The organism is Cobetia sp. PDI-23MA, from assembly GCF_059507735.1.
Window position 1 is genome coordinate 3,273,049 of sequence record NZ_CM183352.1, and the last position, 113,774, is coordinate 3,386,822.

General features: G+C 63.1%; 111 protein-coding genes and 1 tRNA gene (2 of these 112 only partly in view). 45 read left to right on the forward strand and 67 right to left on the reverse strand.

The features are described from left to right. The 35 genes from AC5WNJ_RS13845 to AC5WNJ_RS14015 form a co-directional block, all read right to left on the reverse strand. Positions 1-1,056 carry the 5' portion of a hypothetical protein gene (locus tag AC5WNJ_RS13845; protein ID WP_200019371.1) on the reverse strand. 816 nt of this gene lie to the left of the window's left edge, so the window shows 1,056 of its 1,872 coding nt (coding positions 1-1,056); the start codon lies at positions 1,054-1,056; its stop codon lies off the left edge, out of view. Between the two features lies 1 nt (position 1,057). Next, a complete protein-coding gene (locus tag AC5WNJ_RS13850; protein ID WP_495929953.1) occupies positions 1,058-1,459 on the reverse strand; it encodes a hypothetical protein in 402 nt (133 codons plus the stop codon). Further along, on the reverse strand, positions 1,456-3,141 hold the full coding sequence (locus AC5WNJ_RS13855) for a LamG-like jellyroll fold domain-containing protein (protein ID WP_495929954.1): 1,686 nt from the start codon (positions 3,139-3,141) through the stop codon (positions 1,456-1,458). Before AC5WNJ_RS13855 ends, AC5WNJ_RS13850 begins: the two co-directional genes overlap by 4 nt. Beyond that, entirely contained in the window at positions 3,142-4,299 is a 1,158-nt protein-coding gene (locus AC5WNJ_RS13860; protein WP_495929956.1) for a hypothetical protein, read from the reverse strand. Between the two features lie 76 nt (positions 4,300-4,375). Then, positions 4,376-7,774: a hypothetical protein gene (locus AC5WNJ_RS13865; protein ID WP_495929957.1), complete on the reverse strand. Its 3,399-nt coding sequence runs from the start codon at positions 7,772-7,774 to the stop codon at positions 4,376-4,378. Between the two features lie 28 nt (positions 7,775-7,802). Beyond that, entirely contained in the window at positions 7,803-8,201 is a 399-nt protein-coding gene (locus AC5WNJ_RS13870) for a hypothetical protein (RefSeq protein ID WP_495929958.1), read from the reverse strand. 33 nt (positions 8,202-8,234) lie between these two features. Continuing rightward, on the reverse strand, positions 8,235-11,579 hold the full coding sequence (locus AC5WNJ_RS13875) for a coiled-coil domain-containing protein (RefSeq protein ID WP_495929959.1): 3,345 nt from the start codon (positions 11,577-11,579) through the stop codon (positions 8,235-8,237). Between the two features lie 127 nt (positions 11,580-11,706). Continuing rightward, positions 11,707-12,459, reverse strand: coding sequence for a phage tail tube protein (locus tag AC5WNJ_RS13880; protein WP_495929960.1), 753 nt, complete (start codon positions 12,457-12,459; stop codon positions 11,707-11,709). 52 nt (positions 12,460-12,511) lie between these two features. After that, positions 12,512-13,006: a hypothetical protein gene (locus AC5WNJ_RS13885; protein ID WP_495929961.1), complete on the reverse strand. Its 495-nt coding sequence runs from the start codon at positions 13,004-13,006 to the stop codon at positions 12,512-12,514. A gap of 21 nt (positions 13,007-13,027) precedes the next feature. Next, positions 13,028-13,636, reverse strand: a complete 609-nt coding sequence (locus tag AC5WNJ_RS13890) for a phage tail protein (RefSeq protein ID WP_176677863.1) — start codon at positions 13,634-13,636, stop codon at positions 13,028-13,030. 2 nt (positions 13,637-13,638) lie between these two features. Beyond that, complete coding sequence (locus AC5WNJ_RS13895; RefSeq protein WP_176493351.1) at positions 13,639-13,956, reverse strand: head-tail joining protein; 318 nt, start codon at positions 13,954-13,956, stop codon at positions 13,639-13,641. A gap of 4 nt (positions 13,957-13,960) precedes the next feature. Continuing rightward, positions 13,961-14,956 carry a major capsid protein gene (locus AC5WNJ_RS13900; protein WP_495929962.1) on the reverse strand — a complete coding sequence of 332 codons (996 nt, stop codon included), beginning with the start codon at positions 14,954-14,956 and terminating at the stop codon, positions 13,961-13,963. A 99-nt stretch (positions 14,957-15,055) separates the two neighbouring features. Further along, positions 15,056-15,472, reverse strand: coding sequence for a head decoration protein (locus AC5WNJ_RS13905; protein WP_495929963.1), 417 nt, complete (start codon positions 15,470-15,472; stop codon positions 15,056-15,058). Between the two features lie 21 nt (positions 15,473-15,493). After that, complete coding sequence (locus AC5WNJ_RS13910) at positions 15,494-16,558, reverse strand: head maturation protease, ClpP-related (RefSeq protein WP_495929964.1); 1,065 nt, start codon at positions 16,556-16,558, stop codon at positions 15,494-15,496. A 9-nt stretch (positions 16,559-16,567) separates the two neighbouring features. After that, on the reverse strand, positions 16,568-18,055 hold the full coding sequence (locus tag AC5WNJ_RS13915; protein WP_404626694.1) for a phage portal protein: 1,488 nt from the start codon (positions 18,053-18,055) through the stop codon (positions 16,568-16,570). A gap of 1 nt (position 18,056) precedes the next feature. Further along, on the reverse strand, positions 18,057-18,296 hold the full coding sequence (locus AC5WNJ_RS13920; RefSeq protein WP_043336586.1) for a head-tail joining protein: 240 nt from the start codon (positions 18,294-18,296) through the stop codon (positions 18,057-18,059). 31 nt (positions 18,297-18,327) lie between these two features. Further along, positions 18,328-20,391: a phage terminase large subunit family protein gene (locus AC5WNJ_RS13925; RefSeq protein ID WP_495929965.1), complete on the reverse strand. Its 2,064-nt coding sequence runs from the start codon at positions 20,389-20,391 to the stop codon at positions 18,328-18,330. After that, positions 20,384-20,884 (reverse strand): DUF1441 family protein, encoded by a 501-nt coding sequence (locus AC5WNJ_RS13930; RefSeq protein WP_495929966.1) that lies wholly within the window; start codon positions 20,882-20,884, stop codon positions 20,384-20,386. The genes AC5WNJ_RS13925 and AC5WNJ_RS13930 overlap by 8 nt, the downstream gene beginning before the upstream one ends. A gap of 308 nt (positions 20,885-21,192) precedes the next feature. Beyond that, the gene (locus tag AC5WNJ_RS13935; protein WP_495929968.1) at positions 21,193-21,690 is read right to left on the reverse strand and encodes a BRO family protein; all 498 of its coding nucleotides are present in this window, start codon (positions 21,688-21,690) and stop codon (positions 21,193-21,195) included. 281 nt (positions 21,691-21,971) lie between these two features. After that, on the reverse strand, positions 21,972-22,199 hold the full coding sequence (locus tag AC5WNJ_RS13940; RefSeq protein ID WP_495929970.1) for a hypothetical protein: 228 nt from the start codon (positions 22,197-22,199) through the stop codon (positions 21,972-21,974). Continuing rightward, positions 22,183-22,608, reverse strand: a complete 426-nt coding sequence (locus AC5WNJ_RS13945) for a hypothetical protein (protein WP_317292800.1) — start codon at positions 22,606-22,608, stop codon at positions 22,183-22,185. The genes AC5WNJ_RS13940 and AC5WNJ_RS13945 overlap by 17 nt, the downstream gene beginning before the upstream one ends. Then, positions 22,596-22,949 carry a phage holin, lambda family gene (locus tag AC5WNJ_RS13950; protein ID WP_131431534.1) on the reverse strand — a complete coding sequence of 118 codons (354 nt, stop codon included), beginning with the start codon at positions 22,947-22,949 and terminating at the stop codon, positions 22,596-22,598. The genes AC5WNJ_RS13945 and AC5WNJ_RS13950 overlap by 13 nt, the downstream gene beginning before the upstream one ends. A 44-nt stretch (positions 22,950-22,993) precedes the next feature. Beyond that, complete coding sequence (locus AC5WNJ_RS13955; RefSeq protein ID WP_225347802.1) at positions 22,994-23,524, reverse strand: glycoside hydrolase family 24 protein; 531 nt, start codon at positions 23,522-23,524, stop codon at positions 22,994-22,996. A gap of 107 nt (positions 23,525-23,631) precedes the next feature. Next, a complete protein-coding gene (locus AC5WNJ_RS13960; protein ID WP_495929972.1) occupies positions 23,632-24,060 on the reverse strand; it encodes a type II toxin-antitoxin system death-on-curing family toxin in 429 nt (142 codons plus the stop codon). Positions 24,061-24,066: 6 nt separating this feature from the next. Then, entirely contained in the window at positions 24,067-24,237 is a 171-nt protein-coding gene (locus tag AC5WNJ_RS13965) for a hypothetical protein (protein ID WP_495929973.1), read from the reverse strand. A 273-nt stretch (positions 24,238-24,510) separates the two neighbouring features. Then, on the reverse strand, positions 24,511-25,068 hold the full coding sequence (locus AC5WNJ_RS13970) for a hypothetical protein (protein WP_495929974.1): 558 nt from the start codon (positions 25,066-25,068) through the stop codon (positions 24,511-24,513). Positions 25,069-25,103: 35 nt separating this feature from the next. Beyond that, positions 25,104-25,640 carry a VRR-NUC domain-containing protein gene (locus tag AC5WNJ_RS13975; RefSeq protein ID WP_495929975.1) on the reverse strand — a complete coding sequence of 179 codons (537 nt, stop codon included), beginning with the start codon at positions 25,638-25,640 and terminating at the stop codon, positions 25,104-25,106. Beyond that, positions 25,637-25,939, reverse strand: a complete 303-nt coding sequence (locus tag AC5WNJ_RS13980; protein WP_417285594.1) for a hypothetical protein — start codon at positions 25,937-25,939, stop codon at positions 25,637-25,639. The genes AC5WNJ_RS13975 and AC5WNJ_RS13980 overlap by 4 nt, the downstream gene beginning before the upstream one ends. A gap of 178 nt (positions 25,940-26,117) precedes the next feature. Continuing rightward, positions 26,118-26,474, reverse strand: coding sequence for a hypothetical protein (locus tag AC5WNJ_RS13985; RefSeq protein ID WP_495929976.1), 357 nt, complete (start codon positions 26,472-26,474; stop codon positions 26,118-26,120). Beyond that, positions 26,461-27,210: a hypothetical protein gene (locus tag AC5WNJ_RS13990; protein WP_495929977.1), complete on the reverse strand. Its 750-nt coding sequence runs from the start codon at positions 27,208-27,210 to the stop codon at positions 26,461-26,463. Before AC5WNJ_RS13990 ends, AC5WNJ_RS13985 begins: the two co-directional genes overlap by 14 nt. Next, positions 27,152-28,081 carry a DnaT-like ssDNA-binding domain-containing protein gene (locus AC5WNJ_RS13995; RefSeq protein ID WP_495929978.1) on the reverse strand — a complete coding sequence of 310 codons (930 nt, stop codon included), beginning with the start codon at positions 28,079-28,081 and terminating at the stop codon, positions 27,152-27,154. The genes AC5WNJ_RS13990 and AC5WNJ_RS13995 overlap by 59 nt, the downstream gene beginning before the upstream one ends. Then, positions 28,078-28,293: a hypothetical protein gene (locus AC5WNJ_RS14000; protein ID WP_495929979.1), complete on the reverse strand. Its 216-nt coding sequence runs from the start codon at positions 28,291-28,293 to the stop codon at positions 28,078-28,080. The genes AC5WNJ_RS13995 and AC5WNJ_RS14000 overlap by 4 nt, the downstream gene beginning before the upstream one ends. Positions 28,294-28,334: 41 nt before the next feature. Next, on the reverse strand, positions 28,335-28,655 hold the full coding sequence (locus tag AC5WNJ_RS14005; protein WP_495929980.1) for a hypothetical protein: 321 nt from the start codon (positions 28,653-28,655) through the stop codon (positions 28,335-28,337). 81 nt (positions 28,656-28,736) lie between these two features. After that, positions 28,737-29,231, reverse strand: a complete 495-nt coding sequence (locus AC5WNJ_RS14010) for a phage regulatory CII family protein (protein ID WP_417285599.1) — start codon at positions 29,229-29,231, stop codon at positions 28,737-28,739. A gap of 62 nt (positions 29,232-29,293) precedes the next feature. Continuing rightward, complete coding sequence (locus AC5WNJ_RS14015; RefSeq protein WP_345947308.1) at positions 29,294-29,539, reverse strand: transcriptional regulator; 246 nt, start codon at positions 29,537-29,539, stop codon at positions 29,294-29,296. On the opposite strand from AC5WNJ_RS14015, the gene AC5WNJ_RS14020 reads away from it, so the two are divergent. Both AC5WNJ_RS14020 and AC5WNJ_RS14025 read left to right on the forward strand, forming a co-directional pair. Next, positions 29,435-30,310: an XRE family transcriptional regulator gene (locus AC5WNJ_RS14020; RefSeq protein ID WP_495929982.1), complete on the forward strand. Its 876-nt coding sequence runs from the start codon at positions 29,435-29,437 to the stop codon at positions 30,308-30,310. The two genes, AC5WNJ_RS14015 and AC5WNJ_RS14020, sit on opposite strands and share 105 nt — an antisense overlap. A gap of 320 nt (positions 30,311-30,630) precedes the next feature. Continuing rightward, positions 30,631-30,906 carry a hypothetical protein gene (locus tag AC5WNJ_RS14025; RefSeq protein WP_176676543.1) on the forward strand — a complete coding sequence of 92 codons (276 nt, stop codon included), beginning with the start codon at positions 30,631-30,633 and terminating at the stop codon, positions 30,904-30,906. 349 nt (positions 30,907-31,255) lie between these two features. Here the strand turns inward: AC5WNJ_RS14025 and AC5WNJ_RS14030 are convergent, their stop codons facing one another. Beyond that, entirely contained in the window at positions 31,256-32,146 is an 891-nt protein-coding gene (locus AC5WNJ_RS14030; RefSeq protein ID WP_495929983.1) for a DUF6694 family lipoprotein, read from the reverse strand. Between the two features lie 216 nt (positions 32,147-32,362). Here AC5WNJ_RS14030 and AC5WNJ_RS14035 point away from each other — a divergent pair, with 216 nt between their 5' ends. The 12 genes from AC5WNJ_RS14035 (at position 32,363) to AC5WNJ_RS14090 (ending at position 38,604) form a co-directional block, all read left to right on the forward strand. Then, entirely contained in the window at positions 32,363-32,650 is a 288-nt protein-coding gene (locus AC5WNJ_RS14035) for a hypothetical protein (protein ID WP_495929984.1), read from the forward strand. Between the two features lie 96 nt (positions 32,651-32,746). Next, positions 32,747-33,364, forward strand: a complete 618-nt coding sequence (locus tag AC5WNJ_RS14040; protein ID WP_495929985.1) for a hypothetical protein — start codon at positions 32,747-32,749, stop codon at positions 33,362-33,364. Continuing rightward, complete coding sequence (locus tag AC5WNJ_RS14045; protein WP_495929986.1) at positions 33,361-34,275, forward strand: DNA cytosine methyltransferase; 915 nt, start codon at positions 33,361-33,363, stop codon at positions 34,273-34,275. Before AC5WNJ_RS14040 ends, AC5WNJ_RS14045 begins: the two co-directional genes overlap by 4 nt. A 19-nt stretch (positions 34,276-34,294) precedes the next feature. Then, positions 34,295-34,468, forward strand: a complete 174-nt coding sequence (locus tag AC5WNJ_RS14050) for a hypothetical protein (protein WP_225347789.1) — start codon at positions 34,295-34,297, stop codon at positions 34,466-34,468. Then, on the forward strand, positions 34,465-35,091 hold the full coding sequence (locus AC5WNJ_RS14055; protein ID WP_495929987.1) for a hypothetical protein: 627 nt from the start codon (positions 34,465-34,467) through the stop codon (positions 35,089-35,091). Before AC5WNJ_RS14050 ends, AC5WNJ_RS14055 begins: the two co-directional genes overlap by 4 nt. Beyond that, positions 35,088-35,807 carry a helix-hairpin-helix domain-containing protein gene (locus AC5WNJ_RS14060; RefSeq protein WP_495929988.1) on the forward strand — a complete coding sequence of 240 codons (720 nt, stop codon included), beginning with the start codon at positions 35,088-35,090 and terminating at the stop codon, positions 35,805-35,807. Before AC5WNJ_RS14055 ends, AC5WNJ_RS14060 begins: the two co-directional genes overlap by 4 nt. Continuing rightward, positions 35,804-36,022, forward strand: coding sequence for a hypothetical protein (locus tag AC5WNJ_RS14065; protein ID WP_495929989.1), 219 nt, complete (start codon positions 35,804-35,806; stop codon positions 36,020-36,022). The genes AC5WNJ_RS14060 and AC5WNJ_RS14065 overlap by 4 nt, the downstream gene beginning before the upstream one ends. Further along, positions 36,019-36,597 carry a hypothetical protein gene (locus tag AC5WNJ_RS14070; protein ID WP_495929991.1) on the forward strand — a complete coding sequence of 193 codons (579 nt, stop codon included), beginning with the start codon at positions 36,019-36,021 and terminating at the stop codon, positions 36,595-36,597. The genes AC5WNJ_RS14065 and AC5WNJ_RS14070 overlap by 4 nt, the downstream gene beginning before the upstream one ends. A gap of 184 nt (positions 36,598-36,781) precedes the next feature. Next, a complete protein-coding gene (locus tag AC5WNJ_RS14075) occupies positions 36,782-36,970 on the forward strand; it encodes a hypothetical protein (protein WP_495929992.1) in 189 nt (62 codons plus the stop codon). Positions 36,971-37,217: 247 nt separating this feature from the next. Continuing rightward, positions 37,218-37,394, forward strand: a complete 177-nt coding sequence (locus AC5WNJ_RS14080; protein WP_495929994.1) for a hypothetical protein — start codon at positions 37,218-37,220, stop codon at positions 37,392-37,394. A 14-nt stretch (positions 37,395-37,408) separates the two neighbouring features. Further along, positions 37,409-37,738: a helix-turn-helix domain-containing protein gene (locus tag AC5WNJ_RS14085; RefSeq protein ID WP_495929996.1), complete on the forward strand. Its 330-nt coding sequence runs from the start codon at positions 37,409-37,411 to the stop codon at positions 37,736-37,738. A gap of 26 nt (positions 37,739-37,764) precedes the next feature. Then, a complete protein-coding gene (locus AC5WNJ_RS14090) occupies positions 37,765-38,604 on the forward strand; it encodes a tyrosine-type recombinase/integrase (protein ID WP_495929998.1) in 840 nt (279 codons plus the stop codon). Between the two features lie 53 nt (positions 38,605-38,657). Here the strand turns inward: AC5WNJ_RS14090 and AC5WNJ_RS14095 are convergent. Then, positions 38,658-38,743 (reverse strand) — tRNA-Leu (locus tag AC5WNJ_RS14095). A gap of 407 nt (positions 38,744-39,150) precedes the next feature. Here AC5WNJ_RS14095 and queA point away from each other — a divergent pair. The 5 genes from queA (at position 39,151) to secF (ending at position 44,786) form a co-directional block, all read left to right on the forward strand. Then, a complete protein-coding gene (queA, locus tag AC5WNJ_RS14100) occupies positions 39,151-40,182 on the forward strand; it encodes a tRNA preQ1(34) S-adenosylmethionine ribosyltransferase-isomerase QueA (RefSeq protein WP_495931057.1) in 1,032 nt (343 codons plus the stop codon). 180 nt (positions 40,183-40,362) lie between these two features. Beyond that, positions 40,363-41,481, forward strand: a complete 1,119-nt coding sequence (gene tgt, locus AC5WNJ_RS14105) for a tRNA guanosine(34) transglycosylase Tgt (protein WP_054556871.1) — start codon at positions 40,363-40,365, stop codon at positions 41,479-41,481. 130 nt (positions 41,482-41,611) lie between these two features. Then, a complete protein-coding gene (yajC, locus tag AC5WNJ_RS14110; RefSeq protein WP_153636512.1) occupies positions 41,612-41,947 on the forward strand; it encodes a preprotein translocase subunit YajC in 336 nt (111 codons plus the stop codon). A gap of 70 nt (positions 41,948-42,017) precedes the next feature. Then, positions 42,018-43,868, forward strand: a complete 1,851-nt coding sequence (gene secD / locus AC5WNJ_RS14115) for a protein translocase subunit SecD (RefSeq protein WP_495930001.1) — start codon at positions 42,018-42,020, stop codon at positions 43,866-43,868. Between the two features lie 12 nt (positions 43,869-43,880). Beyond that, positions 43,881-44,786, forward strand: coding sequence for a protein translocase subunit SecF (secF, locus tag AC5WNJ_RS14120; RefSeq protein ID WP_176677896.1), 906 nt, complete (start codon positions 43,881-43,883; stop codon positions 44,784-44,786). 138 nt (positions 44,787-44,924) lie between these two features. On the opposite strand, the gene AC5WNJ_RS14125 is transcribed toward secF, so the two are convergent. Continuing rightward, the gene (locus AC5WNJ_RS14125) at positions 44,925-45,719 is read right to left on the reverse strand and encodes an inositol monophosphatase family protein (RefSeq protein ID WP_495930003.1); all 795 of its coding nucleotides are present in this window, start codon (positions 45,717-45,719) and stop codon (positions 44,925-44,927) included. Between the two features lie 438 nt (positions 45,720-46,157). Between AC5WNJ_RS14125 and AC5WNJ_RS14130 the strand changes: the two genes are divergently transcribed. The 14 genes from AC5WNJ_RS14130 to der all read left to right on the forward strand — a co-directional run bounded on the left by AC5WNJ_RS14130 (position 46,158) and on the right by der (position 60,949). Next, a complete protein-coding gene (locus AC5WNJ_RS14130; protein ID WP_495930004.1) occupies positions 46,158-46,955 on the forward strand; it encodes an RNA methyltransferase in 798 nt (265 codons plus the stop codon). A gap of 9 nt (positions 46,956-46,964) precedes the next feature. Then, positions 46,965-47,924: a serine O-acetyltransferase gene (gene cysE / locus AC5WNJ_RS14135; protein WP_495930005.1), complete on the forward strand. Its 960-nt coding sequence runs from the start codon at positions 46,965-46,967 to the stop codon at positions 47,922-47,924. Positions 47,925-48,066: 142 nt separating this feature from the next. Next, complete coding sequence (gene iscR / locus AC5WNJ_RS14140; protein ID WP_175089144.1) at positions 48,067-48,540, forward strand: Fe-S cluster assembly transcriptional regulator IscR; 474 nt, start codon at positions 48,067-48,069, stop codon at positions 48,538-48,540. Between the two features lie 30 nt (positions 48,541-48,570). Further along, on the forward strand, positions 48,571-49,719 hold the full coding sequence (locus AC5WNJ_RS14145; RefSeq protein WP_495930006.1) for an aminotransferase class V-fold PLP-dependent enzyme: 1,149 nt from the start codon (positions 48,571-48,573) through the stop codon (positions 49,717-49,719). 15 nt (positions 49,720-49,734) lie between these two features. Then, positions 49,735-50,061: a HesB/IscA family protein gene (locus AC5WNJ_RS14150; protein ID WP_176677901.1), complete on the forward strand. Its 327-nt coding sequence runs from the start codon at positions 49,735-49,737 to the stop codon at positions 50,059-50,061. A 278-nt stretch (positions 50,062-50,339) separates the two neighbouring features. Further along, positions 50,340-50,765, forward strand: a complete 426-nt coding sequence (ndk, locus tag AC5WNJ_RS14155; protein ID WP_043333812.1) for a nucleoside-diphosphate kinase — start codon at positions 50,340-50,342, stop codon at positions 50,763-50,765. Positions 50,766-51,118: 353 nt separating this feature from the next. After that, the gene (gene rlmN / locus AC5WNJ_RS14160) at positions 51,119-52,276 is read left to right on the forward strand and encodes a dual-specificity RNA methyltransferase RlmN (protein WP_495930007.1); all 1,158 of its coding nucleotides are present in this window, start codon (positions 51,119-51,121) and stop codon (positions 52,274-52,276) included. Positions 52,277-52,402: 126 nt separating this feature from the next. Further along, positions 52,403-53,296 (forward strand): type IV pilus biogenesis/stability protein PilW, encoded by an 894-nt coding sequence (gene pilW, locus AC5WNJ_RS14165; RefSeq protein WP_495930009.1) that lies wholly within the window; start codon positions 52,403-52,405, stop codon positions 53,294-53,296. Between the two features lie 329 nt (positions 53,297-53,625). After that, positions 53,626-54,663 carry a RodZ domain-containing protein gene (locus AC5WNJ_RS14170; protein ID WP_176677904.1) on the forward strand — a complete coding sequence of 346 codons (1,038 nt, stop codon included), beginning with the start codon at positions 53,626-53,628 and terminating at the stop codon, positions 54,661-54,663. A gap of 11 nt (positions 54,664-54,674) precedes the next feature. Next, positions 54,675-55,790: a flavodoxin-dependent (E)-4-hydroxy-3-methylbut-2-enyl-diphosphate synthase gene (ispG, locus tag AC5WNJ_RS14175; RefSeq protein WP_043333809.1), complete on the forward strand. Its 1,116-nt coding sequence runs from the start codon at positions 54,675-54,677 to the stop codon at positions 55,788-55,790. A gap of 112 nt (positions 55,791-55,902) precedes the next feature. Continuing rightward, positions 55,903-57,186: a histidine--tRNA ligase gene (gene hisS / locus AC5WNJ_RS14180; RefSeq protein ID WP_253064548.1), complete on the forward strand. Its 1,284-nt coding sequence runs from the start codon at positions 55,903-55,905 to the stop codon at positions 57,184-57,186. An 87-nt stretch (positions 57,187-57,273) separates the two neighbouring features. Further along, positions 57,274-57,930 carry a YfgM family protein gene (locus AC5WNJ_RS14185; protein WP_495930011.1) on the forward strand — a complete coding sequence of 219 codons (657 nt, stop codon included), beginning with the start codon at positions 57,274-57,276 and terminating at the stop codon, positions 57,928-57,930. After that, positions 57,927-59,087 (forward strand): outer membrane protein assembly factor BamB, encoded by a 1,161-nt coding sequence (gene bamB / locus AC5WNJ_RS14190; protein WP_253064550.1) that lies wholly within the window; start codon positions 57,927-57,929, stop codon positions 59,085-59,087. The genes AC5WNJ_RS14185 and bamB overlap by 4 nt, the downstream gene beginning before the upstream one ends. A gap of 437 nt (positions 59,088-59,524) precedes the next feature. Then, positions 59,525-60,949 (forward strand): ribosome biogenesis GTPase Der, encoded by a 1,425-nt coding sequence (gene der / locus AC5WNJ_RS14195; RefSeq protein ID WP_495930012.1) that lies wholly within the window; start codon positions 59,525-59,527, stop codon positions 60,947-60,949. A gap of 174 nt (positions 60,950-61,123) precedes the next feature. On the opposite strand, the gene AC5WNJ_RS14200 is transcribed toward der, so the two are convergent. Beyond that, on the reverse strand, positions 61,124-61,987 hold the full coding sequence (locus AC5WNJ_RS14200; RefSeq protein ID WP_495930013.1) for an ATP-binding protein: 864 nt from the start codon (positions 61,985-61,987) through the stop codon (positions 61,124-61,126). A 237-nt stretch (positions 61,988-62,224) separates the two neighbouring features. Between AC5WNJ_RS14200 and AC5WNJ_RS14205 the strand changes: the two genes are divergently transcribed. Both AC5WNJ_RS14205 and AC5WNJ_RS14210 read left to right on the forward strand, forming a co-directional pair. Next, positions 62,225-63,064 carry a M48 family metallopeptidase gene (locus tag AC5WNJ_RS14205; RefSeq protein WP_172978723.1) on the forward strand — a complete coding sequence of 280 codons (840 nt, stop codon included), beginning with the start codon at positions 62,225-62,227 and terminating at the stop codon, positions 63,062-63,064. 375 nt (positions 63,065-63,439) lie between these two features. Further along, positions 63,440-64,627, forward strand: a complete 1,188-nt coding sequence (locus tag AC5WNJ_RS14210) for an EAL domain-containing protein (protein WP_176677911.1) — start codon at positions 63,440-63,442, stop codon at positions 64,625-64,627. A 225-nt stretch (positions 64,628-64,852) separates the two neighbouring features. Here the strand turns inward: AC5WNJ_RS14210 and AC5WNJ_RS14215 are convergent, their stop codons facing one another. Then, positions 64,853-67,114 (reverse strand): ATP-binding protein, encoded by a 2,262-nt coding sequence (locus AC5WNJ_RS14215; RefSeq protein WP_495930014.1) that lies wholly within the window; start codon positions 67,112-67,114, stop codon positions 64,853-64,855. Beyond that, entirely contained in the window at positions 67,014-67,667 is a 654-nt protein-coding gene (locus AC5WNJ_RS14220; RefSeq protein ID WP_495930015.1) for a putative pterin-binding protein, read from the reverse strand. Before AC5WNJ_RS14220 ends, AC5WNJ_RS14215 begins: the two co-directional genes overlap by 101 nt. 197 nt (positions 67,668-67,864) lie before the next feature. Between AC5WNJ_RS14220 and AC5WNJ_RS14225 the strand changes: the two genes are divergently transcribed. Continuing rightward, entirely contained in the window at positions 67,865-68,581 is a 717-nt protein-coding gene (locus tag AC5WNJ_RS14225; RefSeq protein WP_495930016.1) for a response regulator transcription factor, read from the forward strand. A gap of 181 nt (positions 68,582-68,762) precedes the next feature. Here the strand turns inward: AC5WNJ_RS14225 and aroE are convergent, their stop codons facing one another. The 3 genes from aroE to tsaC all read right to left on the reverse strand — a co-directional run bounded on the left by aroE (position 68,763) and on the right by tsaC (position 71,321). Further along, a complete protein-coding gene (gene aroE, locus AC5WNJ_RS14230) occupies positions 68,763-69,596 on the reverse strand; it encodes a shikimate dehydrogenase (RefSeq protein ID WP_495931058.1) in 834 nt (277 codons plus the stop codon). A 43-nt stretch (positions 69,597-69,639) separates the two neighbouring features. Further along, positions 69,640-70,560 (reverse strand): oxygen-dependent coproporphyrinogen oxidase, encoded by a 921-nt coding sequence (hemF, locus tag AC5WNJ_RS14235; protein WP_253064555.1) that lies wholly within the window; start codon positions 70,558-70,560, stop codon positions 69,640-69,642. A 179-nt stretch (positions 70,561-70,739) separates the two neighbouring features. Further along, entirely contained in the window at positions 70,740-71,321 is a 582-nt protein-coding gene (gene tsaC / locus AC5WNJ_RS14240; RefSeq protein WP_153636528.1) for an L-threonylcarbamoyladenylate synthase type 1 TsaC, read from the reverse strand. Positions 71,322-71,624: 303 nt separating this feature from the next. Between tsaC and AC5WNJ_RS14245 the strand changes: the two genes are divergently transcribed. Further along, entirely contained in the window at positions 71,625-72,509 is an 885-nt protein-coding gene (locus tag AC5WNJ_RS14245) for a 5'-nucleotidase, lipoprotein e(P4) family (protein WP_495930017.1), read from the forward strand. Between the two features lie 59 nt (positions 72,510-72,568). On the opposite strand, the gene dprA is transcribed toward AC5WNJ_RS14245, so the two are convergent. Together dprA and AC5WNJ_RS14255 are read right to left on the reverse strand one after the other, a co-directional pair. After that, entirely contained in the window at positions 72,569-73,849 is a 1,281-nt protein-coding gene (dprA, locus tag AC5WNJ_RS14250; protein WP_495930018.1) for a DNA-processing protein DprA, read from the reverse strand. Positions 73,850-73,950: 101 nt separating this feature from the next. Next, positions 73,951-75,003 carry a LysM peptidoglycan-binding domain-containing protein gene (locus AC5WNJ_RS14255; protein ID WP_166020149.1) on the reverse strand — a complete coding sequence of 351 codons (1,053 nt, stop codon included), beginning with the start codon at positions 75,001-75,003 and terminating at the stop codon, positions 73,951-73,953. A 255-nt stretch (positions 75,004-75,258) separates the two neighbouring features. Here AC5WNJ_RS14255 and def point away from each other — a divergent pair, with 255 nt between their 5' ends. The 5 genes from def (at position 75,259) to AC5WNJ_RS14280 (ending at position 81,477) form a co-directional block, all read left to right on the forward strand. Next, positions 75,259-75,768, forward strand: a complete 510-nt coding sequence (gene def, locus AC5WNJ_RS14260) for a peptide deformylase (protein WP_043333797.1) — start codon at positions 75,259-75,261, stop codon at positions 75,766-75,768. A 185-nt stretch (positions 75,769-75,953) separates the two neighbouring features. Next, on the forward strand, positions 75,954-76,958 hold the full coding sequence (gene fmt / locus AC5WNJ_RS14265; RefSeq protein ID WP_495930019.1) for a methionyl-tRNA formyltransferase: 1,005 nt from the start codon (positions 75,954-75,956) through the stop codon (positions 76,956-76,958). Further along, the gene (rsmB, locus tag AC5WNJ_RS14270; protein WP_495930020.1) at positions 76,955-78,406 is read left to right on the forward strand and encodes a 16S rRNA (cytosine(967)-C(5))-methyltransferase RsmB; all 1,452 of its coding nucleotides are present in this window, start codon (positions 76,955-76,957) and stop codon (positions 78,404-78,406) included. The genes fmt and rsmB overlap by 4 nt, the downstream gene beginning before the upstream one ends. A 160-nt stretch (positions 78,407-78,566) precedes the next feature. Further along, a complete protein-coding gene (trkA, locus tag AC5WNJ_RS14275) occupies positions 78,567-79,940 on the forward strand; it encodes a Trk system potassium transporter TrkA (RefSeq protein WP_043333795.1) in 1,374 nt (457 codons plus the stop codon). Positions 79,941-80,028: 88 nt separating this feature from the next. Continuing rightward, complete coding sequence (locus AC5WNJ_RS14280; protein ID WP_253064563.1) at positions 80,029-81,477, forward strand: TrkH family potassium uptake protein; 1,449 nt, start codon at positions 80,029-80,031, stop codon at positions 81,475-81,477. Positions 81,478-81,579: 102 nt separating this feature from the next. On the opposite strand, the gene AC5WNJ_RS14285 is transcribed toward AC5WNJ_RS14280, so the two are convergent. The 10 genes from AC5WNJ_RS14285 to AC5WNJ_RS14330 all read right to left on the reverse strand — a co-directional run bounded on the left by AC5WNJ_RS14285 (position 81,580) and on the right by AC5WNJ_RS14330 (position 93,246). After that, positions 81,580-82,494 carry a tRNA-uridine aminocarboxypropyltransferase gene (locus AC5WNJ_RS14285; protein WP_495930021.1) on the reverse strand — a complete coding sequence of 305 codons (915 nt, stop codon included), beginning with the start codon at positions 82,492-82,494 and terminating at the stop codon, positions 81,580-81,582. A 98-nt stretch (positions 82,495-82,592) separates the two neighbouring features. After that, a complete protein-coding gene (locus tag AC5WNJ_RS14290; RefSeq protein ID WP_495930022.1) occupies positions 82,593-83,537 on the reverse strand; it encodes a bile acid:sodium symporter family protein in 945 nt (314 codons plus the stop codon). Positions 83,538-83,619: 82 nt separating this feature from the next. Next, entirely contained in the window at positions 83,620-84,369 is a 750-nt protein-coding gene (locus tag AC5WNJ_RS14295) for an SIR2 family NAD-dependent protein deacylase (protein ID WP_052384572.1), read from the reverse strand. Positions 84,370-84,423: 54 nt separating this feature from the next. Next, positions 84,424-86,202 (reverse strand): bifunctional isocitrate dehydrogenase kinase/phosphatase, encoded by a 1,779-nt coding sequence (gene aceK, locus AC5WNJ_RS14300; protein ID WP_253064566.1) that lies wholly within the window; start codon positions 86,200-86,202, stop codon positions 84,424-84,426. Positions 86,203-86,420: 218 nt separating this feature from the next. Next, positions 86,421-87,386, reverse strand: a complete 966-nt coding sequence (gene ttcA, locus AC5WNJ_RS14305; protein WP_495930023.1) for a tRNA 2-thiocytidine(32) synthetase TtcA — start codon at positions 87,384-87,386, stop codon at positions 86,421-86,423. A gap of 261 nt (positions 87,387-87,647) precedes the next feature. Further along, positions 87,648-87,869, reverse strand: a complete 222-nt coding sequence (locus AC5WNJ_RS14310; RefSeq protein WP_043333792.1) for a hypothetical protein — start codon at positions 87,867-87,869, stop codon at positions 87,648-87,650. A gap of 430 nt (positions 87,870-88,299) precedes the next feature. Further along, positions 88,300-88,944, reverse strand: coding sequence for a 3'-5' exonuclease (locus tag AC5WNJ_RS14315; RefSeq protein WP_495930024.1), 645 nt, complete (start codon positions 88,942-88,944; stop codon positions 88,300-88,302). Positions 88,945-88,972: 28 nt separating this feature from the next. Further along, on the reverse strand, positions 88,973-90,943 hold the full coding sequence (locus tag AC5WNJ_RS14320) for a DUF294 nucleotidyltransferase-like domain-containing protein (RefSeq protein ID WP_495930025.1): 1,971 nt from the start codon (positions 90,941-90,943) through the stop codon (positions 88,973-88,975). A 152-nt stretch (positions 90,944-91,095) separates the two neighbouring features. After that, on the reverse strand, positions 91,096-92,898 hold the full coding sequence (locus tag AC5WNJ_RS14325; RefSeq protein WP_176677924.1) for a sodium:solute symporter family protein: 1,803 nt from the start codon (positions 92,896-92,898) through the stop codon (positions 91,096-91,098). Positions 92,899-92,988: 90 nt separating this feature from the next. Next, a complete protein-coding gene (locus tag AC5WNJ_RS14330; protein WP_043333789.1) occupies positions 92,989-93,246 on the reverse strand; it encodes a DUF4212 domain-containing protein in 258 nt (85 codons plus the stop codon). 554 nt (positions 93,247-93,800) lie between these two features. Here AC5WNJ_RS14330 and AC5WNJ_RS14335 point away from each other — a divergent pair. Further along, on the forward strand, positions 93,801-97,799 hold the full coding sequence (locus AC5WNJ_RS14335; RefSeq protein WP_176677925.1) for a hybrid sensor histidine kinase/response regulator: 3,999 nt from the start codon (positions 93,801-93,803) through the stop codon (positions 97,797-97,799). 133 nt (positions 97,800-97,932) lie between these two features. Here the strand turns inward: AC5WNJ_RS14335 and AC5WNJ_RS14340 are convergent, their stop codons facing one another. The 4 genes from AC5WNJ_RS14340 to AC5WNJ_RS14355 form a co-directional block, all read right to left on the reverse strand. Further along, on the reverse strand, positions 97,933-98,595 hold the full coding sequence (locus AC5WNJ_RS14340) for a response regulator (protein ID WP_176677926.1): 663 nt from the start codon (positions 98,593-98,595) through the stop codon (positions 97,933-97,935). 228 nt (positions 98,596-98,823) lie between these two features. After that, on the reverse strand, positions 98,824-99,837 hold the full coding sequence (locus AC5WNJ_RS14345) for a DMT family transporter (RefSeq protein ID WP_495930026.1): 1,014 nt from the start codon (positions 99,835-99,837) through the stop codon (positions 98,824-98,826). A 187-nt stretch (positions 99,838-100,024) separates the two neighbouring features. After that, entirely contained in the window at positions 100,025-101,971 is a 1,947-nt protein-coding gene (acs, locus tag AC5WNJ_RS14350) for an acetate--CoA ligase (RefSeq protein WP_495930027.1), read from the reverse strand. 275 nt (positions 101,972-102,246) lie between these two features. Then, positions 102,247-102,903, reverse strand: coding sequence for a SprT family zinc-dependent metalloprotease (locus AC5WNJ_RS14355; protein WP_495930028.1), 657 nt, complete (start codon positions 102,901-102,903; stop codon positions 102,247-102,249). A gap of 180 nt (positions 102,904-103,083) precedes the next feature. Between AC5WNJ_RS14355 and AC5WNJ_RS14360 the strand changes: the two genes are divergently transcribed. After that, complete coding sequence (locus tag AC5WNJ_RS14360) at positions 103,084-103,812, forward strand: YecA/YgfB family protein (protein ID WP_495930029.1); 729 nt, start codon at positions 103,084-103,086, stop codon at positions 103,810-103,812. Between the two features lie 102 nt (positions 103,813-103,914). On the opposite strand, the gene AC5WNJ_RS14365 is transcribed toward AC5WNJ_RS14360, so the two are convergent. Next, positions 103,915-105,036, reverse strand: a complete 1,122-nt coding sequence (locus tag AC5WNJ_RS14365) for a phospholipase D-like domain-containing protein (protein ID WP_495930030.1) — start codon at positions 105,034-105,036, stop codon at positions 103,915-103,917. A gap of 303 nt (positions 105,037-105,339) precedes the next feature. On the opposite strand from AC5WNJ_RS14365, the gene plsB reads away from it, so the two are divergent. Next, entirely contained in the window at positions 105,340-107,964 is a 2,625-nt protein-coding gene (gene plsB, locus AC5WNJ_RS14370) for a glycerol-3-phosphate 1-O-acyltransferase PlsB (protein ID WP_495930031.1), read from the forward strand. 109 nt (positions 107,965-108,073) lie between these two features. Here the strand turns inward: plsB and AC5WNJ_RS14375 are convergent, their stop codons facing one another. The 6 genes from AC5WNJ_RS14375 to aceF form a co-directional block, all read right to left on the reverse strand. Continuing rightward, a complete protein-coding gene (locus tag AC5WNJ_RS14375; RefSeq protein ID WP_404326991.1) occupies positions 108,074-108,772 on the reverse strand; it encodes a class I SAM-dependent methyltransferase in 699 nt (232 codons plus the stop codon). 301 nt (positions 108,773-109,073) lie between these two features. After that, a complete protein-coding gene (locus AC5WNJ_RS14380) occupies positions 109,074-109,892 on the reverse strand; it encodes an undecaprenyl-diphosphate phosphatase (protein WP_495930032.1) in 819 nt (272 codons plus the stop codon). Between the two features lie 206 nt (positions 109,893-110,098). Next, positions 110,099-110,794, reverse strand: coding sequence for a tRNA (adenosine(37)-N6)-threonylcarbamoyltransferase complex dimerization subunit type 1 TsaB (tsaB, locus tag AC5WNJ_RS14385; protein WP_176677933.1), 696 nt, complete (start codon positions 110,792-110,794; stop codon positions 110,099-110,101). A 289-nt stretch (positions 110,795-111,083) separates the two neighbouring features. Beyond that, positions 111,084-111,740 carry an adenylate kinase gene (gene adk / locus AC5WNJ_RS14390; protein WP_131432716.1) on the reverse strand — a complete coding sequence of 219 codons (657 nt, stop codon included), beginning with the start codon at positions 111,738-111,740 and terminating at the stop codon, positions 111,084-111,086. A gap of 554 nt (positions 111,741-112,294) precedes the next feature. Continuing rightward, a complete protein-coding gene (locus AC5WNJ_RS14395; RefSeq protein ID WP_176677934.1) occupies positions 112,295-113,056 on the reverse strand; it encodes a TerC family protein in 762 nt (253 codons plus the stop codon). A 269-nt stretch (positions 113,057-113,325) separates the two neighbouring features. After that, positions 113,326-113,774 carry the end of a pyruvate dehydrogenase complex dihydrolipoyllysine-residue acetyltransferase gene (gene aceF, locus AC5WNJ_RS14400; RefSeq protein ID WP_495930033.1) on the reverse strand. It continues 1,582 nt past the right edge of the window, so only the last 449 of its 2,031 coding nucleotides appear in the window; its start codon lies beyond the right edge, outside the window — the gene reads right to left on this strand; its stop codon occupies positions 113,326-113,328.

Below are 113,774 nucleotides of genomic sequence, written 5' to 3' on the forward strand. Positions count from 1 at the left end.
CACTGGCTCGCCATCGACCCCTTCCACCAGTGACTGAGCATCTCGCCCGGCAAGCCCTGCCGAGAAGGACCATGCCCAGCTGTCGGTGTCGATGCTGAGGGACATCTGGGTCGCGGGAATCTCACGCCCGTCAGACAGGCGAATCAGGCGGGCGGTGTTCTGCACGATGTACAGCCTCCGGACAGGAATGGTCGGGGTGGTGGGGATGTCACAGGTCAGGCCAAAGCGCAGCACCCACGGGGCGCTGGGCATGGTGTGGCAGAACTGCAGCAGGGTGCTGCCCTCTACCGGCTCCAGATCGGGTGGCTCAGTCGGGCCCGGGGGCAGATCGATACCAGGTGGCGGTTGACGCGCCTGCTCCCAGGGCACCCGCCAGTCCTCACCGGTGGTACGGCCTTGCTGGAAGGGAGAGTGCACCACCACGCCATCGAGGGTGCGGGCTTCTTCATAGCGGGAGCGACGGGTCGCATCAGCGCGCGGCGGGTGCTGGTAACCACTCGAGCGAGCCGTGGCAATGCCCTGCCCTTGCTCCCATACCGGCCGTGATGCGCGGCGGACACGCGGCAGCTGCAACCACTGGCTGCCACTGAGAGTGCCCAGAATGCGCTCGGTCTGCTCCCAGCGCGCGCCACTGGCGGCATCAGTGCGAGGGCGTGACGCCCAATCGCCCGACTGCCCTGCCGAGAGAGATAGCGCCTGCTCAAACCCTGATCGCGTCGCATGCAGGCTACGAAGTGGAGGTTCCCACCCGCTCCGGCCTTGCGCCTCTACCCGCGCGGCATTCTCGAACCGTGACCCCGCCTGTTCGGCAGGACCACGATAGGCATTGATGTCCCGAGTCATGGCGACATCGATAACCGCCGGTGCGCCCAGCGTGGCGACGACCTCGATCAGCAGCCCTTGACTGAGCGTGGCATCCAGCTCTGGGGGCGGCAGCGTAGTATCTACTGCCAACGTGATCCGCTCTTCACCTTTGCCACCGCTGAAATCCAACACCAGCTGAAGGGCATCGCCTGCCAACGGCTGCCCAGTGAAACGCAGATCGATTGGAGTCACATCAGGCCTCGGCGAAAATGATTCGACTGATTCGGGTAATGATGCCGCGATAAATCGTCGTCGAGCTGATGGTCACGTCAGCGCCTGATCCCTCGATGCCGACATCCAGATCCATCACCCAGCCACCCTCGCCATCCACCAATCGCGCCCAGGTGGCTTCGCCGTCGTCGTCGGCCATGACTTCCTCGAAACCGGCCCCTGTCAGCACTCCGCTCGAGATGTCAGCCGCGAAGGGTTGGGGCACCTCCAGCGTGGCCAGCGCCACCTGATCGGTAACGGCAGCACCAGGTGATGGGCGAGTGCCTGAGTACACAACGAAAGATGCCGGCGACTCGCCGGCATCGATAGCGGTGGCAATGGCTGCCAGCCGCGCATTCTTCACTGCTGTCGAGAATTGGATCACGGGCTGTCCTCCAGCTCAGGATGCACGTTGTCAGATACCACCGCGTTCTGCTGCAGGGTGTGATCGAACGCCATCACAAAGAAGGCGCGACGCGGGTCGAGGTCCGTAAGTCGGTATTTGCCATCGGCATCACTCCACGTCTCGCGCACGATGCGGCCAGTGGCGCGCTCATGCACCCGCACCCGCCGGCTGACGGGCTGCGCCTGGATGTCCAGAACGGTGCCTGCAATGACGCCCATGCGCGTCGGATCAGAGACGCCGCCAGTCGGCGTGCCATTGGCACCACTGCCATCGACTTGATCGAGGTGCGACATGCCTTCCCCTGCCGTTGCCTCCACCATCTGATCGCTCATGCCTCTGCTATCAATCGCGGACGGATTGGGCACCGGCACGGTGGCGGTGGTATACCCTTGGGGCTTGGGGCGAGTGAGTGGGCGCATCGACTGCTTGGGCATCCTGGCCTCTGCCAGCATGCCGAAACGGGCCGTCAGCGCCAGTACCTCACTCTCAGTCAACAGCCGGTCATAGGACGTGAACGCTCCAATAGCGCCAATAAATCCATCACTGCCGGTGTCGGGGTTTGCGCCTATGGCAACTTGCGTGGCCTCAGAGTCGGAATGGCCAAACGCCGCATTGCTCTCTGACAGCACCCCATCTTCATAAATACTGACAACACCATCACCCACCAGCAGCACCAGAAAATGAGATTTTCCATCGCGCTTCAGCCGGTGATTGAGATAGGTATTACGATTTGCCCCAGCCCCCACCTCATAGAAGGTATACAGGCGCGCAGACACATCAATGCGCCACGAATAGTAGTTACTGGCCACATCCTCGCCAGGGCTGCCCAGCGTGACCAAGTTGGAAAAGTTGTCGTGACCGATAGAATCCATGCGATAGAGCATGGCAATGGTGTGGTTTTTGGTCTTGATCATGGCGGGGCTACTGTCACTTCGCAGCATGGCCTCACCATCAAACACCATGGCAGGCACGCCGCCTAGGGTGGTAGGTGTTGCCCCGATGATCTCAGCATCAATGCCCCCGACCTGATCGACCACCTTGCCCCCGGCCACGATGCTCATGTCATACGCCGCGATCTCCCCGCCAATCCCGCCGACTGCCCAGCTAGGGCGGAAGTCACGTACCGCAAGACTCATCGCTGCTTGGTCTTGCTCGGGCCTGGTCAACGCCTGGTCATACCCTCGAACATCGACCACGCGCAGGTCAGCCGCAGTGGCCTGAGAGATGGTCAGAGTTTCGAGTGGCATGGCAGCCGCCGGCCTCTCGATGCCTTCTCGCCCATCCAGTGCCACGCCGATACTTGCCCCGTCATGCGTGATAAAAACGGTGTGATAGTAGCCAGGGTAAAATCCCTGGGCCTGCACGCGCTCGCCGGATACGACAAGCCAGAGGCCATCAGCATCTGTCTCCAGCACGATGCCGCTGTCACCCAGGACAAGGCTAGTGCCGCCCCCTGCTGACAGCATCCAGACCTCGAGCGTCCAGGGTGCCACCAGCCCCATCGGAAATGAGGCGCTAGCACCAGGCACGGCCAGATCAAGCTCTTTGGTCGCCTCGAGCATCTGACTCGGCGTCCAGTCACCCAGCGACTGCTGAGCGGCAGAGTCGCCCAGCTCATCCACTAGATCACCCTCTAGCGGGTAATGGTTTGTGAGTGCCATTTATACCTCCTGCCAGCGATCAAGCCGCCAGGCCATCAACGTCTCCTTGCCGGCATTCCCGCGACTGGCCGCCAGGCGAAACATGACGGGCACATCATCCATCTGGGGCAGATTGTCCACCACCGCTTTGTCGTACCCTGCCCCCGTGTGAAGCGGTTGCAGCATCCCTGGCATCGAGCCGCGCACGCCGCCTGACTCAATGACCAGCATCTCGCCCTGCGCCACATAGAAGCCATTATCCTGCGGATTTGGGTAACTGATCAGGCTGCCGATGCGATCCCCGACACCCTCCAGCGTCCAGCCCACCGCACCAGGCAGCTGATGCCAGGCACGCGCGATACTCATCTCGACAGTCGAGCCAAAGTAGGGAAGCGCGCTATACGTCTCGTAAGTGTCTGAGGTTGAGGACCAGGTGCCATCCTGCAGCCCCGCGACCACACAATGATATGCATCGCCTGGGCGTACCGTCTTAATGTCACCCCAGACGAATACCCCGTGCTTACCTTGGCCGCCATAGCGGTTGAGGTAGAACATCGTCAGACCATCCCCCAACAATGCCCAATCGCGCGTCGTCTCCTTTGCGGAATAGGGCCATTGCCGTGACGCGGCCACGGTATACGTGTCGATGTCGATCATCTCTTCAATGAGACTGACACGCGCCTGGCGGCCACTGTTACTGCTATGCCCTCCCCAGGTGCCATTCTCCACCATCAGCATCACCTCGGTGGCACGCTCGCTGGTACGCTTGAACACTGCGCGATGATTGTCAGCATCCTCTGCTGCGATCTCCCAGCCGCCCACGGGTGCCGTCTTGATCTCGATCAGCTCGCCGGTCGCCTCATTGGCAGCGGGCGCGGTATCGAGCGCGAAGCGCACCCAGTCGCTGCCGATGGCGGTCACGCGATGCTCGCCATTGTAGCCAGCCTGGTCTGCCCCGCTGATGGCGACCACCTGCCATTTGAGATAGCCGTGGCCACTGCCCACGCTCGCGGTGGCTTGCTGGGTGGCGCTGTCATACGTCAGCGAGGCGATGGGCTTGGTGTTGAAACCGGTCACAAGGCAGGCTTTCAGCAGCTCGATCAGCGCACCATATTGGTCGCCATTCTCGGGGCTGGATCCCATGTCACTGCTGAACCACTTCACCGGAAAATCGGCCATCGTAATGACTCCTGAAACGAATTCGCCCGGCAGGTGCCGGGCGTAGAGAATGAAACTTGAGAGCTGATGTGTGGCGTCAGGCGTTGGCGTTGCCACGAATCTGCAGGCGGAAAGAATCTTGCTGGCCGCTGGCCGGCCCCTGGAGGATCACGCGCGCCAGCCACATCGGGAAGTTGGCGCCGATGGTCGAGAATCTGATCACGTTGCCATTCACCCAGCCGGCCCCGAATCCGCCAGCCTTGAGGGTCCAGTAGGGCACGCCGTGATTGGGGTTGGTGGGGGCGGTGTCTTCATTGATATTGCCCACACCGATCTCACCCACAGTGCGGCCGATGATGCGGAAGTTGCTGGCGCCAGTGAAGATCAGCGCCCAGTCTTCGGTGATGGCCCCGCGGTTGGTGATGATGGGCGGATAGGTGGTGGTGTTGTACTCGGCCAGGGTGCCGTCTGCGCCGTCGTTGTCATCCCTGCTCCAGTCCCGGTCCCAGCTGGCGAGGTCGAAGAAGTTGGTGACGCGCGCCTGCAGATCACCGGCCACCATCGCGGCGCTGACTAGAGTGTCATCTGACGGATAGTCGTGACTCAGGTTGCCCTTGAGCGTCAGCACGCCTGAGAGGTCCACATCTCCCACCAGCAGCATGTCCTCGACACGGTGAAGGGCGTACCAGGGTTCGGGGTATGTGGCCGTGTCAGGCGCGGCGAGCTGCACGGTGCCGGCGTCGAGGTCTGCACTGTACTGGGTGGCTGGCACCTCCTCGCCGGTGGCGTCCTCCACCACCAGACTGGCCAGACGGGTACGTCCCACATCCAGCGTGGTGCCATCCGCCAGCCCCAAGGGGAATGGCGCTCGGCCAGTGTGGTGCACCACCACCACACCGCCGGCACGATAGATGGGCACGCGGCCATCGCTGGGCAGGCGCACGGGGTCGATGCCGATCAGCTCAGCCTCGAGCGGCAGCGTGGTCAGAATGACGGCATTGAAACGCGCGGTGCTCGGGATCACCTCGGTGGGCCGCCAGATCATGCCGGCATCATCCACCGCAGCGGCGTCATACCAGCTTTCTGACTTCTCGGCGGCTGTCAGGCTGGCATCGGTCACCTGCTTGCCGAACATGACGCGCACCACCCCCGTCTCGAAGCTGACCCGCCCTGCCATCTCATCACCCTCGATCTCGCCGGAGAGTGCCGCCTGGCCGGTGATCGATCGGCCGTCGAGCGTGGTGGCCTGAATCAGTAGACCACCCACCTGCAGCGGCGAGCCGGGCGTGCGGAAGAAGGCTTCATCCAGCGTCCAGGTGCCGAAGGTAGACACGAGTGTCTGCACGGTGATGGTGGCGCTGGTGCCTGTCGGCCAGTCGGTGATGCGGGCATCGCCGCTGCCATAGTCGATGGTGCCCGCCAACACCCCAGCGCCATTGCTGTCCACGCTGCGATAGAGGCTGCCCTGGCGATCGATGAAGGTGTCACCCCGGAAGGTGAAGCTGAGCGTGCCGGGCACCACGCTGTCCTGCAGCAGCGGCATCAGGTCTACATCCAGCGGGGCGAGATCCTGGGTGATGGTGTGGGTGGTCGGGGCGGCGCTGTCAGCCTGAGACGTGACCCAGACGCTTGAACCATTCTCGAAGGCATCACGGTGCTCATAGCTGCCCCAAGTACGGTTGCCGTCGCCGCTCGCGCTGCCTGTGTCCCACTCATTGAACTCATTGACCTTTTCCACCTCTAGACTTACCGCGCCTGTGGCGTAGTCAATGCTGCCCTCCCAGCCCACCAAGCCACCGTTGCCGTCATCATCTACCGAGTAGGTCACGGTGACTTCATCGCTATTTTCTTCAACATTGACCCAAGTGCGGGGCTCTTTACGGGTGCCGCCACTCCAATAGCCCTGCCTTGACTCTTGGTAGCTCTTGGTACGAGTAACCGTCCAAGTGGCTGAAAAGCTACCGGGCCTGATCGGCGCGTTGCTCACCTGGAGGTCAACGAAGCCTGCCGCACTGGCCGCTGGCAGGAACTGCTCAAGCTGGGGCGCACCATAACTGTAGTCCATGGCAACCTGCGAATTGGCGTCTGGGAAAGCATCGCCATTGAACGCCACATAGGCCTCGCCAGGCTGAGGCGTCCCATCTGCATCGGCATAGCCATAGACCACACGGCCGGTGGCCGCACCACTGAGATTCCCCAGGCCATCATCGGTGGCCGTCTTCTCACTGCCGCCAGAGATCCAGCGCACGGTAACGCTACCAGGCGTGACACCAGGGTGCTCGAGCACGAATGACATCCAGGGCTTGTCGATGGTGGCTTGACCGGCACGGTCTGCGTAATGCACCGGCGTGCCCCAGCTGAACAGGATGGCGCTGCCCACATCCGGCATGGCGCTGAGCGTGACGTTGACCGATCCGCTGGTGTAATCCACCCGCCCTGCGCCATTGCCGGTGAGGTCACCATTGCTGTCTTCATCTCTGAGCTCATACCACTTGCCCAGGCTGCGGAAGGCGATCACCACGCTGCCCGGGGCCGGCAGCGGATTCAGGCGATTGACATAGGTGAAGCCGCGATTGTTGAGCTCTACCGCGATCTGGGTGGTGCTGGCGATCTGCGCCACCTCGAAGGATTGGCCGTTGCTGCTGACGGTGATACTCGCCGTGCCGCCCACCTGCACATCGGTCACTGCCTGCTCGGTGGTGGTGGCCGGTACCAGTGGCGCGTAGGTGCTGGCGACCTGCACGGTGTTGTCACCAAACTCAGCGGGCTGGGCCAGAGTGCTGACGCCATAGTAACGGGCAGCATCAGTGCTCTGCCCTTCGCGGATCACGGTGTCAGGGTTCACGGTGCCGGGCTTGGGCTGCACGCCATAGACGCGCTGACGCAGTGAGGTCGAGATGCCCAGGGTCAGCACGCGGCGCTCGAACGTCTGCACGTTGCTGCCATTCAGATACTCGAAGGTTCTGATCTCGTGATCGATTTCAGTGATACGCACGTACTGCACCTCGCCGGCGAAGTCGCCCTGCTCGGTGATCAGCGCCAGCACATCGCCTAGGTCCGGCAATGGGGCCTCGGTCATCTGAAACGTGGTGAGGCTGCGCTGACCGGCGAGCTGATCGCCCAGCAGTGTCATGCGTGAATTGACGCCGGCGGTGACATAGCTTTCCACATGGTCACGCGCGGCCTCCCGCTCATCCGAGGGGGAGCCGGTATCGAACATCACCACGCTGACGTTCGGGTCGGATGGCACCTGATCGATGATCGCGTGGGCGCCGAAATACTGGGCGGTGTTGTCGGTCAGTACGCCGGCACCCACCTTGCGCAGCGAGGTGCGCCCTGCAGCGCGATCAAGATCAGAGATGTCATCGAATATCTCATTGCTCGCGCCGTCCGTCACGGTACGCCCGGTGAGGCGACCACCGCCGTCGGCGTTGTCGGTCATGCGCTCAGACTGCAGGATGCGGATGTCGCCGCTATGAATCGTGTCGTCGGCCATGTGGCTGGCTCCAGCAGGAAGGTGAGAATCAGGCAGTGATCAGGCGCAGCGTAATGGTGTAGGGGTGATCCGGCCCCTGGCCGCCAGCGGCGAGGCGATAGACCTCGGTGGCCGTGACCGCCTCACCACTGGCATGGTCGAACACGCAATCGAAGGTTTGCCCATCGCCCCAGATGAGCGTCATGGGCGTGCCGTCTGGCCGTGGCGTGGCCGCCAGCTCAGAGAGGGCCAACGCGGTGGCGCGGGTTACCCAGGCCCCGTTGCCGCTGGCGAGGGTGATGGGGCGCCCCGCCGCCTGCGCGGATTCCTCGATGATGAGTGCCCCGGTCAGCGTGGGCGTCTGCACCTGGCCGACGCTGTGGGACACCAGCTCATCGGTCCACTGGATGTCATCGGGCAGCACAATGCCCTCAAGGGTGATCGCCATGGTGTTCTCTCAATAGAAATGAAACGCCCGCCATCAGCGGCGGGCCGTCGTGCGTGAGGCTTGGGCCAATCGATCAAGGAAGGCATCGGCCTCGCGCTCGTCCACCCCGTTGAGGGTGACGGTCTCGTTACCGATGTTGAGGTCTACCGCCACGCGGCGCTGGGCCTGCACCGATTGGGTGAGCTGGCTGGTACGGTTCTGGGCGTCACGGTTGTTCTCGCGCTGGGTGACCTCGGCCTCCTGCACGTTGCGCTGACGCTCAGCCTCATCAGCCAAGGCCTGCTGCTTCTCCTGCTCGGACTGGGCGCGGATATCCTCAAGGCGCAGGTTGTGGGCGCGTTCCGCCAGACGCAGCGACTCCTGCGCCGCGCTGATGGTCTGAGCATCGCCCAATGCCCGGGCGGCGTTGAGCGCCTCCTGAAGCTCGGTCTGTTGCTGCTGATACCGCAGCGCCTCGACCTGGGCGCTATCGCCCTGCAGGCTGGCGAGCTCCGAGCGCAGACTGGCCAAGGTGTCACTCACGCTGTCTGACAGCGACTCGACCTGACTGCGCACCGACTGGATGGAGCTTTCGAGACCGGAAAGATCCGACTCATCGAGCAGGTCGAAGCGGCGTGAGAGATCATCCATGTCCTGCGAGAATGCGCTGGCTGGTGCCCGCCCTGCCTCGATCTGGTCGGTCAGCGATTCCACGGCGATCTTCTGCTCGAGGAAGGCGATCTCGGTCTGACGTGACGTGGTGGCGAGGTCTGTCATCCAGGCTGTGAAGCCGGTGGAGTCGAGACGGGTGGCGAGGTTGTCGCGAAGATCACCGATTTCATGATCCAACTCGGCAATGCGCTCCTGCATTCCCTCGATGCCTTCGGCCTGGGTGTCGATGCCCCAGTCAGTCGCGAAGGCCTGATAGGCGGCGTCACTGAGTGACCGCATCTGATCTTCCGTCTCGTGCAGGGCATTGCTCATCAGCTGGGCAATGGTCTGGGCGCTGCGCGTGACAGAGGCCTCCACCGTCTTGGCCGTGTCGGCAGAGGCCTGCTGCGTCTTGTCTCCCGTGTCCCGGGCTGCCTTAGCCGTGGCTTCCTGAGCCTCGATCCACTGCGCCTTGAGCGTGCGAGCCCCGGTCACACCATCCTTGACCAGCCCATCGAGCACCGCGCCGAAAGCCTTGATGCCCTCGTCAGAGCTGATCTGCTCCTTGGCACCGACATAGGCACGGCTCAGCTCCTTGGCGGACAGCTCACCGGTGGAGGCGATCTTGGTGAAGGCATCAATAGCCGAGCGTTCCGCCTCGGTCATACCGGTGCGGATCTCTTCCAGGGTGGTGCCCATGTCCTTGGCCAGGCGGGCACCAGCAGATTTCCACTTGGTCGCGAGGGCATCCGCACCGGTCACACCGTCATTCACCAGCCCATCGACCTGATCCTTGAGGGCGGCGATACCCTTGTCAGACTTGATCTTGTCCTGCGCCTTCTCGAAGGCCGTCGCCAGCTGCGCCGCACTCAATTCACCACTGGCCGCCAGCGTGGCGAAGGCATCGAGGGCTTCCTGTTCGCTGTCCGCGATACCACTGGACAGCTCGCCCAGCGAGGTACCGAGCGAAGTGGCGGCGTTTTCCAGTGCCTTCTGACGTTTGGCGGCCGCATCCGCTGCCTGCTTGGCGGCCTTCTCTTCCTCTTCGGTCTGCTTCTTGGCGGCGATAGCCGCAGCCTCAGAGGCAGCGGCCTGCTTGGCAGCCGACTTGGCGGCTTTCTGCGCGGCCGTATCGCTGTTGTCGAAGGCATTGAAGGCATCCTTGGCAGCGGCAGCAGCTTGCTGGGCATAGCGCACTGCATCCGCGTTCAAGTCATTCAAGGTGGCACGGGCCGTAGCTGCCCGTGCCTTGGCCTGCGCCACCTGCGCCTCGGATGCCAGCCCTACCATCTCCAGCGCCCTGACCGAGGTAGCCGTCAACTCCAGCACCCAGGTGGAAGCTGCCGCGACCGCAGCGACCAGCCCCGCGACAACAGATTGCACACCACGGAAGACCGCCGTGAGGGAGTTGCCGAGGAATTGCCCCGTATCAATGATCGACTGCATGGCGCCGCCGATCTGCTCGCGATGCTCTATGAAGCTGCGCGCCCACTCACCGCCGGTGCGAATCACACCCCCGATGGCTGTGGCGAGGTCGTCCAGCAGCCCGGGGTTTTCCGCCAGTGCCTGCTCGAAGTCAGCGGACACCTGATTGACTGCCGGCGACAGCTCGCCCATCAGGCGATTGCTCAACCCTTGTAGCCGGCCTTGCAGGCGGGTGATGGCGGCATCGGTCGCTTGCAGATTGGCGATCTGCTCCGGGGACATGATCAGCCCCACCTCGCTGGCCTCTTCCATCAGCGCTCGGAGTTCAGCGGCATTATTGGCAAGCAGTGGCTGCAGGCGTGTGGCATCGTCTGCCAGCGATTCCAGCAGGTTGACCTGAGAGGCCTGGGGCAGATTCTTCATGGCATCGGCCAGGCGCAGCACCATCTCGTCTGGCGCCAGCTCGATCAGCTCCTCGGCCTTGATACCCAGGGCATCGAGGGCGTCCTGCGCCTCACCGCCACCGTTCTGGTAGGCGTCACCAATCTTGTCGGCAGTGTCCTTGAAGATATCGGCGGTCTTGTCGGCATCGATACCGGCACGCTGAAAGGCGTACTGATAGCCCTGCAGCGCCTGAGTGGAGATACCCAGCGAGCGCGACGTGATATCCAGCTGCTGGGCCATCTCGGCCTGCTGAGCGGTGTAGCGCGTGGCCCAGCCAACGGCCAGCCCTGCCCCTGCCACCGTGGCGGCGGCAGCACCGGCAGCCCACTGTTTGAGTGAGGCACCTGCTTTCTTGAAGCGGCTTTCGCTGCGCTCGGCCTGATCGCCTGCCTGGGCGGCTGAGCTGCCCATGCCGTTGAGCGCGTTCTGGGCCTCACGCGCCTCACGCGCCAATCGCAATTGTTCTTGCGAGAGGCTGCTGGTGTTGATGCCGGCGTCAGTCAGGCTCTGCCCCAGCTGAGCCGCTTGCGCTGCCTGCTGCTCATACGCTGCGCCGGTGCGAGCTGCCACGGCGCGAGCTTCGTTGAGGCGATTTTGCTGCGCGATGCTGGCCTGGCCGCTGGCCTCGATCTCCTGCTCGAGCACGCGCACCTTATCGGCAGCCTTGTCCCATTCTTTCTGGGCTTTGCCGGTGGCAGTGGTGGCCTGCTGGAAGGCACGCACCAGGCCGCGCTGATCCTCGAGCTGATCCAGGTTGCTGCGCAGCTCCTCGGCGTTGGCAGATAAGTCGCTGACACTATCGGCGGCCGCCTCGGTGCTCGGAGAAATCAGGTTTTTGGCCTTGAGCACCAGCTCTACGGCGCGATCTTTCAGAGCCATGGCGGCATCTCCAGGCAGAAAAACACCCGCTCGGTGGCGGGTGTGGATAACTCAGAGGCGGCCGGATCTCCAGCCGCCTGGAATAAGCCCCAGCAGCTGAGCCGCTGGGGTGGTAGTGCGGTGATGCTTAGCGCGCCATGGCTACCTTGAAGTAACGCGACACGCCGGCACCGACCTTGCTGGAATCGACCAGCAAGCTGCCATCGAGCGACAGCTCGCCAAAGTCGTCACCGATCAGCGCCAGGCCAGTGGTCGGGCTGAACTTGACGCGGTGCGCGGTGACAGTCACGGGGCGGTCGCTCTCGGCTTCGTTCAAGCCATCGAACACCAATTCGTATTCGTCGCCGCTGCCGGTCATGGCCTCGATCACATCAGCCGCTGCGCTGGTGTAGTCGATGGCGACCACATCGCCCTCAGAGATAGCACCGCCCTCGGTCACGTAGACGCCGGCACCGGTGATCTCGTAATCGACATCCTCGATGGCCACATCACCCGCGCCATCGGGGTCGATGGTGACAGTGATGCTCTCGGAGCGGTCAGGCGTTTTGCTGAGCGCCAGCAGGGTGCCAGGGTAGGCGGTGTGACGCTCGCCAGTGACGGGGGCGCTCTGCACCTCGGAGCGAGTACCGCGCAGCGCCATCGCCACGTTTTCGGGGCGCAGCTCCAGCATGGTGATGCTCGCGCCCACGCTGCTGACGCGCTGGATCTCGTTGGCGTTGCCGCCGCCGGCCTGGGTGTAATCGGATTGGGTCAGCGTGTCCGTCTCGACAGAGAACTCGAGGGCGGAACAGTTGCCGACTTGCTTGAGGCCGCCACCGCTTGAGCGGTTGCGCAGATACACCATGCCTTTGCCGAGATAGCTATAGGTTTTCGTGGCCATGTTGTGGCTCTCCAAATATGCGGGGTGGTGGGTGTCGTGCAGTGATGCGCGGTCAGGTGTAGTGCTCGACGCACTCCATGGTCACTGGCATGGATGCCAGGGCGTAGCGGGAATCCTCGGCCAGTGCATACTCGGCCGCGCCCAGCGTCACGCCGTTGTGCTTGAGCACGCGCGTCAGATCATCGCTCTGGTCCATCAGCAGGCACCGGCGCAGATCGGCCAGCCCTGCCTCGAGTGCCGTCTCGCCGGCGGTCGCATCGTCCTCACTGCGCGGCAGTGCATCGACCACCAGCACCAGGCGCGCGTCAGTGCTGAGCTTGGCGCGATTTTGCCGCGTGTCGGTGGGGCGCTCGGTGTCAGACTGCAGCGCCAAAATCGGCACATGCTGGCGAGCACCCAGTGCCAGAATCCAGAATCCCCGCCAGACGCTCAGACCGAGATCGGTGTGATAGCCATTGGCGCGCATGATGCTGGCCAGCCTGGCCTGCAGCGCGTGCATGGCTTGTGTGGTGATCGGCAGCTCAGGCGCTGCCAGTGAGTCGGGCATGGTGACCTCTCAGAGAATGGGTCAGCTCAGGCGATCAAACTGCCTGATGAACTCATCAGCGGCATGCTGCATGGCCTGGGGTGCGACAGTCGCGCGCACGTCAGACCACACCTGGTACACGCTGGGGCCGTGCATCACGCGGTAATCGCTCGGCCCATCGCCGGTGCGCTCTGCCGGTGCCCACTGGCCACTCCCAGCAAGTCGCACCCAGAATGCGCCCTCGATCCGCTTGGTGCCGCCGCCAGTCTTCACCCTGACGCCCTTCACGCCTGCCGCCTTGCGACCTGCTGCGATGCCCCGTGCTGGGTCACCCTTGAGGCCGCGCCGGCTGCTGGCCTTCACGGTGCGCATCTTGGCCCCGTAGCGAGTCAGCAGCACCGCGCGAGGATTGGCCGCAATCCGCGTCGAGAGATCCGTCGAGGTGGCGAAGGTGCGCACCTTGAGATTGTCATTCACATAGCCGGCAGAAAGTGCCACCTGCTGGCGTATCGCGGCGCTGCCCAGAGTACGGGCACGCCGCGCGGCAGAATTGAGCGCGAGCTGCGCCGCCTTGGCCGCCGCCTTGGGTGCCAGGCGGTAGGCATCAGCGACGCCCTCGAGGTCGCGCAGATCCAGGCTTGTCGCTGCCATTGTCAGTACCTCGAGGCTGTCCAGCGCTGCTCGAATCCGTCATCGCCAATTGGCTCGAGCAGCGTCCAGCGGTCATCGGGTTTGCCGGTGTCGATCAGCGTGCCCCGATCCACCCGCCCCACCTCCTCAGTGAGCACACCGATCTCACACCGCGATTCCAGCACGATGCCAAAATCGTCAGTAATGGTGGCGTCACGGTCGATGATGATGCGGGTGGGGATGGGCGCGCCGCCACGCGGGGTAACGGTGGCGGGCACGCTGAGGCCGCCGACACCGAACAGCAGCCGGTTAGCTGCTGCCTCGATCTCGTCGATGCTCATTGGCTCAGGCCGTCTCGACCAAACGGATGCACGCGCCTGGGCGAGTGTTGAGAATGATCGGGTTAGATTGGGCCTCCAGCTCCACGCCCTTGCCGTGCGGCAGGCGGTCGGTGCTGGAGTAGAACGGCAGGCCGATAGTGTTCACAGCCTCGACGTAATCGGCCGGCGCATAATGCGCGAGGAACATGTCCGGCACGCCCATCGGGATCACGATAGCCTCGCCGGTGGCGACAAAGGGCTGGCCGGCGACATTGCCCACGGCGCGCTCCCAGGTGATGCCACCGAACTCGAAGGCGTCGCGGCCATCGCCGCGCAGCTTGTCGCTTTTCTGGTAGATATACGCCTCGCGCACGCTCGGATTGCTGAGCAGCTTGCGCCAGAAGCTGCGGCCACAGAACGCATGCGAGCTGGTGTAAGGCTGCATCTTGAGCGCATCCTCGATGTACTCGTTTACGTCCAGCGCCTTGGCCTGCACATCAGTGCCCTCAGAGCTGAGCGCCATCTTGACGGTCTTTTGCTGGATGCCAAACGCGCTATAGAGATCCGTCAGCACGGTCTTGCCGTCAGCGTCCAGAATCTTGCCTTTCAGCGCGCCCATGCGCTGCCACTCGAGGGTGGCGTCGATACGGCGCGCCATACGTGCCAGGCGGGCATCAACCAACTGCTGCACGCCCTCGAGCTGGTCCTCGCTGCCGAAGGCACGCACGTTCTGCACTTCATCCGCGAGGATGGTGTCAGTCACCGGCAGGTGTACGGCATTGAAGGTGACGCCGGTGCGCTTGTTGCGCTTGAGCGGGTCTGCCGGCGCGCCACGCTCGCCAGCCGGCACCAGCGCCAGGGTGTCGCCATCCTTCTCGACGGTGGCGGTGGTAGTGGCAATGCCGGCTTCTTCAAAGATGCCCAGCTGGCCAAGGCGAGACGGCACGTAATCGGCTTCATTGATCGAGGCCGTCAGGCTGCCGATAGAGAAGATGTCAGAGGAGAAAATATCAGCGGGCATGTCGCCCTCCTTGAGATGTCGGGTACGGTCGGGGTCGTGCGCTAGAAACGACAGCGCCGCCCAGTGGGCGGCGCATCAGACGGTGTAAGTGCGGGTCATTTATTCGACGGCGGGATCTTCAACGACAAGCACGCCCACCGGCAGCTCGACACCGCGCAAGATGATGCCGGCCTGAGTGAGCGCGGTATTCATCGCGCCCAGCTGGCCGTCGTTCATGCCGTCAGTCCAGGTGATCGCGGTGCCATTCACCTCGCAATCGCGCACATGCGCGACGGCCGGCACCGGCCCATCAGTGGCATCTGCCGGTCCATAGAGGATGCCAGCAGCGATCTCGGTGCCATCGCTGGCAGTCGGGTCATGCGCCACGTAGGTGCCATCGGTGGCCATGGCCAGCACGGTGCCGGCCGCCAGTACGCCAGACGCGACCACAATGGCCTCGCGCGAGCGAGAGCCGGCAGCCTCTGAGAGTACGTGCTCGCCGGTACGGGCCGGCTCAGTGTGTTTAATCGGGGTCATGATGCTCTCCAGGTGGTGCGGTTAGGATGCGCTGCGAGCGCGGCGGCGGGCATAGATGCCCTGGGTGTCGATGCCGGCACGCTGGCCACCCTCGGGCGAGTGGCTGGAATGCACGCCGGCGCTCGAGGCAGCGGCCACGTCGAAAACGTATTCGCGGGCGGTATCGGTCTGCATGTCGCTGGCGACCAGCTTGGCGAGCAGCTGGTGCTGGCCGGTGGTGGTGCAGGTGTCGATGATGGCGACCACGCGCTCACGCTCAGCCGCGACAGCCTCGCGCTGCAGGGCAGCGGTATCAGCCGCCGGCGCGGTTGCCGGCTTGTCACGCCAGGCGAGAATCTGATCGCCCAGCTCAGCGGCGCGGGCCTCGGCCTGGGCCGGCTCGATGTCGAAGGCCAACGCCAGGGCATCGGCGGCGCTCATGGCGCTGGGTGCCGGTGCAGGCTGAGCCGGTGCGCGCTGCTGCTCGAGGTGGTGCTGGGCAGAGCGGCCGGCAGCGGCCAGGGCGCGGGAGTAATCGCCAATCGAGGCGGCCGCTTTGAGATCAGTATCCACGGCGTCGATCAGTCCCAGCGCCATGGCGTCCTCGCCGGTCATCCAGGTTTCTGCGCGCATCGCCTCCTGAATCTCAACGCGGCGCGGCTCGCCGGCACGCGCGACGAACAGCTCGAGGATGCCATTGCGGATAGTGTCGAGATCATCCGCGAGCTTGCGCATCTCGGTGGCGTTGCCCATGGCGACGGTCCACGGGTCGTGGATCATCAGCAGCGAGCCGGTAGCCATCTCGCGGCGATCCCCGCCCATGGCGATGGTCGCGGCGATAGAGGCGGCGATGCCCTCCACGCGCGTGGTTACCTGGGCCTTATGGCCGCGCAGATAGTTGGCGATAGCGATGCCATCGGCCACGTCGCCGCCTGGCGAGTTGATATGCACGGTCAGTGTCTCGACATCGCCCAGCGACGCGATGGCGTTGATAAACGCGCTGGCCGTGGTGCCGTCACCGCTCCACCAGTCGATGCCGATCTGGTCATTGATCCACACGTCAGCGTGGCGGCCATCAGCGGCCGCCTGTACTTCAAACCATTTCATGGTGATTCCTCATTGGTCGGGGTCGGCGTCAGGGTCTGGGTCGCTGGCCTGCGCGGTGCCGTTTTTGGCCACGCGGCGCGGGTCAGAATCGAGCACCAGCCCCTGGTCATCTGCGCTCACGTTGCCGCGCGCGATCTCTTTGTCGAGCTGATCGAGCGACCAGCCGCGCTCTGCTGCCGCCTCGCCGCGAGGCTTGAAGCCGGCGCGCACCTCCATCAGATCGGCGGTGACCTCCTTCACGGGGTCCACCCATTGCCACTTGGGCGCGATCCAGTCGATGGCCAGCAGATCCGCGCGGCGGCGTGCGTAGTCGGGAATGACCAGCGCCCCGCTGCTGACGGCGGTATCGAGCCACTTGGCCGCGATAGGTCGGCACCACTTGTGGATCACCAGATCGGCCTGCAGCATCTCAGCCCGCCGGCGGAACTCCAGCAGCCCCGCACGGATCGAGGAATAATTGACGCCCTGCAGATCGCCGGTCAGCTGCTCATGCGTCAGGCCGGCACCGCGCGCCACCGCGTGCATCTCGGTGCGCAGCCAGTTGGTGTAGCTGCTGCCAATGTCGGGCGGGTCGGAGAATGTCACCTCCTCGCCATCCTCGAGGTAGTGGATGCCGCCAGGCTCGAAGGCGTCGATGCCCTCGCCTGGCTCGCCATCCTCGACATGAGTGCCAAAGAATGGCCCTTCATCCTCGGGGTCGGCATCGGCCTTGCGTTTGACGAATGCCCCGAACAGCTGCGCCAGTTTCTGGCGCGCGAGGGTGGCATCCTGCATGGCGTCGATCTCATAGAGCCTGACGATCACGCTGGTCAGCTCAGGCACGCCGCGCAGCTGGCCAGGGCGGGTGCGCCGGAACAGGTGCAGCACCTGATCAGCCGGCACCGGCACGCGAGCATTGATCTGCGCGGTCAGCTTCTCGGCAGGGTGGTAGCGCCAGAGATGGTAGGCGCGGCGCTGGCCGATGCCGTCCATCTCGATGCCCATTTTGATCACGCGGCCGCTGAGGGTGGTGGAGTGGCTGGCGTCCAGGTGGTCGGCCTCGATCACCTGGAGCTGCAGCGGCACGCTCAGGCCATCGCTGAGGCGGCGATAGCGGAAACGCCCCAGTACCTCGCCGGCCTCGAACTGACTGCCAATCGCCAGCGCCTGCAGCCCATAGAAGCTATCCAGGCCATCGGCGTCGGCCTCGCCTGCCCAGCGGTCCCACAACGCCTGAATCTCAGGATCTGACCACTGGGGTCTGATGCCGGTGCCCACCAGGTTGGCCACGTAGCTCTCGCGCGCGCCGCTGGCGTATGCGTTGTTGCGCACCGCATGGCGCGAGCGCGACTTGAGCAGCGGCAGCGAGTGAGCAATGGCGGCATTGGGGCCGGTGGTGGTCACGCCCCGCCCTGCCATGCGTCGGCCCTGGCTTGCCCCTTCATAGGCGCTCGCCTTGATCCCCAGCCGCGAGGCGGCACGGCGCATGCCCCGCGAGAGGGTGCTGATCACGCCCATATCACAGCCCCTTTGATGTCGTGGTGTAGCGGGTGCGGGATCTCAGCCGGCGGCCGATATGCGAGGCGCTGGCCACTTGTGCCGCGATGGTGCGCTCCAGCTCGCGCAGCTTGTCGATGTCGGCATCTGCATAGCTCAGCGTTTTGCCGTTGGCCGTGCGAAACGATGTCACCCGCTGGCCGGTGGCCAGATCGAGCACCGCCTGGCGAACGCGAGCGAGATCATCAGCGGTATATGCCATGGGGTAGGCTCCAAAGGTTGCCGGCCACGCCCTATAGGCGCGACTTGACCACCCGCCGGCGCTTGCGCGCGGCCGGTGGCTTGGGTTGAGTGACGGCGGGGGTGGCGTCTGGCGACTGCGAGATCAGCGCGTTGTCGTCCCAGGCGGCTGCCCAGGGCGGCGGCGCGTTCCAGTCGATGCGCTCGCCTTTCATCAGGATGAACAGCGCCAGGTTGTACACGCACAGATCAAACGCCTCATTGGGTCGCTTGCCTGGCTTGCGCCATTTGCCGCTCGCGGGGTCGCGGATCTCATACGTCAATTCGTCATACCACCAGCGCCCCAGCCAGCTGGGTGTATGCAGGTAGCCCGCGCCGGCGTTGTCGCGGTCCATCATCGCGGCAACGGCGTCTTTCAGCAGATCGGTGCCCAGCAAGTAGAGCGGCACGTCGCCGCGCGCAGTGGATTGGCGCGACTTGCGGCCAGTGTTGTCTGGCCATGTCTTGCGCACTCGCGAGCTGCCGCGCGTGCTCGAGCCTTTGACCAGGAAGGCGCGCGACTGCAGGCCATCGCGGCGCAGCCGGCGGTGCCAGTCATATGCCTGGCTGGTCACGCTCTCCTCGCCCTCGCCCTCGCCGCCGGTATCCACCGCGATGGATGCCACCGGCATGCGGCGGCCGCTGCCGTCCTCGAGCTTGTAGCTGCGCAGCAGCACATCACGGGTCAGTAGATCCCAATCCTCTGGCTGGGTGGCCGGCGAGATGGGGCGCGGCTCCTGGTCATTGTCGGGGCCGCGATCCTCCTTGATGTTGAAGCGGTCGATCACCCAGCACTCGCGGTGCGCGCCCCAGCCCTGGATCTGCACGACAAAGCGGCGATCCTTGCCGCCCTGAACGTCCACGGCAGCGGTCAGGAAGCGCACGCCCTGGGGCACGGTGCGGCGCTGGTAATCCTCGGAGCGATCAGCCAGCCGCTCGCTCGAGCGTTGCGTGGCTGCGCGCCGGCGCAGATACGGCCGGCCCCAATCGGTGTTTATCACCGCCTTGAGCGTTTCCTGACTGTCAGTCTGCTGGTAAGTCTCCTCGGCACGCCTGAGCTTTTCATTCAGCGACGCCCAGGACTGGAAGGCCGCGGCCGGCCCCTCCATCCAGAATGAGGCGATGCGCGATCGCCGCGGGGTGCCGATCATCTCGCCGGCCTCATCGAGCTGGGCACCCTCAGGCACCCAGCGGCCGGCCAGGTTGAGCTGACGCTTTGCCGTGGGGTCGATCTCGGTGCCGCAATGCGGGCAGAACACGCACCCCGCCTGCCGCGAGAAATTGTCCATCACCGGCGGGAACCACTGCCGGCAGTGCGCCTCGGGGCATTGCCAGTACCAGAGCCGCCGGTCGCCGGCGTTGAACAGATCCAGAATGCCGGTGGTGGGCGGTGCCATATGCGGGGCATCGTCGGGTCGCCGCCAGTCGGGATCGGTGATCTCGCGCCCTGGCGAGGACTCGGCCAGCGTCATACCGGTGGAGCCAAATGTCTGGGTACGCTTGCTGGCGAGCAGGAAGGCGCTACCCTCGCCATCCACGTCATCGGGCAGGCGGTCAAAATCGGTGATCAGTACGAACTGATAATCGCTCGAGGCCAGGACGTTCTTTGACGGCCATTTGATGCCCAGGTAGTTGCCGGCGCGAAAGGTCTTGTCATGCACGTTGTTGTCGTGGCCGCGCGGACTCATGCGGCCGACCAGGCGAGGCGAGTTGACCAGCATGCGGTCAATGCGTTTCTTGCTGAACTCGCGCGCCTTCTCCTCACTGATCTGCACGATCAGGCCATCGCCTGGATCACACTCGATCTTGTAGGCGACATAGCCATCCACCAGGGCATTCGTCTTGCCGGTACGCGCGGGGCCGACAAAGATCACGGCGTCATAGAGCCGCGATCCCATGCAATCCAGCGGCTCGCGCATATAAGGGGTGGTGTCTGCGCTCCAGTCGCGCACGGTGCCATCACCGCTGACCACCTTCATGACCTCGGCCGCTGACTCGCTGGGCTGGATGCGGCGAGGCGGCCGGATCAGCTCGGCCACGTCGCGCCGGATAGAGGCGGCACTGGCGGTGCTAGTCATCGTCAGCCTCTCCATCATCCGCGATTATTGCCTGATACATCTGCTCGCGTAGCGCGTCGGTCACCTGCTCCACTAGCTGGATATTCTCGGGAGCCAGGCCGGCGTCGCGCTCCAGCATGTCGGCCAGCGAATCCAGGCCACTGGCCACCGCCTTGGCCAGTCGGCTCATCTCGCGGTGCGCCTCCTCCACCGGCACCAGCAGGCGCAGCTGCTGCTCGAGCTTCACGCGCTCGGTTTCGGACTGGTACCAGGCTTTGCGATCCTGGGGCGGCAGATCATCGGGATCACCGCCGGCGACCCCGATCATGTCGGAGTACAGCGCGGGGCCGACATCCGCCAGGGCATAAACGCTGGTACTGCCACGCTGGCCGGCCGGCACTACACCAGCGGCGCGCAGCCGCTTGCGCACGGTATCGCGGTGCAAGCCGAAGGCGTCAGCAATGCGCGTGATATTCCAGTGGTACGCCTCTTTTAACGCGCTGATGTCTGCCATGCGCTGGCCACCTCTGCTGATCACGTCACTGCCGAAGCATCGGCACCATCGGCACCTCGAAAGTCAATAGCTACGCGGGATTGCACGCGGTGCTGCTGCCGACGCTAGAAACCCGAAAAAATGCCGAGATCCGCGAGTCTGCGCCCCCGTGGTTGCTTCACCCCTAGCCAGAAGGACCCGCGATTTTTCTGCAGGCCGCGTGGTTGCTGGGCTGCAGGCCGGTCACGGCCTGTCAGGCATTACCGCGATGTGAGTAATTTTTCATTTGCTCTTCGCTCCACGAGCCGCGACCGGGGAAAGGAAAGTGCTTAAGAGTCGAGAGCGAGCGACAGCTGCAGCCTCTCTTGCCAATACTCAGCACGACTCTCCATAGCTCTCTTGTCCTGCTTCCATCGGGATAACCCCCGACCTTCATCGCTTGCCTGAATCCGCCTATCCTCGAGGGAAGCGATTGCCGATTCATACTGACGGCGCACGTAATCTCCCCCCTGATGAAGTGCATCGAGGATATCAAGCACCCAGCGCCGAAATTCCTTGGCCTTCTTGGTGCGGGCAAACATTCCGATCAAGTGAGCGCCACGAAGCGAGAAGACGCGCGTTTCTTTGAGCTGGCCATGCTGGTCGGTCAATTTGACCGAGGAGGTCATTGTGTCCGAGAACTCATCCCGGTTTCTGGAGTAGATGCGAGTTACAGCACTCGCATCCTTGTACCCCAAGGCTTGGGCGATTTGCGATCCCTTGGCCCACGCCTCGCCATTGCGTGTGATCAACTCGATCTTCGTGCCTTTGAATACCATCGTTTCCATAGGTGCCATCCTCTGGGATAGATCATGTTCACACGGGTTTGGCAGCCCACAGATTCGACACCAACTGCCGACCCCATGACCTATCCCGCAGAACTCTGTGTTAAGCGCCGTGTGAAGGGCGTGGAAGAAATCTTTACTTAACCTGCTGATATAGATGAATTCCCGCAGAGGAAGGGAGTTGCTATGACCCTCCGAATTTAATGCGAGTCTCCAGCGAAGTAATGATGAAGCGCCCACAAAAAAGCCCCACCGGATGGCAGGGCTTTTCAATTCTTGTGGTGTTACTCAACAGTCGTCTGCTCGGCACCATCAGGGCCATCGGCCAGGCGCTCGAGGATCGAGGCCGTCGCCGTGCGGTCAGCATTGAAGCGGCGGCGCTGTGACTCATAGTCAGCCAGCAGGCTGAGCAGATCGCGGTTGGATGTCACTGGCCGATCAGGGGCAGGCAATGGATTGAGCAGGTAGCTCGGCACATCAGGCGTGCACTGCCACTCAGTGGGCATCACCACTGGCTTGCTCTCGAAGGCGCTGCAGCCACTCAGCAGCAGCATCAGGCACAGGCCGGTCAGCCCAATCCCCAGTCGGCGCATCGTCTCTCTCCATCCGGCGTGCAGCTGCCCGGGCAGCCATGATTGAACGGTCATCCAGGGCGCGACTAGCCTCGCGTGCCTCCAATGCGACGGACAATCGCTTCATCTGATTGCCGTAATGCAGCGCCATCATCTCGAGCCCGCGGTTGACCGCCTTCTCGGTGGATAGCTCAGCCTTGAGGTCATTGGCATGCTGCTCGGCCTTGGTCGCCTCATAGGTCTTCATCGCACCCCAGCCCAGCACCACTGCCATCAGGACGACCTCGATCTTCACGCCTGATATCAGCTTGCGGCCCCATGCCCACGCGGTCGTGATCAGTGCAGCCATCGTCCCAGCACCTTATCGAAGATGGCGTCAGACTTGGCACGCAGCCACTCGACACCGAGGAAAGCGATCGCAGCCCCGATGGCCACGGCCATGTCCTGATCCAAGCCACCCCAGTCCAGCAGCGGCTTGAGCGCCAATGTCAGGCCACCCACCAGGGTCGCCTCGAGCAATGACTTGTAGAAACGGCCACCGGCATGCAGGCCGCGCAGCAGCGCGATCACGAATGACAGCCCCGCTGCATAGAGGTTGGCTTGATACGGCTGTAGCCACTCCAGCAGCATCTGCCATGTCGATGGATCGCGGTGTGGCATATCGGCGGGCTCGTGGTCGTCATCATGCATATGGCCTCCTGAGTCGGTAGGCCCTGCGTAGTTCGTCGTTATCGTTATGCGATGTGGCCGCCAGCACGCACGTAAACGCCCAGCAGCTCATCGGTATCAAGCTCACGCTGCCCGTAACCTGCCCCCGGCAGGCTCGCCCAGATGCGCCGGCAGGCGTGGATGGCCTCAGCGATGCGTCCGTCATACACCAGCCCAAGTGCCCGACACTGGCGAATCAACTGCTTGGCCGCCTCATCCTGAGAGGCTGGCGAGAAGTCCGGCAGGTGGAAGCGCTTGGCCAGGTCATCCCACGTCCCTACCAGGAACTGGTACCGGCCTGCCGCCGTGCTGTGGATGTTGTACGACTTCAGCCACACCGACTGGCGGGGATGATCATCGAAGCCGTCGAAGGTCTTGCCACCCACCAGCACGTCATAGCCCTCTATCGAACTGAAGCGGGGCGTGCCCTCGGCATAGGCAATGGTGTCCAGGAAGGCCGCCAGATTGCTGGCGTCATCAGCCGCCGGATCAACAGGCGCATCGAAGCCCACCAGCTCGACCTCATCGAGCCAGTGCGCGGGAGCATGTGCAGGCATGGGCATCACCGGTAAGCAGAAACAAGAACGCCCCGCTGGAAAGCCAGCGAGGCGTTATGTGGGGTGGCGCCGGCAAGTCGGCAACCACTGGCTATATCAGCCGTGCTTCAGTTCAGATCTGTTGAGTCGAACTCTCGTGACCAGTAGTAGAGCCAGTCGGCGAACTCTTCCTCAGTGTAATCGTGGCAAGCAAGTCCTTCGTACATGAGCACGATATCTGTCTCCGGTGCCGTCAACTCCCACCCATTGATGAGCAGGAAGTCGAACACACAACCAGCAGCAGTGCGCTTGTTGCCATTTTCAAAGCAATGGTTCTGGACTAGAGAAGACCCAAGCACCGCAGCCAGCGTAAAGATATCGTCCGTCTGCGCGTAGCTTCGATACATGCAAGGGCGTTGCTGAGAGCTCTCCAAATTGCCTTGGCTCTTGATGCCGCATGGCTCTTTGGGAGTCAGCGCCAGCATGCGTTGATTCATGCTGACGATATCTTCAACCGATAGATAGCGAATGCCGCCAATGCCGTCTTCACACGTCACGTAGCGTTATACCTTGGCCAGTTCGCGGTAAGCATTCTCATAGCGAGCGAAGGAACGCTCACGAGCTTTCTCGATCTGAGCACGGTGATCACCAAGGCAGGGGCGAGCAGTCGCGGTCTGACCTTCCTTGCGGGAAGGGATGACGAGTCGCTCTTTTTTCATAAGTGCCTGATTCATAGTGACCTCCAAAGTCTCAGTGGCTACCGACAAAAACGCCCTGTGCCATTGGCCAGGGTCGTCGTCGCGTGCTCACGAGTGAAGGCTACGCCAATCACCTGTAGAGTTCAATATAGCTCACGCTGGCTCACTCACTATCACCACACCTCAGAGCAGATACGAAAAAGCCCCGCCAGATGGCAGGGCTTTGAAATGAGTGGTGATCCAGAGACGCAAGAATCACACAATAGCTGGATCGTACCCTCTCGCGGCCGCTTTTGCAACATGTGGTAGTCAGGCAGCCATTTCAGCCTGAGAAAGCACCATATACAGTAGTGAATCACGACCGCGCGCTGCTGCTTTTCGAAGCGACGTAGATGACTTGAACGGCGCCACCTTCACCGCCCCGGGCACCCAGCCCAGCCGCGCCAGGATCGCCACCTGCGCCGCCACGGCCTGCGATTGGGTCATCATGCGCGGCGACTGGCAATGCTGTACCGGCGGAATCGCATAGGCCGCCAGCAGTACCGCCATGCGCTGTCGATCACTCAGGCGTGACAGCAGCGCCGCCGCCATCGTCCGCCACTGGCTTTCCTGCTGATAACGTTCTGCCGCCTTGCCAACGTGATCCACCAGGCCCGTGCACTCACCACGCCCTTCCCCCATACCGCCCACCGATGACACCTGATGCCATCCGGCATTCTGATGGCGTAGCCCGGTGCGATACTCGATCTCTTCCTCGAGCAGCTCATCCAGAGCATGCGCCAACGCCTGCTGACGCCTCACGCCCTCCGGCAGCTTCTCGATCAGGCGGAAGGTCTCCGCCAGCCCCATATCCTCGATCCGCTGCATGTCCTGCCCTCCTGCTCCGGGTTACTACGTGAGCACTATGCCGTTGCCTTGCGCCACTCACTGCCATGCGGCATCACCTCCGGCTCACCGGCCACCACTGTCTCGGGCCAGCTCGCATAGGCCACCAGCACCGCCTTGGCCTCATCCACGCCCTTGGCCAGCACTGCCAGATAGCCATTGCCCTCCATCTTCTCAAGCCATTCGCGCTGAGACTTCGCCAGGGCAGCATCATGTGGCGGGGCCGCTTTGAACTCGATGTAGAGGCCGTGATACCCACCGCGAGCCGTGGCCACCACCAGATCACTCACCCCAGCCCGCACGCCCTGCATCTTGAGGTCTGCCGCCGTCTTCTTGTTGCGCTGGCCACCATTGGGGACGTGGAAGGTCACACCATGCAATAGCTGCCCCACCTGCATACCGTTCTGCTGCTGTGCGTACAGCCAGCGAATCAGCACCTTCTGCTCCAACCCTTCACGGTCGATGCGTGGCGCCGGCTTGCGGGCTTGGCCGGCGGTACGGTTCGGCGACTTGCGGGCCGCCACCTTGGCGGAAGGATGTGTTGCCCAGCTCATGACGATGCCCTCACCTGATTGGATTGCCAGCGGCGATAGTTGGTGATGATCCGGCGCAGCATGTGCGCCGCCCTCGGCTCGTGATCAATCTCGGCACGACTCTTTACCCCACAGGCCGTGCGAATGAAGTCCACCGCGTCTTCCTCCTTGTGCGTACCATCCGGCAGCACGTTGGTGTCGATGCCATGCCGGGCGCGACGCGCCTGATCCAGATAGCGATGGAACCCCTCGGCCTGGCACAGCATCGCGGCCTTGCGGGCCAGTGGTCCTCCAACGGGCTTGGGTGTGGCCTCTGTCACGCTTGCCCCCTCAGTCGCTCACCATTGGCATTGAAGCGGGGAGCGCCCAAGGCAATGCAGCGCGTGCACGTCCCCAGGCATCCCGCCATCTTCTTGACGGCCACTCGCCTACCGCAAGCAAAGCAGCGGCGCAGGGATGAACGATTTGGGCGCTTGAAGCTGCCGGCGGGTCGATAGCTCACTGCAGCACCCCCAACATATCCGGCTGACGCTTTACCGGTGCCAAGCGGATCAGGCGGTATTCATGTGCGGCACTGTCTCCACGCCGGCGGCTCTCCACGATCAACCCATGCTGGCGCCGCAGATCTCGCAGGCGGGCACTGATGGCTGCCTCACTATCCAGTCGATCGAAGCGCTTGCGGATCTCGGCAGCCAGCTCATGCAACATCAGCCACGAGCGCGATTCACTGAGTGCCAGATACGTCCGACCTAGCTGACAAGCCGGATTGTCCAGCGACGCGCGGCGCAGACGAGTCGCACCAGCAGGATTGGTACCGATACCCGTGGTGATTGCCTGATTCTTATGATTCGCCATGTGCCAACCCTCCTCGCATCATCTTCAGTGCCTGGGCAGGTGTGATACCTGCCAGCTCACCCGCTGCTTTACGGGCCTTCTCCTCCCCCGCCCGAGCCGCACGCTCCGCCGGTGACAGCTGGCCGTCATGCCCAATGGCCGCTTGCGGCTTGAGGTCTTCACCCCGGGCAAAGCGCTCCACCACCTGCTGGTAATACACGCGGAAGGCACGTTCGTGCTTGTCCATGCGCTGATAGCTGGCAGAGGCCATGCCGTGAAGGTCCATGTGCTCGCCCGCGGCGGCGATGGCCTCATGCGGGTACGGCTTGCCAGTGAATGCGTGGTCCTGCAATGCCTGCCAAGCGGTATCGAAGTCCGGCAGGCCCATGCCTTCCGGCGTCATCTCGCAAAGCTCAGCAAAGCGCATCGCGGAGTCAGGCGGGAAGGCGTTGCCACGCTGTCTGAGTGACTTGGCAGTGCGGGCCTTCTCGGCTTGTAGACCGCAGCGCAAGTGCTGGGTGCTCAGGTGACCCAAGGCCGCCAGCCACTCACCATCCACATCACAGCTCACCCATTGGCCGTCCTGCTCCATGCCCCAGCCCATCTCGCGGCAGTGTCGGTGCCAATGAGCGCCATGCAGCTGTCCCAGGCGATCGAACAGCGCATCCACCGCCTTCTGACTCACCCGGGGCAGGTCATCACAGCCACTCGCCATCGATGACGTCGCCGGACGGCGGCTGGCCTTCGGCTTGTTCACGGCGGCGCTGCTCAATGAGTGCACGCCCTTCAGCGGCTGAGAGTTTCGAGTTACGGATTGGACCAGTTGAGCGACGGCTTCCATGGGTGCCTCCAGCGTTGCGTGCAGTGTTGTTCGATGAAGTGTTGGCGTTCTGGCTCATGCGGGCCTGGCGGGCTGCCTCTCGCTTGCGGTTCTCACTCACCCAGCGCACGAAGCGAGTGCACCAAGCATGGGAAGAGTGATAACGACCGGGCTGATCCGCGAAATGCGAGGTGAAGTCCGCCAGCTCGGCGGCATCCCATGTCAGGTCAGGCTGACCACGGCGCACTGTTTCCGTCTGCCAGTGGGTGGCATCCGGCTGCCAGTCCAACGTCATCGGCACCTGACGGGCGCCGGCAGTCGCTTGCGGCTGGCCGTTGTCTGCCTGCTGGGCAGCATTGGTGAAGATCGGGTGCTCGGCCTGCGCAGGTGCGGTAGCGGCAGGCTCAGCGGGCTCAGCTGGAGTGGCATCAGGCTCAACCGGGGCCTCTTCCTCATCGCTACCCGCCATCAGCGCCTCAAGCTCTTCCGGTGACGGCTCATCGGCGGACTGTGGCTGTTGAGTCACGCCCATAGCGAGACGGTAGAAGTTCGAGGTCTGACGGCCAGCCGGTGTCTTGCGGGCCACTACCGTCATCGCCCCTTGCTCAACCAACGCCTCTATCGACCGCTGCACCGTGCGCGTCGTGCAGGACATCTCCTCAGACAGGCGGCGAATGGACGGCCAGCACACGCCCTGCTCGTTGGCGTAATCAGCCATCAGCAACAGCAGAAGACGCGGGAAGGCCCTAACAGACTCGGGCATCTCAGGCATTACTTCGCGTGCCCAGCTCATCGCTTGCAGACTCATGCCTCGGCCCCCGCCAGTGTCAGATACTTGGCAGCACGGGCCTGATGCCACTGCATACTGCCCAGATCGCCACCCTTGTCACCGCGGCGGGCCGCCAGCAACGCATTGCACTGGTGCCAGACGGCATAGGCCGCGTGATATTCGCCGGCGAGGCGCGGCTGGTCTGGCAGCATCTCCTTCAGCTTGGCGACCTTGCGGCCAGCACGGGACATCTCTGTCTCAAGGCGTGCTGAACTCATTCGTGCCGTGATGCTCATGCCGGTACCTCATCGCCCTTGGCTGCCACGCCCAGTGACAGGCGCTCGAAACGTCCTGCCTCGCTCATGTGGTGATCGATCGACAACGTTCGGCGGGCGTCTTCTCGGGCCGTCTCACCCTGCCCCTTGCCGCACTCCAGCAGGGCCACTACGGCCAGGTGGTGCTGCATGCTCATGCGCAGATCAATCACGCCACCCACTCGCTCACGCTTCTCGATCATCACCGCCAGCCGATAGGTCTCAGCCTTGAGGGACTCACAGCTCCAACCGCGATAGCTGGTCAACATCTGCCTGGCTTCACTCGTCTTGATCGTCATGCCATACTCCCTTGGCGTTTTGAGATGCTTCCCCCGTACTGGTTTGGTCGCCTTCGGGGGATTTTCATATCTGGTGCCCGGTTACCGGCCCACCACCTTCAGCGGCTTGCGCATCGCCTGCAGCTGCCCCATCAAGGTGCTCATCTGCTGCTCGATGGCCTTGTGCTGCGCCTCAAGCTGCGCCGCCTCTTCCTCGTCTACCTCTCCATCTGCTATCGCCGCCTGAATCAGCGCCGCCATCGCGCCCTGCCCCTGCTGGGCATCCAGCACTGACGCGAACACGTCACCACGGCTCACCTCGCCCTTCTCGCAGCGCGGCACCGCCACCATGCCCAAGTGATCAAGGAACGGGGCGATCAGGCGCAGCTGGTGCTCGCGGTCCACGTTCCAGAAGATCCCCACCACGTCGATCAGTCGCATCGGCATGGGGTCGTCCTCGGCCACTCGGCGGTAAAGTGACTTCACCGACATGCCGATATCGCTTGCCAGCACCTTGGGGCAGCACTCGAAAACCACGTCGTGTACCGCGTCCAGATAGGCATCCATGTCACGTTCGGGGGCTGTATGGCTGTCCATGGTGAATCTCTCCGTGTTCGTTCCGTTTAAGCCGATATGGGCGGCGGGCTAGGCTGTGAATGTCAGGCGGTGTGCTTATCGCGGCCAAAGACTCGTGGACAAAGGTGTTCAGCCAGAAACGCTCCATCGGTTAATCGCTCTGCTCTCAGGGCCGCTGCGGGCGACATTCCATTTGTGCCGCAAACCCAGTGGGAGACAGACCCTTGATCAACCCCCAAAGCCTCAGCAGTCTTTCGTTGGTTCCCGAAGTGGGCGACAAGACGCCTGTAGATATTGCTCATACAACACCCCTCTATGCGATTTCTCATATTCTAGAGCATGCGAAATCTCATTTGCAACAACATGAGCATGCGCATAACAATCCGGCCATGGAACTCAAAGACAGAATTAGGTCTGCCCGAAAGGCAGCCGGACTCACCCAGGTTCAGCTAGCCGAGCGAGTTGGAATCGACCAATCGGTCATCTCCAGTCTCGAGCGAGGTAAGCACCGGGGTTCGACACATACGATCACCATTGCGCATGCGCTTGGCGTCAGCGCGAGATGGCTGGCTACTGGCGAAGGCGAGATGGCTGATTCTTGGGCTGCCACCAAAAGCGACGCCAGCGAGCTAGTGCTCCATGAAACGGAAATCGTGGACGGCGATGAGCCTCTCCGGGATGACGAGGTAGAGATTCCATATTTTCGTGAGGTTGAGATGGCGGCTGGCAATGGCCGCACGCAAGTCATCGAGAACCACGGGGCGTACATGCGCTTCAGTCTGCCGCGCCTGGCGCGTGCCGGGGTAGACCCCAAGCAGGCCGCCTGTGCCACTGTCTCTGGGGATTCCATGGAGCCAGCCATCTTTGACGGCTCCCCCATCGGCATCGACAAGAGTTGCCGTCATATCATCGACGGCAAGGTGTACGCCTTGGATCACGGCGGCATGCTGCGCGTGAAGCGCCTCTACCGCTTGCCGCTAGGTCGCATGCGGGTGGTCAGTGACAACCACATCGAGTATCCGGAGGAGGTCTACACCCTGGGCGATCCGGATGCCCCGAAGATCATCGGTCGTGTCTTCTGGTGGGAAACCTTTGCCTGAGAAATCCTCGCGCGCACGCGTAACCAGAGAGAGTGGTTCAAGTAGGTAGGTTCTAGGTACGACACCAGAGTCACCCTGACCCTGACACCAGTGTCACCCTGACGCCTGTGTCACCCTCCCAGTGCTTCACCCTGAAAGCCCCTTCAAACGAATGATCGACCCGCCCACCGTGGCGGGTTTTTTATTGCATGCGACATAGCCCCAAAGCTCAATATGGGAAAAATATGCGTAATCTCATTGACCAATAATATGAGCATTGCCATAATCACTCACATCGACACGGCACATCGCCATCGTCACTGAGTGGATTGGAGCAGCCCATGACCGACACAGCCCGCAAGCATCGTTCAGCCATCACCCTCGCCGTCATCGTCGGCGGTCTGGTCACGCTCGCCAGCCTCACCCAGCAGACCGATGGCCCGCGCCAGCTGACCGCTAGCGAAGCCGAATACTGCGAGATGACCGCCATGTGGCAGGAAGATGCCAAGGCCGGTTTCGCTGAATCACAGCGCCGCGGCTGGCCGGACTTCCACGGCAATGCCGCCAGCCTCTGCTCCCCTCAGATTACGCATGGTCAGCAGCTCGCCAGTCGCTGATCACGCCTCGCCCCACGGCCAGCAGGTGGTGCCAGTGGGATTGCGAGCATAACCACCCGCAGATAAGGCGCCGGTTCCTCCCTTGCGCTAGCGGCCTTACCCCCGACACCTGGGCAAGTGGTGTGACAGCTGGAGAGACAGCGCTTATCAGAGGGCATCGGCAGTTGCCGGTATCGCCTGATGAGTTAACCAAGCCGCTGGTATAGGCGGCCGACGCGATGACCAGGCAAAGGAGCCTGAGAGCCGAGGGCGAACTGGACATGACGCCAGTAGCCGAGCCGACGATGTACCTCTCCATGAGAGTGCATCGGCAAGCCATTACCCAAAGTGATGGCTTACCGATGTATTGTTATTCAGAGAACTCAATATCGATAACTTGAGCTACAGCCTTACCCTCAGCCCAATCAGTCAAAGGGGTATCCAAAGTATAATACTTACCTTTGCCCATCTCTTTTACATAACCAGCCTTGAGCGGTTGATTGGAACTACCATAGGAATACTTACTAACAAGAACAGGATTATATTCTTCTTCGAAAATGGTAATCCCTTTTTCATTTTGAAAGTAAACTACGACCTTTACACGATCTAGGCTCTTTGAACCTTCATTTTTAAGAGATAGTCTGACAGCAGGTACATTCTCTTCGCTGTAGGTATCGATTCTTTTAGCTTCGAACTCAGTTATTACAACTTTATCCATGTAGTTATTTTTCTCGATAAAGTCATGCATTTCTTCTTCAACATTTTCAATGCCATCCTTCGCATACGCTACACCGGCAGGCACTTGGTTCATTTCTTCATATTTTTTTAATGCTTCCTTGAATTTTTTATTCTCGAGTAGCTGCTCGGCCTCTTTTTTTAACGCAGTAATCTTTCTTTCTTCTTCCTTTCTCTTTTCATCAATAATTTTACCCCTTTTAATTTCGGCTTGGTGTTTAGATATGATTTCATCCCCTGTCAATCCATCGATCACTTGCAGATTTAGATTAAACTGAGCCTCATTCGACATACCAGCAACATCGCCGCTAAATGCTTTTTCCATAATAGAAGCAATACCAGACTTTCCGCCAATGCTAAAGTACATCAGAGCTTTCTGGAATTCCTTTTTTTTCCCAGATGAGAGCTCCTGCATTATCTCTTGCGAGGACTCTTTGATTGTCTCTTCATTAGTTGCATCAAACTTCTCAGGACCAAAACATCCAGAGAGAAAGACAAGCAAAGAGAGAACAACAATTTTTTTCATAAACACCTCTTCCTTAAGGTTTAACGTATTTCCAACACTAAATCATTAGAATTCAAATTCACTATATAAGGAATGATTCGTAAATCAAACAAGTTATCTCACGTAAAAATGTCTCTCGGCGCATCTTGCCCACCCCAACCGGTGGGCCTTTTTGTGCTCACACGCCAGTCTCTTCTGGGGGCTGACCTGTGCGCTCAACCACTAAAGGAGGCCAGCATGACGCTCTTTCTTCGATCTCGGGTCACCGTCGATGGCATCACCGCGACGATGGCGGAACACGCCGAGCGGCTCGGTATCGGGGAAGGGACACTCATGTCCCGCATGACGCGCTTGGGTCGTCATGACCCGATACTACTGCTTGAGCCAGCCACCAGGTCTCGTAAGCCAGTACCATCACCCAGTCAAGAAGAGATCATCAGCACCTTGAGACGCACGCCCGCCGGCCTGTTGGCAACGGCCAAACGACTGGGCGATTACGCCTCACTCAAACAGGCATCACCATGATTCACCCGCTACTCATCGCCGCCACTTGCCTGGCGGCTTTCTTTTGCCTGCTCACCGGTGGCTGGCTCGACACACTGCTCACCAAGGATGACTGACATGACCCGCGATCAACTGATGGAAAGCCTGCTGCACCTCCCCCACCCGTGGCCGCGGCCCGAGACGGACTGCAATCTGCCGACCGACAACGGCCACGGCGATCTCGAGGGCTGGATCAAGGGCCCGACCAACAACGAATGGCACTACGCATGGATAGGCGCCCATGAGCGCCGCATCGTCATCACCCGGGAACAATGGGAAGAGGCGCTACTGGCACACGTCCAACACCTCGAGCGGCCAGTCAGCGATGCGGTCGCAATCACCTCAGCAGATGAAGTCGATCCAAGCGACTGGAATGGCGAGGGCCTGCCGCCGGTGGGTGCGGTGGTGGAGGTTAGCCATGGTTGGTCTGATAAATGGGTAGAGGCTCGCATCATCTACATCGACAGCCGCCACACGATCTGCACCTCAAGCGATTCGGAGAGAACTGCGCACTTGTACACTGCCAACAATGACTTCCGCCCCATCCGCAGCGAGCGCGAGACGGCGATTGAGGACATGAAGCAGATCACCAAGGCCGCGGCTGACGCTCATAAGCGCGAGCTGCACGGGGCACTGTCGGAAGAGTATCTGTTGGGCGCGCTCTACGATGCAGGCCATCGGAAGGTGAAGGCATGAACGTCATCGACCTCTTCGCCGGTGCCGGTGGATTCAGCACCGGTGCCACTATGGCCGGCTGCAACGTGGCCTGGGCCGCCAACCACTGGCCGGATGCTGTCGAGTGGCACAGTCGCAACCATCCGGACGCAGCGCACATCTGCCAGGACCTGCATCAAGCGGACTGGAGCCAGGTGCCCGCGCATGACCTGATGCTGGCGTCACCCTGCTGCCAAGGCCACAGCAAGGCGCGAGGCAAGGCCAGCGGTAACCCTCAGCACGATGCCAGCCGCTCGACTGCCTGGGCAGTGGTATCAGCTGCCGAGTATCACCGACCGCCAGCCATCCTCGTGGAGAACGTCCCCGAGTTCCTCGATTGGCAGCTCTACCGCCCTTGGGTGCTGGCCATGCAGGCACTGGGCTATGCCGTCAGCCCACACGTAGTAGACGCCGCGGATCTCGGCGCCCCGCAGAACCGCATCCGCATGTTCCTGGTGCTCACCCAGTCCGCCCAGCCACTCAAGCTGAACCTGCCGACACTCGATCACCTGCCGGCCGCCAGCTTCATAGACTTCGAGTCAGGACGCTGGCAGCCCATCGAGAAGCCCGGGCGAGCCGCCGCCACTCTCGAGCGTGTTCGCGCTGGCCGCGCCACCCACGGCGAGCGATTCCTGATCAGCTACTACGGCAACACCAAGACAGGACGCTCGCTGGATCGCCCTATCGGCACCATCACCACGCGCGATCGCTGGGCCATCGTCGATGGCGACCGCATGCGCATGCTCAGCCGGTGGGAATGTCGGTCGGCCATGAGCTTCCCCGACACCTATCAGCTGCCGGACAACCACCGCCTCGCCGTGCATCTGCTCGGCAACGCGGTCTGCCCTACGCCGGTCAGCCACATCATCAAGGCGCTGCAGCAAGCCGCGTGAGCGCCTCCGGAGACACCCCGTGAAGACATCCACCAAGCGCTGCCCTCAATGCGGCAGCACGGCACTGGTGCTGTACAGCAGCACCAACGAGAAGCAATGCGGCGACTGCCACCTGATATTCGAGTGGACGCTCGATGAAGGCCAGCCGCCCTTGGTGGGGCCGGCACGCAACGTACAAGGGAGCAAGGCATGACTGATTACATTCAAGTGGGAAAGCGCTTCACCAATAACGTGGCCGAGCACCAGATGGAGGTCATTCTGGATGAAGGCCTCCATCGCCACCTGCTGTTCAAGAAGCCTGGCACCACTGACCAGCACTTCCGCATCGTGACGTGGCCCGGGTACCTCACCATCTGTGGGGACATGGGCACCTTCACGTTCTACCGCAATGCCGACATGTTCGGCTTCTTCATGGGCTCCGGAGGGGGCATCAGCCCCGGCTACTGGCAAGAGAAGCTGCAAGCCGGTGCCGGCAGTGAAGGATCCCGAGCCATTACAGAGGAGTGGGATGCCAGCGCTTTCAAGAAGAACGTCAGGGAGAGATGGAAAGATTGGCTCTATAGCGACACTTTGCCCGACACCAGCACCACTGAAGAGGTGAAGGAATACCTGCGGTACAACCTGCTCAATTGCTGCGATGAGTTCGAAGCAGTCGCCGCGGTTCGTGACTTCGACTGCGATGAAGCGCCGGACATGCTGGACGACTTCCACGAGACCTCAGACACCCGTTACCGCTACCACTACCTGTGGTGCTGTTACGCCATTGTCTGGGCCATCAAGCAGTACCGCCAGCATGAAGACCAGGAGGCCGCATGAACACTCAACTGCAGCACGATGACCCCCTCGCCTTCGCCATTCAGCAGCAGCTCACCAATGCCGACCTGCGCACCGAGCTGATGGCAGAGCGTCAGCGCAGCAAGGCGCTTGAAGGCAAGCTCAAGCAGGCCGAGAAAGCCGCCAAGGAAGCCCAGCAGCACAAGGACCGCGCCGAACGACTGCGCGCCAAGCTGGACGCCACCGAGAAGCAGGCCAGGCAGATTCGCCACGAGACGAAGCAGGCACTGGACAAGGCCCGTGCAGAAGCCCGTCGAGAGAAGCAGCGCGAGGCAGGCAACCACGCCACCATCAAGAGTGACGACGGCAAGTGCATCGTGCAGCTGGCCTATAACCAGGTGCACATCCATGAGCCGGATCGCTGGTACATGGTCAGCAGTCAGCCGCTCAACAAGGCAGAGAAAGCCCGCGTCGTCTTCTGTGGGCTGATCGACGGCATCCGCGCCGGCGACTACGCCGAATTCGTGGAAGGTGCCATCGGCGCCCTGGCCGCCAAGTGGCGCGCCGACAACCACCGGCTGCGCGTGGAAGACCTCGACATTCCCACCAAGGTGATGCGCCGCCTTGAAGATGCCGGCATCGAGACACTGGCAGAACTTCAGGCAGACGGCATCGAGCAGCAGCTGACGACCATCAAGGGCATCGGGCCGGCCACGATCAAGCAAGTCATGAAGGCGGTTGCCAAGGAGGCTGCATGAGCAAGCAAGTGGAAATCCAGATGGGCGCGCTGGCCCCAAGTATCACGCAGCAGCTGGCTGATCAGGGTGTGGATATTGCCCCCAGCAGATCACAAGCGTGGGATAGCCAGGCCGACGCCATTACTCGATTGATGTTCGCTGACATTCTCACGCCGTCACAGGTAGAGGAAGCCCGCCAGCGGCTGATGAAACACATTGGGGAGATGCTGCAATGACCACTCTACGCGACATGCCGATGGTCACCATCGAGCAGAAGAACCGTTTCCGTGAGGCCGCGCTGAAGGTGGAGGCTGAGCGGGATCGGCTCAAAGTCGAACTCGAGAACCGCAGCCACGAGCCTGATATGTCAGCTTCCGATGCCTACCACTATTGCGCCGACCTGATCGAGCCACATGTGGTGGACATGCCTCATGGCACCGAGTGCAACGAACAATCGCTGTGCCGGTCAGTATGCGGCTCCTTGGCCTACCTGATCGCACACTGGCAGGAGGCTCGAGGGCTTCGTGAGGAGCGGGACCAGATGGCGGCGCTGGCAGAGGATCGCCGTAAGTTCATCGTTAGCGGGGCTGAGCTTGGTTATATCTCGCCACCTTGGGACAAAGATGATCCAGCGTATCGCGTCTTCCAAGAGTGCAACTTGGTGCCATCATTTGCAGCTGCCAGTCATGACGCCCGCATGAAGGCTGAGGCGATGGAGGAAGTGTTACCTATGGTCGGCAACGTTCTGGACAGCATCAAAGTTAAGATGATGGCCGCCAAATACCGCAAGCAGGCGGAGGGCGAGGCATGAATACCCGTACTGATATGCTCGACTTTCCCACCGCGTGGAAAATCCAGCGTGAATGCCAGCTAGAACACCACGCCAACTGCTCTTCTGTTCCGGGGTGGCACCCCATGTCAGGGCCCGGGTTGCTCTGTGACTGCGGGGCTGTGGAACGCGAGTGGGAGCGACTGAAGGCGGAGGGCGACAACCAGTGAACATCACCATTACCGACGCGCTCATCGCCATAGGCATCACGCTGGCCATCTGGGGGCTTATCTCGCTCGTCATCTGGGATGTCGGCAGGCAGGTCAAACGAGCCGAGAAGAAGCGAATTCAATACCTGGAAGAGTTTCTCAAGAGTCGACGACCTCCCCCTCCAGACCATGAAGACAAGCAATAACTCCTTGTAAATCAAGGCATATCGAGAGTCGACGACCTCGACTATCACGGCCACCCATGAGGTGGTTTTTTTGTGTCCACAGGGAGGCCAGATGCGTCAGGTATCGCAATCAACGTGGGAGCCGCCAGCACATGGCCCGTGCCCGCAGTGTGGTGGCAGCGGCACATTCCATGGCGTCTTCCATCGCTCGCCCTGTGCTCACTGCCATGGCACCGGGTACGCCGCTGACGATGGTGAGGCGCTGCCATTGGAAGACCTGATCGTGATGATCAGTCGGCGCCGCGATCATTGGCGACAAGCGCACGCCCAGCTGATGAAGGTGCCCGGCGTGCGTCAGGCCGTGGAGCAATACCAAGCGATGCGACAGGCAGAGCAAGAACGTGAGGCCATGGGCTATGGCTCGGGCCGGTATCAAGGTGACTGATGGAGGCAACGGCAGTGAATCTTCTCACCCCCGAGGCGGTAGCCCGCCAACTGAGCATGAGCCTGAGCTGGGTCTACACCCACAAGCACCAGATTGGCTACGTGAAATTTGGAAAGTCTATCCGCTTTGAGCCGGATGCGGTGGCGGCATATGCTAGTGCCTGCCAGCGTAGCCCAGAGCATGAGGGCAACCGATGGGAATCACAGTCAGATACCGCGAAGCACGCGGGAAATGGGTCGTTACCGAAACGCATCAGGGTCAGCGACATCAATCAACGTTTGACGGGACTCGAGAAGGCGAAAGGCAAGCGCGAGAGTATGCCGCAGCGCGCGAAACAGCACTGAATGAAGCAGCGTTTCAAGGCCAGCGGATGGGCCGCGAACGGCGGCGCACGTTTCTCGAAGGCGTAAAGCGGTGGGTCGATGAGTACGACGTCGCCAGCCAGGCAAAGGCCATCCGGCCGGTGGCAGCCTACATGGGCGAGGACGTGCTGATCGGGCAAGAGACAGTGGACAAGGCCAGAGAAATGGCCAGCCACTTGAGAAAGGCAGGACGCGCTCAGAGCACGATCAACAACCACCTGCAGGTGGTGAAGCGAGTGCTCAATCTGGCGTATATCGAGTGGGGTTGGATCAACCAGCCGCTGGGCGACAAGATCCGGAAGAAGACGCCCAAGAACGAACGGCATATCTATCTGAACGCGGCAGAGCTGACGCTACTGATGGAAGCGATACCGGATGCACGCGCTGTGGATAAGAAGGTGATCGCCCTGGCAGCCTTGACGGGACTGCGCCAGGGCGAACTGCTCGCACTTGAGCCTTCGAACATCCACGGTGGTCGCATCCTGCTGCGACCAGATCAAACCAAGTCCGGCAAGGCCCGGGTGGTGCCTGTACCAGAAGATGCTCGGCCATGGTTGCATGACCTGCCCTTCGATACCACCTACGCCCGATTGAGGAAGACGTGGGAAGACGCTCGCAAAGCGATGGGCAGGCCGGACCTGCGCTTTCATGATCTGCGCCATAGCTATGCAAGCATGCTGGCTCAGGCTGGCGAGAGCATGACCACGGTGCGCGACCTGCTGGGGCATTCCAGCCTGATCGTCACAAGTCGTTATTCTCACATGTTCGAGCAGGGCATTGATGAGATCGGAGCGCGGCTGCCGCGGTTGAATGCGACCGGCTGCGACCAAACTGCGACCAAGCACTAAAAGGAGGGAGCTAGAAACGCAAACAGCCGCTCGTAAGCGACTGTTTTCAAAGGTGGTGCCGGTGGTCGGACTCGAACCGACACGCCTATTAAGCGGCGGATTTTGAATCCGCTGCGTCTACCAATTCCGCCACACCGGCAACGGAGCGAAATTATACGGGACATTGCGCCAAGGTCAACGAGTTTTGGCGTCAGATCAGACACATGGAGCGCTTCTTCACACCCCACGCCGCAGTGGGCTGAGACATGTCGCCCGCAAACGGGTCTTCGCGTGGACGATGGCATTGGGTATCATGAGCGACCTTTTTCGTCTGCCCAGAGAACCAAGGCCTCGAGAGTGTCGCACCTGACTGCCCCACCCGCAGAAAGGGGGTCATGCGCTCGCGACGAGTGCGCCAGTGTCTCAGGGCGGCATCTCCCCATTGTGCATGTACGCATGCCACGGAGCGCACCACGCGCCTCGTGCTATCAGAGTGTCAGGTTGGCCATGTCACGTATCGATTCCGGTGATGCCTCGGGCGTTGCCACACCTTCCGACGCGCGCCCGATGCAGCGCAGCGATTACGATTTCAGCCTGCCGGATGAGCTGATTGCCCGCTACCCGTCAGAGCAACGCAGCGATTGCCGCCTGCTGCATCTGGATGGCAAGAGCGGCGAGATCGTGCACCGCCGCTTCCCGGATCTGCTCGAGCAGCTGGAACCCGGCGATGTCGTGGTGTTCAACGACACCCGCGTGATCCCCGCGCGCCTGCATGGTCAGAAAGCCTCCGGCGGCAAGATCGAGATGCTGCTGGAGCGCCCGCTGGACGCCCATCGTGGCCTGGCGCACATCCGCTCCAGCAAGTCGCCCAAGCCGGGTACCGAGCTGATCTTCGAAGGTGGTATCACGGCCGTGGTCGAAGGCCGTCAGGAGGCACTGTTCGAGCTGCGCTTCCATGGCGAGACGCCGATGATCGAGCTGCTCAACCAGCACGGCCACATGCCGCTGCCGCCTTATATCACTCGGGATGACGAGCTGTCGGATCGCGAGCGCTATCAGACGGTCTATGCCAAGCGCGATGGCGCCGTGGCCGCCCCGACGGCGGGCCTGCACTTCGATGAGCCGATCATGGCCGCCATGGCCGAGAAAGGCATCGAGACCGCCTTCGTTACCCTGCATGTGGGCGCCGGCACCTTCCAGCCGGTGCGCGTCGACAGCATTCTCGAGCACCACATGCACAGCGAATGGATCGAGGTCGGTCAGGAAGCCTGCGACAAGATCGCCCGTGCCCGCGCCGCCGGTCGCCGCGTGGTCGCCGTCGGCACCACCAGCGTGCGCTGCCTCGAGAGCTCCGCCAAGGCCCACGCTGGTGAGCTGGCCCCCTACTCCGGCGACACCGACATCTTCATCTACCCGGGCTACGAGTGGCAGGTGGTGGATCTGTTGATCACCAACTTCCATCTGCCGGAATCGACCTTGCTGATGCTGGTTTCGGCCTTCGCCGGCTACGAGCACACCATGGCGGCTTATCAGGCGGCGGTGGAAGAGCGCTACCAGTTCTTCAGCTATGGCGATGCCATGCTGCTGGAACGCGCCTGAACCCCCCTCTTCCGACATGGTCCCGGCATTCGCCGAGGGCCGTGTCATGCGCAGTTAACGCGCCCCGCGCTATGCTGCGGCATAGCGACTTAGTGGCTTGATGACATAGTGGCATCGACACACCAGCTGCGGCCTGTTTCGCCGCCAAGCAAAGAGAGCACCATGCGTAAAGAATGCTTCATGAGCTTTGAAAAGCTCGCGACCGATGGCCGTGCACGTCGTGGCCGCATGACCTTCCCGCGCGGCACCGTGGAAACCCCGGCCTTCATGCCGGTGGGCACCTACGGCACCGTCAAGGGCATGACGCCGGAGTCCATCAAGGACATCGGCGCCGAGATCATCCTCGGCAACACCTTCCACCTGTGGCTGCGCCCGGGCACGGAAGTCATCGAGGCGCATGGCGATCTGCATGACTTCGCGCAGTGGGACAAGCCGATCCTGACCGATTCCGGCGGCTTCCAGGTCTTCTCGCTGGGCAAGACGCGCAAGATCACCGAACAGGGCGTTCACTTCCGCTCACCGGTCGATGGCTCCAAGGTCTTCATGGGCCCGGAGGAATCGATGGCGGTGCAGCGCTCGCTGGGCTCCGATATCGTGATGATCTTCGATGAGTGCACGCCGTATCCGGCCACCCATGATGAAGCGCGCAAGTCGATGGAGATGTCCCTGCGCTGGGCACAGCGCTCCTACGATGCGCATGGCGACTCGCCGTCGGCGCTGTTCGGCATCATCCAGGGCGGCATGTATCCGGACCTGCGCGAGAAGTCCCTCGAGGGCCTCAAGAAGATCGACTTCGACGGCTACGCCATCGGCGGCCTGTCCGTGGGCGAGCCCAAGGACGAGATGATCAAGGTTCTCGACTACCTCCCCGAGTGGATGCCGGAGGACAAGCCGCGCTATCTGATGGGCGTCGGCAAGCCGGAAGACCTGGTCGAGGGCGTGCGGCGTGGCGTCGACATGTTCGATTGCGTGATGCCGACCCGCAACGCGCGCAACGGCCACCTGTTCACGCCGACGGGCACCGTCAAGATCCGCAACGCCGTCCACAAGCGCGACACCTCACCGCTGGACCCGGACTGCGATTGCTACACCTGCACCAATTTCTCGCGCGGTTATCTGCACCACCTTGATCGCTGTGGAGAAATGCTCGGCTCGATGCTCAACACCATCCACAATCTGCGCTACTACCAGACCGTGATGGCTGGTTTGCGCGGTGCAATTGAAGCGGGTACATTGCAGGACTTCGTGGAACAGTTCTATGCCGCGCGCGGCCTGCCGGTGCCGCCGCTGGCCGACTGATCGAGGCGAATGACGACCGGGGGCCAAATCCTCCGGTCGTCTTGATATTCGACTCGAGCCAGACGTGAAGAAGAGCCTGAATCACGCTCATTGCATAACAACAGTTCACTCGTAACCTCTGGAGATACACATGCTGGAATTCCTGATTCCTGCCGCACACGCGGAAGCCGAAGCGGCTGTCGCCGGCGGCGGCGCCATCGGCCAGATCGTCATGCTGGTCGGCTTCGTGGTCATTTTCTATTTCCTGCTCTGGCGTCCGCAGTCCAAGCGCGCCAAGGAACACAAGAACCTGATCAGCAATCTGGCCAAGGGTGACGAAGTCGTCATCGGTGGTGGCCTGGTTGGCCGCATTACCAAGGTCAGCGAGCAGTTCATCACCATGGAGCTGAACGAAGGCAACGAAGTCAACGTGCAGAAGTCTGCCGTGGCTGCAGTCCTGCCGAAGGGCACCATCAAGTCCATCTGATCCCTCCTGCTGCCGGCCCCTGTGCCGGCAGCATGCTTTTCTCTCCCGCTCCACCAAGGACAGGGCTGCCATGCTCAACCGCTATCCGCTTTGGAAGTACCTGGTGATCTGCCTGGTACTTGCCCTCGGCGTGATCTACGCATTGCCGAATCTCTACCCCGAAGACCCGGCCGTGCAGATCAGTGCCGCCAGCGGCGCCGAGACCATCGACCAGCAAGACCTCGATCGCGCCACCAGTGCCCTCGAAAACGCCGGCATCACGCCCAAGTCCGGGGAACTCAACGGTTCCACCGGCCTGATTCGCCTTACCAGCAACGACCAGCAGCTGCGCGCCAAGGAACTGATCAGCGAGGCACTCGGCGATGACGCCATCGTCGCGCTGAACCTGGCCGATGCCACGCCGTCGTGGCTGGCCAGCCTCGGTGCCTCACCGATGAAGCTGGGCCTTGACCTGCGTGGCGGTGTCCACTTCCAGCTGGAAGTCGACATGGACGCCGCGGTCAAGCAGCGCCTGGAAGTCAACGCCAGCGCCATCAAGGAAACCCTGCGCGAGGAGCGTATCCGCTACCGCGGCAGCGAAGTCGACGACGGTACCCTGAGCCTGACGTTCTCCGATGAGGAAGACCGTTCGAAGGCGCGCTCACTGATCTCGCGCGACTTCCAGAACTTTGAATACGACGAGCGCGATGTCGAGCGTGGGGCCGTACTGGACCTCACCCTGACCGCCGCCGCCGTCAAGGAGATTCAGGATTACGCGGTCAATCAGAACCTGACCACGATCCGCAATCGCGTCAACGAGCTGGGCGTGTCCGAGCCGCTGGTTCAGCGCCAGGGCCCGAACCGCATCGTGGTCGAGCTGCCGGGCGTGCAGGACACGGCCGCCGCCAAGCGCGTACTGGGTGCCACCGCCAACCTCGAATTCCGTCTCGAAGCGGCCAGCGACACGCCGGCCAGCGAGATGGAGAGCTTCGCGTTCCGCAACCAGCCGAGCCGCACCGCCGACATCATGAAGGACGTGATCATCAGCGGTGACAGCGTCTCCAGCGCCAGCACCAGCTTCGATGAAAGCGGCCGTCCGCAGGTCAACATCAACCTGGACGGCACCGGTGGCTCGATCATGAACCGCGTCACGCGTGCCGCGATCGGCCGCAACATGGCGGTACTGTTCATCGAGCACAAGACCCGCACGCGCACCGTGATGGAAGACGGCGAGAAGGTCGAGAAGCGCATTCCGTACACCGAGAAGGGGCTGATCAGTCTGGCAACCATCCAGAGTGCGCTGGGCAACAGCTTCCGCATCACTGGCCTCGACTCGCCGACGGAAGCAAAGGAGCTGTCGCTGCTGCTGCGCTCCGGTTCATTAGCCGCGCCGATCTACTTCGTGCAGGAACGCACCATCGGCCCGAGCCTGGGCGCCGAGAACATCTCGCGCGGCATCCTGTCCGTCGAGCTGGGCCTGCTGCTGGTCGTGCTGTTCATGCTGGCGCGCTACAAGGCCTTCGGTGTCGTCGCCAACGTGGCCTTGACCGCCAACCTGGCGATCCTGATTGCCGCGATGTCGATGCTGGGCGCCACCCTGACCCTGCCGGGTATCGCCGGTATCGTGCTGACGCTGGGCATGGCGGTGGATGCCAACGTGCTGATCTTCGAGCGTATCCGCGAGGAAATGCGTTCCAAAATGCCGCTGCATCAAGCGGTGCATACCGGCTTCGAGCGCGCCTTCACCTCCATCGTCGATGCCAACATCACCACCCTGCTGGTCGCGGTGATCCTGTTCTCCATCGGCAGTGGCCCGGTCAAGGGCTTCGCGGTCACGCTGTCCATCGGCATCCTGACGTCGATGTTCACGGCGATCATGGTCTCGCGCGGCATCATCAATCTTGCCATTGGCGGCAAGACACTCAAGAAACTCTGGATCTGAGGGGCCATCGTGATGCGACAGTTTGACTTCATGAGCAAGCGGCGCGCGGCCTTCATCGTCTCCATCGTGCTGACGATCGTGGCCATTGGCGCCCTTGTGATTCATGGCCTGAACCTGGGCCTCGACTTTACCGGCGGCACCCTGGTGGAAGTGAAATACCAGGCGGCACCGGCGCTGGAGAGCGTGCGCCAGACACTGGAAGCCGCCGGCTACAAGGATGTCTCGGTACAGACCTTCGGTGCCAGCAACGAGATTCTGGTGCGTCTGCAGCAGAGCTTCGAAGCCGGCATCGGCAATGACATCGTGTCACACCTGCAGGCCACCGGTGACAGCGTCAACCTGATCCGCGCCGAGTTCGTCGGCGCCCAGGTCGGTGATCAGCTGCGCGATCAGTCCGGTCTCGGCATGCTGCTCGCCCTGGCCGTGGTGATGGTCTATGTGGCCTTCCGCTTCCAGTACAAGTTCGCCCTCGGCGCACTCATCTCGCTGGGTCACGACGTCATCATCCTGCTGGGCATCTTCGCCCTATTCGGACTCGACTTCGACCTGACGGTACTGGCCGCGGTGCTGGCCGTGATCGGCTACTCATTGAACGACACCATTATCGTCTACGACCGCATTCGCGAGAACATCCGCAAATCGCGTATCGATGACATGCCGTCGATCTTCAATGACGCCATCAACGCGACGCTGTCACGCACGCTGTCTACCTCCGGCACCACCTTGCTGGTGTTGCTGGCGCTGTTCTTCCTCGGCGGTGACATGATCCACAACTTCGCCATCGCACTGATCATCGGTGTGGTCGCGGGGACCTTCTCGTCCATCTACGTGGCAGCGGCGCTGTTGCTGGTGGTCGGCCTGAAGCGTGTGGATCTGATCCCCCCGCCCAAGGAGCAGTTCGAGGACGGCGCACCGTAAGCGTCTCGCTCCTCCATCAGAGACAGACCGCCAGGCACGGATCGCCAGGCACAAAAAAACCCCACCTCGCATGAGGTGGGGTTTTTTCGTTCTCCAGACGGCCCCGAGGGCTGTCAGGTCACGTCGTCTTGCAGGGGCTTACAGGTGCGGCTGCATGGTCTGCGCCAGCGCCTTGTACAGACGCGCGCCAGCAGCCATCAGGGTGCCTTCGGCAACCACGACCGGCGTGCCGTCGGCACTGCCTGCCAGTGCGCCACATTCCTTCAGGAACAGGCTGGCGATCTCGCTGTCACCGGCATCCAGACCCAGCACATAGACGGCATCGACGCGACCGGAGGCCAGCTCGAGCACGTCCAGCAGCGCACAACCGCTGGTGCGCAGCATCTCGACCTGCGGGCCGACCTGCTGAACGATGGAGAGGTAGGTCGGCAGGTGACGCGGACGCTGCCAGCTTTCCGGCAGGCCCATCGCCAGACGCGCACCTTCGATGGCGGTGGCGTTGGTCACGCGGATACGGTGACCGGAGTGCTGGGCACCACGACCGCGGCTGACGATATACTCTTCGTCAGTGAACGGTGCGATGACCACGGCGTGCTCGGCACGGCCCTTGAACAGGCAGACCACGGACAGCGCGAAGCCGGAGGCCGCGGATGCCAGGTTGGAGTAACCGTGCACCGGCTCGATGCGCCAGTGGTAGTCAGAGCCCTGCCCTTCACCATCGCGATGGTCGGTATAACGGCCGGAGAGACCGTGCTGCGGATAACCGCGCTCCAGCTGACGCACGATGTGCGCTTCGGCGCGACGTGCAGTGTCTGCAATGAAGGTGTCGAGATCGTTGTCGCCACGGGCGACTTCGATACGTTCACGAGCACGGACGAACTGCTCTGCGGCACCGCGTGCAGCACGCAGCGCAAATTGGACCATCGGATGCATGATCAAGGCCTTGACGAGTCGGGAGCTGTTAAAGAACGGGTGCCACGGCGCGTGAGACATTAACGCGGCGCAACACGGATCGAGCAAAACTGGGTGCAATCAGATCAGGCGGTCATGTAGCCCGTACAGGAATCCTGATACGGCGCGGGGCACGCTGCATAAATGTATGCAGGCTGCCAGCCGCCACAGCACGCGGCGCCAACGAGGGCGAACACATGTTGCGACATGACGGGACGGCGTAGTCTATCAGAGCTCGGCTCAAGCTGCCATCGCGACACGCGACCTTCGCCGTAGAGAGACGGCGGGATCACGCCGCAGCTGACTGCTCCCTGCGCTGGCTTCATGCTAGGATATCGGGCTCTGGCGCACGTCTCGCCCAGCCCGGTGGCCGGGCCGCGTCGATTGCCCTGCCCTTCAATCGCTATCCTGGAAGTCCTCATGCTTGAACGTCTGCGCATTGTCCTGATTGGCACCAGCCACCCCGGCAACATTGGTGGTGCAGCCCGCGCCATGCTCAATATGGGCCTGGCCGATCTCGCACTGGTCGCGCCGCGATGTCAGGTGCAATGCCAGGAATCCGCCTCACGCGCCTCGGGAGCCGATGCACTCGTCGCCAGCGCCTCGGTGCACGAAACGTTGGCAGAGGCCGTGGCGGATTGCAGCCTGGTGGTCGGCTGCAGCGCACGCTCCCGCAACCTGCCGTGGCCGATGATCACGCCGCGCGCCTTCGCTGCCACCCTGGCCGATGAAGCCCGCCTGCCGGATGCCCGCGTGGCCATCGTCTTCGGCCGCGAGGATTCCGGGCTCTCCAATGAAGAGCTGCAACGCTGTCACCGTCACGTGCACATTCCGACCAACCCGGATTTCAGCTCGCTGAATCTGGCCGCGGCGGTGCAGGTGCTGGCCTATGAGTGCCGCCAGGCGTGGCTGGCCGACCAGGAAGCCGCCGGCGAGACGCCGCGTGCCGAGGATGACCAGCCGTTCGGTATCGACTGGGACAGCCCGCTGGCCAGCCATGCCGACCTCGAGCGCCTGTTCGAGCATCTCGAGAAGACACTGATCAGCGTCGACTTCCTCGATCCGGAACAGCCGCGCCAGCTGATGGCACGCCTGCGTCGCCTCTACCTGCGCGCGCGTCCGGACAGCATGGAAATCAACATTCTGCGCGGCATTCTTTCCGCTGTGGACAAGCAGGTTCGCCTGGCACAAGCCGACACGGCCAACCGCACTTCCTGAGGACACGCCATGTTCACTCGACTGCGTGAAGACATCGATAGCGTGTTTGCCCGTGATCCGGCGGCGCGCAACTTCTTTGAAGTCCTGACCAACTATCCGGGCCTGCATGCGCTGGTGGCCCATCGCATCAATCACTGGCTATGGCGCCACAACGCCAAATGGCTGGCGCGCACCGGCTCGACCCTGATGCGCTGGCTGACCGGCATCGAGATCCACCCGGGTGCCACCATCGGTCGTCGCTTCTTCATCGACCACGGCATGGGCGTCGTGATCGGCGAGACCGCCCTGATCGGTGATGACGTGACCCTCTATCACGGCGTCACTCTCGGTGGCACCACCTGGAACGCCGGCAAGCGCCACCCGACCCTCGGCGATGGCGTCATCGTCGGTGCCGGTGCCAAGATTCTCGGCCCGTTCACCGTCGGTGCCGGCGCCAAGGTCGGCTCCAATGCCGTGGTCACGCGTGAAGTGCCTGCCGGCGCCACCGTCGTCGGCATTCCCGGCAAGATCGTCAAGCGTGCCGAGCCGGATATGGCGGAGGAGCCGTCGGTCGACCCGGAAAGCCGCGAGGCCATGAAGGAGAAGTTCGGCTTCGATGCCTACGGCATGGGCCAGGACATGCCCGATCCGGTCGCGCGCTCCATGCACGCGATGCTCGATCACATGCATGCCGTGGACAAGCGCATCGAACAGATGTGCGGCACGCTGCGCAAGCTGGATGCCAGCTATCGCGCCGGGCGCCTGCCCGAGCTCGATAACGCCGACTTCGCCCAGCTGATCGATGAGCTGGGGCCCTGCGGCGGCGAGACGACCGTCGCTGACGTGGCCGCAGCCCAGGGCAGCACCTCGCCCAAGGCTCGGACAGCCTCCAGTTCCGAGCAGACCTCGACCCAACGGTCATCGGCTGAGCACTCGCCGACCGAGCAGGCAAGCGATACGCAGGAACCTGCCGAACGTCAGCATGGCTAAAGTTGACCAATTCAGTCGGGATTGACCCCGCCAGACCACCCCACCATAATGGAGCGCATTGAGACGCCGCCTCGCCAGAGGCGGCGACTATGCTAGGCCTCGTCCTCAACGTCGCAGGCTCCATCTGCTCACGGACTCTGTCATGCGCCTGACCACCAAGGGACGCTACGCCGTCACCGCGATGCTCGATCTGGCCCTGCATGCCAGTTGCGGCCCGACCTGTCTGGCCGATATTTCCGAACGCCAGGGCATCTCGCTGTCGTATCTGGAGCAACTGTTTGCGCGTCTGCGGCGTGCAGGTCTGGTCAAGAGCGTGCGTGGCCCCGGTGGCGGTTATCTGCTGGACACCGAACTCGAGACCACCTCGGTGGCGTGCATCATCGACGCCGTCAACGAGTCAGTCGATGCCACACGCTGTCAGGGAATGTCGGACTGTCAGGCCGGTGACACCTGCCTGACGCACCATCTGTGGTGTGATCTGTCCGACGAGATCCACGGCTTTCTCGACGGCATCAGCCTGGCCGACCTGGTCGCGCGCGAAGAGATTCGCCAGATCGCCAGTCGTCAGCGCAAGGCGTGCGAGCCGACGCCGATCACCGTCATGCAGGGCAGCTGAACCCGTTCGTCATGTCTTCAGGAAGTCACCATGTCCCAGCCGATCTACCTTGACTATGCCGCCACCACGCCCGTCGACCCGCGCGTTGCCGAGCTGATGATGCGTCACCTGACGCAGGACGGCACCTTCGCCAATCCGGCCTCGCGCAGTCACATGCCGGGCTGGCTGGCCGAGCAGGCCGTCGAGGGCGCACGTCGTCAGGTCGCCGAACTGATCGGTGCCGACCCGCGCGAGATCGTCTGGACCAGCGGTGCCACCGAAGCCGACAACCTGGCGCTGACCGGCTACATGCGTGCCAATGCCGCGCGTGGCCGCCATCTGATCACCTCGACCATCGAGCACAAGGCAATTCTGGATACCGCCAGTGCGCTGGAAGCGGAAGGCTTCGAGGTCACGCGCATCGCGCCGCAGCCTGACGGCCGCATCAGCCCGGACAGCCTGCGCGACGCCCTGCGCAGCGACACCCTCCTGGTATCGCTGATGGCGGTGAACAACGAGCTGGGCAGCCTGAATGACCTGGATGCGCTGGGCGACATCGCCCATTCGCATGGCGCGGCCTTCCATGTCGATGCCGCCCAGGCGCCCGGCAAGGTGCAGATCGATGTCAGCCGTCAGCCTATCGACATGCTGTCGCTGTCCGCCCACAAGGCCTACGGCCCCAAAGGCATCGGCGCGCTGTACGTGCGTCGCCAGCCGCAGATCAAGGTCGATGCCCTGATCCACGGCGGTGGTCATGAGCGCGGCATGCGTTCCGGCACCCTGCCGACCCATCAGATCGTCGGCATGGGCGAGGCCTACCGCCTGAGCGGCGAGCAGTTCGACGCCGATCACCAGCACCTCATCGCGCTGCGTGATCAGTTCGTCGCCGGGCTTGCCGGCCTTGAAGGCGTGCACTTCAATACCGATATAGAGGTCAGTGCGCCCAACATCGTCAATCTCGCCTTCGAAGGCGTGGATGGCGAGGCGATGCTGATGGCGCTGCGCGGCATCGCGATTTCCACCGGTTCGGCCTGCAATTCCGCCAGTGTCGAACCGTCGTTCGTCCTCACCGGCATCGGGGTGCCCCGTCCACTGGCGCTGGCGTCATTGCGTTTCAGCTTCGGACGATTCACCACCGCCACCGACATTGAATCCGCGCTCGGCGAACTCAGGCATGCCCTGACCTCGCTGCGCGCCTGACCCGGGAGACTGCTCATGGCACACCTGTCGATTTCCCCCTCCGCCGCCGACCAGATCCGCGTCGTGCTGGCCGAGCGCGGCCACGGCCTTGGCCTGCGTGTCTCGGTCAAGCCAAGCGGCTGCTCCGGTTACAGCTACGTGCTCGACTTCGCCGACGAGGCCAACGAGGAAGACGCCGTCTTCGTCGATCACGGCGCCACCGTCTATGTCGACAGCGAAGCCCTCACCGTGCTCGACGGCTCCGAAGTGGATTACGTCAAGGACGGCCTAAACCGCTACTTCCGCTTCAACAACCCTAACGTCAAGGACGAGTGTGGCTGTGGCGAGAGCTTCAGCGTGTAGACCAGGCTTCAGCGTGTAGACCAGGCTTCAGCTTGTAAATAGAGCTTCAGCGTCCAAGCCAGGCTCAACGTCCGAGCCGACCCTCAGCGCCTCGCCAGCCCATGCCGACGAGGCGCTTGCCATCTGCGCGTCATGCGACTCAGGCATGATGGATGCAGCCGGTGGCACTTGCCGCTATAATGCCGCCCACTTTTGTCGCGCGCATGCCGACAGAGCCCGTTTTCCGCCGTGCGGCATCTGCCGTGCGGCTCTTCAAAGCTTGTCTCAGGAGATTCACCATGACTCAGCGCACTCTGTCCATCATCAAGCCGGATGCCGTTGCCAAGAACGTGATCGGCGAAATCTACTCTCGTTTCGAGAAGGCCGGTCTGCAGATCGTCGCTTCCAAAATGGTTCACCTGTCCAAGGAACAGGCCGAAGGCTTCTACGCTGAGCACAGCGAGCGCGGCTTCTTCGGCGAGCTGGTCGGCTTCATGACTTCCGGCCCGGTCATGATCCAGGTGCTGGAAGGCGAAGACGCCATCACCAAGAACCGCGACCTGATGGGCGCTACCAACCCGAAGGAAGCAGAAGCCGGCACCATCCGTGCAGACTTCGCCACTTCCATCGACGCCAACGCCGTTCACGGTTCTGACGCGCCGGAATCTGCTGCTCGCGAAATCGCCTACTTCTTCGGCGACAACGAAATCTGCCCGCGCGGTTGATTTCGCCTTGTACGACTGAGAAGCCCGGCCCTTCGGGGCACGCGTCTCCCAGCCGTGCATGACACGACGGCCCTGCCTGCGAGGCGGGGCCGTCGTGGTATCGGACGTGCTGAAGCGTCGCGCGACAGCATGCACCCCTGAAGCAGATTCGACGCTTGAGCAGGTCCGATACGCTTTTCTGAAAGCCGCTGCAGCGCCCTCTCCCCACGCCATGTGACGCCCACGCGCACTGCGCTGATGATGAGAGCCTCTTGAGGTCTGCGAAGCATCGCCACCTCCGCTGACAGCGTCGCCCTGCAGACGTCTATCCTTTGTGTGACGCCTGCCCATCCCTGACACGACCGGCCCATACCATGACTGATACCACTGCAACTGCCACCGATGCCGCGGCCCCTGCCGCCGTCAAGCTCACCAACCTGCTGGGCCTGCCGCGCCCGGCGATGGAAGCCTTCTTCGAGAGCATCGGCGAGAAGAAATTCCGCGCCACCCAGGTGATGAAATGGATTCACCAGGAAGGCGTCGACAGCTTCGACGAGATGACCAACCTTGCCAAGCCGCTGCGCGAGCGCCTCAAGCAGGTCGCCGAGGTCCGTGCGCCGGGCATCGTCTATGAAGGCGAGTCCAAGGACGGCACCCGCAAGTGGGTGCTGGAAGTCAGCGATGGCAGCTACGTCGAGACCGTACTGATCCCCTCCGAGAACGGCAACCGTCGCACCCTGTGCGTGTCTTCCCAGGTAGGCTGCTCGCTGGACTGCAGCTTCTGCTCCACCGGCAAGCAGGGCTTCGAGCGTGACCTGACCGCCGCCGAGATCATCGGCCAGGTGTGGGTCGCCACCCGTGGCGCCGAAGACCGCAAGGACACCCGCAAGCGTCCGGTCACCAACGTGGTGATGATGGGCATGGGCGAGCCGCTGATGAACTACGACAATGTCGTGCCGGCGATGAAGCTGATGCTGGACGACAACGCCTATGGCCTGTCCAAGCGTCGCGTCACCCTCTCCACCTCTGGTGTGGTGCCCAAGCTGGACCAGCTCGGCGATGAGATGGACGTCAGTCTGGCGATCTCGCTGCACGCGGCCAACGATGAACTGCGCAACGTGCTGGTGCCGATCAACCGCAAGTGGAACATCCGCGCGCTGCTCGACTCTTGCCATCGCTACCTGGCCAAGTGTGACGACGCACGTATCGTCACCATCGAGTACACCCTGATCAAGGACGTCAACGACCAGATCCAGCACGCCGAGGAACTGGCCGCGCTGCTCGACGAGCTGCCGTGCAAGATCAACCTGATCCCGTTCAACCCGTTCCCGCATTCCGGTTACGAGAAGCCGTCACGTAATCAGGTGATGCGTTTCCAGCAGCGTCTCTATGAGCTGGGCTACACCGCACCGGTGCGCGCGACACGCGGCGACGACATCGACGCCGCCTGTGGCCAGCTGGTCGGTCAGGTCAAGGACCGCACCCGTCGTGCCGAGCGTTACATCAACGCCATCCAGCTCGACGCCGACTGAGCGGCTGCCAGGTCTGACCTGACGCTATCGCCATGCGCCGCCCTGCCACCTTGACTTGTGGCAGGTGCGGCGCTTTGATGGGGGGCGCTTTTGTTGCCTGCCGCGACCCTCGCCCGCAGGCACATCATGAGCCTTCATTCACGCGAGGATTGCATGCCGAGTCGTCTGCCCCGTCATCGCACCAATGCGCATGGCCCTGTCGCCCAGGGCCCCTGCCAGCATGATTCCCACATCCGCACCGCTGCTCGCGGCATCACTCGCCGCACCCGAGCCCTGCTGCTGTGCCTCGGATTTGCCGGCCTGACCCTCGCAGGCTGCGCGACACGCGTGGAAACCAACGACCCCTACGCCCCGCCGGATGACAACAAGGCCTCGAATGCCTACGTGGAACTCGGAGAGGCCTATCTGGGTCGTAATCAGCTGCAGCGCGCTGACAATGCCTTCCAGAAGGCACTCAAGCTGCAGAGCAGCAATGCCGAGGCCAAGGCCGGGCTGGCGATGATCTATCAGCGCCAGGGTGAGAACGTGCTCGCCGATGACTATTTCAATCAGGCCATTTCCAGCGATCCGTCCTTTACCCGTGCGCGCAACAACTATGCGGCCTTTCTCTACTCTCGCGGTGAATACGTCGCGGCCTGTCGGCAGCTCGAGATCGCGGCAGAAGACCTGACCTACGACAATCGTGGTCAGCTCTATACCAATCTGGGCCGCTGTCAGATGCAGCTGGGCAAGACCAGCGAGGCCGCGAAGAGTTTCGAGCGCGCCGTCAAGATCAACCCGCGTGAGTCAGAGGCCTGGTTGGCGGTGGCACGCATGTCACATGACGCCGGCGACAATGACGCCGCCCAGTCGGCCCTGAGCCGCTACTTCCGCCTGGCAGGCACCGACAGCGACAGTCTTGCCCTGGCCGTCGATGTGGCTACAGCTCGCGGCGACAGCCGTCTGGCAGACCTCTACAGCCGTCAGCTGGAGCAGGTCATGACACGGGAATCCGGTCGCGCGGTGATTCGCACTCCCTGAGCAAGGCGCAACGACGCCGCTGATGGGGCCACCTCTTGGGCGGGGGCGCTGCAAGCAGGGCCGAGAAGACCGAATTGCCGGTGAAAATCTCGGCGCGGGCTTGGTATAGTGCCGACGCGGACGAACGTGTGTTCGTACGCGTCGATTGGCGTGGGAGTCATCGCTTTTCACGCTGCTCGCTCGCACGATGATCAACGAGTCGTGCAGTACCCGGCCAATCGCGCGACAGCATCAGTCAGCATGCTCCAGTATCAGGAGCAGTTCCCGCAGTACCGGAAGAGCGCCCGGATGTGCGTTCGGTAGACAGTTTTTCCTTACAAGGATGCGCCATGAGCGAACATCAACCCGCCCCTGATCAGCACGCCAGTGATGCACTGCCTGGCACGCGCCTCAAGCTGGAGCGCGAACATCAGGGGTTGTCGCGTGATGAGGTGGCGACACAGCTCAACCTGCGCCCCAGCCTGGTCGATGACCTGGAACGCGACCACTACGACCAGATTCCCATTGCCGCGTACCGTCGCGGCTATCTGCGTGCCTATGCCCGCCTGCTGGGCATGGACGAGAAAGCGATCGTCGGGCAGTACAATGCCCAGTTCGGCACCACCGAAGCCGAGCGCTACACTCCCAGCTCCACACCGTCGGTGCGCCCGCCGGGCAAGATGGGCAAGTACCTGTTCCGCCTCGTCAGCCTGCTGGTCATCGCCGGCCTGATCGGCCTCAGCTACGTGTGGTGGCAGAGCGGCGACTATGGCCGCACCTCGCCGGCCGAAACCTCCGCCCTCGAAGGCGGCAACGATGCGGACAGCGCCGAACCGGTCGTGAACGCCGATGGCTCCATCGAGCTTTCGCTCTCGCAGTCCTCTGCCAGTGAAGCGGCGCCGTCCTCCACTGCTACCGCCACCGGTGATGCGTCTGCCGTCGAGGCAGCCACCTCGTCCGAGGCGACAGCGCAGAGTGCTGACGCGCTCGACACGAACGCTGGCGCGCCGGGCGCTGCAGAGGCTGGTACGTCAGCGTCTGACGCTGCCACGGATAGTGCCGCTACCACTGACGTGAGCACAGTCGCCGATGCCAGTGCCGACACCCCGCAAGAGAGCGCAGCAGAAGAAGCTACGCCGGCGGCAGACCCGCGCAAGCTTGAATTGACGTTCAACATCAATTCCTGGACCGACATCCGTGATGTCGATGGCAAGCGCCTGCTGCGCGGCAACAACGAGGCCGGCACCAGCACGACGCTGGAAGGCAAGCCGCCCTTCACGCTGACCATCGGCAATGCCTCTGGCGTCGAATTGCGTTACATGAATGAAGCGGTCGACCTCACGCGCGTCACGCGCGGCAGTGTTGCCAAACTTACCCTCGGTGAATGATCCGGAATCCCATGCATAGTCACTCCCCCATCAAGCGCCGCGTCTCGCGCAAGATTCATGTCGGCAATGTGGCCGTCGGCGGCGATGCACCGATTTCCGTGCAGAGCATGACCAACACCGACACCAACGATGTCGCCGCCACCGTCGCGCAGATCAAGCGCCTCGAGGATGCCGGTGCCGATATCGTGCGTGTCAGCGTGCCGGACATGGATGCCGCCGAAGCCTTCGGTCGCATCAAGCAGCAGAGCAACATCCCGCTGGTGGCCGATATCCACTTCGACTACAAGATCGCCCTGCGTGTGGCCGAACTTGGCGTCGACTGCCTGCGCATCAACCCGGGCAACATCGGTCGTGAAGACCGCGTGCGTGCCGTGGTCAGCGCCGCCCGCGACAACGGCATCCCGATCCGCATCGGCGTCAACGCAGGCTCGCTGGAAAAGGACCTGCAGAAGAAATACGGCGAACCGACGCCGGCGGCGCTGGTCGAATCTGCCATGCGTCACATCGACCATCTGGATCGCCTCGACTTCCAGGACTTCAAGGTCAGCGTCAAGGCCAGCGACGTGTTCATGGCCGTCGCCGCCTATCGTGACCTGGCGGCGCGCATCGAACAGCCGCTGCACCTGGGCATCACCGAAGCCGGCGGCCTGCGCTCGGGCACCGTCAAGTCTTCCATCGGCCTGGGCATGCTGCTGATGGATGGCATCGGTGACACCATCCGCGTGTCGCTGGCCGCGGACCCGGTCGAGGAGATCAAGGTCGGCTTCGACATGCTCAAGAGCCTCAAGTTGCGCGCCAAGGGCATCAACTTCATTGCCTGTCCCAGCTGCTCGCGTCAGAATTTCGACGTCATCAAGACCATGAACGAACTGGAGACACGTCTTGAAGACGTGATGACGCCGCTGAACGTCTCGGTCATCGGCTGTGTCGTCAATGGCCCCGGCGAAGCCAAGGAGACCGATGTCGGCCTGACCGGCGGCAGCCCCGCCAACCTGGTCTACCTGGACGGCAAGCCGGCCAGCAAGTTGACCAATGACACCCTGGTTGACGATCTTGAGCGACTCATCCGTGACAAGGTCGCGGAAAAAGAGGCCCGTGAGGCCGACACCATCATTCGCCAGAGCTGAGCTTGTCTCGGCTGGCTTGCGCGTCGTGAGTGACGCGCCTTCGTCTCCCCACCCGCCTGCATGACCTCATGCGAGCGCCGTGGGGAGACGCGCAAGGATTCAGGAGAGAACGTTGAGTACCAAGATCCAGGCCATTCGTGGCATGAACGACCTGCTGCCGGACCAGTCACCGGTATGGCAATACTTCGAGCACCAGGTGGAAGCGCTGATGGGCCAGTACGGCTATCGCGAGATCCGCACCCCCATCGTCGAGCAGACCGCACTGTTCAAGCGCTCCATCGGCGAAGTCACCGACATCGTCGAGAAGGAGATGTACACCTTCGACGACCGTAACGGCGACAGCCTGACCCTGCGTCCGGAAGGCACCGCCAGCTGCGTGCGCATGGCGATGGAGAATGGCCTGGTCCACAACCAGATCCAGCGCCTGTGGTACACCGGGCCGATGTTCCGCCACGAGCGCCCGCAGAAGGGCCGTTATCGTCAGTTCCATCAGGTGGGCGTCGAAGCCTACGGTATGGAAGGCCCGGACATCGATGCCGAGATGATCCTGCTCTCCGCGCGTCTATGGCGTCAGCTTGGCCTTCTTGAGCACGTCACCCTCGAGCTCAACTCGCTGGGTAGCCTTGAGGCGCGTGCCGCCTATCGTGACCTGCTGGTCGAATACTTCGAACAGCACCTGGATGTCCTCGACGAAGACTCCAAGCGTCGTCTGCACAGCAACCCGCTGCGCATCCTCGATACCAAGAACCCGGACATGGCCGCCGTCGTCGACGCCGCGCCGCGCCTGGGGGATCACCTGGATGAAGAATCCCGCGTGCACTTCGAGGGCCTCAAGGCACGACTCGACGCCGCTGGCATCGAATACGTCATCAACCCGCGCCTGGTGCGTGGCCTCGATTACTACTCGCGCAGTGTGTTCGAATGGACCACCACCGCACTGGGCAGCCAGGGCACCGTGTGTGCCGGCGGCCGCTACGACAGCCTGTTCGAACAGCTGGGCGGCAAACCGGTACCGGCGGTCGGCTTCGCGATGGGCGTCGAGCGCCTCATCCTGTTGCTCGAGACGCTGGAACTGGTACCGCAGGACGTCCGCGAAACCGTCGATGTCTACCTGATGTCGATGGGCGAGCAGGCCGAAGGCGAGGCCATGCGTCTGGCAGAAGAGCTGCGCACCGCCCTGCCCAACCTGCGCCTGGTTCTGCATTGCGGTGGCGGCAGCTTCAAGAGCCAGATGAAGAAGGCCGACAAGAGCGGTGCACGCATCGCGCTGATTCTCGGTGAGAATGAAGTCATCGAAGGCACGGTGGCGCTCAAGTTCCTGCGCGAGGAACGCGACCAGGAAACGCTGAACCAGCGTGCGCTGGGCGAACGTCTCGACAGCGTCTTCGGCGCCTGAGACTGCCAATGAATATCGGGCGGAGAGCCAGCTCTCCGCCTCTCGAATGCAAGTGCCGGCATACCGGCCAGGTCAAGGAGACCGCCCGTGGCGGAAGAGCTCAGAAGCGAAGAAGAACAGCTTGAAGCCATCAAGCGTTGGTGGAGCGAGAACGGCAAGTCACTGATTGCCGGTGTCGTACTGGCCGGCGCCGGTGTCTTTGCCTTCAAGGCCTGGCAGAGCTACGAAGCCAGCCAGTCCGAAGCGGCCTCCGTGCGTTACCAGCAACTGATCAGCCTCGTCAGCCAGCCCAAGCTGGAAGACGCCGGCGTCAAGCAGGCGCGTACGCTGATCGGCGAACTGGAAAGCGAGCACGGCGACAGCCTCTACACCCAGATGGCGCATCTGCTGGATGCCAGCATGTCGGTCAAGGCCAACGATCTCGATGCAGCCGCCACGGCGCTGCAGAGCGTGATCGACAACAGCGATGACAGCTATCTGCAGGGGCTGGCCAGCCTGCGTCTGGCGCGAATCAACGTCGAGCGCGGCGACAACGACGCGGCACTCGCCCTGCTCAAGAACCCGCCGGCGCCGCTGGCAGCGCAGGCGGCGGCGGTGCGTGGCGATGCCCTGGCCGCACAGGACAAGCGTGACGAGGCCATCGCCGCCTATCAGCAGGCCAGCACCCTGTCGCAGGAAAGTGGTCAGCCGGTCTACGGTCTCGACCTGAAACTCGCCGATCTGGCTGCGGAGTCTTCTTCATGAGCGTCACTCGTCGTCTGAGCGTACCGGCCTCGCTACTGGCCGTGAGTCTGCTGGCCGGTTGTGCCAGCAGTGCCCAACCGGAATATGCGCCCAAGGAGTTGGTCGATTTCGATCGCCAGGTCGCGCTGGATTCCGTCTGGAGCGAATCGGTCGGCAATGGCCTTGGCCGTGCCCACTATCCGCTGTCCCCGATCTTCGCCAACGACAAGCTGTTCGTCGGTGCCGAAGGCGGTGAACTGGAAGCCCTCGCTGCCGACAGTGGCGACGACATCTGGCAGACACGGTTGCCAGCTGGCATCACCAGCGCACTGAATGCCGATGCCTCCCGCCTCTACGTCGGTACGCGCGATGGCAAGGTCAGCGCCGTCAGTCAGGAAGATGGCAGCATCGAATGGAGCACGCGTGTCTCCAGTGAGGTGCTGGCCGCGCCGCAGTACAACGCCGAGCTGGTCGTGGTGCAGAGCGTCGATGGTACCGTGACCGCGCTTGATCGCTTCACCGGCGAAGAGCAGTGGGCCTACTCGGCCACGATTCCGGCCCTGACACTGCGGGGCACCGGCGCGCCGCGCGTCATCCAGCCGGTCACCTTCGCTGGCTTCGCCAACGGCAAGCTGGTCACGCTCGACAACCGCTCAGGTCAGGAACTGTGGGACCTGCGCGTCGCCGTGCCGTCCGGGCGTACCGAGGTGGATCAGCTGGTCGATCTCGATGGCCAGCCGGTGCTGACCCAGGATGGTCGCCTGTTCGTCACCAGCTACAACGGTCGCCTGATCGCACTGGACGCTCGCAACGGCGAGCCGCTGTGGGACAAGCCGTCCTCCAGCTATCTGACGCCCATCGTGGTCGGCGATTACCTGTTCAGTATCGACAACGCCAGCCATGTGCTGGCGATGGATGCCAACACCGGTAACGTGCTGTGGAAGTCCGAAGACCTGGAAGGTCGCTGGCTGACCTCTCCGGCCTTCGTCGATGGCAAGCTAGTGGTCGGTGACTACGAAGGCTATGTGCACCTGATCGACGCCCAGAGCGGGGAGATGGCCGGCCGCTATGACGTGGGGGGCGATGGCATCAGCATCACCCCGCTGACCGAAGGCAAGCGCATCTATGTCTACACCAACGATGGCGAGCTGACGGCGCTGGACCTCGAAGCCCCGTAAGCCATTGATCGAGCGCGCATGTCAGCCTGCCCCGCAAGCTGACATGCGCCTAGTTCAGCCCTCGTCACGACAACGGCAGCCTCCTGGCTGCCGTTGTCGTAATGCGCCATTGGTAGCAACTCCCTGTCAATGCTAGAATGCTGCCCCCGCTGATCCCGTGAGTCGACTGACGCCTCCCTCGCGTCGGTAGAGCCACAGGATTCAGCCACGAGATCATTTCCGCGGAGAGTGCCAAGGCTCGCTCCGCGGGCCATACTGGAGACGGGCCTCGTCCGGCGCCTGCCGACGACGCGCTCCAGTGACCCAAGTCCGATATCATCGCTATCGCCCTGCCTGCACAAGGTGCTTTCCAGCCGTCATGGTTCGAAGCAGACCGGTTCGAAGCAGACCGTACGGGGCCGGCATCGATGCTATCCCTGCGAATGCTGCGAGATTCCATGAACCCCGTGATCGCCCTGGTCGGCCGCCCGAATGTCGGCAAGTCGACGCTATTCAATCGCCTCACCAAGACCCGTGATGCTCTGGTCGCCGATTTCCCCGGCCTGACCCGTGACCGCAAGTACGGCACCGGCAAGGTCGGCGGCAAGCCCTACACCGTCATCGACACCGGCGGCATCAGCGGTGACGAGGAAGGCATCGACCTGATGATGGCCGGCCAGTCCCTGGCCGCCATCGACGAAGCCGACATCGTGCTGTTCATGGTCGATGCGCGCGCCGGTCTGAACATGGCGGATGAGGCCATCGCCAACCATCTGCGCGTCAACCAGAAGAAGACCTGGCTGGTGGTCAACAAGACCGACGGCATGGACGAGGAGATCGGCAAGTCCGACTTCTGGACCCTGGGTCTGGGTGACCCGCGCGCCATCGCCGCCGAGCATGGCCGCAACGTCACCACACTGCTGGAAGAGGTGCTCTCGCCCTACCCTGAAGTCGAGGAAGGCGAAGACGAGGACCTGCACCCGGAACTGGACGATCGCGGCGTGCGCATCGGCATCATCGGTCGCCCGAACGTCGGCAAGTCGACGCTGGTCAACCGCCTGCTGGGCGAGGAGCGCGTGGTGGTCTTTGACCAGGCCGGCACCACCACCGACGCGGTGGAAATTCCCTTCGAGCGTCGCGGCAAGCCTTACCTGCTGGTCGATACCGCCGGGGTCCGTCGTCGCAAGAACGTGCGCGAAGTGGTGGAGAAGTTCTCCATCATCAAGACGCTGGAAGCGATCAAGAAGTGCAACGTCGCCGTGATGGTGCTCGATGCCCGCCAGGGGCTGGTCGAGCAGGACCTGCACCTGCTGGACTTCGTGCTGACCAGCGGCCGCGCGCTGGTGCTGGCGGTCAACAAGTGGGATGGCCTGGAAAGCGAAGCCAAGGAGAAGATGCGCTCCGAGATCAAGCGTCGTCTGGGCTTTGCCGACTACGCTGACCTGCACTTCATCTCCGCGCTGCACGGCACTGCGGTGGGTGACCTCTACCCGTCCATCGACCGCGCCTTCGAAAGCGCCGTGGCCCGCTGGTCGACCAAGCGTCTGACCACCCTGCTGCAGGACGCCACCCAGGCGCACCAGCCGCCGATGGTCAACGGCCGTCGCATCAAGCTGCGTATGGCTCACCAGGGTGGCGCCAATCCGCCGCTGATCGTGGTGCACGGCAACCAGACCAACCGTCTGCCGGAAGCCTACAAGCGCTACCTGACCAACACCTTCCGCAAGGTGCTCAAGGTCAAGGGTACGCCGATGCGTTTCGAGTTCCGCTCCGGCGACAACCCCTTCGATGGCGCCCAGGGGGCTGACGACCGCGAACGCGCGAAAGAGCGTTCACTGGCGCGCACCAAGGAAGCTCGCAAGGAGCGCAAGCAGCGCCGTTGATGGCGTGATCTGCGCCCGTGCATGATGGCAGGCCAGCGAATCCGATCCGCCAGCCTGCCCCATGAAAAAGCCGCCCCTGCAGATGACTGCAGGAGCGGCTTTTTCATGTCGCGAGCACTGATGTTTCAAGCATCTCATGCGCCGCAATCATCTCAAGGGCGTCAAGCACCAGGCTCACGCCTCCAGCGTCTTCTGCCCCGCCCAGAGGTTGGCGAACTGCCAGGCGGCACGCCCGCTGCGCACCCCACGCTGGGTGGCGTAGCGCAGCGCCTCGCCACGCGCCGCCTCATCGAAGCTGCCCGCGCCGAGACGCCATTCCACCCAATGCTGACAGGTCTCCAGATAAGCATCCTGATTGAAGGGGTGGAAGGCCAGCCACAGGCCGAAGCGGTCCGACAGCGAGATCTTCTCTTCCACCGCATCACCGTGATGCAGCTCGCCATCGACGATATGGGTGGCCTGATTGTCGCTCATGTGCTCCGGCAACAGATGACGACGGTTGGAGGTGGCGTACAGCAGCACGTTCTCCGGCGGGCCGGTCAGGGTGCCATCCAGTACACTCTTGAGCGCCTTGTAGGCGTCATCACTGCCCTCGAAGGACAGGTCATCACAGTAGACAATGAAGCGATGCGGCTGCTGAGCCAGCTCGGCGACCAGCGCCGGCAGTGCCGGCAGGTCGTGGCGATCGATCTGGATCAGACGCAGCCCCTCACGGCCCAGGGTATTGAGCAGCGCGCGGACCAGCGATGACTTGCCGGTGCCACGCGCGCCCCACAGCAGCGCATGGTTGGCCGGCTTGCCCGCGAGGAAGGCACGAGTGTTGGCCAGCAGCTCACGCTTCTGGCGTGCGATGCCGAGCAGGTCCTCGAGTGTCAGGGCGTCACGCAGCGCGATCGGCGTCAGGCGCCCTCCCAGGGGGTGGCGAGTCCACAAGGCGGCGACATCGCGTGTCCAGTCCACTTCGACAGCCGTCGGCGGCAGCATCGGTTCGAGTCGGTCCAGCAGATGCGAGAGGCGGCGTTCAAACTCTGGCGACATGATGATTCCCTGTCAGATACATGGGGTCCGGGCCGTGGCAGGCCCATCAGATCACGCCCAGTATCTCATGCCCGGCGGCCCCGTCTGGCCTGACGATGCTGTGATCTCAGCAACGTATCATTTCACTGACTGCACCACTTCGCCTATCCGGTTATGCTGTCTGCACGTTTCTTGCACGTTCAGCGTCGCCCTGCCGTGCGCTTGAAGATTGTCACGTCATCTAGCCAGGAGGCCCCAATGCCAGGATTGCTCGATCTCTCATCTCCCCGCGCCCTGCGTCGTCTGCTCCCGCTGGCGGCCCTTGCGGCGTCCGTCACCCTGAGTGCCTGCGCCAGCTCTCCGCTGGGCCGCAGCCAGCTGACTCTCTACTCGGACCAGGAACTGGAGAAGATGGGAGAAGCCAGCTTCAGCAAGTACCAGCAGGAGCTGCCGGTGGTGGAAGGACGTCAGGATGCCTACGTCAGCTGCGTGGCAGATGCGGTGACCGCCAAGGTGCCCGCCAGCTATGGCATCAGCGGCTGGCAGGTCAAGGTATTCGAGGATGAGTCCGCCAATGCCTTCGCGCTGCCGGGCGGCTATATCGGCGTCAACACCGGGTTGCTGGAGGTCGCCGAGAATCAGGACCAGCTGGCGACCGTCATCGGCCACGAGATCGCCCACGTGCTGGCGCGCCACGCCAACGAGCGCGTCTCGACCCAATCGCTGACCTCCGCCGGGCTGTCGCTGACCCAGGCACTGGCAGGCCTCGAAGGTACCGGTGGCGATCAGCTCATGGGCCTGCTGGGCATGGGCGCGGAATACGGCGTGCTCAAGCCGTTCTCGCGCTCCCACGAGTCCGAAGCCGACCTGCTGGGGCTGGACCTGATGGCCGAAGCCGGCTTCGACCCGCGCGCCAGCATCAAGCTGTGGGCCAACATGAACGCTGCCGGAGGCGCGCAACCTCCTGTGTGGATGTCGACGCACCCGAGTGATGAGCAGCGCATGGCGGCCCTCAACGAGCGCCTCGAGACCGCTCTGCCGACCTATCAGCAGGCCCGCGCCGCCGGCGAGAAGCCCAACTGCGATCGTCTGCGCTGACCCCGCCCGTGTGGCGTGGCTTGACCAGTCTCAGGCAACACACGCCCGCGCAGTCCCGGAGGCAACCCGGGGCTGCGCGGGCGTGTGACGACTTCCCTCCTGCTACCCGCCTCTTCCTTGTTTGATAACCCCCCTCCCCGCCTCTTGCTGGCTCCCCCTGGCGGCCTCTCCCTGGCTGACTCACGCTACCCGCTTTCTGATTCATCGACCTGACAGCTCGAATGTAAAAAGACGCCGTCAAATGTGTCGATATCCGCGAATCATGTAACCGCATTGCTAATCTGGGATCACCTGCTCGCCTGCGCACTGCCCATGCAGACACTTCATGCACAGCGGTGTGAGCGTATTCCCGACACTCGCTTGAGGATGCCTTATATGACTCGACACGCACTCATCATCGACGACGATCCGGATTTTCGTGAGCTCATCAGTGGGCTGCTTTCCGCCCATGGTTTCGACTGCACGCAGAGCGAAGGGCTGCAGGACATCGCCTGCAATCCCGCCTGCCTGGAGACGGACCTCATCCTGGTGGACTACGAACTGGGCGACTTCACCGGCGATGATGTGCTCGGCTATCTGCGCGAACGCAATGTCGAGGCGGGCATCATCCTGATGAGCGCCTGTCACAACGACGACATGCAAGCGATGGTCGCCAGGGGCAAGCGCAGTGGCCTGGAGATGCTGGGCCAGCTCGGCAAGCCCTGCGACATCATGCACCTGGCCTCTCTGCTGGCAGAGCTGGACAAGCAACGCAATCCGCTGTCACTCGATGAACTGGATGATGCTCTGACCGAGCGCCAGCTGCATCTCGTCTATCAGCCCAAGATCGACCTCGCCAGCGGCCGGCTCAGCGGCGCGGAAGCTCTCGTGCGCTGGCAGCATCCTCTGCGCGGCATGGTCATGCCCAACCAGTTCATCGCCCTGGCGGAACGCACCAACCGTATCGAGGCACTCACCTGGCAGGTCATCGAGCATGGTTTCCGCCAGCAGGGCCAATGGCAGTCCCAGGGCCTTCACCTTGATCTCGCGCTCAATCTGTCACCCCAGCTGCTGCGCACCCGCGACATGCTGAAGACGCTGGATGCGCTGGCCAGTCAGCATCATGTCGATCCGCACTCCATCACGCTGGAACTCACGGAGAGCTGCGGGATCGACTGCCTCACCTACGCTCGTCACCTGCTCAATGCCATTCGCGACCGCGGCTATCGCCTGGCGCTGGATGACTTCGGCACCGGTTTCTCCTCGATGATGCAGCTCTACAACCTGCCGTTCGACGAATTGAAGATCGACCAATGCTTCGTCGGGCGCAGCGACAGCCACCCGGAAGCGCGCGCCATCACCCGTACCATCGTCGAGCTGGGCCAGCGTCTGAATCTCGCCGTGGTCGGCGAAGGCATCGAGACCGCGGAACAGCGCGATTACCTCTGCGATACCCGCTGCAATATCGGTCAAGGCTATCTGTTCGCACGCCCCATGCCCGTCACCGATTTCAATGCCTGGAGCCGCTGCCCGCCCAGTGCCGTCAATGCAATCAGCCAGCGCCACACCTCCGCAGTCCATTGAGGAGGCTGGCGTCCCGCCGCAGCGCAGGACAGACAGCGGGAATGCCACAACACCCCACGACACAGACGCCACCCATGTCGCCATGGGTGGCGTCTGTGTCGTGAAAGCCAGGATGAATCGTGAAGGCCAGGATGAAGAGAGCGAAAGAAGGCGGGAACGGGAGAACCAGAGGGACGGTAGTGGAATGCTGTCGGCTATCTATCACGCCATCACGTCCCAATACCGTCAGGAGAACAGATAGCCCTCTGCGAGGAGGCTGTCCCGCGTCGGCATACTCAAGGAGCGCAATGTGGCGACATGCTGGTGTACCTCGGGCAGATCCTCACTGATCACCGCCTCCTCCAGCGCCTTGGCGCCACTGGCTATGCCGCTGCATCCCAGCGAGGCTGACGCCCCCTTCAGGGAATGTGCCTCGCGCTTGAGCTCGGTGAGATCCCTCTGCTTCAGCAAGGTCACCATCACGTCGAGGCGTCCATCGAGGCGCGTCAGGTAATTGCTCAGCAGTCGTGAATAGGCCTCGCCACTCAGGGTCTTGAGCAGCTCCTGACAGGTCGCGTGCTGCAGCAATGACGGCGCAGCATCAGACAGAGCGCGCGCGGCTGAGTCGTCAGTTGCTACATCGGGCGCCGGAGCAGCGTCGATCTGCGCGTCCTGATCTTCAGCCGCTGACGATCTGACGCCATCATCGCCTGGTGCCTGCATGACGGTAGTCCGCTCGCCAGCCGAAGCCTCTGGCTTCTCTGACGCAAGCGCATTCTGCTGCGAATCAGAGGCCTGCAAATCAGAGGCCTGGACCAGATACTGTTGCAGTACCCGATGCAGATCATCACGCGTGAAGGGTTTGTGCAGCACCCCCTGCATGCCGGCATCGATACAGCGGCGGGCATCCTCCTGCATCACGTTGGCGGTCATCGCGATGATCGGCAGACGAGCGCTGGCGGGTTGCTCGGCCTCGTGCTGACGCCAGCGACGTGTTGTCTCGACGCCATCCAGTACCGGCATCTGCATGTCCATGAACACCAGATCGACATCGTTGCCAGCCTGCGCAAGCCATTCGAGTGCCTGCTCACCGTCTTCCACCACCGTGACCTGCTGTCCCAGATACTCGAGCATGGCCCGCGCCAGTGACTGATTGACCTCGTTGTCTTCCACCACCAGCACGCTTGCATGGGGCAAGGGCGCATCTCCCACCGCCTGCTGCGGGCAAGCCTCGGCGACGGTCAATACCGGCAGCGGCACGCGGCACCAGAAGCGACTGCCGAGCCCGAGATGGCTCTCGACGCCGATCTCGCCGCCCATCGCCTCCACCAGTCGCTTGCAGATGGCAAGCCCGAGCCCGGTGCCTTCATGTCGACGCGCAATCGAGGTATCCACCTGGGTGAAGGGGGCAAACAACTGGCTCACCTGGTCGGCGGCGATCCCGCAACCGCTGTCGTGAACCTCGAAATGAAGCGTCTCGCCGTCTTCCAATGATGCCCTCAGCCGGATGGTGCCCTGGGGACAGAACTTGAAGGCGTTGTTGAGCAGGTTGGTCAGTACCTGACGCAGGCGATTGACATCCCCCTTGACCCAGACAGGCAGATCATCGGCACGTTCTTCGAGGAAGATGCGCGAGCATCCCTTGCCGGCACTGCCTGTCTGGCGATGGTAATGCGCGGCCAGGGAATCGAGGAATTCGGGCAGTGAGAAGCAGCGCTGATCCAGCTCCAGCTTGCCGGCTTCGATCTTGGAATAATCCAGCACATCATTGATGACGGCCTGCAGGCTCTCGGCACTCTGGCGCAGCATCGCCAGATATTGCTGGCCACGCCGGGTCGAGACTTCCTCGCCGATGAGGTCCGACACACCGACCATGCCATTGAGCGGGGTGCGAATCTCATGGCTCATGATCGCCATGAATTCCGACTTGGCACGACTGGCCGCCTGCGCCAGCTGCACCATGCCATCCAGCTCCCGGGTGCGCTCCTCCAGCTTGCGGGTCTTTGAGGCCCGTCCGCGACTCTCGACGATCAGCGCGACCACCAGCACGATGCCGCTCAACGTCATCAGAAGCACCAGCGACAGCGCGAGGGCATACAGGTTGAGTAGCTCCGAGCGCTCCCTGGTGCGCTGGATAGCGGCCTCGGCATTGATGTTGAGCAGCAGCTCGCCGGCCTGCTCCTGAAGCGAGGCAAGCCGGCTGAGTATCTGCACATAGAGGGACGCATCACGCGCCTGACGACTCGCCAGGTCCATGATGGCGCTGTCCAGAACCTCGATTCTGGGCAACATGGCCATCAGCCGGGAATGCAGATCGGGCATCCCCGCCAGCATGCTGCCCAGCTGGTCGCTCTGCAGCAACTGCACCCGGCTATAGAGGATGTCGAGCCGCAACAGCAGCTCGCTGTCATCCATCAAGGCGGGCGGCGTCGGGGTCTTCTGTTCCTCGGCCACCACCATGCGCAGCTCGCGCACTTCCCTGTCGAACTGATAGACGTTCAATTTCAATGCGCTTCACCTGCCAGACAGAGCGGGTCATGATTTCCTCGTTGAGGAGATCCGGCTGCTCACTGAAGGGGTAGATGATGAAGATGGGGCCATTGTCGCGCACACGCAGTCGCTTGCCATCGACTTCCATGGCCAGTATCACCGGATGATCGAAATAGTCCTGCACCGGCGCGCTGGCGGAATAGTCATTGAGCGCCACGATACGCATGGTGCCATCCTCGACGCCCACCGCCTCCATCAACGCTGAACCGAGCGGACCGCTGAAGCTCACTTCGCCGTCATGCCAGGGGGTGGTGGTCACGGTTTCCCGTTGCGTCAGCGCCATGAGCATGGCGCGATCGAAATGCGCCTCGCCTCCGGCGTTGGTATGGGTAATATCCCCGGTGACGCGCAACACCACCGGCCCCTGCGGTGCCTCCAGGGCCATGGCGAAGGGGGAAAACGACAGTGTCAGCAGCAGAAGCCAGTGGCGTATGCGAGGTAACGCCGTGGTGAGGCAGCGCAGGAGAATGAGAAGCGGCATAAGAAGACTCCAGGGGGCATGGACAGCCATGGATGACGGCCGGAGATTCACCGTCTCGTTTCATCCTCACCACTCACGCGCCAACAGCGGCAACGTGTCATAAAGTAGCGAAGGGGATGAACGCGAGTATATGTCGCCTTCGTCCTGCCAAACGTGAACCATTGTGACGCGGTCTCACGCAAGAGACGCGTAGACTGCTTGCGATACCCACCCGGGGAGGCAGCGACATGCAAATCGGCATTCTGGAAGATGATCATGATCAACGTGATTACCTGACCCTGTGTCTCGAGGCCCAGGGACATGAGCTGGCAGGCTTCGAGCGCGCCAGCCAGTTGTTGCGCGCGCTGCGCGAGCGCAGCTTCGACCTGCTGATCATCGACTGGCAACTGCCGGATGCCTGCGGCATGGAGCTGACGCGCACACTGCGCAGCGAGCACGGCTGGCGGGGGCTGATCCTGTTCATCACCGCAAGCCAGGGAGAGGAGGATGTCGTGCATGCGCTTCAGCACGGCGCCGATGACTTCCTGGCCAAGCCTATCCGCCCTGCCGAGCTCACGGCGCGCGTGGAAGCGCTGGGCAGGCGCTTCGTCACCTCCGACACCCATTACCTGCAGCCCAAGGTGGCCATCAGCGATCAATATCGGATCGAGCCGGATGAATACACCATCTGGTGCGGCGAGGAGCCGGTCGCCCTGACCCAGCGCGAATATCAGCTGGCCTCCCTGCTGCTGCGCCACGTCGGAGAGCTTTACTCACGCGCCTACCTGCTGGAGATGATCTGGGGAGTCAACGGAGACATCTCGACCCGCACGGTCGACACCCACGTCAGCCGCTTGCGGCGCAAGTTGGGACTGAACGGCAGCCGTGGGCTCAGGCTGAAAAGCGTCTATCAGTACGGATATCGGCTCGAATCCTGTGCCACGGCCCCCGTCAAGAGCAGCTGAGCGCCAACAGCGAGGGTGTGAGCACGCTGGATCATGGCCAACCAAAAAGGAGCGGGGGACTCTGTCGAGTCCCCCGCTCCTTTTTCATCGTCTGTCGTCTGACTGGTCGGCTAGCGGGTCATCTGGCTGCCCGTCTGGCGGCCATCTGAATCGACGTGCATGCCCGGCAAGCTCCCGCGGATCACCCCTCCGCCAGCATCCTGCGCAACATGTTTGCCACGGGCTCTGTCTCCGGGCGCTTGTGACGCCACAGGAAGTAGGACTCGGCCGCCTGCTCCACCAGCATGCCGAGACCATCCTCGACCCGCGCACCGCGCTCGCTGGCCCAACGCATGAAGACGGTCGGCTCGGCGGCATACATCATGTCGTAGGCGAGCGCCTGCGGAGAGAACAGCGAATCCGGCAACGGCGGCAGCTCGCCGCCCAGCGATGCGCTGGTGCCATTGATGACCAGATCGAACTGGCCCTCGATGGCCGCATAGCTGCCGCCGGACAGCAGGCAGCCTTCCCCCGCCAGGTCGGCGAAGTCCTCGGCCAGCGCACTGGCCTTGGCAACGGTGCGATTGGCGATCACCAAGGCCGCCGGCTGCCTGGCCAGCAGGGGCTCCAGCACACCACGCACGGCGCCCCCCGCGCCGAGAATCAGGATGCGCGCCCCCTTGAGCGGTGCCTCGAGACGTTCGAGATCACGGGTCAGGCCGACACCATCGGTGGTATCGCCGTATAGCTGACCCGTCTTGCCGAGCATCAGCGTATTGACGGCGCCGGCGCGGCGGGCACGCGGGCTCAGCACATCGACCAGCCGGAAGGCCTGCTCCTTGAAGGGCACGGTAACATTCGCCCCCTGGCCACCTTCGGCGACGAACTCGGCCCAACCGGCCGCGAAGTCACCGACCGGCGCCAGTCGTGCCTCATAGCTCAGCGAATCCTTGAGCTGCTCAGCGAAGGTGCGATGAATCAACGGGGATTTCGAGTGGGCAATCGGGTTGCCTAATACAGCGTAACGGGACATCAGGACTCCGGGACAATCACAGAAAAGCGTCAGGTCAATGCGGCGATCAGGCTTCTTCGCCCAGCCAGTCGCGGGCATGCAGGAAGTCGCGATACAGTACCGCTTCGGCACTGCCTTCCTCGGGCTCGTAGCCGTACTCCCAGTGCACTACCGGCGGCATCGACATCAGGATCGACTCGGTGCGTCCGCCGCTCTGCAGGCCAAACAGCGTGCCGCGGTCCCAGACCAGGTTGAACTCCACGTAGCGCCCGCGGCGATAGAGCTGGAAGTTGCGTTCACGCTCGCCATAGGCCGTCTCGCGGCGGCGCTCGACGATAGGCAGATACGCCTCAAGGAAGCTGTCGCCGACGGATTGCTGGAAGGCGAAACAGCGCTCGAAGCCCCACTCGTTGAGGTCATCGAAGAACAGGCCACCCACGCCCCGCGTCTCGTCGCGATGCTTGAGGTAGAAGTACTCGTCACACCAGGCCTTGTAACGCGGATAGACATCACTGCCGAAGGCGATGCAGGCATCATAGGCCGTCTGGTGCCAGTGACGCGCGTCTTCTTCATGCGGGTAGAACGGCGTCAGATCGTAGCCGCCCCCGAACCACCATACCGGCGCTTCGCCCTCCTTCTCGGCGATGAAGAAGCGCACATTGCCATGGCTGGTCGGCACGTGCGGGTTGTGCGGATGCAGCACCCAGCTGACCCCGACGGCGTGGAAGCTGCGACCGGCCAGCTCCGGACGTACCGCCGTCGCGGAAGCCGGCAATTCATGTCCGAAGACATGCGAGAAATTGACGCCACCCTTCTCGAAGACGCCGCCATTCTCGATGACCCGTGAGCGACCACCGCCGCCCTCGGCGCGTTCCCAGCTGTCTTCACGGAAACTTGCCTGGCCATCGCAGGCTTGCAGCGCCTCGCACAGGCGGTCTTGCAGATCGAGCAGGTAGACCTTGACGTCTTCGAGATTGGCGTGGGCCACGATGCCTCCGGTAGAACGGGAATGAATGATGACGGGGCGACACCCGTCGTTGGCCGCTGCTGGCGGTGAACTGCCAGCTTACCGCGACACGCTGCGCTCGGCAGGCCGAAAAATGCCCCTCTTGGGCACCTGGATGACGCGGCACTGATCTGGATCAACCCGAGCGGCGATCCTGCTGCTCAGGCGCGCAGTACCTTGCCGGTCGCGAGATCACGAATGGTGCTGGGACGCGGGTTGCCACCGAGCGGCCCCTCGAGGATCACGTCATTGACCAGCGCGTCGCCGAAGGCGTCACGCACCTCGTCTGCAGTCATGGCAGGCGACTCGCCGGCGCGGTTGGCCGAGGTCGACACCAGCGGGCCACCGAAGGCGGCGCACAATGCCTGGACCAGCGGATGATCGGTCACGCGCACGGCCAGGCTGACGTGTTCACCGCGCAACAAGGGGTGCGCACGGCCATTGTCAGGCACCAACCAGGTATAAGGTCCTGGCCAGCTGGCCAGCAGCTGCTCACGCTGCTCGACGGTAACTCCCGCCAACCAGGGTTCCAGCTGAGCGATATCACCGGCGATCAGGATCAGGCCCTTGGCGGCGTCACGGGACTTGAGCTTGATCAACCGTGCCAAGGCCTCACCATCGTCGGGATCACACCCCAGCCCCCAGACGGCCTCGGTGGGATAGGCAACGATGCCCCCATTGCGAAGACAGGCAGCGGCGCCGTCGAGGGCACGCTGATCCAGCGAAACATCACTGACATTCATGATCTGCTCGAACTCCTAGCTGCGGCAACACGATGGCGGCGATTCTAGCACGCTCACCGGCGCGAGACCGACGCTGCACATCGACGCAACACGGCGTCGCGCCGGGGTGGCATAGGCGCACCGCCCGGTTCACGGCATGATGAAGGGGTCCATCGCCCTCAGGGTATTGCGAAACTGACGCAAAGGCTTGTTTCAAAAGACTATCGAGGTCATTTGGACACTTTGCTGGACAGTCTTCAGCGCCGGGCCTGGTGGCGTTCCGCCACTTTCCCTCCCTCTTTTCTTCAGACAAGGATGTGATCCATGCGTCGCGCTTTCTCACTGACCACCTCAGCCGCTCTACTGCTGGCATTGTCAGGCTGTGCCAGCTCTGGCACCCAGACACCGACAGCGCCGGCGCCACGCCCTGCCCCGCTGCAGGATGCCGCAACGCAGGCGCCCTTGAGCGACCAGGCCATGCTGGCGACCCTGTGGATACAGCGCAGCGCGGAGTTTCATGCCCTGTCACTGCAGGCCTTCAACGTGGCCCACGACCGCCTGAATCTGGCGCTGGCACGTCGTCACGCACAGGACAAGCCGCTGGCGGTGGTCGTCGATGTCGATGACACCGTGCTCGACACCACCAGCTACGGCGGCTGGGCACTGCGTGAAGGCCGCACCTACGACGGCCAGAGCTGGGCTGACTGGGTGGATGATGCCGTCTCCACGGCTTCACCGGGCGCCGTGGCGTTCCTCAACTACGCTCACGAAAGCGGCGTCGATGTCTACTACATCACCAACCGCAAGGCGCTCAGCAAGCAGGCCACCATCGCCAATCTTGCCGCGCTGGGCTTCCCGCAGGCCAATGCCGAGCACGTGATGCCGCGCACCGACAGTTCCGACAAGACCGCGCGCCGCGCGCGGGTCACGGCCGAGCATGACATCGCGCTGCTGATGGGCGATAACCTCGGCGATTTCGATCAGGCCTTCCAGCAGTCCACCACCCGCGCACGCAATGCCGAAGTTGCTCGCCAGGCGGATCAGTTCGGCCGTCGCTTCGTGCTGTTGCCCAATCCGACCTACGGCGAGTGGGAAGGCGTGCTCTACGATGGCAACTGGGGTGCCAGTGAGCACGAGAAGCGTGCCATGCGTGATGCGGCGCTCAATGCCTGGCAGCCCGAGAGCGGCACGGTCAACCAGGGCAAATGAGTTCAGGGTGCCGGCCTCTCGGATCATCACTGCCAGGCCAGCAACATTAGCTCAGAACCTCAGAGCCGCTTCCAGCCACCCGGCGCCTGCATGATTCGCCCCTCGAGCTCCAGTTCCAGCAACTGCATGCTCAGCTCGCTGACCGAGGTGCCACTCAGCTCGACCAGCTTGTCCAGCGCCAGTGGCACCGCCCCCAGAAAGCATAGCGGCGCCGTCTCCTGACTCACAGGCGGCGTGGCTGCCTGCAAGACTGGCATCTCGAGCGATGGCAGGGGCAGTGACGATTCAGCGTCGCGGGTGGCTGAACGATTAGCTGAGCGAGAGGTTGAAAGAGAGCCCGTAAAGACGGCAGCGGGCTGTGTGGATGACGCCACCCGGGCCTGCGCTGACGACTGCTCGGTCGAGTGCGCCGGCAGCAGGTGCTCGAGCTCCGCCAGCATGTCATCGACGTCGCGTACCAGCGTCGCCCCCTGACGAATCAGCTCCAGACAACCGCTGGCGGTGATGTCTTCGATACGCCCCGGCAGCGCGAACACCTCGCGATTCTGCTCCACCGCCAGCCGAGCACTGACCAGTGAGCCACTGCGCAGCGTGGCTTCGACCACCAGCACGCCAAGTGACAGACCGGTGATCAGCCGATTGCGGCGTGGGAAATGACGCGCATGCGCGCCGGTGCCAGGTGGATGCTCCGAGAGCAGCAGGCCGCCACCCTCCAACAGCCGTTGGCGAAGATGATGATGCTGAGCGGGATAGACCACATCGACCCCACAGCCAAGCACCGCCAGCGTCGAGGGGTTGGCCGCATAGTCATGTGCGCCGAGGCGCGCTGACGCCGCCAGGGCTCCCTGATGCGCCGCGGCATCGACTCCCAGCGCCAGCCCACTGGCAACACTCCAGCCACGAGAGACCAGCTCAGCCGCGAAGTCATGTGCATGCCGCAGGCCTGCATGACTGGCCTTGCGTGCGCCGACGATGGCCAGCATGGGCAACTCAAGCAGCGACTGACGCCCCAGCGCCCAGAGCGCCAACGGCGGGTCCGGCAGGGTATCAAGCATGGCGGGCCACTCGGGGTCAGCGGGGGTGAGCAGATGATAGCCCTGCGCCGGCGCATGCCAGGCTAGGTCTGTCATCACCTGCTGATAGAGCGGCGAGGATTCGGGGCGCTCGCACCAAAGGCGCAGCGGTGCCGCCAGGCGTGGCGGCAGTATGGCCAGCCAGCCCTGCGGCCAGTCGGCACGCTCACGCAGCTTGGCCGCGGTATGCGTGCCAAAGCCCGGCAGGCGCGCCAGAAAGACGAAATCCGCCCGCGAGGGGCCGCGCTGTTCGACATCGATCGACACGCCACACCTCCCGGGCGGATTAATGACTTACCCTGGTTGTTCACTTCAGCACGATGAGTCGTTTCACCACGCCGATGCTTGCGGGTGACAGAGGCTTTCGATCAGCCGTGGGGCTCCAACAGCTTGTCACCGACGCTCAAGGGGCGTGCTGCCTGCATCACCAGCGCGTAGCTGACCTTGTCGTAGATGCGAAATACCATCACCAGACCACCTTCCTCACCGGGCAGGGTGATCGGCTCACCGGTCACGGGGTCGGTGATCGTCTCGCCACGGCGCTCGATACCGAAGACGTATCCCGGCTGGATGCCTTCACGGCTGCCGCGATTGAGCGCCACGATGTCATTGCGACCGATGTTGCGCAGTCCATCGGGGGCCGCGAGAATGACGCCGCCCACATCTTCTTCGGGCGGCTGCGGCTGGAAGCTGGTGGTGATCGCACCACCGTCCGCCGGCAGCAACAGATCACCATTGAGAATCTCGCGATTGGCCGACAGCACACGCAGCACACCGATATCGCCTTCGCGGCGCTCAAGCTTGATGTCGCCGATGCTGATCATCTCCAGCCCCAGAAACTCCTGAGTGTCCGGGTCCAGATAGCGCTGGCCCTTGCGGTAGACGCTGTAGGTGTCATTGGAGGACCAGTTGCCACGGGCATAGATGGTATCGCCGGCGCCGCTGATCAGGCGGGTGTCATCCCCGGCCACGATATAGGGCGCATCGGTGAGCAGCGCCGGGTCAATCACGCGATGCTCTTTCAGGAAGGCCGAGATCTTCTCCAGCGGAATCGGTGGCACCGCCTCGCGCTTGGGAATCTTGCGGATCTGGGGAGACAGCTTGACGACACCACCCTGGCCGCGCTCCAGGCGCAGACGTGGCTCACCATTCTCGTAGTAGAGCGAGATGCGATCGCCCGGATAGATCAGGTGCGGATTCTTTATCTGCGGATTGGCGCGCCAGACTTCCGGCCACAGCCAGGGCTCACGCAGAAAGCGTCCGGAGATGTCCCAGAGCGTATCGCCACGCACCACCACATAGGTGGAAGGTACGTCATCACGCACGGTTGCTGCCTGTGCCAGCGACATCCCTGCGCTTGCCCCCAGCGTCGCCATGCCGAGGAGTGCCGTGAAGACGGCATTGCCGACCAGTCGTTTCATGCCCATTCCTGCGTCCCTTGCGTTATTGCCACCCATCGCTCGGTGGTGATGGTCTTGTTCTGAACTCCGCACCGCGCAGACCCGCTCTGCCCCGCGCCTGGTGGCTGCTGCCCCCTGTCCATCGCCATGCCAGATCAATCCTGACTATTGCCGCGATAGTAGCAGCATTGACGGCATTCGGTTCCGTTCCTCGCTTGCGCACACTACAATATCAGGCAAATCCTTTCTGACAGCACAACGGTAATTACACCAGCCATGGCCAAACGCGAAATCCTTGAATTCCCTGATGAGCGTCTGCGCAACGTTGCCGCCCCGATCGACACGATCGACGCCGAGCTGCAGACCCTGATCGACGACATGATCGAGACCATGTATGACGCCCGCGGCATCGGCCTCGCCGCGTCACAGGTCGACGAGCATCGCCGTCTCATCGTCATCGACGTCAGCGAAGATCAGTCCCAGCCGCTGGTGCTGATCAACCCGGAATACACCCCGATCGGTGATGAACAGCAACCGATGCAGGAAGGCTGCCTGTCGATTCCTGAATATTATGCCGAAGTCCCGCGCTATCTGAAGGTACGACTCAAGGCTCAGGACCGCAACGGCGATGCCTACGAACTGGAAGCCGATGGCCTGCTGGCGCATTGCATCCAGCACGAGCACGACCACCTGCAAGGCAAGCTGTTCGTCGACTACCTCTCCCCGCTCAAGCGTGATCGGGTGATGAAGAAGATGCAGAAACGCCACAAGCTGCAAGAAGCCTGATCCCTCACGCTCGGCCACACGGCCGATATTGAGCGCATGGCGGCACCGCACGAAGGCCGAGGGGATGCCCTCGGCCTTCGTGCGGTTACGGGTCCATCAGCCGCGCCTGTCGCGCTGGCCGTCCTGCCGCAACCGTCAGCACCTTGAGCACGGCCGCCTCCGTGCTCCTACATGAGTCATAGCACATGTCGAAAGCCCTGCGCATCGCCTTTGCCGGCACCCCCGATTTCGCCGCCGAGTGTCTGTCCGCCCTGCTGGGCAGTCACCACGAGATCATCAGTGTCCACACCCAGCCTGATCGCCCCTCCGGTCGTGGTCGCAAGCTGACCCCGGGCCCCGTCAAGCAGCTGGCACTCCAGCATGATATCCCTGTCCATCAGCCGCTCAACTTCAAGGACGAGGCCGATCGCCAGATTCTGCGCGACCTCGAGGCCGACATCATGGTGGTGGTGGCCTACGGGCTGATCCTGCCGCAGGCGGTGCTCGATATCCCGCGTCTGGGCTGTCTGAACATCCACGCCTCGCTGTTGCCGCGCTGGCGGGGGGCCGCACCGATCCAGCGTGCCATCGAAGCCGGTGACAGCGAATCCGGCGTCACCATCATGCAGATGGATGCCGGCCTGGACACCGGTGACATGCTGCTGACCCGCCGCACCCCGATCACCGCCAGCACCACCGGTGGCGAGCTGCACGATGCGCTGGCGGCCCAGGGTGGCGAGGCCATCGTCACGGCCCTCGACGCCATCGCCACAGGCGACCTGCCCGCGACCCGCCAGCCGGAAGAGGGCGTGACCTACGCCGCCAAGCTCTCAAAGGCCGAGGCCGAACTCGACTTCACCCGCCCTGCCGCCGAGCTGGACGCGCGCATCCGCGCCTTCAATCCGTGGCCGGTGGCCTGGACCCGCCTTGAAGGCGAGCCGCTGCGCCTGTGGATGTCGCGCACCGGCGAGCAACGCCTCACCGACAGCGTGACGCCCGGCACCCTGCTGGCGCCCGGCAAGGATTGCCTGCGCATCGCCTGCGGTGACGGCCATGAGGTGCTGGAGATCACCCGGGCCCAGCTGCCCGGCGCCAAGCCGCTGTCCGTCAAGGACCTGCTCAACTCCCGTGCTGCGCGCTTCCCCGAGGGCCGCGTCCTTGGCGCGGACCACACCCCTGATACCGATTCCCAGACCGAGACTTCCGCATGAGCCAGTCAGACAACCCGTCCTCCAAGGGCAACGGCAAGAAGCGCAACTCCCTGCCGCCAGCCCGCAGCAAGGGCGGCGGTCAGAAGCACGGCGGTGCACGTCGCAAGCCTGACAATGCACCGGCCTCGCCGGGTGCCGCCGTCCGGGTCGCCGCTGCGCGCACCCTGGCGCCGGTACTGGCGGCAAAGACCTCTCTGAATCTGGACGGACTGCCCTCTGGCGTGGCCGGACGTGATCAGAGCCTCTACAAGGCGCTGTGCTTCGGCGTCTGCCGCCAGCTGCCGCGTCTGGATACCCTGGCGGGCAAGCTTTTGAAGTCATCCTTCAAGGCCCAGGACCAGGACATCCACGCCCTGCTGCTGCTCGGCCTCTATCAGCTGCTGTACATGCGCATCGCCCCGCACGCCGCCGTCGGTGAAACCGCTGGCGCCGCCCGCGGACTGGGCAAGGGCTGGGCCACCGGCGTGCTCAATGCCTGTCTGCGTCGCTTCCAGCGTGAGCAGGAAGCGCTGGAAGCCGAGGTCGACAAGGACCCCGCGGTGGCGCTTTCTCACCCGCAGTGGCTGCTGGAGACCTTCCAGCGCAACTGGCCGGACGACTGGCAGGCCATCGCCGAGGCCAACAATGCCCAGGCGCCGATGACCTTGCGCGTCAATATCTCCGCCATCAGCCGCGACGACTACCTCGCCCAGCTGGCGGAAGCCGAGATCGAAGGCGTGGCCTGCCCCTTCGCCGAGCACGGCATCACCCTGACCAGCGCCTGCGACGTCAGCGCCCTGCCGGGCTTCGAGGAAGGCCTGGTCAGCGTGCAGGATGAAGCGGCACAGCTGGCCGGTCAGCTGCTGGCGCCGGCCGTGACGGCCATCAACGCCGAGGGTGAAGGCGTGCGCCTGCTGGATGCCTGCACCGCGCCGGGCGGCAAGCTGGCGGACATGCTGGAACGCTTCCCGGGCCTGGACGCCACCGCCATCGACATCGACGGCGAGCGCCTCGAGCGCGTGGAAGAGACGCTGGAGCGTCTGGAGCTGGGTGCCGGTGTCGTGTGTGCCGATGCCAGTGAACGCGACTGGTGGGACGGCGAAGCCTTCGACGTCATCCTGCTCGACGCGCCCTGCTCCGGCAGTGGCGTCATCCGTCGTCACCCGGACATCAAGCTGCTGCGTCGCCCGAACGACATCGGCGATCTGGCACGCCTGCAGGGCAAGCTGCTGGCCAATCTGTGGGACATGCTCAAGCCCGGCGGCACCCTGATCTACGGCACCTGCTCCATCATCACCCAGGAAAATGCCCGCGTGATGGACCGCTTCCTGGCCGCGACACCGGACGCCAAGGCCGAGACCATCAAGGCCGACTGGGGCCGTGTCTCCGGTGCTGGCCGTCAGATGCTGCCGCAGGTCAATGGCCACGACGGCTTCTACCTGGCCCACATCACCAAGGCCAGCGCCTGATCACAGCCAGGCGAGCCGTGTCGGCGCGACGTCCGTGATGACATGAGACGCCACGCCTGACATTCCCGGACAGCCGCGCCCCGACTCTCGGGGCGCGGCTGTCTTCCGTCCTGGCACTGGTTTATCCTGTGCCGACTGAGCAACAGCGGACGAGCCGGACATGAAAATCATCATTCTGGGCGCAGGTCAGGTCGGCGGAACGCTCGCCGAACACCTGGCCCATGAAGAAAATGACATCACGGTGGTGGATACCGACAGCGAACGGCTGCGCGAGCTTCACAACCGACTCGACATCCGCACGGTCACGGGGCCGGCGAGCTATCCGCAGATCCTGCGGCAGGCGGGTGGCGAGGATGCCGACATGCTGATCGCGGTGACCAACTCTGACGAGGTCAACATGATCGCCTGTCAGATCGCCCATAGCCTGTTCCACACGCCGACCAAGATCGCGCGCGTACGCTCGACCGCCTATCTGACCCGCAAGGGCCTGTTCTCGCATGACGCCATCCCGGTCGACGTGCTGATCAGCCCCGAGCAGGTGGTGACAGACCACATCCGCCGCCTGATCGAGTACCCCGGCGCCCTGCAGGTGCTCGACTTCGCCAATGGCGTCGCCCAGCTGGTCGCGGTAAAGGCCTATTACGGCGGGCCGCTGGTCGGTCAGGAGCTCGGTTTCCTGCGGCGTCACATGCCCAACGTGGATACCCGCGTCGCCGCCATCTATCGTCGCAACCGTCCGATCATCCCGCGCGGTGACACCGTGATCGAAGCCGATGATGAGGTGTTCTTCATCGCGGCACGCAAGGACATCCGTACCGTGATGGGCGAGCTGCGACGCGTCGATCGCAACTTCCGCCGTGTAGTGATCGCCGGTGGCGGCCATATCGGTGAGCGTCTGGCCGAGACGCTGGAGCACAGCCATCAGGTCAAGATCATCGAGCACTCGCTGGCACGTTGCACCGACCTCTCCGAGCGCCTCGATCGCACCGTGGTCCTGCACGGCAGCGCCACCTCCAAGCGTCTGCTGCTGGAGGAGAACATCGAGGATTGCGACATCTTCTGCGCGCTGACCAACGACGACGAGGTCAACATCATGTCGTCGATGCTGGCCAAGCGACTCGGCGCCAAGAAGGTGCTGACGCTGATCAACAACGCGGCCTACGTGGACCTGGTGCAGGGCGGCGAGATCGACATCGCCATCTCGCCCCAGCAGGCGACCATCGGCGGCCTGCTGACCCACGTGCGCAAGGGTGACATCGTCAATGTCCACTCGCTGCGCCGTGGTGCGGCGGAGGCCATCGAGGCCATCGCCCACGGCGATGAGCGCTCCTCCAAGGTGGTAGGCCGACGCATCGAGGATATCAACCTGCCGGAGGGCACCACCATCGGTGCCGTGGTACGCGGCAAGGAAGTGCTGGTGGCGCATCATGACCTGGTGGTGGAGTCCAACGACCACGTCATCCTGTTCGTGGTCGACAAGCGTCGCATCCGCGAGGTGGAGCGCCTGTTCCAGGTCGGGTTAACCTTCTTCTGATGCCGGCCTCAATGACTACCGCCCCGCGCCCGCACCGACTGTCACTCGGTGGCCTCGCCACGCTGCGCCTCTTTCAGGGAGGCGCCGCATGAGTCTACGCGTGATCTCTCGCATCCTCGGTATCCTGCTGATGCTGTTCAGCCTGACGCTGGTGCCGCCGATGCTGATCTCGAGGGTCTTCGAGGACGACACCCTGAGCGCCTTCGCCGTGGCGATGGGCATCACCCTGCTGACCGGTTTCGCGCTCTTCTACCCCAATCGGCACGCCCGCAAGGAATTGCGCAACCGCGATGGTTTCCTGATCACGGTGCTGTTCTGGACCGTGCTGGGGGCCTTCGGCTCGCTGCCCTTCCTGCTCGCCGAAGACCCGAACCTGACCATCATCGATGCCATGTTCGAGTCGTTCTCGGGACTCACCACCACCGGCGCCACGGTGATGACGGGACTCGATCTGCTGCCTCACTCCATCCTCTACTATCGCCAGCAGCTGCAATGGCTGGGCGGCATGGGGATCGTGGTGCTGGCGGTGGCGATCCTGCCGACACTCGGCATCGGCGGCATGCAGCTCTACCGCACCGAGATCCCCGGCCCGCTGAAGGACTCCAAATTGACGCCGCGCATCACCGAGACGGCCAAGGCGCTGTGGTACATCTACGCCGCGCTGACACTGGTGTGCTTCGCCAGTTACTGGGCGGCCGGCATGAGCTGGTTCGATGCCCTGGGCCACAGCTTCTCGACCGTCGCGGTCGGCGGCTTCTCGACCCACGATGCCAGCATCGGCTACTTCGATTCCGCCAGCATCGAGATGATCTGCGTGTTCTTCATGGTGGTATCCTCGATCAGCTTCGGCCTGCACTTCGCCGCCTGGCGCGAGGGTCGCATCAGCCATTATCTGCGCGACCCGGAGACGCGCTTCTTCCTGATCCTGCTGCTGATCCTGGCCTGCGTCACCATCGCCGGCCTGCTGCTCACCGGCAGCTACGATGACAGCAAGGCGCTGCGCCACGGCCTGTTCGAGGCCGTCTCGGTCGCCACCACCACCGGCTTCGGCGTCGCCGATTTCACCGGCTGGCCGGGCGTCTTGCCGATGATGCTGTTCATCGCCGCCTTCATCGGCGCCTGTTCCGGGTCCGCCGGTGGCGGCATGAAGGTCATCCGCATCCTGCTGATCCTCAAGCAGGGCGTGCGCGAGATCCATCGTCTGATCCACCCCAATGCCATCCTGTCGGTCAAGGTCGGCAAGATGCGCATCTCCGAGGGGGTGGCTGAGGCGGTATGGGGCTTCTTCTCCGTGTACCTGATGCTGTTCGTGCTGATGATGCTGGGCATGCTGGCCACCGGGCTTGACCAGGTGACGGCGTGGTCTGCGGTCGGCTCGGCGCTCAACAACCTGGGGCCGGGACTGGGCGAGGTCGCGACCCACTACGGCGATATCCCGGGGGCCGCCAAGGGTATCCTGATCCTCGCCATGCTGCTGGGGCGTCTGGAGATCTTCACCATCCTGGTGCTGTTCACGCCGGCCTTCTGGCGGCGCTGACAGCCGTGCCGATAACCCCCAACGCGCCAGGAGCATCACCTTGAAAGCAAACGCCCCCGTCGGAGCACTCCGACGGGGGCGTTTTGTATTGTATTGCTTCGACTATGACTCGTCGGTAGTGGCGTCACGGCGCGCCAGCAGGCGTCGCATCGGCGCGGTCGGCTCCAGCACATAGTGGATACGACTGGCACGATAGCAGTCGTTGAAGGCATCGAAGTAATCATCCAGCACGCTGGCCGCCGCCTCCTCTCCGGCCTGACGCAACAGCTCCGCCGCCACCTCCGCCGTACACAGATGTGATTGGGACGCCGGTTTGCGCAGGTGATAGCGCGTCAGACGCGTGGTGTGCAATGGCAACACCGGCAAGCCGTCCAGATACGGACTCTTGCGGAAGATGCGCCGTGCCTGACGCCAGGTACCATCCAGCAGGATGAACACCGGAACGCGCGCCTCGCCGCCGCTGGCAGTATGCGTCGCCACATCGGCGCCGACGCCGGCGATGGCATTCACGTCGACCACGCGGTCGGCGTAATCGGACTGGTCATCCGGGAAGATGATGAAGGGCTGATAGCGCTCATCTTCCAGCAGCGCCAGCAGGCGCGGGTCCGGCTCGACGCGATACCAGCTGAAGACCTCGGTGCCCGCCAGCACATCCGAGATCAGACGCCCGGTATTGGTCGGCTTGTAATGTTCCAGCGGATGGGTGATCAGCCAGAACTTGATCCGCGATTCGGCGGTGACCTGATAGGGACACAGGCAATTGAGTCTGGGCAGGCGGCACGCCTCACAGCGAATCACCTGACTGCCACGTGCCTTGAACTCGCGGCGCGGATGCCGCCCGTGCCACGCCTCCGGCTCGCCACTGGGCAGCGTGGTGATGCCACTGCCTTCGCCTGGCGCGACGGTATCGGTTGCCACAGTGTCGCCATCGACACTGGAGGCGGCAGCAGAGGCAGAGTGAGGCGCACAGGCGGCGATATCGTCGCCATCAGCCGGCGGGGGGCGGGAATCACACATGATGAGCAGTCAGAACCAAGAAAAAGGGACGCGCATTCTAGCATGCGTGTCCCTCTCTCCTATTCCTCTATCACAGTTCAAGCTATCAACTCGCGGGATCAGACCTCGTAGCGGTGCTTGCTGCCGGTCACGAACTTGGGCGGACGACGCTTCCAGTAGCCTGCCAGCAGCGACCCCGAGACGTTGTGCCAGATGGAGAAGATCGCCCCCGGCAGCGCCGCCGTGGCGGAGAAGAACTGACTGGCCAGTGACGCCGCCAGACCAGAATTCTGCATGCCGACCTCGATGGCGATGGTGCGCGAAGTGCGTTCATCCAGTCCGAACAGACGCGACAGGCCATAGCCTGCGCTCAGGCCGATGGCATTGTGTGCCACGACCGCCAACGCGACCAGCGGGCCCAGCGTGGCGAGGCGCCCGACGTTGAGCGAGACCACGATGGCGATGATCAGCACGATGGCCAGCATGGCCAGACTCGCCAATGCCGACTCCCACTCGCGGATCAGATCTCGCGCGAAGTGGTGGACGACCACGCCGAGCACGATGGGTGCGACCACCAGCTTGGCGATGCTCAGCAGCATGCCGCTGACCGGCACGTCGATATCGGTGCCCAGCAGCCACCAGGTCAGCAGCGGCGTCATCACGATGGAGAGCAGCGTCGAAGCCATGGTCATCGAGACCGATAGCGCCACGTGTCCGCCGGCAAGCCAGGTCATCACGTTGGAGGAGGTTCCCCCTGCCGTGGCGCCGACCAGCACCATGCCCACCGTCAGCGCCGGGTCCAGCCCCAGCAGACGCGCAATCAGGAAGGCGGCCAGTGGCATCACGCTATATTGCAGCAGCAACCCGAGCGCGATCGGGCCGGGGCGACGTGCCACGCGTATGAAGTCGTCACGCGACAGGGTCAGGCCCATGGCGAACATGATCAGCGCCAGCAGAGGCTGAATGGTGTCCTTGAGCGCCACGAACGGCGTCGGAGCCACCACGGCGATGCCGGCAAAGACCAGCGCCCACAAGGGGAAGAAACGATTCAGCGTCTCGAACATGCTTTTCACTTTTCGGTCGCCCGGGGCATCGATTTCCCGGAAATTGCTGGCCCGCCTCCCATGGCAGGCCTGAAGGCGCGCATCATAACGTATCAGGCAGCCCCAGGTGGCCCTGATACAACCAATGGCGCACAAGCCTCGGTACCGCCTGACCGGCACTTTCGGCCAGCGGCAACACGCCGGGCTCGGCCAGTTCATCGGCATTCGGGTCGACCAGCACGATGGGGGCGTCCAGCGGTGCTGCTGCATAGAGGTTGGAGGCCGGCATGACCTTGAGCGAGGTACCGACGATCAACAGCAGGTCCGCCTCGGCGGCGATCTCCTCGGCGACCGCATAGAGCGGCACCGCCTCACCGAACCACACCACGTCCGGGCGCAGCTGACTGCCCTTGTCACACAGATCCCCGAGGCGAATGCCGCCACGCGGCAAGGGATAGCGCAGGCCGTGGTCGACGCTGGAGCGCGCCTTGAGAATCTCGCCATGCAGATGCACGACCTCGCGCGAGCCTGCACGCTCATGGAGATCATCGATGTTCTGGGTGATGACCGAAACGCGAAAGCCGTGCTGCTCAAGCTCCGCCAGCGCCTTGTGGGCCGCGTTGGGTCTGGCGCGACGCACCTGGGTGCGGCGGTCATCGTAGAAGCGCAGCACCTGCTGAGGGTCACGTCGGAAGGCCTGCGGCGTCGCGATGTCTTCCAGACGATGCTCTTCCCACAGGCCATCCTCGGCGCGGAAGGTGCGCAGGCCGCTCTCGGCACTGATGCCGGCGCCACTCAACACGACCAGATGGCGTCCATGGCGTGCACCGGGGTCCTTGAAGCCTTCACTCATCTAGCACTCTCTCTGGCATTGGACAGGTTCGAACAGCGGGCATGGCGATCACACTCAGTCATCGATGAAGTCCTGACTGCGATCGACACCGAAGCGACGCTTGTTGCGATAGGGATAGACATCGATCACGCGCCCTTGCGCGATGGCGTCCTGCAGGCCACGCCACCAGCTGGCCTGGAAGATCTCGGGATGCAGCTCGTAGAACAGCTTGCGCAGCTGGAGGTCGGCAAACAGGAAGGGGCCGAACTCCTCGGGGAAGATGTCGTTGGGCCCCACCGAATACCAGGGCTCGCTGGCCAGTTCCTGCTCAGGGTAACGTGCCTCGGGAATCTCACGGAAGTTGCACTCGGTCAGGTAGCTGATCTCGTCGTAGTCATAGAAGACCACCCGCCCGTGGCGCGTGACGCCGAAGTTCTTGAGCAACATGTCGCCGGGGAAGATATCAGCGGCAGCCAGCTGCTTGATCGCGTTGCCATAATCATTGAGCACCGCGCGGGTTTCCTCGGCGTCACACTCCTCGAGATACAGGTTGAGCGGCGTCATCATGCGCTCGGTATAGCAGTGACGGATCAGCACCTTGTTGCCGCGCAGGCTGATCGAGGAACTGCACACCTCCAGCAGCTCTTCGAGACAGGCCGGGTCGAAGTGGTCCTTGCCGACGGTGAAGTTCGAGAATTCCTGCGTGTCTGCCAGTCGCCCGACGCGATCATGGCGTTTGACCAGACGGTATTTCTCGCGCACCTGATCACGACTCATGTCCTTGCCGGGGGCGAAGCGGTCCTTGATCAGCTTGAACACCAGCCGGTAACTGGGCAGCACGAAGACCGCCATCACCATGCCGCGCACGCCGGGCGCGATGATGAACCGATCGGAGCGACTCGCCACATGCTGGTTGAGGCCGCGGAACAGCTCGGTCTTGCCATGCTTGTAGAAGCCGATGGCGGCGTACAGCTCGCCGATGGGCTTCTCGGGCATCAGGGTCTGCAGGAACCCGACCACCTCGCTGGGCACTTCGATCTCGACCTGGAAGTAGGCCCGCGTGAAGGAGAAGATGATCGAGACCTCCTCCGGCTCGATGATCACGGTATCCAGATAGACGCCATCGCGCTCGGTATGCAGCACCGGCAACACCAGCGGCAGGGTCTGGCCGCCACCCTCGATGCGCCCGACCAGATAGGCCCCCTTGTTGCGATAGAAGACGCTGCGCAGCATCTCGAAGGCAGCGTCCGGCGCATCGCGCACCGCCTCAGGCAGCGTCGCGAGCAACATCTCGGCACCCAGCGTCACATCGCGCCCCTGATGCTCGAAGGCGATCCCCAGCGGCGCCTCGTTGAGCACGGAGTCGAGTGCCCCGGCCCAGTCACCCTCGACCGGCACACGATGACTGATGCTCAAGCCGGAATGGCGTGCCGGCCTCTGGCGGGATGGCGAGACGAACATCCAGTCATCGCGGATGTGGCGATGGGAAAACACGCTGCAGAAGATGGAGTTGTAGAAGGTCTCGGCCAGCTTGTAGTCGAGGCGTTGATCGATCAGCGCCATATACTGCCGCTTGGCCTCGCCCCACAGGGTGCACTCGCACAGGCGGTCTGGCTCGAAGGCGCGCTCCAGCCGCTCCATGGTGGCGGCGACCTTCTCATCGTAGAGGTTGATGCGCGCGGCGGAGGCCTGCTGGGCTTCCCGCCAGTCGGCCTCGATGAAGCGTCGCCGCGCGTCACTGGAGATCTGCTTGAAGCGTGATCGATATTCATCGAAGCCATGCAACACGGTCGCCGCCAGTCGCTGGCCCTGCTGGCCATTGCCGCGCTCGTCACTGTCCACATCATTGCCCATCGCCGCCTCCCAGCCCTTCAGTCACCTGACATGACCAAAGCATGCGGACTGTCGCGCCAGCAAGCGAGACGACAATGGTCGCGGGCCTTCAACCCTGACTCACGCCAGGTGCGCCAGCCCTCAACGCCGGGCGGGAGAGTGACCGCCTGAAATACAGAACGCCACCCCGCAAGCGAGGTGGCGTTCATGATGTCTGACGATGGCCAGTCGAGTGTGGCTTACAGCTCATTCCCCAGCGAGGCCGCCGAGTCGGCCAGCGGCTTGACGCGGCGCTCGGCCTCGAACAGATCATCGGCCATGCCGGCCTGCTCGGAACTCATGTCCAGCGCATCGATACGCGATGCCTGGAAGCGGTCACGCTGCTCATCGAGGCCGGCGAAATCGAACAGGTCGCGGTCTGCCAGATGTGATGGCGCCACCGAGGTGACGGCATGGAACATGGTTTCCAGACGCCCCGGATGCTTCTTCTCCCAGTCCTGCAGCATCTCCTTGACCACCTGACGCTGCAGATTCTCCTGCGAGCCGCACAGGTTGCAGGGGATGATAGGAAACTCGCGGGCGTTGGAATAGGCCTCGATATCGGACTCACGGCAGTAGGCCAGCGGGCGAATCACGATATGACGCTGGTCATCGGAGAGCAGCTTGGGCGGCATCGTCTTGAGCTTGCCACCGAAGAACATGTTCAGGAACAGCGTCTCGAGGATGTCATCGCGGTGGTGGCCGAGGGCGATCTTGGTCGCGCCGATCTCGGCGGCGAAGCCATACAGCGAGCCGCGACGCAGACGCGAGCACAGCCCGCAGGTCGTCTTGCCCTCCGGCACCTTCTCCTTGACGATGGAATAGGTGTCGCGCTCAAGGATGTGATACTCGACGCCCACCGACTCGAGCCATGCCGGCAGCACATGCTCCGGGAAGCCGGGCTGTTTCTGATCGAGATTCACTGCCACCAGCGTGAACTGCACCGGCGCATTGCGCTGCAGGTTCATCAGGATATCCAGCATGGTGTAGGAATCCTTGCCCCCGGACAGACACACCATCACCTTGTCGCCATCACGGATCATGCCGTAATCGGTGATGGCGGTACCGACATTGCGCCGCAGGCGCTTCTGCAACTTGTTCAATTCGCGCTTGGCAGTGGCCGCATCAGTGGGGCTGGACGAAAGCTCGCTATCGGGTGTGAACATGGGGCATCAGGCTGACAGTTTGGAAGGGCGCACAGTCTAGCATTGGCCAGTAGACGGTCACAGAGGCAGCGTGCTTCAGGCGGGGGGGCCTGCCACCTGTCGGGGAAGGTGGCGTGGCGCCGACGCAAGATACGCCAACGCCCGCAATCAGCGGGCGTTGGCGTGTGGCATGCACCGTGGGGAACAGCGGCGCTTGCAGGAAGGCCGCGCAAGCTAGAACAGGCGCAAGCTAGAACAGGCGCAGGCTAGAGCGGGCGCAGGCTAGAACAGGCGTAGCACTTCCAGATAGCGGATCACCACCCCGCCCAGCATCACGAGGATACCGAAGCGTTGCAGTCTGAATTCAAGCGCAGTGAGCGCAAGCTTGCGTGACCAGAACATCAGCACACCGCGCATGTCCTGTGTCCGGCGAATATAGAGGCCGTAGGCAAACAGCACGATGGCCAGGCCAAGAATCAACAGCGTGTTGGTCGCGATCAGCATGTCGCACCTCGTGGGCAAGTACCCCTGAGTCACAAGGAAGGCAATCGTGGGCGGATGCCTTATCTGAAGCCGGGCCCCGAGCAGATGCCCGGGGCCCGACAGTCATCACCTGGCGCAGTGATGACGATCCTGAAGAGAATGATGCCGTCCTCAGGCCTGACAGAGGCTGGCTGACAGCAGGTCCTTGTCACACATGGCCTTTGCTCGCTGTCGCCGCTTCATTATGGTTATCAAAGCTGCTCGGTCTTGCATCCTGCATGGCTTGGCCGTCCTGCTGGCCGGTAGTGCACTGGCGTGCAATTCGTGTCGACATATCGCCGCAGCGGGCGTGTCGTATGGCTGCCAGTGTGGACAAAGGCAGTGCGCCGGGCCATTGGACATTCCGGCAACAGACCTTGGCATAATAGCCTTGAGGATGATGTCGACTGACTCAGGCCTGGCTGACCAGCGAGGGCGACAGCGGTGCCTGCATCAGGCGCTGCGCCATCAGCGCACTGGTCACGGCGTCCCCCAGCGCAGTGTGACGACCGATCACCGGCACGCCCAGGGCATCAGCCATCGCCTCGAAGCGCAGGTCCGGGGCGGCATCCGGCTGCTCATGCTTGCAGCGCCTAGCGTAATCACGCGCCAGATCATGACGCTGGTTGGGCAGATCAAAGCCGAAGCGTGGCCGCAGGTGACGGTTGATCACCGCGACATCGAAGTCGATGCACCAGCCCACCAGCGGGCGATTGCCGATGAACTCCAGCAGCTGTCGCAGCGCATCTCCCAGCGCTTCTCCACCATGCAGATCGATACCGCGCAGACGATGGATACGGATCGAGTCGCCCTGCAGCCCTTGCGGGCATTGCAGGTAGAGCGACAGTGCGCTGGAGGTATGAATATGGCGCGCATCGAAACGCACCGCTGCCAGCGAGACCAGCTCGGCGTGACCGACATCGAGACTGGTGGTCTCGCAGTCCAGCGCCACACGCTCCCCGCCCCGCTCGGCGGCATGCCAGGGACGAAAGAGCTCGGCGAACTCGCCCTGGGCATGACGACGACGATCACTGGCGCGTCTCAGTTGTTCGAACATGCCACCTCCCCTCGGCCTTGAGGCCGGTTCAGTATTCCAGGTGATAACGATGTGACAGGCGCTGCTTGAAGTCCTTGACCCGACTCAGGGCATCGCGCAATAGATCACGCTCCAACGAGGACAGCGACTGGGTGATGATCAGGTTGCGACTCCCTGCCTCCCGCGCCGCCGAGGTCTTGTCCTGGCCATCTTTGCGCGAGTCGCCAGCCCCGCCGGCGGCAGCGCCATGTTCGTCCTCTTCCAGATGGCGCAGCTGCTGGCGCAGACGCAACTCGGCAAACAGCGACAACGCCTCGGCAAGATCGGCGCTGTCGCTGGCCTCGATACGCCCATCGCTGACCAGCGCCTCAAGCCGCGCGAAGGTGCCGGTGGCCATCACTCCACGTTCCAGCGCCATGGTGCGAACGCCATGCACGATGGGGAAGATGCCGCCCTTCTTGATATCGATGCCGTGGCGCGGCGAGCGCAAGGAGCCGAACAGCGTCAGCGGGGTCGAGAAATGCAGCGCCGGGCGCGCGAAGTGCGACAGCAGCAGTTCATCACGCGTGGCGTGGCGCACCAGATGGCCGCGCAAGCTGTCGACCAGTGCTTCATTGCCGCCGCTGGCGCGCGCATCGAAGACGATGGCCAGATTCATCAGCGCCTCTCCATTGCGCCCGGCGCACCAGCGCGCGATCTTGCCGCGCCAACGCGACTCGGTGGCGACCCACTCCGGATTGGAGACCATGATATTTCCAGGGCATGGTGGATAGCCGAGACCCGCCAGGGCGTCACTGAAGTGCTGCAGGATGTCCTCGTTATCGGGCCACTGGTGGCCATCGGCTATGATCAGTCCATTGTCCTGATCGGTCTTGAGGATCTGCTCTCCGCGCCCTTCACTGCCCATCAGCATCAGGCAACTGGAGGCTCGGTGTTCCTCCGCCACCAGCATGGCGAAGGTGCGCTCGATCAGGCGCCCGTTGAGCGCACTCAACAGCCCCATCGCATGGCGTATGTGGACTCCCTGCATCGCCAGCGCCCTGACCATTTCCGGCAGACGCGCACTGGCCTGCTCAAGCGCCGCCATGTCAGAGGCGCGCTCGATCTCGAGACTCACCAGCTGACTGCGATTGGAGAAGAACCCCAGCACGTCGGTCAGCTCGATGACCCCGACGACCGCCGCGTCAGGCGTCAGGCGCTCCTTGACCACGACCCGCGCGACCCGGTGACGGGTCATCTGCACCAGCGCCTGGAACAGATACTCCTCCGCCGTGACCGCCACCAGCGCAAAGCTGCCCAGCGAGGCGAGCGGATGGTTGGGAGCCAAGCCCTGAATCACCAGCGCATTGAGCAGGTCTGTGCGTGTCACCACGCCCTGACGCCCTTCGACAGAGATGATCAGGCTGTCCGCCCCCGCCGTCTGCATGGCCTTGACCCCCTGCTCGATGCTGGCGCTGGCCGCCAGCTTGAGCGGCGGGCGCATGCAGTCCATCACCCGCGCCAGCATGAAGCCCGCCTGGTCGCGACTCGCGCCCTGACGGGTATCACGCTGCGCCGCCAGCAGCCGCGCCTTGTCACTCAGGCTGTGCTGGAAGTACTCACCGAAGGCAGGACACTCATGGCACAGCGAGAAGAACAGCTGAGCGGGTAGCTGGTAGCACAGCGTCTCCTGCTCGCAGACGAAACGGGTACGGCAATGGCCATTGAGCAGCGTCAGCGCCCCGAACAGGTCTCCCGCGGTGTAATGACCGATGCGCAGACTGCCCCAGGCATCCAGCCCCTCGCGCTGCGCCTTGTCGAGCGTGGCGGCGTCCGGCAGTGCCGAATCAGCGGCCAGTTCCGCCACCTCGCCCTTGTGAATGATGTAGACCGCCTCACCGACGGCCCCCGGCACCAGCGGCTGTGCCAGTGCCTCGAAATAGTGAAGATCCACCCCTTCGGCCAGTCGTTGCCGAAGTCGCTCATCCAGCAGACTGAACGGCGGCTCCTCGAACGCGATATCCACCAGTGACGCTTGCATGACAGCGACTCCCCTCTGCGCGTGCATCGCTGATCGATGCACGAGCCCTCAAACCACGAGGCCCCGCCTGCAATTGCAAGACGGGGCTTCGGGAAACGGGGGCCTGTTCGCGCCGATGCTGCGTGCTGCGCGAACAGGCCCTGCTGCCTGAATCAGTGATCCACTGCTGTCCCGGCCCCGCGCGGAACACGAATGTCCTCGACGATATGCTGGATGTGCTCGGGCGGCGGCGGGGTCATCTTGCAGACGATGACTGCGACGACGAAGTTGAGCACCATGCCCAGTGAGCCGATCCCCTCCGGCGACACACCCAGCAACCAGTTCTCGGCACTGTTGAGTTCCGGCGAGATGAACTTGAAGTAGACGATGTAACTGAAGGTGAACACCAGGCCGACCAACATGCCCGCGATAGCACCTTCCTTGTTCATGCGCTTGGAGAAGATCCCCAGCAGGATGACCGGGAAGAAGCTCGATGCCGCAAGCCCGAAGGCAAAGGCCACTACCTGCGCCACGAAGCCTGGCGGATTGATGCCGAAGTAACCGGCGATCACGATGGCCACTGCCGCCGCCAGACGTGCCGCGATCAGCTCCTGCTTCTCGCTGATATCAGGCTTGAAGGTCTTCTTGAGCAGGTCATGCGAGATGGCCGACGAGATGACCAGCAACAGACCGGCCGCCGTCGAGAGTGCTGCCGCCACCCCACCCGCCGCTACCAGTGCGATGACCCATGCTGGCAGGTTGCCGATCTCCGGGTTGGCCAGCACGATGATGTCGCGGTCGATGTAGACCTCGCTCTCGTTGTCGGTGGGCGTGTTGCTCACCAGACGCTGACCGTGCTCACCGCGTGCTGCCTGGCTGTCAGCGCTGCCTTCATAGCTCGGCTTGCCCGCGAAGGGATCACCGCCACGCATCTGGATGATGCCGTCGCCATTCTTGTCGACCCAGCCGATCAACCCTGTGTTCTCCCAGTTGTAGAACCAGCCCGGCAGCTCCTCATAGGCGGTGTCATTGACGGTCTCGACCAGGTTCACTCGCGCGAAGGCGCCCACGGCCGGCGCAGTGGTGTAGAGCAAGGCGATGAAGAACAGCGCCCAACCGGCGGAGATACGCGCATCCTTGACCGTCGGCACCGTGAAGAAGCGCACGATGACGTGGGGCAGGCCAGCGGTACCGCACATCAGCGCGGCGGTGATGAAGAAGACATCGATAGTGGATTTGGAACCCTCGGTGTACTCACGGAAGCCGAGATCGGTCACCACCTGATCAAGCTTGTGCAACAGATAGACACCAGTATCGTTGCCTTGTGCGTCCACCAGGGTGCCGCCGAAGCCGGTCTGCGGCAGCACATGGCCCGTCATCATGATCGACAGGAAGACGGCCGGTACCAGGAAAGCGAAGATCAACACGCAGTACTGCGCCACCTGGGTGTAGGTGATGCCCTTCATGCCCCCCAGAACGGCATAGAAGAAGACGATTGCCATGCCGATGACGACACCGACATTCACGTCCACCTCGAGGAAACGCGCGAAGACGATACCGGTACCGCGCATCTGGCCGGCGACATAGGTGAAGGAAATGAAGATGACGCAGATCACCGCCACGGTGCGTGCGACACTGGAGTAGTAACGGTCACCGACGAAGTCCGGCACCGTGAACTTGCCGAACTTGCGCAGATACGGCGCCAGCAGCATGGCCAGCAGGACGTAGCCACCGGTCCAGCCCATCAGGTAGACGGAGGCGTCATAGCCGACATAGGCGATGATGCCCGCCATCGAGATGAACGAGGCCGCCGACATCCAGTCAGCCGCGGTCGCGGCCCCGTTGGCGATGGGGTGAACGCCACCCCCGGCGACATAGAATTCCTTGGTGGAACCGGCTCGCGACCACACCGCGATCCCGATATAGAGCGCAAATGATGCGCCCACGAACAGATAGGTCAGCAGTTGAACATCCATTGGCAGTGTCCTTGGCGATGTCGATCATATTGTTCTTATTCACACTACGATGCGTCACGACGAGCGGCCTGTGCCCGGCGTGTCACTGACTCATTGCTCGTGAACATCGAAACGCTCATCGAGCTTGTTCATCGAACGGGCATACAGAATGATCAGCGCGAGGAAGAAGTAGATCGCTCCCTGTTGCGCAAACCAGAAGCCCAGTTTGAAACCGAAGAACTGGATGTTGTTCAGCACGTCCACCAGCAATATCCCGCATCCATAGGACACCACGAACCAGACCACGAGATAGCCCATGATCAGTTTGATATTGGCGGACCAATACGCCTTGGCATTCGCTTCCTTCATGATGGTGTTCTCGCATTGTTATTGTGATTGGCGAAGTGGAGTGGTTGGTGATCCAGAGATCGATGACCATCCATCAGCGGATGATCCTTTCTCGGCGGTTGATGGGTATTTCCTGCGCTTTTCAAGCCATGACAGGAAACTTGGCGACTCGAATCTGACAGTAGACAAGGCCCTGCAACGTTGCAGGCTGACTTTAGTCGAGAATGTCAGCCACCCCTGATGGAGCAAGGTTGAGAACGATGCAATTCATTTAAAATCAACAAGTTGATTGATATCCTAAAGATGCAATCCCTTGGTCTATTGGCCAAATGGGCGAAGGATGATCGACGAAATCTTCCGCGCGTTGCGCGCATGACATTGGCCGATACCGAAAAAACAGGCCCGTTGTGCAGACGCCATTAACGGCTTCTTGGCGCCGATCACCGAGGCCTCTGCGTATCAATGGATGACGGAGCGTCTTCCTCACGATTCTCACGACATCGAGTCTGTCATGCACAGTGCTTGGGACTCGTGGCGGGGCTGCGTAGAATGGCGCTTCCAGAGAGGAGAGCGACATGTTCCAGGGGTGGTGGCTGATCGCAGTGGCACTCGCATATATCGCGGTGCTGTTCACGATTGCATGGCGGGGTGATCGCAACGCCAAGAAACACGGGTCGCCGAATCGGCGCCCAGCGGTCTACAGTCTGGGGCTTGCGGTCTACTGCACCAGCTGGACCTTCTACGGCAGCGTCGGACAGGCCGCGACCAGCGGCTGGAGTTATCTGAGCATCTTCATCGGGCCGATTCTGGCCTGTCTGCTGTTCTGGCCGATTCTGCTCAAGATGATTCGGGTCGCCAAGCGCCAGAACATCACCTCGATCGCCGACTTCATCGCCTCGCGCTACGGCAAGACACAGTCGCTGGCGGTGTTCGCCTCGCTGGTGGCCCTGGTCGGCACCCTGCCCTACATCGCCTTGCAGCTGAAGGCCGTCTCGAGTGCCTATCAGGTACTCACCGACACCAGCGACGTCACGCGAACCGCCTGGCTGGGCGATACCGCCTTCTATGTCGCGGCGATCATGGCGCTGTTCGCCATCCTGTTCGGCACCCGCCACACCGACGCCACCGAGCACCATGTCGGCCTGTTGCAGGCGATCGCCTTCGAATCGCTGGTCAAGCTGGTCGCCTTCCTGACCTTGGGCGTCTATGTCACCTGGGGCATGTTCAATGGCCTGGGCGATCTGTTCACCAAGGCCGACACCTATCTGGAGCTGCAACAGCAGCTGGAGACTCAGACCTTCGGCACCGGCTTCTGGGCCCAGACGCTGCTGGCGATGCTGGCGATCTTCTGCCTGCCGCGTCAGTTCCACGTCGCGGTGGTCGAGAACACCCACCACGATGACGCCCGCCGTGCGCGCTGGATGTTCCCGATCTACCTGGTCGCCATCTCCTTCTTCGTGCTGCCGATCGCCGCCGCCGGCCTGACCATGTTCCCCGATGGTTCGGTGTCACCGGACAGCTTCGTGCTGGCGCTGCCGATGGCAGCCGACCAGACCTGGCTGACCCTGCTGACCTTCATCGGCGGCTTCTCCGCCGCCACCGGCATGGTGATCGTCGCCGCCGTCGCGGTCTCGATCATGATCTCCAACGAGATCGTGATTCCGCTGTTGTTCCGCCTGCGCTGGTTCGATACCGAGGCACGCGACTACAGCCATATCGTGTTGCTGGCGCGCCGCCTGACCATCGTGATGATCCTGGCGCTGGCCTACGGCTTCTATCTGCTGATCGCCGAATACAGCACCCTCTCGGCCATCGGCCTGCTGTCGTTCGCCGCCGTCGCCCAGTTCGCGCCCTCGCTGATGGGCGGCCTCTACTGGAAGCGTGGCAACCGTCTTGGTGTCATCGTCGGCCTGAATGTCGGCTTCGCGGTCTGGGCCTGGACCCTGCTCATCCCGGCACTGGCACAGGCGGGGCTAATGCCGGCCGAGATCGTCAATCAAGGCCCGTTGGGCATCGACTGGCTGTCGCCGCATGGCCTGTTCGGCTTCCGCTTCAACGACCCGTTGACCCACGGCGTGATGCTGTCACTCGGCCTGAACCTGTTCTGCTACATCTTCGTCTCGCAGATGACGCCGCAGCGCGTGGTCGAGCGCATCCAGGCCTCACTGTTCGTCGACAGCGTCGAGACCCGTCAGACCAGCGTCTCGCGCCCCTGGACCGGCTCCACCTCCGTCTCGGACCTGCGCGTCCTGTGTGAGCGCTTCCTGAGCCACGAGCAGGTCGAGCGCGCCTTCGAGGACTACGCGCGCCGCAGTGGCCAGCCGCTGGAGCTGCATGCACGCGCCTCCATCGACCTGATCCAGTTCACCGAACGCTTCCTGGCCTCGGTGCTCGGGGCCTCCTCGGCACGCATCGTCGTCAACTCGGCGCTGCAGGGTCGCGGCATCGGCATCTCGGATGTCATCTCCATCGTCGATGAAGCCTCGCAGGTGCTCGAATTCAACCGCGCCCTGCTGCAGGCAACCATCGAGAACATCCACCAGGGCATCAGCGTGGTCGACCAGCACATGCGCCTGGTAGTGTGGAATCAGCGCTACCTGGACATGTTCCGCTTCCCTGACAACCTGATCCGGGTCGGCGCGCCCATCGATCGCATCTTCCGCTACAACGCCCACAACGGCGAATACGGACCGGGCGACCCCGAAGAGCACGTCGACCAGCTACTGGATGCCATCCGCAACGGCGAGCCGCACCGCTACGTGCGCTATCGCCAGGATGACAGCGTGATGGAGATCCAGGGCAATCCGATGCCCGGTGGCGGCTTCGTCTACACCTATCAGGACATCACCCAGCAGAAGCGCACCGAAGAGGCGCTGATCCGCTCGGAAAACAACATCCGCATCTACACTGACAACGTGCCGGCGCTGATCGCCTACTTCGACAAGGAGTGCCGCTACCTCTTCACCAACCGTGCCTATGAAGCGGTGATGGGCATCGACCGTACAGCCGTGATCGGCGAGCCCGCCGAAGAGGCGATGCCGGAAGACATCTATCGCCAGCGTGCACCGTGGATGACGCGCGCGCTGTCCGGTGAGCGCGTCTCCTTCGAGATCTCGCTGGAAGCCTCGGAAGGCGGCGTGCGTTACATGCTGGTCACCTATACGCCGCACTTCAGTACCAAGGGCAACATCCTCGGCTTCTTCGCGCTCTATCAGGACATCACCGAGCGACGTCTGGCGGAGATCGCCCTCAAGGAGACCAACGAGAACCTGGAAGAGCGCGTGCGCGTGCGTACCCAGGAGCTGTCACAGGTCAACGAGGCCCTGCGCACCGAGAACCGCGTGCGCGCTGAGGCCGAGCAGGCACTGCGTCAGGCCAAGCAGCTGGCCGAGGATGCCAATGCCTCCAAGACACGCTTTCTGGCCGCGGCCAGCCACGACCTGCTGCAGCCACTGAATGCGGCGCGTCTGTTCACCTCCGCCCTCGCCCAGCAGGTCGAAGGCGAGATGAAGACCACCACCAATCACATCGACAACTCATTGCAGGCCGCCGAGGAGCTGCTCAGCACCCTGCTCGACATTTCCAAGCTGGACGCAGGCGCCCTGGCACCGCGGCGCAGCGTGTTCCGCCTCTCCGACATCCTCAAGCCGCTCAAGGCCGAGTTCGAGGTGATGGCGGAAGACCGCGGACTTGACCTGAAGGTGGTGATGACCCAGCTGGCGGTGGATTCCGATGGCCAGATGCTCAGACGCATCGTGCAGAACTTCCTCTCCAACGCGGTGCGCTATACCCGTCAGGGCCATGTGCTGCTGGGCTGCCGCCGTCTGGGCGATCGCATTCGCATCGAGGTCTGGGACACCGGCCCCGGCATTCCCGAGTCGAAGCTGACCGAGATCTTCCAGGAATTCCGGCGTCTCGATCAGACCGAGCGTCACAAGGAGAGCGAGAAGGGCCTCGGCCTGGGGCTGTCGATCGCCGAACGCATGAGCCGGGTGCTCGACCACCCGATCACGGTGCGCAGCTGGGTCGGCATCGGCACCGTCTTCGCCGTCAGCGTGCCGATCAGCAAGGAGCTGCCGGCAGCCGAGCTGCCGGATGCCGTGCCGGCTCGCAAGCGCGCCGGCAACAAGCTGACCGGTACTCGCGTCCTGTGCATCGACAACGAGAGCCTGATTCTCGAAGGCATGAAGGCGATGCTGTCCGGCTGGGGCTGCGAGGTGTTCACGGCGACCTCGATCGGCGGCGCCAAGTCGGTGATCCGCAACCTGGATGGTGATCCGGATGCCATCCTCGCCGACTACCACCTCGACAACGAGGTGACTGGCCTGATGGCACTGGATGCGCTGGATGAGCGTCTGGCGGGCTCGGTACCGGGCATCGTGATCACCGCCGACCGCACCGATGAAGTCGCCGAGGAAGTGCGCCGTGCGGGCTATCACCTGCTGCTCAAGCCGGTGCGACCCGCCGCGCTGCGTGCGCTGCTGACGCGCACCCTGCAGGCCAATCGCGCCGAGAAGCACACCAGTGGCGCGAGTGATGCCTCCGACGCCGCGACGGATGACCCAGCCCCCTGATCAGTCGGGCTGGCCTGTCGATCTTTAGACTTGGTAGAAGCAAAAAGCCCGCCCTGTCAGCGACAGGGCGGGCTTTTTGTGGCGTGAAGATGCGACTCTCGAGGAGAGCCTCAGCTCAAGCGCTGACGCGGGATCAGGAGCGGACTTTCGGCGGCTCGACTTCCAGACGCTGGGCCGCGATGACAGCCTGGGTGCGCGAATGCACGCCCAGCTTGCGCAGAATGGCGGTCACGTGAGCCTTGATGGTGGCCTCGGACACATTCAGCTCATAGGCGATCTGCTTGTTGAGCAGACCTTCCGTCAGCATGTTGAGCACGCGGAACTGCTGCGGCGTCAGTGACGCGATCGCCTCGGCGAAGCGCGATTCATCCTCGGAAGACTCGCCCATGGCCTCGGCGATATCTGCCGGCAGCCAGACCTCGCCTTCGAGGATCTCGCCGATGGCTTCGGCGATGACGTCGAGACTGGCGGACTTGGGAATGAAGCCGGAGGCCCCATAATCGATGGCGCGGCGCACCACGTAGGGCTCCTCGCTACCGGACACGACCGCCACCGGGATGTCCGGTGTCTGGCCACGCAACTGGATCAGACCGGAGAAGCCGTGGGCTCCCGGCATGTGCAGGTCCAACAGGATCAGGTCGGCATCGGGATGGCGGGCAACGACTTCGTTGGTCGCTTCCATGCTGTCAGCCTCGACGATCTCTGCCTGAGAGGCGACTTGTCTAAGCGCCTGGGTCAGTGCGGCACGAAAGAGCGGGTGATCGTCTGCAACGATGAACTTCTGGGCAAAGGCCATTGAGTCTCCTCCAAAACCCCGATGGTGATCATCACCGACCTTCCTGGCCGGTCAACAATCGCCGTTATTTTCTGGCATGTTACCCCATAAAACGCGCGTTTAACAAAGCAGCCCACCATCGGAAGATGTACTGATGTTTCGCTCGGGGAACACGAGTATCGCACGGATTGATGCCCGGCGAGCGAACAATCCGTGCGCTGATTCTGACAGCATCCTGGGGATGGTGAGTCAGACAACCCTACCCGCAACGCGACTGGCATGCCAGCCGATCAATGCGACACAGGCAATCAGCACGAAGCCGATCAGACTGGCGATATCCGGCACCTCGCCCCAGATGGCCCAGCCCGCCAGTGCCGAAAACACGATGGTCAGATAGGAATAGATCGATACTTCCCCCGCCGGTGCGAGACGATAAGCCGTGGTCATCAGAATCTGACCGCCGGCCGCAAAGACGCCGATGCCCAGCAAGGCCAGCACCTGAGGGCCGCTCGGCATCACCGGATTCATCAACATCGGCACCAATGTCACCACACTGGAGACCAGCGAGAAATGCAGCACGATGGTCGCCGAGGCCTCGCGCCCTCTCATCGCACGGATGAGCGTATAGGCCGCCCCCGCCAGCATTGCCGAACCCAGCCCGACCATGGCGGGCAACAATGCCTCCACCCCGCCCTCGGCAAATGCCAGTTGCGGCTTGATGACCAGCGCTGCGCCAGAGAAGGCGACCAGCATGCCGGCCAGCCGCCAGCCACCAAGGCGCTCGGCCAGGAAGAGGCCGGCGAACAGGCTGACGAAGAACGGCGATAGCTTATTCAGGATAGTCGCATCTGCCAGCAGAAGATGATCGATGGCGTAGAAGAAGCTCATCACGCCGCCGAGTCCGATCAGTGACCGCGCCATCAGCATCGGCTGGTGATGCCAATGGCCCAGCAGGCGCGCGCCCGCCATGCGCACCATCACCACCGCCACGCCGAGACTGACCAGGTTGCGCACGAAGACCTTCTCGAACAGCGGCAGGTCGCCGCTCAGCTTGACCATCGCCCCCATCAGCGCGAACGAGATCGCCGACAGGCACATCAGGACGACGGCGCGAGGACGATTCTCACCCTCATTGGACGACGCGGCGGCGGGAGAACTGGCGGGAGAACTGGCTGGCTGAGAGGCGGGGCAGGATGCATCCGACTTGCCTGCTGACATGGGGGCGGCCTTGATCATGAATTGATTGGGTAAATGAGCTTCCATGTCATTATCAAGCCAGCGCCTCCTCGATGGCCAACCTTTCACGTCTCGCACAGCGCAAAAGCGTGGGCCAGGAATACGAACAGACAGATGCCCACAGATAGACACAAAAAAAGCGCGGGAGCCTGGCTCCCGCGCTTTGCTGTCACTGCGTGTCGTTTCAGGCCGCGACGACCGTCACTCGCCGCGTTCAGCGGTTGGCGCGCTGCTCGATCAGGTCATCCACCACTGACGGGTCTGCCAGTGTCGAGGTATCGCCGAGGCCGTCGGTCTCGTTGGCGGCGATCTTCCTGAGGATACGGCGCATGATCTTGCCGGAACGCGTCTTGGGCAGCCCCGGCGCCCACTGGATGACGTCCGGCGAGGCGATCGGGCCGATGTCCTTGCGTACCCACTGGGTCAGCGTCCTCTTGAGTTCATCACTGGCTTCGATGCCGTCGTTGAGCGTCACGTAGATGTAGATACCCTGGCCCTTGATGTCATGGGGATAGCCGACCACGGCGGCCTCGGCGACCGCCTCATGCGCGACCAGCGAGGACTCGATCTCGGCGGTGCCCATGCGGTGGCCAGAGACGTTGAGCACATCATCGACGCGCCCGGTGATCCAGTAGTAGCCATCCTCGTCACGACGACAGCCATCACCGGTAAAGTACATGCCCGCATAGGTGGAGAAGTAGGTCTGCACGTAGCGTTCGTGATTGCCCCAGATCGAACGTGCCTGCCCCGGCCAGCTGTCGAGAATCACCAGATTGCCTTCGGTCGCGCCCTCGAGGATGTTGCCCTCGTTGTCGACCAGCGCCGGCTGCACACCGAAGAACGGCAGCGTGGCGGAGCCCGGCTTGAGGTCGGTCGCGCCCGGCAGCGGCGCGATCATGATGCCACCGGTCTCGGTCTGCCACCAGGTGTCCACCAGCGGGCAATTGCCATTGCCGATCACGCGGTGGAACCACTCCCAGGCCTCGGGGTTGATCGGCTCGCCCACCGAGCCGAGCAGCCGCAGGCTCGTGCGCGAGCTTGAGTCCATCACGCTGTCACCGTGTGCCATCAGCGCACGCACGGCAGTCGGGGCGGTATAGAGAATGTTGACCTGGTGCTTGTCGACGATCTCGCCGATGCGCCCGTGGGTCGGATAGCTGGGCACACCCTCGAACATCAGCGTGGTCGCGCCATTGGCCAGCGGTCCGTAGACGATGTAGCTGTGGCCTGTCACCCAGCCGACATCCGCCGTGCACCAGTAGATATCACCGTCGTGGTAATCGAACACGTAGCGATGGGTCATCGCGGCATAGAGTAGATAACCGCCCGTGGTGTGCTTCAGGCCCTTGGGTGTGCCGGTGGAACCGGAAGTGTAGAGGATGAACAGCGGGTCTTCGGCGCCCATCGCCTCGGCCGGACAGTCACTGGACTGACGGTCCACCAGCTCATGGAACCAGGCATCGCGTCTGCCCCAGTCCACCTCACCGCCGGTACGCCGCACCACCAGCACGTGGTCGACACAGTCGGTGCCATCACGCTCCAGCGCCTCGTCGACGTTTTCCTTGAGCGGCACGCGCTTGCCACCCCGCAGTGACTCATCGGCGGTGATCACGATGCGCGAGCTGGAATCGACGATACGCCCCGCCAGCGCGTCCGGCGAGAAGCCACCGAATACCACCGAGTGCACGGCACCAATACGTGTACAGGCCAGCATCGCCATCGCGGCTTCGGGAATCATCGGCATGTATAGCGTGACCACATCGCCCCGCTTGACGCCCAACTCCTTGAGGCCATTGGCAAACTGGCTGACACGCGCGTGCAGCTCGCGATAGGTGATCGACTGGGACTCGTTCGGGTCATCCCCTTCCCAGATGATGGCAACCTGATCGCCACGCTCGGCGAGGTGGCGATCGAGGCAGTTGTGCGCCACGTTGAGCTTGCCATCCTCGAACCAGCGCACATCGACGTCACCGGGACCGAAGTTGGTATTGCGGATCACCGAGGGCGCATCGAACCAGTCCAGTGACTGGGCCTGCTCGGCCCAGAATGTCTCCGGTGCCTCGACGGACTGCTGATACATGGCCTGATAGCGCTCGCGGTCTGCCCAGGCGTGGGCGGCGGCATCGGGAGTGACCGGATGGACCTTGGCATGTTCGCTCATGTGGCGTGACCTCTGACGGATTGGCTGGCGACTCGCTGTCCCACGCGGCATGCGTGAAGCGCAGGCGAGCCGAGGCAAGTCCATTTCAGCTTAAACCCAAGCATGGGGGGGCCACACACTAGACCTTGGTAGATAAATTTTTACTAATTATTTCAACTGTTTATCAACAAATTACACCAAGGTCACAGCGACGTTCGGAGGACAGAAACCGCCTGAAAGACACCCTCTGGCGCGACTCGCACTTTGCAATGACGCGCCAGCGAGCGAAATGCGCCTCAACGCGTAGTCGACGCATTGCACGCCGGGTCATTCAAGGGCCCGTTCAATTCCTGGCCACAGCGCCGACAGCGATAGCGGTGGCCGCGCTGGGCATTGGCATGGCGTCGCGAGCTGAAATAGTGCGCGGTATCGCAGCCACAGCCATAGGCCCAGGGCGTCGGACTGGCAGTCGAGACATCCATGCGATGCGTCACCTCCGGCGGGATGCCGTAGAGGTTGGTCATCACCTGCTGCCACTCGGGGCCATGGGGTTTGACACGCGTCTTGCCGGCGCGCTCAACCACCTCCATCACCACCCAGTGCGCGACCTCGTGGGGGACGGTCTGGCTGAGGAAGTGATGGCGGTTCTCGCTGAGCAGTTGCCAATTGAAGCGCAGCCGCTGGCGCGCCGAATCCGCCGTGCCCGCCGTGCGCCCCTTGAGGCGGCAGGAGACTGACGGCATGCGCAGCTCTGGGAACAGGGCGCGCGCGCGTGCCAGACATGCCAGCACCTGCGCCTCCAGCGTCGCGTGCAGGGCAGGCGCCGTCAGCGCCTCGAGCGCGGCGGCATCGGCCAGCGGCAGCGGCGTGGCGGGGGCCTCCCCCAGGCAGGCCAGAGCATGATCGGGCGCAAAGCGGTGACGACTGACGACACGATGAGTGGATGATGACATGACACGAAGACCAGACAGCAGAGCGAAGGAACGGATGAGCTGATGACGAGCGAGCGTACCACTCCTCGGGGCGTGAAATGATACACTAGCGCCATTCACGCCTGCCCGGTTCCTCTTGGTTCACCCAGGTAGCCAGGCGGCACTGTTCGACTTCTCCCCTATCGCACGCGAGACTCCCCCATGGCCGAGCCTGTCCAGACCCAGCCGCTGCTGGATGATGAATCCCTCGACATCCTCGACGAATTCCTCGAGTCCGACATCGTCGGCCCGGAAGCTCTCGATATCATCAGTGCGCATGGCTTCATGCTGGCACTGGCCATCGCGCCGCGCGAAGTGCCCTCCAGCCTGTGGCTGCCGGAACTCTTCCAGGGGCAGCCAAGCTACGAAAGCCCGCAGCAGGAAGCGGAAGTCGTCTCCCTGTTCGAGCAGATGCGCGCCAACGCCATCGATGCCCTCGAGCACGGCGTGCTGCCGGAACTGCTGTTCGAGCTGGAGCTGGGCGGTGCCGACCCGGTCGAGACGCCGATCGGCGACTGGTGTGCCGGCTTCATGGAAGGCGTGTTCATGGACGAGGAGGCCTGGTTCGGTGCCCAGGAAGAGACTGCCGCCGAACTGCTGCTGCCGTTCATGGCCATCTCGGGCGTCTTCGACGATGAAGACCCGGAGATCGGTGAATTGATCGCCGATCCGATCGGTGCCCAGCGCTTCGTCAACCAGCTGCCGGAGCTGCTGCTGGATCTCTACCTGCTCTATCGTGTCCCGCCGGAAAGCCCCAAGCCGTCGCCGCGTCGCAAGGGGTCCGCCGCACCGGGTGCGGCCGGCATTCCGCGCAGCAAGCACGCCGGCAACAAGGGCAGTGGCAAGGGTGGCAACAAGAGCGGCGGCAAGGGCGGCGGCAAGAAGCGCTGAGCTCGCCATGGCGCTCTGTACGCCATGCAGCCTTGAAAACGACAACGCCGGGCGACCTCATGGGTCATCCGGCGTTGTCGTTTCCCAAGCCGCGTGCGCCTCTCAGCGTAGCCGCGTCACCAGGCTATCCAGGGTGCCATAACCCCACTCGCGACAGCGCTGCATCAGCGGCCGACGCTGCCAGGCGGCCTGGGTGATCTCGACGCTGTGGGCGAAATGATGCTCGAACAGCGTGGCGACGTCGGCGGCGAAGCGATGGTCCTGCACCTCCTGATTGGCCTCCAGATTCCACTGCAGGCTCCAATGATCGAAGTTGCACGATCCCAGCGTCACCCAGTCATCCGCCAGCGAGAACTTGGCGTGCAGAAAGCGGGGCTGGAATTCATGGATACGCACGCCCGCCTTGAGCAGCCCGGCATAGAAGCGCTGCCCCGCCGAGCGCACGCCCGGGTGATCATGATGCTGACCGGCGATCAGCAAACGGACATCGACACCCCGGCGCGCCGCGCGCTTGAGACGCCGCCGCATGCTGAAGGTCGGCACGAAGTATGGCGTGCAGACCCACAGCCGCTTGCGTGAGCTGCTGGCCTGATGCTGCAGAGAATGACGGATGGCCTGATAGCGGAAACCATGCCCCCAGACTACCCGCCCACGCATACCCAGATAGCCCTCGACCCGGCACGCCCGCACATTGATGCTGCGCACCGCCAGCCGGCTGCCATGGCCACGACTGGCCGCGGAGTCCCACACGCGTGCGAACAGGCGCACCCAGTCACTGATGCACGGCCCCTCGATGCGTATCGCGACTTCCGACCAGGCCTCGGCGAAGACATCCACCGCCCCGAAGCCGCCAGTGAAGCCCACCTCCCCGTCGACCACCAGCAGCTTGCGATGGTCACGCGTCAGGTTGCGCCCCAGCCGCCACCAGGCAAGCGGGTTGTAGACCCGCAGCTGGATATCGGCCTCGATCATGCGCTGGCGGTCAGCCTCCTCGAGGCCCAGCGAGCCAAAGCCATCCAGCAGCACCAGCACCGTCACGCCGCGGCGGCGCGCGCCACACAGCGCATCGATCAGTACGCGACTGAGGTGGCCGCTCTCGGCCAGATACAGCTCCAACAGGATGGAATGGCGTGCGGTTTCCACCGCCTCCAGCATGCTGGGCAGAAACCGCGCACCTTCCGGCAGCAAGGTGAATCGATTGCCTGATCGCCACATTCCCAGCATGCCTTGCCTCCCGTCATTTCCCTGCACGGCACGATACCGATGGCGATGCCCATGACGGTGCACCACCAGATGCTGCCACTGTGCGCTTCGTCACTACGCACTCAGTCACCAAGTACCCTGCCACGGCGTCTGCAGGCAGAATGCGTATAATGTTCAATATCATGCTCGCGCTGAGCGCTACCAGCCAGACCATGAAAACGTTGCCATCAACCCTGATTCATCGACCCGATGCTTTATTCGTGAACGCCGACAGATTGTCGTTTCCGGTAGTCCGTCCTTGTCCACACCTGCGAGAGCCTCACCATGTCGCCAGTCACCTTAGTCCTGCGCCCGTTGCGCAATATCAGTCGCCGTCTGCTGGACAAGTGGGTGGAACTGCGCGCGGTGGAGCCCGACATCAATGCGTTGGACCACAGCGCCTTGAACCTCGACCCGGCGCTGCCAGTGGTCTACGTCTTCCCGTACCAGGCGCTGTCCGACGAGCTGGTGGTCGAGCAGCTGTGCGAGGCACGTGGCCTGCCCTCACCGACCCTGTCCCTGAGCATAGGAGACCTGCGCCTGAGACACTCCCGTCTTCGTCTGCTGCGCCGCTCGCGCAGCGACAGGCGCCTGCTGTCCCGTCGGCTCGAGAAGTTGATCGCCGCACTCGAGGACGCCCCGGCCGACGTCGAGGTCCAGCTGGTACCGGTCAGCGTGTTCTGGGGACGTGCACCGGGCAAGGAGTTCGGCTTCTGGAAGCTCATTTCCGCCGACAGCTGGCGCGTGACGGGCGTGCTGCGCCGCGCCATCGCGATCCTGGCGCATGGTCGCTCGGTGGATGTGCATTTCGGCCAGCCGCTCAGACTCAATGAGGCGCTCAGGGAGGGGCCGCAGGACTCGGCACTGGCGCACCGTCGCATCTCGCGCCTGTTGCGCGTGCACTTCCGCCGCGTGCGTACCCGACTGCTGGGGCCGGACCTCTCCCATCGCCACACCATGATCCGCAACCTGCAGAAGGCGCCCGCAGTGCAGGACGTGATCAGCGAGCTGGCCCGCGAGCAGGATCAGCCACCGGCACGCCTTGAGAAGCGTGCCCTGCAATATGGCCGCGAGATCGCCTCCAACATGGGATATCCGGTACAGCGCTTTCTGGCGCATGCCTTGAAGCGGCTGTGGCACAAGCTGTATGACGGCGTCGAGACAAGCGGCATGTCCAGGGTCAAGGCGATCGCCGGCGACTGCGAGCTGATCTACGTGCCCTGTCATCGCAGTCATATCGACTACCTGTTGCTGTCCTACGTGCTGTTCCACGAGGGCCTGATGACGCCCCACGTCGCTGCAGGCAAGAACCTCGACATGCCGATCATCGGCCCGATCCTGCGCCGTGGCGGCGCCTTCTTCCTGCGCAGAAGCTTCCGCGGCAATCGCCTGTACGCCACCGTCTTCGACGAGTACGTGCACCAGCTGATCACCCGCGGCCACCCGCTGGAGTACTTCATCGAGGGGGGCCGTTCACGCACCGGCCGCATGCTGCCCCCGCGCCCGGGCATGCTGGCGATGACCCTGCGCTCCTTCCTGCGTGATACGCGCCGCGAAGTGGCCTTCGTGCCGGTCTACATCGGCTACGAGAAGGTCTTCGAGAGCCTGAGCTATCAGCGCGAACTGTCGGGAGCCAGCAAGAAGAAGGAGTCACCGCTGGACCTCATCCGCGTGCTCGGCCAGCTCAAGCAGCCCTTCGGCAAGGTTTACCTGAACATCGGCGAGCCGCTCAAGCTGGGCGAATGGCTGGATGAGACCGCGCCGGACTGGAAGGCCAGCCGCCATCAGCGCCGCCCACAATGGCTGACCCGGGCGGTGCCGCAACTCGGGCATGAAATCGCCACGCGCATCAATGCCGCCGCCGCGCTCAATCCGGTCTCGCTGACGGCGCTGGTGCTGCTGTCCACCGCCCACCACGCCATCGAGGCCAGCCTGCTGCAACGCCAGCTGGCGATGCTGGTGCGTATCGCCGACAAGCTGCCGGGCCGTCATGACCACAGCCTGCCCGAGGGCACGCCGGATGAGTGGGTCGCTCACTGCGCGCATCTTGGGCTGGTCACCCTGCGTCCACAGAGTCTTGGCGAGCTGGTGATCGCCACTCCGGAGCAGGCCAGTCTGCTGACCTGGTATCGCAACAACGTGCTGCACCTGCTGGCGCTGCCCGCGCTGATCGCCTTCGCCTTCCGCAATACGGCCCAGTACACCCTCGAGGCACTGGAAGATCAGATCAGTCCCGCCTGGCCGTTGCTGATGCGCGAGCTGTTCGTCCCCGAGGCCCCTGAGCTGAAAGCGGATATCGCCGCCACGCTGGCGCTGATGAGCGAGGAAGGCCTGCTGGAGCATCAAGCGGCGACTGGCGACACTCCGGAGCGCTGGTCACGTCCGGTGGCCAGCCAAAAGCCTTCCGAGCAGCTACATCTGCTGGCTCAGCCGGTACAACCGACGCTGGAACGCGGCTATCTGTTGATCGCCGCCCTGTTGCAGCACGGCAGCGGCACGCTGGACCGCGAGTCCCTCGAGAGTCATTCCGGCGCCCTGGCCGAACGCCTGACCCTGCTGTCGGGCCTCAATGCACCGGAGTTCTTCGACAAGCGTCTGTTCAGCGGCCTGCTTGATACCCTGCTGGAACTGGATTTCATCTGGCTGGAGAGCGGCCAGCTATGCTTCGGCGAAGCGCTGGAAGACCTGCAGGTACATGGCCGCGATCTGTTCGACCCCGCCCTGCGCCACCGCCTGCAGCATGTACGCCTGCGCGACAGCGAGAACGAGGCCGAGAGCGAGCAAGAGAGCGACGCCCCGTCTGAAGGCATGGCCGAGGAGCAGACTCCAGCCCTCGACGACCATGAGGCCGCTGACGGAGCCGTGCCAGCAGGCCACAAGTCGTCCAACGCCTCTTCTCAGCGCGAATGAGATGATGGGCCGAGGCCCCTGGCGCAAAAGCCCCCGCCGCGATCAGATCGCGAGCGGGGGCTTTTGCGTTTGGCGGAGACTGTTACATCGCTGATGCTATCGTCAGGCGTCAGCGCAGCGCCTGCTTCACATAGACGTCGTAGCGGCTGGTCTTCTCCTCCACCACATGACTCGGCGCGAGCCCGCCGATCGGTTCGGCCTTGCGTGGCCGCTTGACCACCACTCGATGCGTCGCGACCTCCAGCGCCGCCTCGAGCAGCGCCGGGGCATCCGCATCATCACCGGCCAGGGCGCGGAAGACGCGCATCTCCTTCTTGACCAGGGCCGACTTGTCACGGTGCGGGTACATCGGGTCGAGATGCACCACCTGAGGCGGCTGATCCCACTGCGTCACCAGCTCCCCGAGCTCCCGCGTGGCATCACCGTGCAGCGCCTGCATGCGCAGCGCGATGTCGCGAATCTCGTCATCCGCACAGCCCTGTGCCCGGGTCAGCCCATCGACCAGAATCGCCGCCGTGGCCGCCACGCGCTCGATCATCAATACCGGTGCCCCGAGACTCGCCAGCACGAAGGCATCACGCCCGAGCCCTGCGGTGGCATCGACGATGCTCGGCAGTGCGCCTCGATTCAGACCACAGGCCCGTGCGATCAGCTGATTGCGCCCCCCGCCGAAACGACGGCGATGATCGGCACGACCGGCGACGAAATCGACGCACAGCGGCTTGCCGTATTCGCGCTCATCTCCGGCGATCACCAGCCGCGGCGCGCCCTGCTCGTCCAGCGCCACCTCAAGCTTGAGCGCCGGCATCTCGTCATCTTCCCGCAGCGCGATGCCGAAATGTGCCGCCAGCATGGCGAGTTCCGGGCGTGTCTGCAGCCGTGAACGGGCAATGGCGATCACGGGAGCGGCATCGTCGGCTGCATCATGGGCAGCGAGAGAGTCTTCGGGTGGCAGCATGGATGGGCTCTATGAGAAACGGTGAACGCAGGAAAAGGGAAACTCGCATGGCATGCGATCAGGCTGACAAACGCCGACGGCGCCGCAGGAGCGACGCCGTCAGAGGACAAGCTTACGTCATCGCGCGCATGGCTTACAGCAATGGCAGGGCTTACAGGAACGCCAGCATGCCGAACAGCATCATGCCCAGCAGCAGACGGTAGATGACGAAGGGCAGCATGCCGATGCTGTCGATGGCCTTGAGGAACAGCTTGATGCACACCAGCGCGGAGACGAAGGACAGCACCGCGCCGAGAGCGACATCGAACAGCTGCGCCTCACTGCCGGTCTCGATCAGCTCCAGACCCTTGAGCAGGCCGGCCGCGACGATCAGCGGAATCGACAGCAGGAAGGAGAAGCGCGCGGCGCTCTGACGCTCGAAGCCCAGCAGCAGCGCGGCGGTGATGGTGATGCCCGAACGCGAGGTACCGGGAATCAGGGCCAGTGCCTGGAACAGGCCGATGATCAGCGCCCCCTTGAGCGTCAGCGTCGCCAGGTCACGCGTGCGTGCGCCCTTGACGTCCGCCCACCACAGCAGCAGACCGAAGACGATGGTGGTGGTACCGATCACCGCGATCGAGCGCCCGGCCGTTTCCACCACATCGCCCAGCAGGCCGCCGAAGACCACGGCCGGCAGCGTCGCCAGCAGCACTGCCCAGCCCAGACGGCTGTCTTCGGTCTGGCGCGCCGCCAGCGTGCCGCTGCCACTGAACTGGCCAAACCAGCCAGCGAGAATATTGGCGACATCCTTGCGAAAGGCCATCACCACGGCCAACAAGGTACCGACGTGTACCGCGACATCAAACGCCAGCCCCTGGTCCGGCCAGCCGAACACCTGGGAGGGCAGAATCAGGTGGGCGGAGGAGGAAATCGGCAGAAATTCCGTCAGACCTTGAATGACGGCCAACGCCACCACATGCATGAGTTCCATGAAACATCCTTTTAAGAGAGACGGGCCTCAGTGGCCCACACGGACGACAGACATCGTCTGTGGCACTGCACGTGCCGTAGTGACATAACAACGCTTTGCGTCAAGCCGCGCCGCGAGTGTCGGGCGCAACATGATGATGCGCGAACCTTATGTCAGCCTTGGCTGAACCCAACGATGACGCAACGAGATGGCGATCCCTGGCGCCATCAGCGCCATGCCACCTCGTTGCGCAGATAGACCGGCTGGGCCTCGACCGCCGACACCGCTTCACCGCGCGCATACGCCTGGGCGGCCAGCATCACCATGGCCTCGGCATCCGGTTGCGGCTCGGGCAGTTGCAATGCCAGGCTGGCACGCACGCTCTGGGGCAGCTCGTCGTGCATCACCAGCCCCGAACCGACTGCAAGCCAGTCATGCTCACGCAGCGCCGCAGGCAGCTCCAGCAGGCCCGGCGCGCAGACCTGCTCGGGTAGCACCTGCTCGACCGCGATCTCGCCGTCAGCGCGCGTCACGACGCGATAGGCGCCGGTGTAGAGCTCGCCCATGCGTGCATCCAGCATCGGCAGCACGAAACGCGCGTGATGCAGGCGGTGGGCCTGCAGTGACAGGGCCGCCAGCGTCGAGACGCCGATCACCGGCACATCGAGACCGAAGGCGAGCCCCTGGATGGTGCCGGCGGCGATGCGCAATCCGGTGAACGAACCCGGTCCGTGGCCATAGGCCAGGGCATCGAGGTCATTGAGGGTCAGATCGGCGGCACTCAGCAGCGTCTCGATCATCGGCATCATGCGCTTGGTGTGCTGACGGGGAGCCTCACAGCGCTCGGCAGTAACAACGCCGTCTTGCCACAGGGCAACGGAACAGGCGGAAGAGGATGCATCGATGGCCAGAAGCGTGGTCATGGGCGGTTCGTCGTCAGAAAAATGTGACGCGATTCTACCCGTCCCCCGCGGGCAGCAAAAGACGCAGGCTGTCCACGGCTGGTGTCGGCCGCGGGCGTCACTCCTGCTGCAACCCCCGCTCCAACGCCGTCGAGCGGCCTGCCGCAACGCCTCATTCCTGATTCGCGCCAGTATGCGAAGAACAAAAAACGCCCGCAGACAATGTCTACGGGCGTTTCTCGTCAGGCGGCCGGCTTCACCAGCGCGATCCGAGCTGTTCCAGCTGAGCCACCTGAGGCGTGCCGGGCAATCAGTGCTCCAGCGCGCTGACCAGCTGGGCACGAATGTCGTCGACGGAGCCGACGCCTTCGATGCGGTGGTAGGCCGGTGCCTGGGCATCGCCAGTGGCAGACCAGCTGGAGTAGTACTCGACCAGCGGTTCCGTCTGCTCGTGATAGACGGACAGACGATTGCGCACGGTGGCTTCGCGGTCGTCTTCACGCTGGATCAGGGCTTCGCCGGTGACGTCGTCCTTACCTTCTTCGCGCGGCGGGTTGTACTCGATGTGGTAGACACGACCGGAGTCCGGGTGCACACGACGACCGGACAGACGCTTGACGATCTCTTCGTCAGCGACGGCGATCTCGACCACGTGGTCCAGCTTCACGCCCGCTTCCTTCATGGCGTCAGCCTGCGGAATGGTGCGCGGGAAGCCGTCGAACAGGAAGCCATTCTCGCAATCGGGCTGGCTGATGCGCTCCTTGACCAGGGCGATGATGATCTCGTCGGACACCAGTCCGCCGGTATTCATGATCTCCTTGACCTTGAGTCCCAGCTCGCTGCCGGCCTTGACCGCTGCGCGCAGCATATCTCCGGTAGAGATCTGCGGGATGTTGAAACGCTCGCAGATGAACTGGGCCTGGGTGCCCTTGCCGGCGCCGGGGGCGCCCAACAGGATCAAACGCATCGGTACTGCTCCTTGAGTGTGCAAATGAAAAGCATCAAACGGGTGTAAAGGGTCATCTGGCGCTGGTGCACCTTGCCCTCGGCGGCAGATAGCCATCCAAGGCGCTCTGGTCGTCGACATGATCGAGGTGAAGCGGCGAAACTCGCGGCGTCGAGACGCTCGACTACCTCATGAGGGCCGAACGCATCGAGCGTATCGATGACCAGGATGAATATGGGCAGCGGATCAATATATGCTGCGCGAAACGACGGCGCGCACGGATGATCTCATTATGTCATCGCCATGCAATGTAGAGCTGACGATACCGTTCACACGACGCCGGCACAAGCACACCAAAGGCGCGTATGCCGCCCTTTGGCACTGTCTTGGCGCGCAGGAGGGCCTGTCGCCCTCCTCGCCGGTTGCCGACCTGCCATACACGGCTGTCATGACACGAAAACGCCCCCTGCGGCACGCGGTCGCAGAGGGCGTCTTTCCACTCACGCCGGGCCACCTTGCTCGGTTGCCATGGCGTGATCAGGCTGAGTCATGTCAGTCGTTGGTGTGCCAATGTCTCACTCGGTCACGTCTTCCGCCTGGCTGCTGCGACGCAGACGCACGGCCTTGGCGCGCTTGCTGCGCAGACGGATGTTGAGCATTTCCACCGCCAGCGAGAAGGCCATCGCCACGTAGATGTAGCCCTTGGGCACGTGAACACCGAAGCCTTCGACCATCAGCATCATGCCGACCATGATCAGGAAGGACAGCGCCAGCATCTTGATGGTCGGGTGACGATCAACGAAATCGCCGATGGGCTTGGCAGCCACCATCATGATGCCCACCGAGATGACGATGGCGATGACCATCACCATCAGGTGATCGACCATGCCCACCGCCGTGATCACCGAATCCAGCGAGAAGACGATATCGATCAAGGCGATCTGGACCATGATCGCCATGAAGCTGGCGCTGCCCTTCTTCGCGCCCTCTTCGGCGGGGTCTTCGCCTTCCAGGTTGGCGTGGATCTCGTGGGTGCTCTTGCCGAGCAGGAACAGGCCCCCGAAGATCAGAATCAGATCACGTCCCGAGAAGCTGAAGTCGGCCACGCTGAACAGGGGCGCGGTCAGCGACATCAGCCACGACAGCGACATCAACAGCACGATGCGCATGCCCATCGCCAGGCCCAGGCCGATCATGCGCCCGCGCTGACGCTGGGACTCGGGCAACCGCGCGACCAGAATCGACAGGAAGATGATGTTGTCGATGCCCAGCACGATCTCAAGCGCGGTCAGGGTCGCCAGAGCCACCCATGCCGAAGGGTCCATCAACCATTCCATTGTCTTGCTCCTTGTGTGTTGCGAGAACCGGCCTTCCCGGGTCGTGCCAGCACGATGCGGCAGATCGCGGCAGGTTGGCGTGAAGCATCGCATGTTGTGCAGGGCAGCAACAGCGATCGCCGCCCTGCCACGCCAACGGACATGCACAAAAAACGGCCTCCCGAAGGAGGCCGTTATTTCAGCCAGACCTGTCAGCCAGGCCTGTCAGCGACGGATGCCGAAACCTTCCAGGAAGGTCACGGCACCCGCGCTTCATGCCACAGGCATCATCAGAGCAGCATGCGACGCACGTCAGTCAGCACCTGAGCCAGATACGCCGTGAAGCGTGCTGCATCCGCCCCGTTCACCGCACGGTGATCGTAGGACAGTGACAGCGGCATCATCAGACGCGGCTGGAAGGCTGCGCCGTCCCACACCGGCTTCATCTGCGCCTTGGAGACGCCCAGGATGGCGACTTCCGGCGTGTTGACGATCGGGGTGAAGGCAGTACCGCCAATGGAGCCAAGGCTCGAGATGGTGAAGCAACCACCGGTCATCTCTTCGCGCTTGAGCTTCTTGGTCTGCGCCTTCTTGGCCAGTTCCACGGACTCCTTGGCCAGCTCCAGCAGGCTCTTCTGATCCGCATTGCGGATCACCGGCACCATCAGGCCGTCCGGCGTGTCCACCGCGATACCGATGTGCACGTACTTCTTGTGCACCAGGGTCTCGCCGTCGGCCT

What these genes read in the sequence shown, in the direction of transcription:
- AC5WNJ_RS14295 (WP_052384572.1), bottom strand. Translation starts at nt 84,369, where the DNA reads ATGAGTGAAGGCTTCAAGGACCCCGGTGCACGCCATGGACGCCATCTG.
- bamB (WP_253064550.1), top strand. Translation starts at nt 57,927, where the DNA reads ATGAGCGTCACTCGTCGTCTGAGCGTACCGGCCTCGCTACTGGCCGTG.
- AC5WNJ_RS14285 (WP_495930021.1), bottom strand. Translation starts at nt 82,494, where the DNA reads ATGTGTGATTCCCGCCCCCCGCCGGCTGATGGCGACGATATCGCCGCC.
- AC5WNJ_RS13865 (WP_495929957.1), bottom strand. Translation starts at nt 7,774, where the DNA reads ATGGCCGACGACACGATTCATAGCGGCGACATCCGCATCCTGCAGTCT.
- cysE (WP_495930005.1), top strand. Translation starts at nt 46,965, where the DNA reads ATGTTCACTCGACTGCGTGAAGACATCGATAGCGTGTTTGCCCGTGAT.
- rlmN (WP_495930007.1), top strand. Translation starts at nt 51,119, where the DNA reads ATGACTGATACCACTGCAACTGCCACCGATGCCGCGGCCCCTGCCGCC.
- AC5WNJ_RS14025 (WP_176676543.1), top strand. Translation starts at nt 30,631, where the DNA reads ATGACCGACACAGCCCGCAAGCATCGTTCAGCCATCACCCTCGCCGTC.
- AC5WNJ_RS14255 (WP_166020149.1), bottom strand. Translation starts at nt 75,003, where the DNA reads ATGAAACGACTGGTCGGCAATGCCGTCTTCACGGCACTCCTCGGCATG.
- AC5WNJ_RS14225 (WP_495930016.1), top strand. Translation starts at nt 67,865, where the DNA reads ATGCAAATCGGCATTCTGGAAGATGATCATGATCAACGTGATTACCTG.
- AC5WNJ_RS14365 (WP_495930030.1), bottom strand. Translation starts at nt 105,036, where the DNA reads ATGCTGGGAATGTGGCGATCAGGCAATCGATTCACCTTGCTGCCGGAA.
- iscR (WP_175089144.1), top strand. Translation starts at nt 48,067, where the DNA reads ATGCGCCTGACCACCAAGGGACGCTACGCCGTCACCGCGATGCTCGAT.
- AC5WNJ_RS14045 (WP_495929986.1), top strand. Translation starts at nt 33,361, where the DNA reads ATGAACGTCATCGACCTCTTCGCCGGTGCCGGTGGATTCAGCACCGGT.
- AC5WNJ_RS14360 (WP_495930029.1), top strand. Translation starts at nt 103,084, where the DNA reads ATGGCCGAGCCTGTCCAGACCCAGCCGCTGCTGGATGATGAATCCCTC.
- AC5WNJ_RS13870 (WP_495929958.1), bottom strand. Translation starts at nt 8,201, where the DNA reads ATGGCGATCACCCTTGAGGGCATTGTGCTGCCCGATGACATCCAGTGG.
- AC5WNJ_RS13935 (WP_495929968.1), bottom strand. Translation starts at nt 21,690, where the DNA reads ATGGAAACGATGGTATTCAAAGGCACGAAGATCGAGTTGATCACACGC.
- AC5WNJ_RS14330 (WP_043333789.1), bottom strand. Translation starts at nt 93,246, where the DNA reads ATGAAGGAAGCGAATGCCAAGGCGTATTGGTCCGCCAATATCAAACTG.
- AC5WNJ_RS13930 (WP_495929966.1), bottom strand. Translation starts at nt 20,884, where the DNA reads ATGGCAGACATCAGCGCGTTAAAAGAGGCGTACCACTGGAATATCACG.
- AC5WNJ_RS13925 (WP_495929965.1), bottom strand. Translation starts at nt 20,391, where the DNA reads ATGACTAGCACCGCCAGTGCCGCCTCTATCCGGCGCGACGTGGCCGAG.
- ispG (WP_043333809.1), top strand. Translation starts at nt 54,675, where the DNA reads ATGCATAGTCACTCCCCCATCAAGCGCCGCGTCTCGCGCAAGATTCAT.
- tsaC (WP_153636528.1), bottom strand. Translation starts at nt 71,321, where the DNA reads ATGAATGTCAGTGATGTTTCGCTGGATCAGCGTGCCCTCGACGGCGCC.
- tsaB (WP_176677933.1), bottom strand. Translation starts at nt 110,794, where the DNA reads ATGACCACGCTTCTGGCCATCGATGCATCCTCTTCCGCCTGTTCCGTT.
- AC5WNJ_RS14310 (WP_043333792.1), bottom strand. Translation starts at nt 87,869, where the DNA reads ATGCTGATCGCGACCAACACGCTGTTGATTCTTGGCCTGGCCATCGTG.
- AC5WNJ_RS14130 (WP_495930004.1), top strand. Translation starts at nt 46,158, where the DNA reads ATGCTTGAACGTCTGCGCATTGTCCTGATTGGCACCAGCCACCCCGGC.
- AC5WNJ_RS14145 (WP_495930006.1), top strand. Translation starts at nt 48,571, where the DNA reads ATGTCCCAGCCGATCTACCTTGACTATGCCGCCACCACGCCCGTCGAC.
- AC5WNJ_RS13900 (WP_495929962.1), bottom strand. Translation starts at nt 14,956, where the DNA reads ATGCCCGCTGATATTTTCTCCTCTGACATCTTCTCTATCGGCAGCCTG.
- AC5WNJ_RS14060 (WP_495929988.1), top strand. Translation starts at nt 35,088, where the DNA reads ATGAACACTCAACTGCAGCACGATGACCCCCTCGCCTTCGCCATTCAG.
- AC5WNJ_RS14000 (WP_495929979.1), bottom strand. Translation starts at nt 28,293, where the DNA reads ATGTCCCGTGCTGGCCGCAAGGTCGCCAAGCTGAAGGAGATGCTGCCA.
- ndk (WP_043333812.1), top strand. Translation starts at nt 50,340, where the DNA reads ATGACTCAGCGCACTCTGTCCATCATCAAGCCGGATGCCGTTGCCAAG.
- AC5WNJ_RS13970 (WP_495929974.1), bottom strand. Translation starts at nt 25,068, where the DNA reads ATGCAGCGGATCGAGGATATGGGGCTGGCGGAGACCTTCCGCCTGATC.
- AC5WNJ_RS14040 (WP_495929985.1), top strand. Translation starts at nt 32,747, where the DNA reads ATGACCCGCGATCAACTGATGGAAAGCCTGCTGCACCTCCCCCACCCG.
- AC5WNJ_RS14280 (WP_253064563.1), top strand. Translation starts at nt 80,029, where the DNA reads ATGAGTCTACGCGTGATCTCTCGCATCCTCGGTATCCTGCTGATGCTG.
- AC5WNJ_RS13975 (WP_495929975.1), bottom strand. Translation starts at nt 25,640, where the DNA reads ATGAGCTGGGCAACACATCCTTCCGCCAAGGTGGCGGCCCGCAAGTCG.
- adk (WP_131432716.1), bottom strand. Translation starts at nt 111,740, where the DNA reads ATGCGTTTGATCCTGTTGGGCGCCCCCGGCGCCGGCAAGGGCACCCAG.
- rsmB (WP_495930020.1), top strand. Translation starts at nt 76,955, where the DNA reads ATGAGCCAGTCAGACAACCCGTCCTCCAAGGGCAACGGCAAGAAGCGC.
- AC5WNJ_RS14015 (WP_345947308.1), bottom strand. Translation starts at nt 29,539, where the DNA reads ATGAGAAATCGCATAGAGGGGTGTTGTATGAGCAATATCTACAGGCGT.
- def (WP_043333797.1), top strand. Translation starts at nt 75,259, where the DNA reads ATGGCCAAACGCGAAATCCTTGAATTCCCTGATGAGCGTCTGCGCAAC.
- AC5WNJ_RS13965 (WP_495929973.1), bottom strand. Translation starts at nt 24,237, where the DNA reads ATGAATCAGGCACTTATGAAAAAAGAGCGACTCGTCATCCCTTCCCGC.
- AC5WNJ_RS13890 (WP_176677863.1), bottom strand. Translation starts at nt 13,636, where the DNA reads ATGGCAGCGACAAGCCTGGATCTGCGCGACCTCGAGGGCGTCGCTGAT.
- plsB (WP_495930031.1), top strand. Translation starts at nt 105,340, where the DNA reads ATGTCGCCAGTCACCTTAGTCCTGCGCCCGTTGCGCAATATCAGTCGC.
- secF (WP_176677896.1), top strand. Translation starts at nt 43,881, where the DNA reads ATGCGACAGTTTGACTTCATGAGCAAGCGGCGCGCGGCCTTCATCGTC.
- pilW (WP_495930009.1), top strand. Translation starts at nt 52,403, where the DNA reads ATGAGCCTTCATTCACGCGAGGATTGCATGCCGAGTCGTCTGCCCCGT.
- trkA (WP_043333795.1), top strand. Translation starts at nt 78,567, where the DNA reads ATGAAAATCATCATTCTGGGCGCAGGTCAGGTCGGCGGAACGCTCGCC.
- acs (WP_495930027.1), bottom strand. Translation starts at nt 101,971, where the DNA reads ATGAGCGAACATGCCAAGGTCCATCCGGTCACTCCCGATGCCGCCGCC.
- AC5WNJ_RS13855 (WP_495929954.1), bottom strand. Translation starts at nt 3,141, where the DNA reads ATGGCACTCACAAACCATTACCCGCTAGAGGGTGATCTAGTGGATGAG.
- aceK (WP_253064566.1), bottom strand. Translation starts at nt 86,202, where the DNA reads ATGGGCAATGATGTGGACAGTGACGAGCGCGGCAATGGCCAGCAGGGC.
- AC5WNJ_RS13905 (WP_495929963.1), bottom strand. Translation starts at nt 15,472, where the DNA reads ATGACCCCGATTAAACACACTGAGCCGGCCCGTACCGGCGAGCACGTA.
- AC5WNJ_RS14325 (WP_176677924.1), bottom strand. Translation starts at nt 92,898, where the DNA reads ATGGATGTTCAACTGCTGACCTATCTGTTCGTGGGCGCATCATTTGCG.
- AC5WNJ_RS13910 (WP_495929964.1), bottom strand. Translation starts at nt 16,558, where the DNA reads ATGAAATGGTTTGAAGTACAGGCGGCCGCTGATGGCCGCCACGCTGAC.
- yajC (WP_153636512.1), top strand. Translation starts at nt 41,612, where the DNA reads ATGCTGGAATTCCTGATTCCTGCCGCACACGCGGAAGCCGAAGCGGCT.
- AC5WNJ_RS13945 (WP_317292800.1), bottom strand. Translation starts at nt 22,608, where the DNA reads ATGGCTGCACTGATCACGACCGCGTGGGCATGGGGCCGCAAGCTGATA.
- AC5WNJ_RS14125 (WP_495930003.1), bottom strand. Translation starts at nt 45,719, where the DNA reads ATGCATCCGATGGTCCAATTTGCGCTGCGTGCTGCACGCGGTGCCGCA.
- AC5WNJ_RS13920 (WP_043336586.1), bottom strand. Translation starts at nt 18,296, where the DNA reads ATGGCATATACCGCTGATGATCTCGCTCGCGTTCGCCAGGCGGTGCTC.
- queA (WP_495931057.1), top strand. Translation starts at nt 39,151, where the DNA reads ATGCAGCGCAGCGATTACGATTTCAGCCTGCCGGATGAGCTGATTGCC.
- AC5WNJ_RS14170 (WP_176677904.1), top strand. Translation starts at nt 53,626, where the DNA reads ATGAGCGAACATCAACCCGCCCCTGATCAGCACGCCAGTGATGCACTG.
- AC5WNJ_RS14375 (WP_404326991.1), bottom strand. Translation starts at nt 108,772, where the DNA reads ATGCCGGCGCTCAAGCTTGAGGTGGCGCTGGACGAGCAGGGCGCGCCG.
- AC5WNJ_RS13860 (WP_495929956.1), bottom strand. Translation starts at nt 4,299, where the DNA reads ATGGCCGATTTTCCGGTGAAGTGGTTCAGCAGTGACATGGGATCCAGC.
- AC5WNJ_RS14200 (WP_495930013.1), bottom strand. Translation starts at nt 61,987, where the DNA reads ATGTCGCCAGAGTTTGAACGCCGCCTCTCGCATCTGCTGGACCGACTC.
- AC5WNJ_RS14290 (WP_495930022.1), bottom strand. Translation starts at nt 83,537, where the DNA reads ATGTTCGAGACGCTGAATCGTTTCTTCCCCTTGTGGGCGCTGGTCTTT.
- AC5WNJ_RS14335 (WP_176677925.1), top strand. Translation starts at nt 93,801, where the DNA reads ATGTTCCAGGGGTGGTGGCTGATCGCAGTGGCACTCGCATATATCGCG.
- AC5WNJ_RS13995 (WP_495929978.1), bottom strand. Translation starts at nt 28,081, where the DNA reads ATGAGTCTGCAAGCGATGAGCTGGGCACGCGAAGTAATGCCTGAGATG.
- AC5WNJ_RS14035 (WP_495929984.1), top strand. Translation starts at nt 32,363, where the DNA reads ATGACGCTCTTTCTTCGATCTCGGGTCACCGTCGATGGCATCACCGCG.
- AC5WNJ_RS13985 (WP_495929976.1), bottom strand. Translation starts at nt 26,474, where the DNA reads ATGGCGAATCATAAGAATCAGGCAATCACCACGGGTATCGGTACCAAT.
- AC5WNJ_RS14005 (WP_495929980.1), bottom strand. Translation starts at nt 28,655, where the DNA reads ATGACGATCAAGACGAGTGAAGCCAGGCAGATGTTGACCAGCTATCGC.
- AC5WNJ_RS14245 (WP_495930017.1), top strand. Translation starts at nt 71,625, where the DNA reads ATGCGTCGCGCTTTCTCACTGACCACCTCAGCCGCTCTACTGCTGGCA.
- AC5WNJ_RS13895 (WP_176493351.1), bottom strand. Translation starts at nt 13,956, where the DNA reads ATGAGCATCGACGAGATCGAGGCAGCAGCTAACCGGCTGCTGTTCGGT.
- der (WP_495930012.1), top strand. Translation starts at nt 59,525, where the DNA reads ATGAACCCCGTGATCGCCCTGGTCGGCCGCCCGAATGTCGGCAAGTCG.
- AC5WNJ_RS14395 (WP_176677934.1), bottom strand. Translation starts at nt 113,056, where the DNA reads ATGGAATGGTTGATGGACCCTTCGGCATGGGTGGCTCTGGCGACCCTG.
- AC5WNJ_RS14340 (WP_176677926.1), bottom strand. Translation starts at nt 98,595, where the DNA reads ATGGCCTTTGCCCAGAAGTTCATCGTTGCAGACGATCACCCGCTCTTT.
- AC5WNJ_RS13875 (WP_495929959.1), bottom strand. Translation starts at nt 11,579, where the DNA reads ATGGCTCTGAAAGATCGCGCCGTAGAGCTGGTGCTCAAGGCCAAAAAC.
- ttcA (WP_495930023.1), bottom strand. Translation starts at nt 87,386, where the DNA reads ATGTTCACACCCGATAGCGAGCTTTCGTCCAGCCCCACTGATGCGGCC.
- AC5WNJ_RS13955 (WP_225347802.1), bottom strand. Translation starts at nt 23,524, where the DNA reads ATGCCTGCACATGCTCCCGCGCACTGGCTCGATGAGGTCGAGCTGGTG.
- AC5WNJ_RS13950 (WP_131431534.1), bottom strand. Translation starts at nt 22,949, where the DNA reads ATGCATGATGACGACCACGAGCCCGCCGATATGCCACACCGCGATCCA.
- AC5WNJ_RS14220 (WP_495930015.1), bottom strand. Translation starts at nt 67,667, where the DNA reads ATGGCTGTCCATGCCCCCTGGAGTCTTCTTATGCCGCTTCTCATTCTC.
- secD (WP_495930001.1), top strand. Translation starts at nt 42,018, where the DNA reads ATGCTCAACCGCTATCCGCTTTGGAAGTACCTGGTGATCTGCCTGGTA.
- AC5WNJ_RS13885 (WP_495929961.1), bottom strand. Translation starts at nt 13,006, where the DNA reads ATGCCCGACTCACTGGCAGCGCCTGAGCTGCCGATCACCACACAAGCC.
- AC5WNJ_RS14090 (WP_495929998.1), top strand. Translation starts at nt 37,765, where the DNA reads ATGGGCCGCGAACGGCGGCGCACGTTTCTCGAAGGCGTAAAGCGGTGG.
- fmt (WP_495930019.1), top strand. Translation starts at nt 75,954, where the DNA reads ATGTCGAAAGCCCTGCGCATCGCCTTTGCCGGCACCCCCGATTTCGCC.
- AC5WNJ_RS14315 (WP_495930024.1), bottom strand. Translation starts at nt 88,944, where the DNA reads ATGTTCGAACAACTGAGACGCGCCAGTGATCGTCGTCGTCATGCCCAG.
- AC5WNJ_RS14355 (WP_495930028.1), bottom strand. Translation starts at nt 102,903, where the DNA reads ATGTCATCATCCACTCATCGTGTCGTCAGTCGTCACCGCTTTGCGCCC.
- AC5WNJ_RS14150 (WP_176677901.1), top strand. Translation starts at nt 49,735, where the DNA reads ATGGCACACCTGTCGATTTCCCCCTCCGCCGCCGACCAGATCCGCGTC.
- tgt (WP_054556871.1), top strand. Translation starts at nt 40,363, where the DNA reads ATGAGCTTTGAAAAGCTCGCGACCGATGGCCGTGCACGTCGTGGCCGC.
- AC5WNJ_RS14055 (WP_495929987.1), top strand. Translation starts at nt 34,465, where the DNA reads ATGACTGATTACATTCAAGTGGGAAAGCGCTTCACCAATAACGTGGCC.
- AC5WNJ_RS14210 (WP_176677911.1), top strand. Translation starts at nt 63,440, where the DNA reads ATGACTCGACACGCACTCATCATCGACGACGATCCGGATTTTCGTGAG.
- AC5WNJ_RS14070 (WP_495929991.1), top strand. Translation starts at nt 36,019, where the DNA reads ATGACCACTCTACGCGACATGCCGATGGTCACCATCGAGCAGAAGAAC.
- AC5WNJ_RS14380 (WP_495930032.1), bottom strand. Translation starts at nt 109,892, where the DNA reads ATGGAACTCATGCATGTGGTGGCGTTGGCCGTCATTCAAGGTCTGACG.
- AC5WNJ_RS14345 (WP_495930026.1), bottom strand. Translation starts at nt 99,837, where the DNA reads ATGGAAGCTCATTTACCCAATCAATTCATGATCAAGGCCGCCCCCATG.
- AC5WNJ_RS14065 (WP_495929989.1), top strand. Translation starts at nt 35,804, where the DNA reads ATGAGCAAGCAAGTGGAAATCCAGATGGGCGCGCTGGCCCCAAGTATC.
- AC5WNJ_RS14030 (WP_495929983.1), bottom strand. Translation starts at nt 32,146, where the DNA reads ATGAAAAAAATTGTTGTTCTCTCTTTGCTTGTCTTTCTCTCTGGATGT.
- AC5WNJ_RS13915 (WP_404626694.1), bottom strand. Translation starts at nt 18,055, where the DNA reads ATGGGCGTGATCAGCACCCTCTCGCGGGGCATGCGCCGTGCCGCCTCG.
- AC5WNJ_RS14010 (WP_417285599.1), bottom strand. Translation starts at nt 29,231, where the DNA reads ATGGACAGCCATACAGCCCCCGAACGTGACATGGATGCCTATCTGGAC.
- AC5WNJ_RS14205 (WP_172978723.1), top strand. Translation starts at nt 62,225, where the DNA reads ATGCCAGGATTGCTCGATCTCTCATCTCCCCGCGCCCTGCGTCGTCTG.
- AC5WNJ_RS13880 (WP_495929960.1), bottom strand. Translation starts at nt 12,459, where the DNA reads ATGGCCACGAAAACCTATAGCTATCTCGGCAAAGGCATGGTGTATCTG.
- AC5WNJ_RS14320 (WP_495930025.1), bottom strand. Translation starts at nt 90,943, where the DNA reads ATGCAAGCGTCACTGGTGGATATCGCGTTCGAGGAGCCGCCGTTCAGT.